Here is a 111,428-nt window from a genome sequence, read left to right on the forward strand (position 1 = left end):
ACGGGCAAGCGGCGGGCAGCGGTGATCCCAGACATGACCGGGGTTCACGATGTGGCGGTCCATCCCCAGGTGATGGCGCAGCACATGGCCCAGAACGTATTCGACCATGCCTTCGGTCAGGCCCGGATCGACCATCCGGCACAGCGGCTGGGTCAGCGTGGGGTTGCCCACGATCCGCTCCACCCCGGCCCAGAGGCTTTGCACCAGCTTCACGTTGGTGAAGGGCGCGAAATCCTGCAAGGGCGAGGTCGGCGCATAGACGATGTAATCGACAGCATCCGGCGTGGCGGTTTCCGTGACGATCCGCGCGGGCACTCCGGCATCGGCCAGGGCAAGGGGCAGGGCGGTCCGGTATTCGTCCCAAAGGCCGGCCCCCCCGGCAAAGAGGATCGTTCGCATCCGATTTCCCTTCTATCGCAGACGGTGGACATGGGCGCTTTGCACCAGCCCGAAGGCGGCCAGAAGCACCAGCATCGCGGAACCGCCATAGGACACCAGCGGCAGGGGCACCCCCACCACCGGGGCAAGGCCCATCACCATCGCCATGTTGACCGCGAAGTAGAAGAAGAAATTCGCCGCCACCCCGAGGATCAGCAGCGACGAGAAGCGGTCCTTGTTCTGCAGCGCCGAGATCACGCAAAAGGCGATGATCGCGGCGTAAAGGATCAAGAGCGAGATCCCGCCGATGAACCCGAATTCCTCGGCCAGGGTGGTGAAGATGAAATCGGTGTGCTTTTCGGGGAGGAAGTTCAGGCGCGATTGCGTGCCCTGCATGAAACCCTTGCCCGTCCAGCCCCCCGATCCAAGCGCGATCTGCGCTTGGATGATGTTGTAGCCCGCGCCAAGGGGATCTGCCGTCGGATCAAGGAAGGTGTCGATCCGGCGGAACTGATAGTCGTGCAGCAACTGCCAGCTGGTCCCGCGCGAGGCGAGGACAGTGGCGACCAGCCCGCCGCCCGCAGCAATGACCACCGCGAAATAGATCCAGCTGACGCCTGCGCAGAACATCACCACAGCCCCGCCCGCAAGCAGAAGGATCGCGGTGCCAAGGTCCGGCTGCACAAGGACAAGCGCGGTCGGGATCAGGATGGCAATGACCGGGATCAGCACCCACAGCGGGTGCGAGGTCTTGCGGATATCGAGCCAGTCGTAATAGGCGGCGAGGAACATCACCAAGGCGATCTTCATCAGCTCCGAGGGTTGCAGCATGATGAAGCCGAGGTTGATCCAGCGCTGCGCGCCCATGCCGACATGGCCGAAGAATTCGACCGCCACCAGCAGCAGAAGCGCGACACCATAGGCGATGGCAGACATGTTCCGCCAGAACCAGATGGGCACGAAGGCGATGATCATCATGACGACGATGCCCCCGGCATAGCGCTTCATCTGCGGTTCGGCCCAGGTTTCGATGTTGCCGCCCGCAACGGAATACAGCATCAGCCAGCCGATCGCGGCCACCGCCGTCAGCAGCAGGACCAGCGCCCAGTTGACATACAGCACCTTGCGCAGGCCCGTGGGCGCGGTCTTGATGCGATATTCAAGAAAACTCATGGCGCGGCCCCCGTTCCCGTCTCAGGCGCGCGATTGCGAGGGCGCGCCCGTTTCCGGGTCGCGCAGCGGCATCGCCTTCAACTGCGTCTCGATCCGTCCCCGCTGCGAGGCCGGGTAGGCCGACAGGGGCGGCATCTCGCCCGCGAGGCAGCGCAGGATCACGTCCCGGCCGATCGGCGCGGCTGCCGTGGACCCGCCCCCGCCATGTTCCACCACCACGGCCACCGCGTATTTCGGCTTGTCATAGGGCGCATAGCAGACGAACAGCGCGTGGTCGCGGCGGTTCCACGGCAGCTGGTCGTTCGAGATGACGCCCCGCGCGCGTTCGGCGGCGGTGATGTTGCGCACCTGGCTTGTCCCGGTCTTGCCGGCCATGAGCCAGGCTTTTTCCACGATCTGCGACGATTTCGCGGTGCCCCGGGAATCGTTGACCACCGCGAACATGCCTTGCTGGACGGCGCGCAGGTTTTCCGCCGACAGGCCCAGCGATGGCGCGGGCTCGACCGGGACGGTCTCGTTCCCGACCATGTGGATCAGCCGCGGCTTCACCGCCCGGCCCGTGGCCAGGCGCGCCGTCATCACCGCAAGCTGCAGCGGCGAGGTCAGCACATAGCCCTGCCCGATCGAGGCGTTGACCGTGTCGCCGATCCGCCACTCCTGCTTGTAGCGTTCCTGCTTCCACGCCTTCGAGGGCATCACCCCGTCGGTGATCGCCGACATCGGCAGGTCGGGCCGTTCGCCCAGGCCGAACAAGCGCCCGATCTCGGCGATCTTGTCGATCCCGACCTTCAGGGCCACGTCGTAGAAATAGACGTCACAGCTTTCCGACAGCGCGCGTTCCAGCGCGACGGTGCCGTGTCCCGAGCGTTTCCAGCAGTGGAACCGCCGGTCGCCCACTTCCAGATAACCGGGGCAGCGCACCCCGGTCTGTCCGGTCACGGTGCCTGTTTCCAGGGCCGCAAGGGCGGTGATCATCTTGAAGGTCGATCCGGGCGGATAGGCGCCCTGCACCGTCTTGTTGGCCAGGGGCCGGTGATCGTTTTCCGTCAGTTCGGCATATTCGGTATGGCTGATGCCGCGCACGAACATGTTCGGATCGAAGGACGGGGCCGAGGCGATGGCGATGATGTCGCCGGTCTCGACATCCATCACCACGACTGCCGCGCTTTCCTCGCCCAGACGGACCTGCGCGAAGTTCTGGACGCCCGCATCTATGGTCAGGCGGATATCGTCACCCGGCTCGCCCTCCTGCCGGTCAAGCTCGCGCATGACGCGGCCTACGGCGTTCACCTCGATCCGCTTCGCCCCGGCAGAGCCGCGCAGGATGTCCTCGGTCCAGCGTTCGACGCCGATCTTTCCGATCTGGAACTTCGGGATCTGCAAGAGCGGATCGGGATTTTCCTGTGCCTCAAGATCCTTTTCGCTGACCGGCCCGACATAGCCGACGACATGGGCGAAATCGGTATCCATCGGATAGACCCTGCTCAACCCCACCTCGGGCGAGACGCCGGGCAGCACCGGCGAATTGAGCGCGATCTTGGACAGCTGATCCCAGGTCAGCCGTTCGGCCACGATCAGCGGCACGAAGCCCGACCGCCGCTTCGCCTCGCGGATGGTGCGGTCGATGTCTTCCTGCGACAGCGGGATCAGGGTGGACAGCCGTTCCAGCACCGCCTCAAGATCGCCCGCGTCCTCGCGCGTGATGACGACGCGGTAATTCTGTTCGTTGCCCGCGATCAGGCGGCCGTTGCGGTCGTGGATCAGCCCGCGGTTCGGCGGGATCAGCCGGATGTTGATCCGGTTCTCTTCGGCCAGAAGGCGGAACTGGTCGGCCTCCTCGACCTGAAGATAGCGCATCCGCCCCGCAAGAAGCGCCGCGAAGGACACCATCGTTCCGCCCAGGAAAAGGCCGCGCCGGGAAATGACGCGGGCGCTTTCCTCGGTGTCCTTCTGTGTCCGTCTCACAGGGGCCTCCCCATGTCGTCAACTTCGCCCGTGGCGGGCTTGCGCAGGCTCAGCAGCGCATGGCTGAAGCCCACCATGAGAGGATAGCAGAGGATCGTGCCCAGAGTCTGCACCGCCGCAAGGCCGAAGCCCGGTTGCGGCAAGAAGGCGATGGCATTGATCCCGCGGTTGAGGATCAGCATGGCCACCATGACGGCGGCGACCAGCAGCCATTCCATCGCGAAACCCAGTTCACGAGTCAGCGCGGCGCGGCTGCGCAGGAATTCGGTCGCAAGCACCACGATCGCGGCCCACAGGCCCGGCGGGCGCATCAGCAGGAAATCCTCGACCAGGTAGACCGCGACGATCAAGAGGACGGGCAGTTGATCGGGGCGCCGCGTTACCCAGGCCAGCGTCAGGCAAAGCAGCAGATCGGGGCCGGGCCAGCCGCCCGCCTCGATCCCGACCCCCAGGGGCAAGAGGCGGGAAAAGAAGATTACCAGCGCGATCAGCACATAGGCGGCCTGCATCAGCCACAGGTCACGGCGAAACGCGTCAACCATTGTCACCTCCGTCGGTCGCGGCGGCTTCGGCATCGGCCGACGGCATCGGGCCGAACATGTCGGGCGAGGGCTGGGGCGGGGCGACCAGCGCGCCGGGATCGGTGATCGGCTCAAGCCGGTGGCTGCGCAGGACGCGCAGGAATTCCAGCCGGCCGTAATCGGCGCTGAGTTGCACGCGCAGGCGGCGGTCCGGGCCCTGGACCGCGCTGCCGACCAAGAGGCCCGCCGGGAACATCGCCCCGTCGCCCGAGGTGATGACCTGATCGCCGGGGCGGACCAGATCGGGCTTTTCCACGAATTCCAGCGGCGGCGCCCCGGTGTTGTCGCCCGACAGAAGCGCCCGTTGCCCGGAGGGCTGCACGACGACCGGGATGCGGCTGTTCGAGTCGGTCAGAAGGATCACGCGGCTGGTGCGTTCGCCCACGCCCGAGATCCGCCCGACAAGGCCAAGTCCGTCCATCGCGGCCCAGCCGTCGCGGATGCCGTCGCGCGCGCCCACGTTCAGCAGAACGGATTGCCGGAAGGGCGAACCGCTGTCCGCCAGAACGACCCCGGTGACATGGGTCAGCGCCGGATCGAGCCGCACCTGATTGAGGTCCAGAAGCCGCGCGTTCTGCTGTTCAAGCTGCAGCGCCGCCTCTTTCCAGGCCTTCATCTGCTGCAGTTCGCGCCGCAGTTCCTGGTTCTGGTCGTAAAGCGCGGCATATGACTGGAAGCTGTCGATCATGTCCGCGGCCTTGGTCACAGGGACCAGCGCCCAGTCGAACGACGGCACAACCCTATCGACAAGCGCGGTGCGAAAGCGTTCGACGCGCGGGCTGTCGATGCGCCACAGAAGGAACAGCGCAAAGAGGACAAGAACCAGAAGGCCCACCAGAATTCGCCGGATGGGGCGCGAGAATTCGTCTGGACTGATCCTGTTCTTCGCCACGGGCTGCCTCTGTCAGATCGCTCGGCAGGGCCGGGGGCCGCAAACGGCCCGCCGATCAGCTGTCGTAGTCGATCACATGCCGCAATTGCTTTTCGTATTCCAGCGCCTTGCCGGTTCCGAGGGCAACACAATTCAGCGATTCATTGGCGACCGAGATGGAAAGCCCGGTCTGTTCGCGCAGCGCGAGGTCCAGATCGCCCAGAAGCGCGCCGCCCCCGGTCAGCATCACGCCCCGGTCGACGATGTCGGCCGCCAGATCCGGCGGCGTGGCTTCCAGCGCCTGCATCACCGCATCGCAGATCTGCTGGACGGGTTCGGCCAGCGCCTCGGCCACCTGGGCCTGGTTGATTTCGGTTTCCTTGGGAACGCCGTTCAGAAGGTCGCGGCCACGGATCGTCATCGAGGTGCCGCGCCCGTCATCGGGCATCCGCGCGGTGCCGATCGAGGTCTTGATCCGTTCGGCGGTGCTTTCGCCGATCAGCAGGTTCTGATGGCGGCGCAGGTAGGAAATGATCGCTTCGTCCATGCGGTCGCCGCCGACGCGCACCGAACGCGCATAGACGATGTCGCCCAGGGACAGAACCGCAACCTCGGTCGTGCCTCCGCCGATGTCGACGACCATGTTGCCGGTCGGGTCGGTGATCGGCATGCCCGCGCCGATGGCGGCGGCGATGGGTTCGGCGATCAGGCCCGCGCGGCGTGCGCCCGCCGACAGGACCGATTGCCGGATCGCGCGCTTTTCAACCGGGGTCGCGCCATGTGGCACGCAGACGATGATCTTCGGCTTCGAAAACGTCGTGCGCTTGTGGACCTTGCGGATGAAGTGCTTGATCATCTCTTCGGCGCTGTCGAAATCGGCGATGACGCCGTCGCGCATCGGGCGGATGGCCTCGATCGTGCCGGGGGTGCGGCCCAGCATCAGCTTGGCATCCTCGCCCACGGCCAGGACCTGCTTCTTGCCGTCCTTGACGTGATAGGCCACCACGGACGGCTCGTTCAGCACGATGCCCTTGCCACGGATGTAGACAAGCGTGTTCGCCGTGCCGAGGTCGATCGCCATGTCGGACGAAAACAGACCTGAAAGTGCCGCCATATCGAGGTGATCCTGATCAGAGTAAAACGGGCATTCCCGCGACTCAGAGGCCTGAGGCGGGCGCCTTCATATAAGGACAGGGCAGGGGCAGGGAAAGGCCTTTGGCGCTGCGGATCGGCGCAATTCCGCGTGTCACGGCGGCGCGGGCCGTCCCGCTGGGTGTGGAAAGGTCGCGATTTGCATCCTTTCCGTGCAGCGCCTGCACCGAGCACAGAGGGCCGCCGGAGCGGCCCCCTGTGGATTGATCGCATCCGTGCAAATGCGGAAATTTGCGGCGATCAGCCCGCGTCGCTGTATTTCACCTGCTTCACGTCATCGCCCGGCGCCGATTTGGTGCGCCGCACGATCAGCCGGTTCAGCGCGTTCACATAGGCCTTGACGCTGGCCACGATCGTATCGGTGTCGGCCGACTGCCCGGTGGCGATGCGGCCTTCTTCCTCGATCCGGACCGAAACGGTGGCCTGCGCATCCGTCCCTTCGGTCACCGCGTGGACCTGATACAGTTGCAGCCGCGCCTTGTGCGGGAACAGCATCTTGACGCAGTTGAAGGCCGCATCCACCGGGCCGTCGCCCGTGGCGTCGATGGAATGGTCCACCCCGTCGATCGACAGGGTCAGCTCTGCCTCCTGCGGGCCGTCGGTGCCGCAGATCACGCGCAGCCGCTTGACCACCAGATAGTCGCTTTCGGTGTTGGCCGCATGATCCGCCATCAGCGCCAAGAGGTCGTCGTCATAGATTTCCTTCTTGCGGTCGGCCAGCGCCTTGAACCGCACGAAGACATCGTTCAGCTGGTTGTCGGCCAGGTCATAGCCCAGTTCGCGCAGCTTGGCGCGCAGGGCAGCCCGGCCGGAGTGTTTGCCCATGGCGATGTTCTTGGCCTGCAACCCGATATCCTCGGGGCGCATGATCTCGAACGTCTCGACATTCTTCAGCACGCCGTCCTGATGGATGCCGCTTTCGTGCAGGAAGGCGTTCTTGCCGACGATGGCCTTGTTGAACTGCACCGGGAAGCCGGAAACCTGGCTGACGCGGCGGCTGATGTTCATGATCTTGGTGGTGTCGATGCCGGTGCGGAAGGGCAGGATGTCGTTGCGGACGCGCAGCGCCATCACCACTTCTTCCAGCGCGGTGTTGCCCGCGCGTTCGCCCAGCCCGTTGATCGTGCATTCGATCTGCCGCGCACCTGCCTCGACCGCGGCCAGGGCGTTGGCCGTCGCCATGCCCAGATCGTTGTGGCAATGGGTGGCGAAGATGATCTGATCGGCGCCCGGCACCCGTTCCAGCAGCATCTGGATGATCTTGGCGCTTTCGCGCGGATAGGTGTAGCCGACGGTATCGGGGATGTTGATCGTGGTGGCGCCCGCCTTGATCGCGATTTCCACGACGCGGCACAGGTAATCGGGTTCCGTCCGGGTGGCATCCATCGGCGACCACTGCACGTTGTCGCACAGGTTGCGCGCGTGGGTCACGGTTTCATGGATGCGCTCGGCCATCTGGTCCATGTCCAGATTGGGGATCGCCCGGTGCAGCGGCGAGGTGCCGATGAAGGTGTGGATGCGCGGCGATTTCGCGTGCTTCACGGCCTCCCAGCAGCGGTCGATATCCTTGAAATTCGCCCGCGCCAGACCGCAGATCGTGGCGTTCTTGGCATTCTTCGCGATTTCGGACACGGCGGCGAAATCGCCTTCCGAGGCGATGGGAAAGCCTGCCTCGATGATGTCCACGCCCATCTCGTCCAGCAGCGCCGCGATTTCCAGCTTCTCGTCATGCGTCATCGTGGCGCCGGGCGACTGTTCGCCATCGCGCAGCGTGGTGTCAAAGATCAGGACGCGGGGTTGTGCGCTCTTGTCGGTCATTGTGAAAGTCCTTGTTGCTTCGGCTGTCTTCTTCGGGCGCTGGTCACCTCCGAGCGGTCGCGCCCTGGGGCACGCTCAGAGGCGGCTAAGAAGAAGCAGAAAGCCACGGGGGGCAGAGGCGCGGCAGGCCGCACCCGATGCGATGGCGATATGGATTTCCCGTGTCATGGGGCCGGACTATACGAACGATTCCCGAAAAGAAAAGCCGAAAATCCGGGCGGCGGCGGCGGTCGCCGGCGTCGACAGCTTGACGCCGGGGCCGGACCGGGGTTCTGTGCTGACAGGTATCTGTGCAGGCCAGAAAGACCGTTGCAGAAATGGCGCGTTCCAAACGGGCGGCGAAATCGGCCCCGAACCCCTATTCTACCCTTCCGCCGAAAGCCTTCTGGCGCACCGGTGTCGCAGAGGCGGGCCTCTGGGGGCTGACGGGGCTTTGGGCGTCGAAATGGAAACTGCCCAGTGACGCCCGGTTTGCAACCTTCGGGTCCTGCTTTGCCCAGCATATCAGCCGGGCGCTGGTGGCGCGCGGGCTGACCTGGTTCAACGCCGAACCCGCGCCGCGCCGGTCCGATCGCGATCAGGCCGCGCGCTACAACTACAACGTCTTTTCGGCGCGGACGGCGAACATCTACACGGCGGCACAGCTTCTGGCGCTGGTGCGGCTGGCGTCGGGGCAGGATGCCGCCGATGGCCCTGAACTCTGGCCCGAGGATGGGCGGTTTCGCGACAGCCTGCGCCCCGCCATCGAACCGCAGGGCTTCATCAGCCGCGACGAGGCGCTTCTGTCGCGCGCCGCCATGCTGCGGGCCTTCCGCCGCTGCATCACCGATGCCGAGGTCTTCATCTTCACGCTTGGCCTGACCGAAGGGTGGGAAAACCGCAAGACCGGGCAGTGCTATCCGGTCTGCCCCGGCACCGTGGCCGGGCGGTTCGATCCCGAGGCGCATGTCTTCCGCAACTATGCCTATCCTGACATCCGTGCCGCGCTGGATCAGGCGTTCGGCCTTATGTGGGGCCTGAACCCCGACCTGCGCATCCTGCTGACGGTCTCGCCCGTGCCGCTGACGGCGACGGCGTCGGGCGGGCATGTCCTGACCGCGACGACCTATTCCAAATCGACGCTGCGCGCCGTCGCCGGCGATCTGGCGGCGGCCGACGCGCGGGTCGATTACTTTCCGTCGTACGAGATCATATCCGGCGCGCCCGCGCGGTCGGGGTTTTTCGAGCCGAACATGCGGTCGGTCGCGCCCGCGGGCGTGGATTTCGTGATGCAGCATTTCTTTGCCGGGCTCGATGTCTCTGCCCCGGCCCTTCGGCAGGCCGACGCCACGGACGAACGCGAGGCACGGATCGCCGCCGAAATGGAGGCCGAGGAACTGGTGTGCGAGGAAATGGTGCTGGAGCGGTTCAATGCTTCCTGACGTGATCATCCTCGGCGACAGTCATTCCAACGCGCTGATGGAAGGCTGCGAGGCGCATGGCCTGAAGGCCGAGATGATCCGGTTTTCCGGCAATCTCTGGCATGGCCGCCGGATCGTCGTGCATCCCGAACACGGCGTCTGGATTTCCAAGCCGAAGGCGTTGCAGAGGCAGATCCTCGATCTGCGGCAGAAGCTGGGAGGGCGGTCGATCCTGTCGCCCGATGTGCCCGTGATCGGCAGCTTCGGGTTTCACCTTGGACGTTTCGCGCCGATGTTCGGATTGCAGGGGCATGTGACGCAACGGTCGGAATTCGAGGCCGATCCCGAAAGCCTGTTCGTGTCCTCGGCCTATGTGCGCGAATACGTCACCGGCCTGCGCACCAGCCATGTGCGGTTGGCCAGGCATTTCGACCAGCAGACGAACCTTGTCATGGTCGCCCCCCCGTTCGCCAGCAATCAGCCCAACATGAGGACATTCTACGACTTCATGCTGGATTGGATGCGCGCGGTCGGGTTGCGGGTCTATGATCCGAACGCCGATCTTGTGAAGGCTGGAATGGCGCTGGACCCGTCCTATCTGCTGGACGACGGCCGGCACGGAAATGGCAGGTATGGCGCCGAGGTCATCGGCAACATGATCGCTCAGGGCCTGATCCGCCGCGCCGCATGAAGGCTTTGGCCGCAAACGACGGGGCAGGGTTTGGAACGGGCATTGGTGATCGGGGCCTCGGGGGCCATCGGCGGGGCACTTGCGCGTGCGCTTGAGGCGCGGGGCCATCAGGTCACCGCGCTGTCGCGGTCGGGTGACGGGCTGGACCTGACCGATGAGGCCAGCATCGCGGCGGCCCTTGCCGGGCTGAAGGGGCCGTTTCACCGGGTGATCGTCGCCACCGGCGCGCTGGAACTGAACGGGCATCGCCCCGAAAAGACCCTTCGCGCGCTTGATCCTCATGCGCTGGCAGAACAGTTCGCGCTGAATGCAACCGGCCCCGCGCTGGTCCTGAAACACGTCCTGCCGCATCTGCCACGGGACGTGCCCGCGCGCTTTGCTGCCCTGTCGGCGCGGGTCGGGTCGATCGGGGACAACCGGCTGGGCGGCTGGTATTCCTACCGGGCGGCCAAGGCGGCGCTGAACCAGCTGATCCATACCGCCGCGATCGAGATCGCCCGCACCCATCCGCAGGCGGTGATCTGCTGCCTGCATCCGGGCACTGTGGCAACGCCCCTGACGGCGGCCTATGCCGGGGGCCATCCGACGGTGACGCCCGAAGTCGCGGCCCAAAACCTGCTTGCCGTGCTGGACCGGATGACCCCGGCCAACAGCGGCGGCTTCTTTGACTGGAAGGGCGACCCGATCCCATGGTGAGCCTTGTTCTGGTTCTGGGCGATCAGCTTTCGCAAAGCCTGTCGGCCTTGCGTGCGGCCGATCCGTCGCGCGATGTGGTCGTGATGGCCGAGGTGATGGAGGAAGGCACCTATGTGCCCCACCATCCGCAGAAGATCGCGCTGATCCTTGCCGCGATGCGCAAGTTCGCCATGCGGCTTGAGGCGCAGGGCTGGCGGGTGGCCTATACCCGGCTTGACGATCCCGCGAACACCCAGTCCCTGCCGGGCGAGGTGATGCGCCGCGCTGCCGAATTCGGGGCCGGACACATCCACCTGACCCGCCCCGGCGAATTCCGGGTTGAAACGGCGCTTCTGGGCCTGCCGCTGGATCAGCACTGGCTCGAGGATGATCGGTTTCTCTGTTCGCGGGCCGAATTCGCCGCTTGGGCCGAGGGGCGCAAGGTGCTGCGGATGGAATGGTTCTATCGCGAGATGCGGCGGCGCACCGGCTATTTGATGGAGGGCGAGGACCCCGCAGGGGGGCAGTGGAACTTTGACCACGAAAACCGCAAGCCGGCCGAAGCCGACCTGTTTCGCGCCCCGCCGCCCCGGTTCCCGCCCGATCCCGTCACCGAAGAGGTCCTGGATCTGGTCGCTGCGCGGTTTCCCGCGCATTTCGGCCGTCTGCGCCCCTTCGGCTGGGCGACCGACCGCGAAGGCGCGCTGGCCGCGCTGGATCATTTCGCGACCCATGCGCTTGCGGATTTCGGCAGCTATCAGGATGCGATGCTGGCGGGCGATCCGTTCCTGCACCATTCGCTTCTGTCCCCTTACCTCAACATCGGGCTTCTGGACCCGCGCGAGGTCTGCGACCGGGTCGAGGCCGAATGGCGCGCCGGGCGCGTGCCGCTGAATTCCGCCGAAGGCTTCATCCGCCAGATCATCGGCTGGCGCGAGTATGTCCGGGGCATCTACTGGATGACGGCCCCCGAATACCTCCGGCAGAACGCCCTTGGCCATGACCGGCGGCTGCCCGCGATCTACTGGGGGGGCGAAACGCGGATGGCCTGCATGAAGGCCGCGATCGGCCAGACCCGCGATCTGGCCTATGCCCATCACATCCAGCGCCTGATGGTCACGGGCAACTTCGCGCTTCTGGCCGGGGTCGATCCGGCAGAGGTGCATGAATGGTACCTGTCGGTCTATGTCGACGCCTTCGAATGGGTCGAGGCGCCGAACACCCTGGGCATGAGCCAGTTCGCCGACGGCGGGCTTCTGGGGTCCAAGCCCTATGTCAGTTCGGGCGCCTATATCGACCGGATGTCGGATTACTGCGGTGGTTGCGCCTATCGGGTGAAGGACAGGACCGGCCCGCGCGCCTGTCCGTTCAACCTGCTCTACTGGCATTTCCTCAATCGTCACCGCGATCGGTTCCAGCGCAATCCGCGCATGGCCCAGATGTACCGCACCTGGGACCGGATGGACCCCGGCCACCGCGCGCGCGTCCTGTCCGAGGCCGGTGCGCTGCTGTCGCGGCTGGACGATGGCCAGGTCGTCTGATCATTTGTGCAAAATTGCACATGTGACCTGCATTGCCGTCTTTCCCCTCACGCCTCGCTGAGATGCCGTGATCCGCGTCATCCAGTGATCTTTCAAGATTTTGAAAAATGGCCAATTTGTCGGGAAAATCGTGGTTTTTCGTGTCCGTCGTGCCGATCCGTCCCGCTTTCGGTTTGCTACATCACGTTCCGTGCAAATCCGGGTGATCTTCGGTGATCTGTGTGTGATTTCACAAAAGCCGATCGTTGCCCCATCTTCGGTTCATCGGAGGCAACAACGCCCCGCCACACAAAACGAAAGGACCACACCATGAAAAAGATCGCTCTTGCCCTGACCGCCTTCGCCGCCCTGACCACCGCCGCTTCGGCGATGACCGAAAGCGGGCTCACGACCGCCGCCGAGATCGAGGTTCTGTCGGCTCTTCCGGGCGCTGACCTGTCCAACCTGACCTCGGATCAGATTGCCGCGCTCGAAGGCGTGGTGAACGGCGAAGACAGCGGCGTTGGCGCGAAGATCCGCGCGATCCTGAACTGATCTGCCGAAGTGCAAGTTCCGTGCGGCCACCCTTCGGGGTGGCCGTTTGCGTTCAGGGCGCCGGTTGCAGGATCCTGTCTGGTGGCAGGGATTCTGTCTGGCGTCAGGGGTTCTGTCCGGGGGCGGGGGCCGCAGCCTCGCCGGCGGGTGCTTCCCCTTCGGCGGGCAGGGCTGCCGAATCCGAATCTGTACCTTGCGGCACCTCGCCCGGCCCGATCAGCAGGCCGTTGCGCCATTCCCCTGCCGTTTCCTGACCCGTCGAATAGCGCAAGACGCCCTGGCCCTGACGCTTGCCCGCGACGAAACCGCCTTCGTAGACATCGCCGTTCGGATAGGTGGCCGTTCCCTGGCCCTCGATCACGCCATCTTTCCACTGCCCGGAATAGCGGAAGCCGTCGGCCATCGTCAGCTCGCCCTCGCCGTTGCGACGGCCATTGGCGAAGGTGCCGCGATAGACGGAGCCGTCGGGATAGGTCGCGACGCCCAGACCCTGCCGCACACCCGCCTGCCATTCCCCTTCATAGCGATAGCCGTCGGGAAGCGTGATCACCCCCTGGCCGTTCGGGCGTGTATCCCTGAACTGGCCCTCGTAGACGCCGCCACCGGAATAACCCGCCTTGCCCTGGCCCTCGATCGCGCCCGCGGTCCATTCGCCCTCGAAATAGGTGCCGTCGGGATAGGTTATGCGCCCCATCCCGTCGGGCTGGTCGGCCGCGATCCTGCCCTGATAGCGGGACCCGTCTGGGTAGGTCAGGACGCCACTGCCCTGCATCCGGCCCTCGACCCAGTCGCCGTCATAGGAAAACCCCTCGGTGGTGCGGAAGACGCCGCGCCCGTGGCGGCGGTCATTGACGAAATCGCCTTCGTAGACGTCGCCGTTGCCATAGGTCAGCCGCCCGCGTCCCTGACGGACACCGTTGGCCAGCGGCCCTTCGTAGACGTCGCCGTTGGGCTGGGTCAGGCGGCCCGTGCCGTTCATCTGCCCGTTGGCCCAGTCGCCTTCATAGACGAGGCCGTCGGGTGTGGTCAGCTTGCCCTGGCCCGCGCGCAGTCCGGCGACGAAGCCGCCTTCGTAGACCGTGCCATCGGGAAAGGTGACGCGGGCCTGGCCTTCCTTGACGCCCATCTTCCAGTCGCCGTCATAGACCGTGCCGTCGGGGCTGGTCAGGCGGCCCTGGCCTTCCTGGACGGCGTTGACGAACTGGCCTTCATAGACCGATCCGTCGGCATGGCGCGCGATGCCAGTGCCCGTCATCCGGCCGTCGCGCCATTCTCCTTCGTAGCTACCGCCATCGGCATAGACGATCCGGCCCTGGCCTTCCGGCTTGCCCGCCGCGAAATCGCCTTCATAGACCGACCCGTTGGGATAGCGCGCGCGCCCCTTGCCGCGGATCTCGCCCTCGACCCAGTCGCCTTCGTATTCGTATCCGTTCGGAAGCCGGTATATGCCGCGCCCGTGCTGCAAGCCGTCCTTGAACGTCCCTTCGTAGATCGAGCCGTCGGCATACTGCTTCGAGATGACCTCGCCGGCCTCCTGCGCGCCCGCGGGAAGGGCCAGGGCCGCTGCCAGCACCGCAACCGCGACGATGCTTCCGTTCCGTCCGGATGTCCCTGCCATGCGTTCCGCCCCCTGCCACCCTCTGATTCCCGGCCGCTCGGGCCGGGCAAGACCGCCGAAAACCCTAGCCCCCGTGCCCCTGCCTGACAAGGCACCGGGCCGATCGCCGCTTTTCCTTGGGCGTCAGTCTGCTAAGTCATGGCTTGGACGATTGCGAAAGGGCAGGGGCCATGGCCGACCGATTCCGCCTGACACTGGCACAGCTGAACCCCACCGTCGGGGAGATCGCGGCAAATGCCGAAAAGGCGCGGGCGGCTTGGGCCGCCGGACGCGCGGCCGGTGCGGACATGGTCGCGCTGACCGAGATGTTCATCACCGGCTACCAGACGCAGGACCTGATCCTGAAGCCTGCCTTCGTCGCCGATGCCATCGCCGCGATCGAACGGCTGGCCGCCGAATGCGCCGATGGCCCCGCGCTGGGGATCGGTGGGCCGCATCTGCGCGACATGAAACTTTACAACGGCTATTACATCCTGCGTGGCGGGCGGATCGAAACGGTGGTGCTGAAGCATCACCTGCCGAATTCGGATGTGTTCGACGAAAAGCGCGTCTTCGCCTCGGCCGAGGTGAACGGGCCCTACCGGATCGGGCCGGTCCGGATCGGCAGCCCGATCTGCGAGGATGCCTGGCATCCCGATGTCTGCGAGACGCTGGAGGAAACCGGGGCCGAGATCCTGCTGGTCCCGAACGGTTCGCCCTATCACCGTGGCAAGCCCGACCTTCGGCTGAACCTGATGGTGGCCCGCGTGATCGAAACGGGCCTGCCTCTGGTCTATCTGAACATGGTGGGCGGGCAGGACGATCAGGTGTTCGACGGATCGTCGATGGTGCTGAACCCCGGCGGCCATCTGGCCGCCCAATTGCCGCAGTTCGATGAGGCGGTGGAGCATGTGGATTTCATCCGGACCGCCGAGGGCTGGCGCGCCGAACAGGGCGTGATGGCCGAAATCCCCCGGATCTGGGAGGCCGATTACCGTGCCTGCGTGATGGGGCTTGCCGATTACATGGCCAAGACCGGATTTCGCAAGGCGGTTCTGGGGCTGTCGGGCGGGATCGACAGCGCCATCGTCGCCACCATCGCCGCCGATGCGCTGGGGCCGGAAAACGTGCGCTGCGTGATGCTTCCCTCGCCCTATACCTCGGATCATTCGCTTGAGGATGCGGCGGCGGTGGCGCGAAACCTCGGCTGCCGGATCGACACGGTGCCGATTTCCGGCGCGCAGGCCGCCGTGGGCGATACGCTCGCCCCCCTGTTCGCGGGCACCGAACCGGGGATCACCGAGGAAAACATCCAGTCGCGCCTGCGCGGCCTGATGCTGATGGCGATCTCGAACAAGTTCGGCGAAATGCTTCTGACCACCGGCAACAAGTCCGAGGTGGCGGTTGGCTATTGCACGATCTATGGCGACATGAACGGCGGCTACAATCCGATCAAGGACATGTACAAGACCCGCGTGTTCGAAACCTGCCGCTGGCGCAACGAAAACCACCGCCCCTGGATGAAGGGCCCGGCAGGCGCCGTGATTCCCGAACGGGTCATCACCAAGCCCCCAAGCGCCGAGTTGCGACCCGACCAGAAGGACCAGGACAGCCTGCCGCCCTACGAGGTGCTGGATGCGATTCTCGACGGGTTGATCGAACGCGAGCTTTCGGTGGCCGAGCTGGTCGACATGGGGTTTGACCTGGCCACGGTCAAGCGCGTGGAACACCTGCTTTTCATCAGCGAATACAAGCGGTTCCAGTCCGCCCCCGGCACGCGGCTCACGATCCGCGCCTTCTGGCTGGACCGCCGCTATCCGATCGCAATGCGCTGGCGGGATGAAACGGGCGGCAAGTCCGGCGCCTGAAGGCGGCCCCTTCAGATCGCCGTCGTCACGCAGGACGCAACCAGCCGTTCGGCATCCTCGCGGCGGCAAAGCTCGGTCGCGTCTGTCATCACGGCGGCGGCCGCGGCGGCGGTCCCGAAGGCCAGCGCGACCTGCGGCGCCTTGCCCCTTTCGATGGCCAGCACATGCGCCGCGACAAAGCTGTCGCCCGCGCCGACCGGGCTGACAACGGCGACGCGGGGCGGCGCGGAATGCCAGCGCCCGTGCCGCGTGGCCAGCACCGACCCATCCGCGCCGCGCGCCACGATGACGCTTTCGGCCACGCCCCGCGCGACCAGACCGGCGGCGAAGTCGGCGGTGTGGCTGCGTTCGGGCAGCGGGCCGCCTGCCAGGTCCTCGGCCTCGTCGCTGTCCATCCTGAGGGTTGTCAGGCCCGGAACCGGGGCCCCGGCCAGATCGGCCAGCGGCGCACCGGACGTGTCGATCAGGACTGCCGCGATCGGTGCCACCTCGGCCACGGCCTGCCGCAGGAAATCGGGTGCCACCCCCGGCGGCAGGCTGCCCGAAATCACCACCTGCCCGTCATGCGGCGCATGATGGCGGATCAGTTCCAGCGCGCGGGCCGTGGTGCGGGCGTCCCAGTCCTGGCCCGGAAGGACAAAGCGGAACTGCCGCCCGGTCGTCTCTTCGGTCACGGCGAGGTTCTCGCGCGATTCCCCCGGCGCGGAAAAGGTGGCAAGGGCGACCCCGTCCTGTTCCAGCAATTCCGCCAGCCTCCGCCCGGTGGCCCCGCCAAGCGCCACCAACGCCGTGCTGTCGCCGCCCAGCTTGCGGATCGCCCGCGACACGTTGATACCGCCGCCGCCCGGGTCCAGCCGGGGCGGCGCACAGCGCAGTTTCATGCCGGCCACGATCTCGGTCGTGTGGGTGGAAACGTCCAGCGTGGGGTTCAGCGTCACGGTCAGGATGCGGGTCATCGCGGGCGGGTCCGGTCAGGCGCCCCCGGTGCAGGGCACTGCCCCAACCCTGCCAGAGCCGGGTCGGTCTGACAACGGGCGGCGGTGCAGGATCGGCCCGCCCGCAGACCAAAGCCTTGCCATCGCGGGAATTCGCCCGCAGGCTCTTGCCGGATCATCCACGGGAGGAAGCGATGCACGGACGGATCATGCTGGCGGCGGCCATGATGGCGCTGGCCCTGCCCGCCGGGGCACAGACGCCGTCGGACCGCTACGAGGCCCGCGGCACGGTCGTGGCCGAAATCGGGGGCGAGACGATGGAGCTCGTGGTGCCCTTCGACCGCGAAAACAAGACCGCCTTCGCGCAGGTCACGGCGATCATGGGCACGTCGACCAGCGTGAACGTGGTGGGCATGAGCGTGGGCGAGAATGGCAAGCCCGCGCCGCCGATGGTACAGGCCACCTTCTTGACCAGCGGCGCCGGGACCAGCGTCCTTTCGGTAGAACTGTTCGATGACGGGGGCATGGACGCGCCCGCGATCATGAGTGACGAATTCGGATCGGTCACGCTGGACCGGTTCAATTTCGACGGCCAGACACTCGAGGCCGAGGTCTCGGGGCAGATGCAGCGCGTCGCGGGCTATGCGCAGGGCAATCCCGCCGCCGATGGGGCCCCGCCCGTCCCCGCGCGCATCGTCATCTCGACCGAGGTTGCCCCCGCGGAATGATCCGCCCGAAACGAAGACGCCGCCCGAAGGCGGCGTCTGATCTGGCTGTCGCGGCGATCGCGGTCTCAGCCGTTCAGCATCATCTGATAGCTGGAGGGCACATAGTGGAAGCCTTCGCCGCGGGTCTCGACAAACCCCATCGCGGGGAAGGGCATGTGATAGCCGATGAAGGGCACGCGGTCGGCGGCCAGCATGCCCAGAAGGCTGCGGCGCGTCGCGGCGGCGGCGGCCTTGTCCATGTCGAAGCGCACTTCCCAGTCGGGATGGGCCAGCGACCAGACGTAATGGTTCGTCGCGTCCGCGATCAGCGCCAGGCGCTGCCCGTCGCTTTCCAGCATATAGGTCATGTGCCCCGGCGTATGGCCGAAAGCCGCCATCGCGGTGATCCCGCCGGTAACCGAACCGCCGTCGTCAAGGAAGGTGAAACGGTCATTCATCGGGACGACGTTCTTGGCGAATCCCTCGTTGTCGGTACCCGACCAGTGGTTATGTTCGATCGCCCCCGTCACATAGCGTGCATTGGCGAAAGTGGCGCTGCCATCCTCGCCCACCATGCCGCCGATATGGTCGCCGTGCATATGGGTCAGCACCACGACATCGACCTGGTCGGGCGTGTAGCCCGCCGCGGCCAGCGCGCCGGTGATACCCGCAGCGGCAAGGCCCGTGTCGAACAGCACAAGTTCGGTTCCCGTGTTGACGACCGTCGGGGTGAAGAAGAACTGCGCCTTGTCGGTCGGGATGAAGGCCGCGTCGGATGCCGCCTTGAACTCGTCAGCCGAGGCGTTCAGGCCGAAGATCTCGTTCGGGTTGTCGACGGTGCGGGTCCCGGCCAGCAGCGCCGTCACCTCGAAGCTGCCCAGCTTGAACCGGTTGAACTGCGGCGCGGCGCTGCCCAGCATCCCGGCTGCCGCGCGGGCGGGGGTGGCGGGCAGGGCGGCAGCAAGCGGAAGCGCTGCACCGGCCAGAAGGGCCGTGCGGCGGCTGATCATCGGGGACGTCATGCGGGGTTTCATCAGGCAATCCTCCTTTGTCTGGCTATTACCCGAAATGGTAACTCCGAGACGGGGAAGGGAAAGTCACGCAGGCGTGAACCGGCCCTTTGATCGGTGCGCTGCCGCACCGCGCCTGTGCATCAGATCAGAGACCCCGATGCCCCCCCATCATTCCCACCATGGATCGACCACGGCGATATCCTCGTCGGACCAGCCGAAATGATGGGCCAGTTCGTGGATCACCACATGGGTCACAAGCTCGGCCAGGCTCACATTCCCGCGGTCGATCCATTCGTCGAGGATCGCGCGGCGAAAGAGCCAGATCACATCGGGGCCCATCGGCTGATCGCTGACCGATTTCTCGGTCAGGGGGGTGCCTTCGTAAAGCCCGGTCAGCTCGAACGGGTCGGCGATCTGCATCGCATCGAGGATCTCGTCAGAGGCGAAATCCTCCACCCGGATCACGACATGGGTGGCCGCGGCGCGCCAGGGTTCGGGCAAGTCGGCCACGGCCCCGTGTGCCAGCCGTTCGATCAGGGCGGCATCGGGGGCAAGGGCGGTTTCGGGGGTGACTGTCATGCGCCAAGTGTAGCGGGGCAGGGCGGGCCGCGCCATAGGGGGCAGGGCCCGTCGTCTGCCGCTTTCATTCTCGCGTGTGCGTGAAAATGCGGCGCCGATTTCCTCAGGCCGCGGGGACCCACCGTTCCAGCTGGTCAAGCTGCCGCGCCAATTCCGCACGGAACGCCTGGGCCAGCAGGGATTGCGGGCGGTGCGCGGGTTCGAGGATGGCGACCGAGCTTCGGATTGCCGGGTCGAAGGCGCGGAAAACGATCCCGGCCTTGGGGCAGCTTCGCGCGGTGATCCGGTCAACCAGGCTTGCGCACATGCCATGGGCAACCAGCTGGATCGCCGGCAGGAATGTCCGCAGAACGAACCGCCGGTTCAGCGTGGCGCCCGCCCGGGCAAAGGCGGCTTCCGTGGCCTGATTGGTGGAATGGTCGTCGAACAGCGTTGCCATGGGATAGTCGTGCAGGTCTTGCGGCGTCAGCGGACGATCCGCCGGAAACGGGTTCTCGGCAGGCAGGGCCAGGACGCATTCCAGATCCCAGGACTGGCTGAGGATCGATGTGCGCGCAGACGGGGTTTCGGCAAGCCCGATGTCGTATTCCTGGCTGGCGACCAGATCGGTCACCACCTGGGATGACCGCATCATCAGGTCGGCCTTTACGTCGGGCCGGTCGGTCAGGAACCCGGCCAGCAGCGAGGGGACGAAGAACCCCGATGCCGCCGGGTGGCAGGCGATGCGCAGGCTTCCGCGCTGGCGGTTGGCGAATTCCGCCATGGAGCGCGTGGTGCGGGCCAGCCGTTCAAGGATGTCTTCGGCCTCTTCCAGAAGGTAATGGGCTTCGGGGCAGGGGGTCAGGCGGCCGTGTTCGCGCAGGAAAAGCGCAAAACCCAGCTGGCCTTCGAGGTTGGCGATCACGGCGCTGACCGCCGGTTGCGTGCGCCCCAGAACGCGGCTTGCCTCGGAAATCGACCCGGTGCGCATCACTTCGCGGAAGGTCTGCAACTGCTGGATGGTGACGCGGCCAAGCATGCCATAAATCCGATCTATGCCCTAAACTGAATTTCCAATTTGAGTTTATGGGGGCGCTGCGTCAACCATGCTATCAGCCAAAAGGGGGAGGGCGATGGACAGATTTTCGGCGATCCTGCTGACCAGCCTGATCTGCATCGTGGCCCTGGGCCAGTTCGTGCAGGTGGTGACCCGGTATGTCCTTCAGGTGCCGGTCATGGGGTTGGAGGAAGCCATGATGTTTCCGACCCTGTGGCTTTACATCCTGGGCGCGGTCAACGCCTCGCGCGAGAACACGCACATCCGCGCGAATGTGCTTGAGATCTTCCTGACCACCGCCACCGCGCACCGCGTGCTGGCGATCGTGGGCGAGGTGATCAGCCTGATCATCGGTTTCTGGCTGACGACCTGGGTCTGGGATTTCACCCGCTATTCCTGGCGCGTGTGGAAGGAAAGCCCGACCCTCTACATCCCCACCTTCTATGGCGACGTCGCGCTGATGGTGGGGATGGTGCTGATGCTGATCTGGTCGGCGCTGCACCTTCTGCGCGACCTGCGCCATCTCGTGAAAGGCCCCAACCATGGTTGAAGTCGCGCTGCTTTCGGTTGGTGTCCTTGTCATCCTGCTGACGCTGGGCGTGCCCTTGCCCTGGTGCTTCGGCGGGGCGCTGATGGCGATGTATTTCATCGGCGACACGATCATGAAGGGCAATATCCTTTGGGGGATGCAGCAACTGGGCAATCCGGTGCTCCTGGCCATTCCGCTGTTCGTGCTGGCCGGCACGATCATGTCGGAAAGCGGCATCGCGGCCAGCCTTTTGCGGTTCGTCAGCGCCTTCATCGGCCATATCCGGGGCGGTCTGGGCGTGGTTGCCGCCGTATCCTGCGCGGTGATCGGGGCGATTTCCGGGTCCGGCCTGACCGGGATTGCCGCCATCGGGCCGCTATTGATCCCCGAGATGGAAAAGCGCGGCTATCCGCGGGCCTATGCGACCGCGCTGATCGCCAATTCGTCGATCCTTGGCCTGCTGATCCCGCCCTCGGTCACGATGATCGTTTATGGCTGGGTCACCGACACCTCGATCCTTGCCTGTTTCTTGGCAACGCTCGGGCCGGGGCTGCTGATCATGCTGAACTTTTCCATCGTCAACCTGGTCATGGCACGCAAGTTTCCGCTGGTGCTGGATGACAAGCCCTCGTTTTCGGAACTGACCTCCGAAGTCACCCGGCGTGGCATCCATGCCTTTCCGGCGCTGCTGATGCCGATCATCATCCTGGGCGGCATCTATGGCGGGGTGATGACCCCGACCGAAGCCGCGGCTGTCGCGGTGATCTATTCGGTGCCGGTGGGGTTCCTGATCTACAAGGGCCTGCGGCTGTCGAACTTCCTCGCCGCCGGGAAAGAGGCCGCCACCGCCGTCGGCGCGATCATGGTGATGATCCTGTTTTCCATGATCCTCAGCCAGATGTTCGTGCTGGAGGGCATCCCGCAGAAACTGGTCGGCGCAATCTTCGGGATTACCGAGGACCCCTCGATCCTGCTGGTCATGATCATCGTGCTGCTGATCCTGGTGGGCATGGTGGTGAATGACGTGACCGCCATCATCCTGATCGCGCCGCTTCTGTTGCCGCTGATGGGGGCGATCGGGGTCAACCCGGTGCATTTCGCGGCCATCATGGGCGTGACCACGGCGATGGGAGGCGTGACCCCGCCCTATGCCTCGATCCTCTACCTCGGTGCGCGGATCGGCAACGTGAAGGTCACCGCCGTCATCCCGCCCGCCATGCTGCTGATCGCGGTCGGATACATGCCGGTCGTGATCCTGACCGCCTTCTGGCCGGACCTGTCGCTCTGGCTGCCCCGGCTCTTCGGATACCAGTGACCCCAACAACGGAGGACAAGATGAAACACTACCTTTTCACGGCGGCAACCGCTGCGCTTCTGGCCCTGGGCCCGATGGCGCAGGCACAGGACCTGAAGCTGTCGCATGTGCGCCCGCAGGATGCGACGATCGACGTCGAGGTGCGCGCCTTCGCCGCCGCTGTTGCCGCCGCGACCGCTGACAAGGTCAAGATCGAGATTTTCCCGGCGTCGGCCCTGGGGGACTATACCACGGTGCAGGAACGCATTTCCGTGGGTGCCATCGACATGGCGGTGCAGCCCGCGGGCACCGCGGCCGACCGGCGGATGCAGATCGCATCCTTCCCCTATCTGGCGGAAAACTGGGCGCAGGCGCGCGCGGTCTATGGTCCGGGTGGCGCGGTGCGCGAGGCGATGGCCGAACTTTACGCCGCGCAGGACATCACGATGCTTGCGGCCTATCCGGTCTATTTCGGCGGCATCGCATTGAACCGCGACGCGGTCACCCCCGGATCGACGGAACCGAACGGCATCAAGGTGCGCGTGCCGGGCATCAAGTCGTTCCAGCTGACCGGCGAGGCCCTGGGGTACATCCCCGCCCCCATCCCCTTCTCCGAAGCCTTCACCGCCGTGCAGACCGGCGTGGTCGAAGGGGTGATCGGGTCGGGCGCCGAAGGCTACTATGCCAGCTTCCGCGACGTGACCAAGACCTACATCCCGGCCAATACCCATTTCGAGGTGTGGTTCATGATCATCTCGAACGAAAGCCTGTCCAATCTGGCCGAGGCCGATCAGGCAGCGCTGCGGGCCGAGGCCGAGGCCTTCGAGGCCAAACGCTGGGACGTGGCCGAGGCCGATCAGGCCGCGAACGAACAGAAGCTGGTCGATCTGGGCGCGACCCGCGTGGCGCTGAGCGATGAGGAACTTGCCGCCATGTCGGCCAAGGTCCGCGAAACCGTCTGGCCGCAGATCCTGGAAGACATCGGCGCGGACTGGGGGCAGGCGATCCTCGACAAGGTCGCCGCCGCGAACTGAGGCAGAACCGGGCGGGCCGGCGACGGCCCGCCACAGCCGGGGATTCTGGATGGAAAGCGATTATGCCATCATCGGCGGGGGCGTCGTGGGCCTGTCCGTCGCCTGGGGCCTGTTGCGCCGGGGCCGCAGCGTCACCGTGATCGACGGCGACGATGCCGGGCCGCGCGCCAGCCGGGGCAACTTCGGGCTGGTCTGGGTTCAGTCAAAAGGCATGAAGCAGCCGCGCTATGCGCAATGGTCGCAAACCTCGGCTGCCCTGTGGCGCGGCTTTGCCGGTGAACTGGGCGACCAGACCGGCATCGACCTCGGGCTGCGGCAGGACGGTGGCTACGACCTGCATTTTTCGGAAGAGACGCTGGCCGAAACGGTCGCGAAATACGACGTGCTGAAGCGCGAACTGGGGGGCGATTATCCCTTCGAAGTGCTCGGCCACAACGCGCTGCGCAAGGAAGAGCCGCACATCGGCCCCAAGGTCGTCGGGGCCATCCTGCACCGGCAGGACGGCCACGCGAACCCCTTGCGGCTGTTGCAGGCGCTGGCCGATGGCGTCCGGCGCGCGGGCGGGCGCGTGCTGACCGGGCGCAAGGTCGTCGCGGTGGATCGCGGCGATGGCTTTGCCGTGGCATGCGCCGATGGCACGCGCATCCGTGCGGACAGGGTGGTGCTTTCCGCCGGGCTTGGCGCGGCGCAGCTTGGGCCGTTGCTGGGGTTCCGGGCGCCGGTCCGCCCGCAACGGGGGCAGGTGCTGATCACCGAAAAACTGCCCCCCCTGATCAACCGCCCCTCGCTGATCGCCCGGCAGGTGAACGAAGGCGGCATCCAGATCGGGGCCACGAACGAAGAGGTGGGGCTTGACGATGGCGTGACGCGCAAGGGCCTTGCGCAGCTGGCGCAAGAGGCAGTGATGGCCTACCCGGCGCTGGCGCGCGCGCAGATGGTGCGCAGCTGGGGTGCGCTGCGGGTGCTGTCGCCCGACGGGCTGCCGATCTATCAGGAAAGCCCGACCCATCCCGGCGCCTATCTGGTCACTTGCCACAGCGGCATCACGCTGGCCGCGGTGCATGCGCTGCGCCTGCCCGACTGGCTGGAACGCACGCCGGAGGCGCCCGATCTGGAGGTTTTCAATGAAACCCGCTTTTCGTGATCTCGCGCCGGATGGCCCGAGGGTCATCCTGCGCATCGACGGGCACGACATGGCGATGCGCGACGGCGCGAACCTTGCCGCCGAGATGCTGGCCGCAGGGATCATGCCCTTTCGGCAGACGCCCGTCTCGGGCGCGCCGCGCGGGCCGTTCTGCATGATGGGGGCCTGCTTCGACTGTCTGGTCGAGATCGAGGGCACCACCCGGCAGGCCTGCCTGATGGAGGTCACGGCCGGGCTGGACATCACCTTGCCGAAAGGGCGGCGCGATGCATGAGGCCGAGCTGATCATTCTTGGCGCAGGTCCCGCGGGAATGGCGGCCGCGGCACGGGCGGCGGGGTTCGGGCTGTCGGTCCTGCTGCTGGACGAACAACCCCGCCCCGGCGGGCAGATCTGGCGCGAGGTCGGGCGCGCGGGGCCATTGCGCGGGGATCTGCTGGGCAGGGATTATACCGATGGCGCGCGCCATGTGGACCGTCTGGATCATCCGGGCATTTCCCATCTGGGGGGCGCCTCGGTCTGGCAGGTCGATCCTGCCGGCGAGGTCGCGTTCACGCGCAACGGCGCGGCGCAAGTGGCGCGCGGGCGGCGTATCCTTCTGGCGAATGGCGCGCTGGAACGCCCGATGCCACTGCCCGGCTGGACGCTGCCGGGGGTGATGACGGCGGGGGCGGCGCAGATCCTGCTGAAGGCGTCCGGGATCGTGGCCGAACGTGCGGTTCTGGTCGGGGCGGGGCCGCTGATCTATCTGGTGGCGGCGCAGATGGTGCGGGCGGGGACGCCCCCGCTTGCCCTTGTCGAAACGCAGACGCTGGGGGATGTCCTGCGCGCGGCACGGCATCTGCCCCGCGCCCTGGCCGGCATGGGCTATCTTCTGAAGGGGCTTGGGCTGTTGCGCGAACTGCGACGGGCGGGCGTCGCCCGGTTCACGGGGGCCACCTCCATCGCGATCGAGGGCACCGGGCGCGCCGAGGCCGTGACCTTCACCACCGGGAACGGCCCGCAGCGGATCGCCTGCGATACGGTGCTGCTGCATCATGGCGTGGTCCCGAACACGCAGGCCAGCCGGTCGATGGACCTGCCGCATGAATGGGACGATGCGCAGCGCAGCTTTCGCCCGGTGGTGGATGCCTGGGGGCGCAGCGCAGAGCCTTGCGTCTTCATCGCGGGGGACGGGGCCGGGATCGCCGGGGCGAAGGCCGCCACCCTGACCGGCCAGCTTTCAGCCCTTGCCATTGCCCATGACCTTGGCGCCCTGCCCGAGGCGGACCGCGACCTGGCCGCCCGCCCGCTGCGTGCGAAACTGGCGCTGGAAACCGCCGCGCGGCCGTTCCTCGACCGGGCCTATCCGCCCTGCGCGCAGGCCCTTGCGCCGGCCGATGAGACGATCATCTGCCGCTGCGAAGAAGTCACCGCCGGAACCATTCGCCATCAGGCCGCACTGGGCTGCCTCGGGCCCAATCAGACCAAATCCTTCTGCCGGGCGGGGATGGGGCCATGCCAGGGGCGCTATTGCGGGCTGACGGTGACCGAACTGCTGTCTGCCTGTCACGGCAGGCCGCAGCAGGCGACCGGCGCCTATCGCATCCGTGCGCCGCTGAAACCCGTAACCCTGGGCGAACTGGCAAATCTGGCCGAGTCCTGACGGGCCGGCCCGCATCGCCCCCCGTCCGGTCGCGTCGGATCGGGGCCGGATGCCGCCGCACCCTGCCCGATATGGACAAATCGCGGGACCTGTGAAAAGGGATGCGGGTTCAGGAGATCGCCCCGATGACCACCGTTACCCGCTTCGCCCCCTCGCCCACCGGCTATATCCATGTGGGCAACCTGCGCACCGCCTTGATGAACTACCTGATCGCCCGCAAGACGGGCGGCCGGTTCATCCTGCGACTGGACGATACCGATCAGGAACGGTCGAAGCAGGAATATGCCGACGGGATCATGCGCGATCTGGAATGGCTGGGTATCCACTGGGACCGCATCGAAAAGCAGTCGCTGCGGCTGGACCGTTATGCCGAGGCCGCCGATCAGCTGCGCGCCTCGGGCCGGTTCTACGAGGTCTTCGAGACGCCCGTCGAACTGGACCTGAAGCGCAAGAAGCAGCTGAACATGGGCCGCCCCCCGGTCTATGACCGCGCGGGGCTGAACCTGTCGGATGACGAAAAGGCGAAGCTGCGGGCCGAGGGGCGCGAGGGGTACTGGCGGTTCCTGCTGAACCAGAACCGGATCGAATGGGCCGACGGCATCCTTGGCCCGATCTCGATCGACGCGGCCTCGGTTTCCGATCCGGTGCTGATCCGGGCGGACGGCCAGGTGCTTTATACCTTCGCCTCGTCGGTCGATGACATCGACATGGGCGTGACGCATATCGTGCGCGGTGCCGACCATGTGACCAACACCGCGACCCAGATCCAGATCATGGAGGCGATGGGGGGTACGCCACCGGCCTTCGCCCATCACAGCCTGCTGACCGGCCCGCAGGGCGAGGCGCTGTCGAAACGCCTGGGCACGCTGTCGCTGCGCGACCTGCGCGCGCGGGGGGTGGAACCTGCGGCGCTTCTGAGCCTCATGGCGCGGCTTGGATCGTCGAAGCCGGTGGAGCTTATGACCTCGATGGACGAGTTGGCCGAAGGGTTCGAGCTTTCGTCCTTCGGTGCGGCGCCCACGAAGTTCGATGCCGAAGACCTGTTCCCGCTGACGCGCACCTACGTCGCGGGCCTGCCCTTCGCGGCGGTTGCCGGGCGCATCGCGGAACTGGGTGTGCCAGAGGGGATGGCCGAAGCCTTCTGGTCGGTCGCACGCGAGAACATCACCGTGCTGGACGACCTCGGCCAATGGTGGACGCTTTGCCGGGACGGGGCCGAACCGCTGGTCGCCCCCGAGGACGAGGCTTTCGTGCGCGAGGCGCTGGCCCTGCTGCCCGCCCGCCCCTGGACGCAGGCGACGTGGGGCGAATGGACCGAGGCGGTGAAGGCCGCCACGGGGCGCAAGGGCAAGGCGCTGTTCATGCCGCTGCGCAAGGCGCTGACCGGGCGCGAAAAGGGCCCCGAAATGTCCGACCTGATGCCGCTCTTGCAGGCGGTGCGGGGGGTCTGAAGGAAAAGGGGGGCTGTCTGCCCCCCTCTTTGCTTCGCAAATTCACCCCCCCGAGGATATTTCGGCCAAAGTGAAGGGAAAGCCCCCGTGACGCGTCAGGCGAAGTTTCTGGACGGTTCGCTGATGCGGCATGTCGTCGTGATGTCGCTGACCTCGTCGGTCGGGCTGATGGCGATCTTCATCGTCGACCTGATCAACATCGTCTACATCAGTTGGCTTGGCGATCCCGAGGCAACGGCGGCGGTGGGCTATGCCGGGGCTGTGCTGTTCTTCACCACGGCCTTTTCGATCGGCGCGTCGATCGCGGTCTCGGCGCTGGTCGCGCGGGCGCTTGGCGCGCGGGATCCGGACCGCGCCCGCGAGCTTGCGACCAGCGGCATGATCTGGGCGGCGGCCATGGGCACGGCGTTCCTCGCGCTTGTCTGGGCCTTCACGCCGCAGATCACGGCGCTTCTGGGCGCAACCGGCGGCACGCTGGAAAAGACGGTGCATTTCCTGCGCATCTCGCTTCTGGGGCAGCCGTTCCTCATGGCCGGGATCGTCGGCACGGCGATCCTGCGCGCGCATGGCGATGCGCGGCGGTCGATGATGACGACCGTCTGGGGGGCCGTGGTGCTGGCCGCGCTGGACCCGGTGCTGATCTTCGGCTTCGGCTGGGGGCTGACGGGGGCGGCCTGGGCCGGGGTGCTGTCGCGGCTGGCGATCCTTCTGGCGGCGATCTGGCCCATCCTGCGCCATCACGGCGGCTTTGCCCCGGTGCACCGGGCCGGGCTTCTGGGTGATCTGGCCCCGCTTGCCGGGATCGCGGCGCCCGCCATCCTGACCCAGCTTGCAACGCCGGTGGGCCAGGCCATCGTGACCCGGCTGGTTGCGGGATATGGCGAGGCGGCGGTGGCCGGCATGGCGATCGCGGGCCGCCTGACGCCGGTCGCCTTCGGCGTCATTTTCGCGTTGTCGGGTGCCCTGGGGCCGATCATCGGGCAGAACTATGGTGCGGGCCGGATGGACCGGGTGCGGCGCGCCTTCATCGACGGGCTGATTTTCACGGGCGTGGTGATCGTGACGATCTCGGCCCTACTGTTCACTTTCCGGGGGCCGATCGCCGACGTCTTTGCGGCAAGGGGCGTGACGCGGGACCTGATCTATCTGTTCTGCGGGCCGCTCAGCCTGCTGTTCCTGTTCAACGGCTGGATCTTCGTTGCGAACGCGGCCTGCAACAACCTGCGCGCGCCCTTTCTGTCGACCGCCGTGAACTGGGGGCGTCACACGATCGGCACGCTGCCGCCGGCGCTGCTTTTGGCCGAAGGCATGGGGATGGGACCCTTCGGCGTGTTGATCGGGCAGTCGCTGGGGGGGGTGCTGTTCGGTCTGTTCGCGGTCTGGCTGGCCTTGCGCGTCATCGCCCGTGTCGAGCCGCCGCCAGAAGCGCATCCACGCAGCCCGTCTCGAACCGGGTAAGCCGCCGGGCCCGCGGATAAAGCGGCGCGGCGCGGTCATCGAGGATGGGGGCCTCCCAGCCGTCGGTCGTGGCAAAGAAGCGTTCGGCGCCCGCCTCGCCGTATTCGCCAAGGAAGCCCTGTACCACGGCGTCGAGATAGCTCAGCAGGATCGGATGCGCCGGGGAGGGCGCCGCCGCCTCGGATCCGGGGACGGCATAGACCTGCGCGGGAAGGGCGGCGTCGCCCGTCCGGGCCGTGACGTGATGGCGGCGGTAGGCGTATTCGCGGGCGTCGAGCGCGGCCCAGTCGCCGCCGGGCACCTCGGCCACCAGCCCCTCGATCCGGGTGGCAGGGTCAGGCCGCACCGAAAGGAAAGCCAGATCGCGGGCGGGCGTGTGTACCCAGACCCGGCGCCAGCCCGAAAGCTCGGCAGGGCGCGCGCCGGGATAGGCATGCGTCGCCCGGTTCACCAGAGATCCGTATCCGAAGAAATGTCCTGCCATGTTTGTCGCTTTCCGTCGGTATGCCGTCGTATCCGATTTCCCTTGCCAGCACCACGGGGGGCGGGCTAAGCAAAGGCATCAGGATCGGGAGAATCCGGCGCAGCCGCAAGGGGGGCCGGTGCCGAAGGAGCAACCGCCCCGGTAAACTCTCAGGCGCAAGGGACCGTCCTGACGAAGAACTCTGGAGAGAGGCGCCGAGGCGCCCGCCGAAGGGATAACGATCTCAGGCGCCCGTAGGCAGCGGGCAGGGACAGAGGGGGCATCGTGGGGCAGGGGGTTCCCTGTCCGGGCGGTGCCGGGATGCCTTAGACCGGCGGATGACTGGAGGTGCGGCATGTCCGACCTGAAGACGCTGGTTCTGAATGACCTGCATGTGGGCCTCGCGGGCAAGATGGTGCCCTTCGCGGGCTGGTCGATGCCCGTGCAATACCCGATGGGGGTGATGAAGGAACATCTTCACACCCGCGCGGCGGCGGGGTTGTTCGATGTCAGCCACATGGGGCAGGTGATCCTGCGCCCGAAGGCCGGAATGGCGGCGCTGGTCGCCGGGTTCGAGGCGATGATGCCCGTCGATGTGGCGGGACTTGCCGAGGGGCGGCAGCGCTATGGGCTGTTCACCAACGACACCGGCGGGATCCTTGACGACCTGATGTTCGCCAACCGGGGCGATCACCTGTTCGTCGTCGTGAATGCCGCTTGCCGCGAGGCCGACATCGCCCATATGCGCGTCCGTCTGGCCGATGTGGCCGAGGTGGAAGAAATCACCGACCGCGCGCTGCTTGCGCTGCAGGGGCCACAGGCCGAAACCGCGCTGGCGCGCCTCGTGCCGCAGGTGGCGGCGATGCGCTTCATGGATGTGGGCGTCTTCGGCGATACATGGGTGTCGCGGTCGGGCTACACGGGCGAGGACGGGTTCGAAATCTCGATCCCTGCCTCCGGGGCCGAGGCTTTTGCCCGCGCCCTTCTGGAGATGACAGAGGTCGCCCCGATCGGCCTTGGCGCGCGTGACAGCCTGCGGCTGGAGGCCGGGCTTTGCCTTTACGGCCATGACATCGACGAAACCACAAGCCCGGTCGAGGCCGGCCTGACCTGGGCAATCCAGAAGGCCCGCCGGGCTGGCGGCGCACGCGAAGGCGGCTTTCCCGGCGCAGACCGCATCCTGCGCGAGCTTGCCGAAGGGCCCGAACGCCAGCGCGTGGGCCTGCGCCCCGAAGGCCGGGCCCCGATGCGCGAGGGCACGGAACTCTTCGCCGAAGACGGCACGCCCGTGGGCCGCGTCACCTCGGGCGGGTTCGGCCCCTCGCAGGAGGCGCCGATCGCGATGGGTTACGTCGCCACGGCCCATGCGGCCATCGGCACGCGGCTTCTGGGTGATGTGCGCGGCAAGCGCCTTCCCGTGACCGTGGCCGCCATGCCTTTCCACCCCACCACCTACAAACGCTGACTGCGAGGATCACCATGAAATTCACCGAGGAACACGAATGGCTGCGCGTCGAGGGCGATCTGGTCGTCGTCGGCATCACCGAACATGCGGCAACGCAGTTGGGCGATGTGGTGTTCGTTGAACTGCCCGAGACGGAAACCATGGTCGCCAGGGGGGACGAGGTTTGCGTGATCGAAAGCGTCAAGGCCGCGTCCGACATCCTTGCCCCGGTCGATGGCGAGATCGTCGCGGTCAACGAAAAGCTGGCCGACAACCCCGGCATGGTCAACGAAGACCCGATGGGGGCTGCCTGGTTCTTCAAGATGAAGCTCGACGATCTCTCGGTCCTCGACGACTTCATGGACGAGGACGAATACAACGACCTGATCGGGTAAGGCCCGATTTTTCTGCGAAAAATCGAAAGCACCGGGTTTTCGCAGAAAACCCGGATGCGGCGAAACGCAATGAGGCTGCCATGACCTTCACGCCCACCGACTACAATCCCTATGATTTTGCCAACCGCCGCCACATCGGCCCCTCGCCCGCCGAGATGGCCGACATGCTTTCGGCCGTGGGCTGCCAGAGCCTTGACCAGTTGATCGACGAGACGATCCCCGCCTCTATCCGGCAGAAGCGGCCGCTGGCCTGGGCGCCCCTGTCGGAACATGACCTGCTGGCCCGGATGCGCGAGGTCGCGGCCAAGAACCGGGTGATGACCAGCCTGATCGGGCAGGGATATTACGGCACGGTGACGCCCCCGGCGATCCAGCGCAACATCCTGGAAAACCCCGCGTGGTACACCGCCTACACCCCCTATCAGCCGGAAATCGCGCAAGGCCGGCTTGAGGCGCTGCTCAACTACCAGACGATGGTGGCGGACCTGACGGGCCTTCCCGTGGCGAATGCGAGCCTTCTGGACGAGGCGACGGCGGCGGCCGAGGCGATGACGATGGCCGAACGGGTGGCGAAATCGAAGGCGCGGGCCTTCTTCATCGACCGCTTCTGCCATCCGCAGACGATCGAGGTGATCCGCACCCGCGCGCTGCCGCTCGGGATCGAGATCATCGAGGACATGGCCGAAAACCTGGACCCGTCGAAGGTCTTCGGCGCGATCTTCCAGTATCCGGGCAGCTATGGCCATGTGCGCGACCTGACCGACGAGATCGCGGCGCTGCACAAGGCGGGGGCGGTTGCGGTTGTGGCCACGGACCTGCTGGCGCTCTGCCTTCTGAAGGAACCGGGCGCGATGGGCGCCGACATCGCCGTGGGATCGGCGCAACGGTTCGGGGTGCCGATGGGCTATGGCGGCCCGCATGCCGCCTTCATGTCCTGCCGGGACGATTTCAAGCGGTCGATGCCGGGGCGGATCGTTGGCGTGTCGATCGACGCGCGCGGGAACCGCGCCTATCGGCTTTCGCTTCAGACCCGCGAACAGCACATCCGGCGCGAGAAGGCCACGTCGAACGTCTGCACGGCGCAGGCGCTGCTGGCGGTCATGGCCTCGATGTATGCCGTCTTCCACGGCCCCGCCGGTCTGCGCGCCATCGCGGAGCGGGTGCATTTCATGACCAACCGTCTTGCCCGTGCGCTGAAGGCGGCGGGGGCGAAGGTTGCACCCAAGGCCTTCTTCGACACGATCACCGTGGAAGTGGGCGTGGGGCAGGCGGGCATTCTGGCGGCTGCCCGTCAGGAGGGGCTCAACTTTCGCAAGATCGGGTCGAACCGCGTGGGCATCAGCCTGGACGAAACGACCGACGAACGGGTGCTGGTGCGCATCCTGCGCGCCTTCGGGATCGAGGCGGCGCCGCCCCATCGTGCGACTCTGGGCTTCCCCGAGGACATGCTGCGCCGATCGGATTACCTGACCCATCCGGTCTTTCACATGAACCGCGCGGAATCCGAGATGATGCGCTACATGCGCCGCCTGTCGGACCGCGACCTGGCGCTGGACCGGGCGATGATCCCGCTTGGGTCCTGCACGATGAAGCTGAACGCCGCGGCCGAGATGATGCCGATCACCTGGCCCGAATTCGGCAGCCTGCATCCGTTCGCGCCCGCAGACCAGGCGCAGGGCTATGCCGAGGCGATTGCCGACCTGTCGGAGAAGCTGTGCGAGATCACCGGCTATGACGCCTTCTCGATGCAGCCGAATTCCGGCGCGCAGGGGGAATATGCGGGGCTTCTGACGATCCAGGCCTATCACCGGGCGCGCGGCGAGGGGCATCGCAACATCTGCCTGATCCCGATGTCGGCGCATGGCACCAACCCGGCCAGCGCGCAGATGGCGGGGATGAAGGTCGTCGTCGTGAAATCCTCGGCCAATGGCGATGTGGATGTCGAGGATTTCCGCGCCAGGGCCGCCGAGGCCGGGGGCAATCTGGCCGCCTGCATGATCACCTACCCCTCGACGCATGGCGTGTTCGAGGAAACCGTGCGCGAAATCTGCCAGATCACCCATGACCATGGCGGCCAGGTCTATATCGACGGGGCCAACATGAACGCGATGGTGGGCCTCGTGAAACCGGGCGAGATCGGTGGCGACGTCAGCCACCTGAACCTGCACAAGACCTTTGCCATCCCGCATGGCGGCGGTGGCCCCGGCATGGGGCCGATCGGCGTGCGCGCCCATCTGGCGCCCTATCTGCCGGGTCATCCCGAAACCGGCGGCAGCGAAGGCCCGGTTTCCGCCGCGCCCTACGGCAGTGCGTCGATCCTGCTGATTTCCTGGGCCTATTGCCTGATGATGGGCGGGCCGGGGCTGACGCAGGCGACACGGGTCGCGATCCTGAACGCCAATTACATCGCGGCGCGGCTGCGCGGGTCCTATGAGGTGCTGTTCATGGGCAACCGGGGCCGGGTGGCGCATGAGTGCATCCTGGACACGCGCCCCTTCGCCGAGGCCGGTGTGACCGTGGACGACATCGCCAAGCGCCTGATCGACAACGGGTTCCATGCGCCCACGATGAGCTGGCCGGTCGCGGGCACGCTGATGGTGGAGCCCACGGAAAGCGAGACCAAGGCCGAAATCGACCGGTTCATCGCGGCCCTTCAGGCGATCCGGGACGAGATCAAGGCGGTGGAAGCGGGCGAGATCGCGGCCGAGGACAGCCCGCTGCGTCACGCCCCGCACACGGTCGAGGATCTGGTCGCGGACTGGACGCGCAAGTATCCACGCGAACAGGGCTGCTTCCCGCCGGGGTCGTTCCGGGTGGACAAGTACTGGCCTCCGGTGGGACGGGTCGACAACGTCTGGGGCGACCGGAACCTCGTCTGCATCTGCCCGCCGGTGGAAAGCTATGCCGAGGCCGCGGAATGATCGACAGGCCGGGGGGCCTTGCCCCCCGGACCCCCCAGGATATTTCCGCCAGGGTGAAATGACAGGCGGAACCAACCGGCAAGGTGGATCATGACCACGTCGCGCCCCGCTTTCCGGGCGGGGCTTTTCGCTGCCCTGCCGATCGTCCTGGGCTATGCCCCGATCGCCTTTTCCTTCGGTGTGGCCGCCACCCGCGCCGGTCTGACCGGGGCCGAGGCGGTCATGCTTTCGGTCGTGATCTATGCCGGGGCATCGCAGTTCCTGGCGCTGGCGCTTGTCACGTCAGGCGCGCCTGCGCTGGTCGCGGCCTTTACCCTGATCGCGATGAACGTCCGGCATGTGCTTTACGGCCCCGCCCTGATGCGGCAGGCCGGTTCCGGGGCCAGCCGGCGCCATGCATGGGCCTGGGCCTGGGGCCTGACCGACGAGGTCTTTGGCCAGGCACTGGGGGCGCTGGCGCGGGGGCAGCGGTTTTCCGAAAGCTACATGTTCGGCCTCGGACTGGCCGCATACATGGCCTGGATCGGCGGGACGGCCGCCGGGGCCTGGGCCGGGGGTGGAGCGCTGGACCGCTGGCCCGCGGTCAGCGCGGGGCTTGGCTTCATGCTGACGGCGCTGTTCCTGGCCTTGCTGCTGTCGGTCCTGTCGCGTGCCACGCTGCGTCCGGTGGCTGTCGCGGCGCTGGCCTGCACGGCGGGGAGCCTTGCGCTGTCGCCCGCCTGGGGGATCCTGGCCGGGATGCTGGGCGGGGCGCTTGCGGGGCTGCTGCGGCGATGAGCGGCGGACTGATCCTGATGGCGGTGCTGGCCGGGGCGGCCAACTGGGCCTTCCGCGCATTGCCGACGATCCTGATGCGGCGCGAGGCGCGGCCCGGCGGCCTTGCCGCGCGCTTCCTTGCTGCGACCGGGCCTGCCGCAATGGCGACGCTTTTCGTCGCAGCCCTCTTGCCGGAACTGGCCCCCGCGCCGAAGGCCCCCGTTCCGCTTCTGGCCGGGCTTGCCGCCACGGTCCTCGCCTTTCTGCCGCGCCGGTCGGTGGTGGCGGCGACGCTTTCCGGGGCGCTGGCCTATGGGCTTGCCTTCGCGGTGATGTCGGCGGGCTGAGCCGGTGTGGCCTTCTGACTGCGCAGGGCGCTTGCATGATCGCCCGTTCCGGCGCAACCATGACACAGGACGAGGAGAAGCGACCATGCTGGAAATCAACCCGCAGAAGGTGGTGCACATCATCTTTCAATCCCGCGAAGGCCCGATGGCCACGGCGGAACTGCATGAATTCATCGCCGGGTTGAACGATGACGAGAAGGCCCATCTGACAGCGCTGGCCTGGGTCGGCCGGGGGGCCTTTGAGGCCGAGGATTTCGGCGAGGCCGTCGCCACCGCCTTTGCCGAGGCCTCGACCCCGACCGAAGATTACCTGATGGGGATGCCGCATCTGGCCGAGAATCTGGAAGCCGGGCTCGAGGCGATGGGTGTCGACGTTTCGGGCGAGGAAGAGGATTTCCTCTGACCCTTGCGGGGCGGCAGGGCGATGCACATATGCGGGAAAATGCATGTGAGGTGCGCAGATGAGCGAAGCCGTGAAACTGACCTGTGCGGCCTGCGGGCAGATGAACCGCGTGCCGGTGGCGAAACTGGCCGAAGGGCCGAAATGCGGCGTCTGCGGTGCGGCCCTTGCCGACGGGCGGGTGCATGAACTGGACGCGGCCGCGCATGACAAGGCGCTGCGCGGCGACGATCTGCCGATCCTTGTGGATTACTGGGCGCCCTGGTGCGGTCCCTGCCGGATGATGGCTCCGGAATTCGCCAAGGCCGCGAAGGCGCTGGCGCCGCGGGTCCGACTGGCGAAACTGAACACGCAGGACTTCCCCGACATTGCCGGGCGGGCGCGCATCCAGGGCATTCCCGCGCTTGTGCTTTATCACCGCGGGCGCGAGATCGCCCGTCTGGCCGGAGCCCGGCCGGCGGCCGACATCGTGGCCTTCGTCCAGCAGAAACTGGGCGCGAAGGCCGCTTGACATTTCCCGGCCCATCGGCGAAATCACGCACGGCTCTGGGGTAGTAGCTCAGTTGGGAGAGCGCGTCGTTCGCAATGACGAGGTCAGGGGTTCGATCCCCCTCTACTCCACCAACCACCTTACAATCGGTTGGTTTTTCTGGGGCATCGCTCTGGGAATATGGCAACAATCCATCTGCGTGCCCTCCCAAACAAATGACGCTTGCCCGCAGAACGGTTCGGCCTCGATCCGGTCTGTCCGCCTGTACTGTACGGGCGCGTTTGACTGCCGGAAAATCAGAGGATCGGGTAAGCCATCGGGGCGGGCGGGTTGCGGCGTCGAGGGATGCCACCGACCCGCAGGCGCATTGCAGGGCCTCGATCCCGCGGGCGAAAAAGGGGGGCCTCACGCGCGGGGTGCGGTGCGGTTTCCCGCCGGAGCAGAGCCGCATGGCAGGGCTCAGTCGGCGTCAAAGCAGATCCTGAATTGCGCGCCGATCGCGCCCGGCACATGGACGATCCGCGCGCCATGCGCCGCCAGAAGGGCCACCACGACCGAAAGCCCCATGCCGGTGCCGCCCGCTTCGCGGCGCGTCGTGAAAAACGGCTGGAAGATCCGGTCGGCATTGCCGGGTGAAATGCCCCGGCCGTCATCGCGCACCCAGAGGCAGGGAATGCCCTCTTCCTTCACCGCCTCGATATCGACGGTGCGGGCGCCGTTCTGTTCGGAATTGGCCAGCAGTTGCGACAGGATCAGGCGCAGGCCTTCGTCCGAAAGGGGCAGGAACAGCCGTTCGCCCGACGAGGTCAGCGACAAGTCGGGGTGGGCGGCCTGAAGGTCGCGCATCACCGCCTGCACGGTCGTGTGGCCGCGGAACGTCGGTTCACGTGCGGCGGCCAAGCGACGCAGGGCGGCCAGTTGCGCCTCCATCTGGGTTGCGGCATCGGCGATCCCGTCCACAAGCCGGGGATCGGCCGGCTCGCCCGCGGGCGTGGTCGCCAGGATTTCCGCGGCACCCTTGATCGTGGTCAGCGGCGATTTCAACTCGTGGGTGACATGGTCGGTGAAGGCACGGATCGAGGCCTCGCGGTTCTGCAGCGTGTCGGCCATGTCCAGCACCGCCTGCCCCAGATCGCGCAATTCCTGCGTGCCGTAATGGCGCAGGGGGGCGGCTGCATCCGGCTGACCGGCCCGGACGGCTTTCGCGTGGTCGGCCAGCGCCCTGACGGGCCGCAGTAGAAGCCGCCACAACAGCCAGCCCAGGATGGCAGTCGCCAGAACGACGGCAAGGCCGACCGTCAGCGCCGAGGTGCGGAACCCCATCAGCGGCGACAGCCAGCGTACGGCCAGAAGCCCCGCGAGGGGCAGCACAAGGACCGCCGTCAGCGTTCCGCCCAGAACCAGCAGCAGCGGAGGGCGCCATTTGCGCGCGATCACCGGGCGCATTCGGCCATCCTGAGCCCGATGCCATGCAGGGTTTCCACCGCGCCTTCGCATCCCGCCTCGGTCAGCTTGCGGCGCAGGTTGCGCATGTGGCTGTCCAGCGTCCGGTCAGAGACATGGACATTCCCGCCATAGACCGCCTCGATCAACTGGCCGCGCGTGACGACCATGCCGGGATGGGCCATCAGGCGCGACAGAAGCCCCATCTCGGTCGCCGTCAAGGCGACGGGCGTCGCCCCGCAGGTGCAGACATGGCGCGCCAGATCCAGCCGCAGCGCGCCGTGTTCCAGCACCGTCGCGCCGCGCGGCGCGGCGGGGGCGCTGCGTTTCAGGATCGCCTTGATCCGCGCCAGAAGTTCGCGCGGGCTGAACGGTTTGCTGACATAGTCATCGGCGCCCAATTCCAGCCCGACGATCCGGTCGACCTCGTCATCGCGCGCGGTCAGAAACAGGATCGGCACGTCGGATTGCGCGCGGATGCGTCGGCAGACCTCGAGCCCGTCCAGTTCCGGCAGGCCCACGTCCAGCACGATCAGCGCGGGCGCCTCGCGGCGGGCGTTGCGCAGGGCGGCCTGCCCGTCGGCGGCGGTCACGACCTGATAGCCGCCGCGTTCCAGGGCGATGGTCAGCAGGTCGCGGATGCGCGGATCGTCATCGACGACGAGGATCTTCACGGCCGTTCCTCCCTTGCTCCGGCGTGATCTTGCGCCAAGAGGTAACGCCGGATCAGCGCCTTGCGCAAACCCCAATCGCGCCAGCCGTCGATTTCGGGCACGGGCGGGCGCGCAAGGCCGATGCAGAAAGGCTGCAGGGCACGGCGGTCGTGGGCGGCGATCTCGGCCGCGGCCATCGGCCCAAGGGCGCAGACATAGGCGCGGTCGACGCGCATCCCGGCTTCGGCCCGGCCGATGTTGACCTTGGCGACAATCCCCGGCGCGTTCACGAAGGCGCAGCCATAAAGTACCGCACCCGCCATCACGATGACCCGCAAGAGCAGCCAGCGGTTGCCGTGCCGCCCGGCGATCTGCCAGAGCGTCAGGCAAAGCCCGCCCGCGACAAGCGCCATCCAGATGCCCGCGGCCAGCCGCAGATGGGTCAGCCCGTAGGCCGTGACATAAAGATCAAGCCGCAGCAGGGCCGAGACGACCAGAAGCACGTTCTGCGCCACCCACAGGATCAGCAGAGGCCGCAGCAGGGGCGACCGGTCGGTGAACGGGCGCGAGATCAGGGCGAAGGCGCCTGCCAGAAGCGCGGTGGCAACCAACGGATAGGCCCCGCGGTGGGCATATCCCGCATAGGTCATCCCGTCGGGCAGGTCGGCCCCGCCCCAGAGATAGGTCAGGTCAAGCGCGGTCTGAACCGCGAAAAGAGCATTGAACAGGATCAGCGCATTGCCGATCGACACGGGGTTGAACCCGAAATCACTTGCCCCGATGCCCGCAGCCTCGCCCGCCGCCTCTTCAGGCCGCACAAGCCTCAGGGCCGACGCGAGTTCGGGGTGCAGCGCGGGCAGGCGTCCTGATGACAGTGCCGCCACAAGCGGCCAGATCAGTGCCGAAGCGATCAGCCAGAATCCCGCCCGCCGCAGGATCCGTTCAGGATCGGACGGCGCGGGGACAAGTGCCTCGATCCACTGGCCGAGGATGGGATTGGCGGAGGCGAGCAACAGGACGAACCCCCCGCCCGCGACAAGGGGCATTGCCCAGGCCCCGCCCGCGCGTCGTGCACTCTGCCCGAGGCTGCCTTTTGCCTGGTCCTGCCGGGTCATGGCCGAAACAAGGTCCGAGGCCCCGCGCACCGGGACCGAGGCGGCAAGCCGCAGGATCCCCCGCAGCAGGCTGCCCTTGAGGGGGCTTTCGGTATCGCAGATCGAGGCGCAGGCCGCCAGCGCGCCGATGATCGCGATGGTGATCGACAGCGGCGTCAGGGCGACGGCCACGGGCAAGGCCGCCAGCGTCAGGATGGCCCATGCAAGGATCAGGCGGCGGCCCCTGACGGGCACCGCGATGGTTGCCGCGATGCCGAATGCGATCAGGAAGATCGCCACCGACAGGCCGGGCGGATGGTCGAAGAACAGAAGATCGGCCAGTGCCACCAGTGCAGCCAGCATGACGCCGGCAGGGGGTGGTGTGCGCCGTGCCGCGCTTTCATCCCCCGTTCCGATGCCCGCCGCGCCGCTTGTGCCGGAAGACCCGGTGCCAAGGTCGGCATCCATCCACCAGGCGTCCTGAAGGATGGAGGTGGGAAGCCCCCCGATGGTCAGAACCCGCATGTCACGTCCCCTCGTCTTTATTGTCCTCCCCCGCTCATCGCTGTCGGGCTTGCAGGGGGAATGTGCGAAATGTGCAGTTTCGGTGCAGACCTGTCCGGGGTTGCCTGCGGCAATTTGGTGCATCGGCGATGCAGGTTTCGTGGCCCCGGTTTGACCCGGATCAAGGACCGGGCGACCGTCCGGGCGCATCCAGAGGCCAGGGAACGCGCCCTGACCCTTTGGAGGGAATAGATGACCCGCTTGATGATGATCCTTTTTTCCATGATCTCGACCACCCTGATGGGCGTGGGGATCGTGATCGCGCTGACGATCGGTCAGGACACGTTGCAACCCATCCTGATCGCGGCGGCGGTCGGCTTTGTGCTGGCCTTTCCGGTCAGCTGGTTCGTGGCACGGCAGATCGCCGGCGAAAGCTGATCGGGACGGCGACGGAAACCGCCCGCCCCGGCGTTTCAGGAAGACCTGTCGCTGAAAGGAGACCAGACATGGCACGACCCGCCCCGAAAGGCTATTCGCGCATCCAGATCAGGCTTCACTGGGTTGTGGCGGTTCTGATCGCGCTGCAGTTCATCCTGCACGAGCCGATCGCCGAGGCGTGGGACGCCTTCAAGGAAGGTGTCCAGACCGCGTTCAATCCGGTCGTGGCATTGCATGTCTTCGGCGGTCTGGCGGTTCTGGCCTTCGCGCTGTGGCGGCTGGCCCTGCGCAAGACCCGTGGGGCGCCGCCCGCGCCCGAGGCTGAACCCGCCCCCCTGCGGCTGGCCGCGCATCTGGGCCACCTGGCGCTTTATGCGCTGATGATCCTGATGCCACTGTCCGGGGCGGTGGCCTGGTTCGGTGGGATCGAGGGCGCGGCCGAGGCGCATGAGGTGATGAAGCCGCTCATGCTGATTCTCGTGGGCGTGCATGTCGTGGCGGCGCTTTGGCATCAGTTCTGGCTGAAGGACGGGCTGATGCTGCGGATGAAACGCCCGCTGGAGTGATCCGCCCGTTCAGGCGTTCAGGAAGGCACGCATCGTTTCCTCGAACTCGCGGGGCTTTTCGGCATGCAGCCAGTGCCCCGCGCCGGGGATGCGCGCGAAACGCGCCTTGGGGAACAGGGCCATGATGGCGGGCCGGTGTTCGGGCAGGACGTAATGGGATGTGGCTCCGGTCAGGAACAGGGCCGGGCGCGGGAATTCCCCGGTGGTGCCAGGCCAGCCCACGATCTTCGGCATCTCGGCCTCGAGCGTGTCGAGGTTCAGCTTCCAGCGTGGCCCGCCCTCGGCCTTCAGGTCCAGCGACTGAAGGAAGAAGGCGCGCAGCGAATCGTCGGGCACGGCTGCCGCCAGCAGCCGGTCGGCCTCGCCCCGGCTGGTTACCTCGTCCAGCGGCAGTGTCCGCATCGCATCGATGTGGCGGGACTGGTCGTGGCCATAGGCCACCGGCGCGATATCGGCCACCACCAGACGGCGGATCAGGTCGGGCCGGGTCAGCGCCAGCTGCATCGCGGCCTTGCCGCCCATTGAATGGCCCATCAGGTCGGCCTGACCGCCCAGGGTTTGGATGACCTCGGCAAGATCGGCGGCCATGCCGGGATAGTCATGCGTCGACCGGCGCGGGCTGTCGCCATGATTGCGCATGTCGACCGCGATCACCTCGCGGTCCTCGGCCATGCGACGCGCGATCACACCCCAGTTCCGGCCCGAACCGAAAAGGCCGTGGGCAATGACCAGCGGAGGAAAGGCGGGCGGGATACGTGCGGGATGAGGGATCGTGTTCAGCATGGAACAGAAAGCTATCCTTCGAGGCGGCGAAGTGCCAGAGCCATTGAAAAGGCAACGGTTTGGCGCATAGCTGGTGCGAAGATCCGACCGGAGGGGACTGTGAGCGCCGTCACGATACAGCAAATGGCAGACCGCGTTGCCGCGCTGATGGAGGAACGTCTGGGCGCGCGGGGGGACGGCCTGACCGACAAGCTGCGCCGGGCTGGACGCAAGCTGCCCCGCAAGGTGCGGGCTGCGGCGGATTTCCTGGCCGAAGCCGCCCATATGTCGCAGAACCCCAGGATGCTGCTTCAGGTCGATCACGACAAGGTCGCCGAGGCTTATGACATCTGCGTGCGCCACCTGAACCGGATGCCGAACACGCGACGGCGGACGATGCTGGCGGGCATGGCCTCGTCCATGGCCTTTTCCATCCTTGTCGTGCTGGTCCTCTTGGGTGCGGTGCTGTTCTGGCGCGGCTTCATCTGAGGGCCGCAGGGCCGTGCCGGAAACGAAAAGGCCCGCGCCGGAGCGCGGGCCGATCTGTCGGAAGTGCCGGATCAGAGAACCGGATCAAAGGCCCGGATAGATCGGGAAACGCGCGCAGAGATCGGCCACCTTGGCCTTGACCGCCGCTTCCACCGCGCTGTTGCCCTCTTCGCCATTGGCGGCAAGGCCATCGACCACCTCGACGATCCAGTCGGCGATCTGGCGGAACTCTGCCTCGCCGAAGCCGCGGGTCGTGCCGGCGGGTGTGCCCAGACGGACACCCGAGGTGACGGTGGGCTTTTCCGGATCGAAGGGGATGCCGTTCTTGTTGCAGGTGATATGCGCCCGGCCAAGCGCCTTTTCGGTCGCGTTGCCCTTCACGCCCTTCGGACGCAGGTCGACCAGCATCACATGGGTGTCGGTGCCGCCGGTGACGATATCGAGCCCGCCCTTCATCAGCTGGTCGGCCAGCGCCTGCGCGTTCTTGATGACCTGCGCCTGATAGGTCTTGAAATCGGGCCGCAGCGCCTCGCCGAAGGCCACGGCCTTGGCGGCGATCACATGCATCAGCGGGCCGCCCTGGATTCCGGGGAAGATGGCCGAGTTGATCTTCTTCGCGATATCTTCGTCATTGGTCAGGATCATGCCGCCGCGCGGGCCGCGCAGGGTCTTGTGCGTGGTGGTGGTGGCGACATGGGCATGCGGGAACGGGCTGGGATACAGACCCGCCGCGATCAGGCCCGCGAAATGGGCCACGTCGGCCAGCAGGTAGGCGCCCACGCTGTCGGCGATCTCGCGCATGCGGGCGAAGTCGATCACCCGCGGGATGGCCGAGCCGCCGGCGATGATCATCTTGGGCTTGTGTTCGGCCGTCAGCGCCGCGATCTGGTCATAGTCGATCTGGCTGTCCTGCTTGCGCACGCCGTACTGGACGGCGTTGAACCACTTGCCCGACTGGTTCGGCTTTGCGCCATGGGTCAGGTGGCCGCCCGCATCAAGGCTCATGCCCAGAATGGTGTCGCCCGGTTGCAGCAGCGCGGTGAACACGCCCTGGTTGGCCTGCGACCCGGAATTCGGCTGCACGTTGGCAAAGCCGCAGCCGAACAGCTTGCAGGCGCGTTCGATGGCCATGTTTTCCGCGACGTCGACGAACTGGCAGCCGCCGTAATAGCGCTTGCCCGGATAGCCTTCGGCGTATTTGTTGGTCATCACCGAACCCTGCGCTTCCATCACGGCGCGGGAGACGATGTTCTCGGACGCGATCAGTTCGATCTCGTCGCGCTGGCGCCCAAGCTCGCTGGTGATCGCACCAAAGAGTTCGGGGTCACGGCTGGACAGCGGTTCGGTGAAAAATCCGGCATCGCGGTGGGGGGCGTTCATGGGCGTCTCCTGTTCCGGGCTACGGGCGGTTGGCGGCTATTTAGCGGAAGGCCGGGCGCGCAGAAAGGCACGAAAACGACGCAAGCGGCGTTTTGGGCGAAAAGAAATCCGCCAATGGGAAACATTCTTTCATTGTATGCCACGGCATCCCGCCGGAAGGCTTGAATTCGGCCTTTCGCCCGGCCAGTCTGGCCTGGCAGAGGGAGGGAAGGATGGCCGCGAAGGAAAGACTGATCGGGTTCGCGGCCAGCACCGCGCCCGAGGCGCAGGCGGCCCTTGCCGCCCTGACCGCATTGCATGGCCAATGCCCCCCGCATGCCGCTGATGTGATCGTCGCCCTTGGCGGGGACGGGTTCATGCTGCAGACCCTGCACGAGACACAGAGCCTTGATACCCCCGTCTACGGCATGAACTGCGGCACCATCGGTTTTCTGATGAACGCCTACCGGATCGAGGGGCTTCGCGAACGGCTGGATGCGGCCAAGGAGGAGGTGATCAACCCGCTGGCGATGAAGGCGGGGACGATGTCGGGCGAAATCGTCCACGCCCTTGCGATCAACGAGGTCTCGCTGCTGCGGCAGGGGCCGCAGGCCGCCAAGCTCAGGATTTCCATCGACGGGCGGGAACGCATGGCCGAACTGGTCTGCGACGGTGCGCTGGTTTCCACCCCGGCCGGGTCGACGGCCTACAACTATTCCGCGCACGGGCCGATCCTGCCGATCGGATCGGACGTGCTGGCCCTGACGGCAATCGCGGCCTTCCGTCCGCGGCGGTGGCGCGGCGCGGTGATCCCCAAATCGGCCCATGTGCGCTTTGACGTGCTCGATCCGGGCAAGCGCCCGGTCATGGCCGATGCCGACAGCCGGTCGGTGCGCGACGTGGCCTATGTGGAAATCCGGTCCGAGCCGAAGGTGCGCCACCGCATCCTGTTCGATCCCGGCCACGGGCTGGAAGAACGCCTGCTGAACGAACAGTTCGCCTGAGCCGCGGTCCATCTGCTGCCGTCAGTCTGGGGCGGTCAGTCCGCGCCTGTCAGTCTGGGGCGGTCAGTCTGTAGCGGGGCCGTCGGCCCAGGCTTCCAGCTTGCGGTAAAGCGTCGAGGGCGACAGGTCCAGCGCGCGGGCCGCCCTTGGTACCGATCCGCCGTGACGCGCGATCGCCGCCTCGATCACGCGGCGTTCGATCTCGGCCATCGTCAATCCCGCGAGGCTTTCGAAATCGGGTTCCGCCTGTGTCAGCGGACCCGCCGCGCCGGGCAGGGTGTCGCCCTGCCGGAACAGTTCGACCGGCAGCATGTCAAGCGTGACCGTCCCGCCCTCGTTGCGGATCACGACGTTGCGGATCACGTTCAGGACCTGCCGCACGTTGCCGGGCCAGGGATGCGACCGGAACAGACGGATCACCGCAGGGTCGAGCCCGTCAAAGCGCCGTCCCTCCTCGGCGGAGAAACAGTCCAGCGCGCCCTGGGCGATCTCGATCACATCGTCGCCGCGTTCGCGCAGGGCGGGCATGTGGATCGGTATCACGAACAGCCGGTAATACAGATCATCGCGGAACTGGCCCCGGCGAACGCAATCGAGCGGGTCGCGGTTCGTCGAACAGACGATGCGGACACTCACCTTGCGGGGGTTCGGGGCGCCCAGGGGATGGACCATCGAGCTTTGCACGAAGCGCATGAACCGCGCCTGAAGTGCAAGCGGCATTTCGCAGACCTCGTCCAGAAACAGGGTGCCACCGTCGGCCAGGCTGGCAGCGCCGGCCTTTTCGGAATGGGCCCCCGGAAAGGCCCCTTTCACATGGCCGAAGACCTCGGCTTCCAGCTGGTCCGGTGCGATGGCCCCGCAGTTCAGCGTGACGAATGGCCCCTTCGACCGGGCAGAGCCCTTGTGCACCGCCAGCGCGCAAAGCTCTTTCCCGGTGCCGCTTTCCCCGGTGATGAAAACCGTCGCCATCGACCTTGCGACCGACCGGATCGTCGCGTGAACCCGCGCCATGACGGCGGACGATCCGACCATTCCACCGGTGGCCGGGCGCGCATCGCCGATCGGGGCCGGATCTTCGCCGCGATCCGTTGCGGCCTGGTCCTTCAGCGCGTTGTTGACGGATGAAAGGAACCGCTGTTCGTCGAAGGGCTTCACAAGGAAATCGTGCGCGCCTGCGCGCATCGCCTCTACCGCGCGGTTGATCGACCCGTTCGCGGTGACGACGATCACGGCGGTGCCCGGTGCTTCCGACAGGATATCCTGCATCAGGTCCAGCCCGTCACCGTCGGGCAGCATCAGGTCCAGAAGAACGATCGAAGGGGCGTGGCTTTGCCAGGCCTCGCGCCCTTCGGCCAGAGACGATGCCGTAACCACTTCGTGCCCCGCCTGTGCGAGCACCGACCGATAGATCATCTGCAGCGAAAGCGTGTCCTCGATCACCAGGATCGGGGCGGGCAGGGGGACAGGCGGCCGCATCAAGGCGCCATCCCGGCGCCAAGCGCCGACGCGGTCCGCGCCAGAACCTCGACGCCATCGGCCAGGGCGCGCGCTTCGCCCTCGGGAAAGGGCCGGCCCGCGGCCGCATCGGCATCTGCAAGCAGGCTGCGTGCCCGTTCGGCCAGCCCGGCATCCCCGGCCAGTGCGGCCAGGGCCACCAGCGTGTGGCAGCCCCGGCGCTGATCGGCGCGATGCGCGGATCGCAGTTGCAGGGCCACCCCGGCCAGATCGTCGGCAAGCGTCGCGGCCAGCAGCGCGACACGGTCGGCGCCAACCGCCCGCGCCAGGGCCGCTGACAGGTCGGCCTGCGCTGGCATCAGGGTATTGGCAGTTTCAGGGCCCGGGGGGGCAGGGGGGCTGGAATGGCTCATCCCGCCCTCCGCAGCAGGATGCGAGGGGGTTGGGTTCGTGACGGCAGAAATGGGGCCAGCCCAAAGATCATGGCCCGCAGGTTACCGCTGCGGGCCATGAATTCAAGAAAGCTTTGGCGAAACGCTTCGATCACCCTTTGGCGGCAAGCCCGATCGTCTTCAGCGCTTCGCGGATTTCTTCAAGGATCGCCGGGTCGTCGATCGTCGCGGGCATCTTGAATTCTTCGCAGTCGGCGATCTTGACCATCGTGCCGCGCAGGATCTTGCCCGAGCGGGTCTTGGGCAGCCTGTCCACCACGACAGCGCGCTTGAAGTCGGCAACGGGGCCGATCTTTTCGCGCATCAGCGTCACGCATTCCTTGACCACCTCGGCGGGTTCGCGGTTCGACCCCTTGTTGAGGCAAAGGAACCCCACGGGCGACTGCCCCTTCAGGGCATCCGTCACGCCGATCACGGCACATTCGGCCACGTCCCTGTGACCGGCCAGAACCTCTTCCATCGCGCCGGTCGACAGGCGGTGGCCAGCGACGTTGATCACGTCATCGGTGCGGGCCATGATGTAGAGGTACCCGTCTTCGTCGATGTAACCCGCATCGCCCGTCTCGTAATAGCCGGGGAAATGGGACAGGTAGGATTTCCGGAACCGTTCCTCTGCGTTCCACAGCGTTGGCAGCGTGCCGGGCGGCAGCGGCAGTTTCACCGCGATCGCCCCCAGCGTGCCGGGGCCCACGGGATGGCCGCCTTCGTCCAGAACCTGCACGTCATAGCCCGGCATCGCGACCGAGGGGCTTCCGACCTTCACCGGAAGATGTTCGATCCCCATCGGATTGGCCGCGATGGCCCAGCCGGTTTCGGTCTGCCACCAGTGGTCGATGACCGGCACGTTCAGGTGACGCGCGGCCCAGTGGATCGTGTCCGGGTCGGCCCGCTCACCGGCCAGGAACAATGCCTGAAGGTTCGACAGGTCGTAATCGCGGATCAGTTCGCCGTTCGGGTCGTCGCGCTTGATCGCACGCAGCGCGGTCGGCGCGGTGAAGAAGCTGCGCACCTTGTGTTCGGCGATCACGCGCCAGAAGGTGCCTGCGTCGGGCGTTCCGACGGGCTTGCCCTCGAAGACGATGGTGGTGCAGCCCGCGATCAGCGGCCCATAGCAGATGTAGCTGTGCCCGACGACCCAGCCCACGTCAGAGGCGGCCCAGAACACATCGCCCACGCCCACGTTGTAGACCGCGCGCATCGACCAGTTCAGCGCCACCAGATGGCCTGCGGTCGGGCGCACAACGCCCTTGGGCGCCCCGGTCGTGCCCGAGGTGTAAAGGATGTAGGCCGGGTGATTGCCCGCCACCGGAACGCATTCGGCCGGGGTCACGCCGAACTGGAAGGCGTGCCAGTCGACATCCCGGCCCTCGACCAGTCGCGCAACTTCCTGTTCGCGCTGGAAGATCACGCAGAAATCGGGCTTGTGACCGGCAAGGTCGATCGCGCCGTCCAGAAGGGGCTTGTAATGGACCACGCGGTTCGGTTCGATCCCGCAAGAGGCCGCGATGATCGCCTTGGGCTTGCAGTCGTCGATCCGCACGGCCAGTTCGTTGGCCGCGAAACCGCCGAAGACGACCGAATGGATCGCCCCCAGCCGGGCGCAGGCCAGCATCGCCTCAAGCGCCTCGGGCACCATCGGCATGTAGATGATGACGCGGTCGCCCTTTTCCACGCCCTTCGCGCGCAGCGCGCCGGCAAGGCTGGCCACGCGGGTCTGCAACTCGCCATAGGTGATGACGTGCTTGGTGCCGGTCACGGGGCTGTCATGGATGATGGCGGGCTGCTTGCCGCGTCCGGCCAGAACATGGCGATCCACCGCGTTCCAGCAGGTGTTGACCTCGGCATCGGTAAACCACTCGTAGAGGGGCGCGCGATCCGCGTTCAGCGCACGGCTTGGCGCCTTGACCCAGTCGATGGCCCCGGCGGCCTGCATCCAGTAACCTTCCGGGTCAGCCTTCCAGCCGCCATAAATATCGGCGTATCCCATGAGTTGCCTCCTCCAAAGCGTTGCGCTTTGTTACGGCAGGGGGCGGGCATCGCGCAATGCTGTTACCGGGCAACATTTCGGTTGGGGCAAAATAATTTGCAATAACAGTCTTTCTGCGACTGCAAATTTATGCAAATCCCGCACCTCTTTCCAGAATTTCCTGAACCTCCGATCGGCTTTGCAAATCGGCTGCCGGCATGTTGCAGAGATTCGCGCCAATGCCCATCGGCCCGAAACCGGCCCATCCCAGGTTGACAGGGCCTTGGCGCGTGGCCGAGGCTTGCGTTTCTCTTGCGGACAACGGAACGGAGGATCGTATGAGCGTGTTGAACAGGGTGGTGCTGGTTGCGGTCTGTTCCCTTGCCATCGGTTCGGGCTGCGTCTCGGATGGCGGGGGAGGCACGGCGACGGGGGGCAACACGGCGACGGGGGGCGACGGGCTGGCGGGACGGCTGGCCCAAACGCGACTTGACCTTGCGGTGACGGATGCCGCCGCCGATCCCGCTGCCGGGCCGATGGTCATGCGCCTGCGGCGGGACGGGACAGGCGACATGCAGTACGGGGGCCTCGACCTGACCTATCGCTGGCGTGCCGAAGGCGACAGGCTTTGCCTTGCCGACCTGCGGCTTGGCGGGATGGCGTCGGACGACCCGTCGGAACAATGCGCGGCGGTCAGCATCGCGGGCGACCGGATCACGGTCGAAGGGCTGGGACCCGAGCGCGGCAACCGGCGCATGTCGGGCAGCATCTCGCCGCTTTGAAGTAGCCAAGGCTGGACGGGGTCGTCGCCCGCGCGGCACGGCCCCCCGCTGAAAGCGCAGGCGCGGGTCTGACAGGCCAAGCATCCGGGCCGGATGCGGCGCAGGAAACATCAGGCGCTGTCGGAGCAGGCGCGCCTGCGCTTCGGGCGATGCCCCCGGTTGCGTCCCACCGGCAGAAGCAGGATCGGCGCCGGTTGCCCGGCTGCCCGCATCATCCGTAGAAATGCACCGGTGTCCCCGCCAGGGCCGAGATGTTCAGAAGCCCCCGCGCCGTGATCGAGGGCGTCACGATATGCGCCTTGTTGCCCATCCCCATCAGGATCGGCCCCACCTCAAGCCCGCCCGCCTTCAGCTTGAGCATGTTGCGCGCCGTGTTGGCGGCATCGGTGTAGGCAAAGACCAGGATGTTTGCCGCCCCTTCCATCCGCGTGTTGGGGAAGATGCGCGCCCGCAGATCGGGATCCAGGGCGGCATCCGCGCTCATCTCGCCCTCGAAGACGAAATCCACGCCCTTCGCATCGAGGATCTCGCGTGCCGCCCGCATCCGGCGGCCCGAATCCGTGTCGAGGTTGCCGAAGTTGGAATGGGAACACAGCGCCACCTTCGGCGTCACGCCAAAGCGCCGGGCATGGCGCGCCGCGCCGCAGATCGTGGTGGCGATCTGTTCGGGCGTGGGCACGGCGTTCACATGGGTATCGGCCACGAACAGCGGCCCGTCCTCCTGGATCATCAGCGACAGCGCGCCATGCGGCGTCAGCCCCCCGCGTCCGAGAACCTGATCGACATAGTTCAGATGCCACAGGTATTGCCCGAAGGTGCCGCAGATCATGCTGTCGGCATCGCCGCGGTGCACGGCGATCGCCGCGATGGCGGTGGTGTTCGTCCGCAGGACGGCGCGCGCGATGTCGGGCGTGACGCCGCGCCGTTCCATCAGTTCGTGATAGGTCGACCAGTAGTCGCGATAACGGTGGTCGCTTTCGGGGTTCACGATCTCGAAATCGCGGTCGGGGCGGATCGGCAGGCCTGCCCGTTCCGCGCGCCGGGCGATCACCTCGGGACGGCCGATCAGGATCGGGGCATCCGTCGTTTCCTCGATCATCGCGTTGGCGGCCCTCAGCACCCGTTCATCCTCGCCCTCGGCAAAGACGATCCGCCGCGTGGCCTTGCGCGCCGCCTCGAAGACCGGCCGCATGATCAGCGCGGACTTGAACACCGAGCCGTCCAGCTTCTGGCGGTAGGCGGGCAGGTCCGCGATCGGCCGCGTGGCCACGCCCGACTCCATCGCGGCCTTCGCCACGGCGCTGGCCACCACGCCGATCAGGCGCGGGTCAAAGGGTTTCGGGATCAGGTATTCCGGCCCGAAGGCCAGCTTTTCCCCGCGATAGGCGGCGGCGGCCTCGGCGCTGGTGGTGGCGCGGGCAAGGGCCGCGATCCCTTCGATGCAAGCAAGCTGCATCTCGTCGTTGATCTGCGTCGCGCCCACGTCCAGCGCCCCCCGGAAGATGAAGGGGAAGCAAAGCACGTTGTTGACCTGATTGGGAAAGTCGCTGCGGCCGGTGGCGATGATCGCCTCGGGCGCCACGCTGCGCACCTCGTCGGGCAGGATTTCCGGCGTGGGGTTGGCAAGCGCGAAGATGATCGGCGCCTTGGCCATGCGCGCCACCATCGCGGGGGTCAGCACGCCGGGGCCGGACAGGCCCAGGAACATGTCGGCCCCTTCGATCACCTCGTCCAGGGTGCGCAGGTCGGTCTTTTGCGCAAAGGCCGCCTTCTGCGGGTTCATGTCTTCGGCCCGGCCCTCGTAGACCAGACCGTGGATGTCGCAAAGCCAGACGTTCTCGCGCCGCACCCCCAGCTTCAGGAGCATGTTGAGGCAGGCGATCCCCGCCGCCCCGCCGCCGGTCGAGACGATGCGGATATCCTCGAACCGCTTGCCCGCGATCTTCAGCGCGTTGGTCGCGGCCGCGCCCACGACGATGGCGGTGCCGTGCTGGTCGTCGTGGAAGACGGGGATGTTCATCCGCTCGCGGCACAGCTTTTCGACGATGAAGCAGTCGGGCGCCTTGATGTCTTCCAGGTTGATCGCGCCGAAGGTGGGCTCCAGCGCGCAGACGATCTCGGCCAGCTTGACCGGGTCGGGTTCATTCAGTTCAATGTCAAAACAATCGATGTTGGCGAACTTCTTGAACAGCACGGCCTTGCCTTCCATCACCGGCTTCGAGGCCAGCGCGCCGATGTTGCCAAGGCCCAGAACGGCGGTGCCGTTCGACACGACCGCCACCAGGTTGCCCCTTGAAGTATAACGGCTTGCCGTCGTGGGATCGGCCTTGATCTCAAGGCAGGCCTCGGCCACGCCGGGGCTGTAGGCGCGCGACAGGTCGCGCCCGTTCGCAAGCGGCTTGGTGGCGCGAATCTCCAGCTTTCCGGGCTTCGGAAACTCGTGATAGTCCAGCGCGGCCTGCCGTGCGTTGTCCTGGCGTGCGTCTTCCATTCCATCCTCCCGAAATATGGTTTACCCTTAAACCATCTTGAGAAAACCGCAAGGTCCCCTGCGATCAAAGCCGTTTGCGCGCCCGCTTGCAAATCCGGCATGCGCGCCCCACTCTGCCGCAAAGCCGTGACGACACCAAGGGGAACCGCATGAGCGCGACCATCGCAGAAACCCGGGCCGAAATCCGCCTGCCGACCGAAGAGTTGCGCGACGACCTGCCTTTCTACACCCGGGTCCTGGGCTTCCGGCTGGACATGATCTATCCGGCCGACAATCCATCGGTCGCGGTGCTTTCGGGCCACGGGCTGCGCCTGCGGATCGAAAAGGGCGCGCCCGAGGCGCCCGGCACGATCCGCATCCTGACCGACGATCCGGCCTTCGCCGAGGGCGCTCGCGAACTCGTCGCCCCGAACGGCACGCGGATCGAGATCGACGCGGCCAATCCGCCGCTTGTCCTGCCGCCCACCGAACATGCCTTCGTGGTGCGCAGGCTTGCCGATCAGGCGCCCTGGATCATCGGGCGGGCGGGGATGCAATACCGCGATCTGGTGCCGTCCCGTCTGGGCGGCGCGGTCATCGCCAGCCACATCCGCATCCCTGACGGTGGCCCCGTGCCCGACATGGTCCATTTCCACAAGGTCGGCTTCCAGCTCATCTTCTGCATCAACGGCTGGGTCGATGTCGTCTACGAGGATCAGGGCGGCCCGATCCGCCTGCATCCCGGCGACTGCTTCATCCAGCCGCCCGAGATTCGCCACCGCGTGCTGGAAGCCTCGGACGGGATCGAGGTGATCGAGATCGGCGTACCGGCCGAGCATGTGACCGAAATCGACCACGAGATGGCCCTGCCCACCCCGCATCTGCGCCCGGACCGCGAATGGCAGGGCCAGCGCTTCGTCCACAATGTCGGGGCTACGGGGGCCTTCACCCGGTTCCGCATCCCCGGCTTCGTCGCCCGCGACACCACGATCAACGCCAACACCAAGGGCGTGGCCGGGGTGATGGTCGCGCGTCCCTCGGGCGGCCCCGCGCCCTGGACACGCCATGATGCCGATATCCTGTTCACCTTCGTCATGCAGGGCGGCATGACGCTCGAGGGCGAGGGGAAAGAGCCGTTCCGCCTCTCGCCCGGCGACGCCTTCGTCACGCCCCCCGGCATGGCCACACGCTATGCCGACCCGACCGCAGACCTTGAACTGCTCGAAGTGTCGCTGCCCGGCACATTCACGACGACCCTGAGCGGATCTTCAACCTGATCCAAATACCCCGGGGGGTCCGGGGGGCTGGCCCCCCGGCCCTGACGCCGCGCCGCCGCTTGCATAACGCGGCGGCGCGCCGCACACTCTGACCCGTTGGTCAAATGGAAGGGCCGTCCAATGTCGCTGCTGCAATCCGCAACCGAGGTGCGCGAACGCGCCTATGCCCCTTATTCCCGCTTCAAGGTCGGCGCGGCCCTCCGGGCGGCCTCGGGCGCCGTCTATCAGGGGTGTAACGTGGAAAACGTCGCCTATCCCGAAGGCACCTGCGCCGAGGCGGGGGCGATCGCCGCGATGGTGGCGGGCGGCGACACGGTGATCGCCGAGGTCTTCGTCATTGCCGACAGTCCCGAACCGGTGCCGCCCTGCGGCGGTTGCCGACAGAAGATCGCCGAATTCGCAGCGCCAGATGTCCGGGTCACGCTTTGCACCACGGACGGCAAGCAGAAGGCGATGACCGTGGCCGAACTTCTGCCCGGCGTCTTCACCGCAGCCCACATGGACCGCGCATGACCGACGCCCGCAGCATCATCGCCACGATCCGCGACGGCGGGCAGCCCTCGGCCGGGGATCTGCGGTGGTTCGCCTCGGGGCTGGCGTCAGGCCATGTCACGGACGCACAGGCCGGTGCCTTCGCGATGGCGGTGCTGCTGAAGGGCTTGGGCGAGGAGGGCCGCGTCGCGCTGACCGAAGGCATGCGCGATTCCGGCAAGGTCCTGTCCTGGGACCTGCCCGGCCCGGTCATCGACAAGCATTCGACGGGGGGCATCGGCGATTGCACGTCGCTGCTGCTGGCCCCCGCGCTGGCCGCCTGCGGGGCTTATGTGCCGATGATCTCGGGGCGGGGGCTTGGCCATACGGGCGGAACGCTGGACAAGCTCGAGGCCATTCCCGGCTTCCGCACCGGGCTTTCCGAAGACGAGTTCCGCGCCCAGACCGCTACCCTGCGCTGCGCCATCGTGTCGGCCAGCGCGGAAATCGCGCCCGCCGATCGGCGGCTCTATGCCATCCGCGACGTGACCTCCACGGTGGAATCGATCGACCTGATCACTGCCTCGATCCTGTCCAAGAAACTGTCGGCGGGGCTTCAGGCGCTGGTGCTGGATGTCAAGACGGGCTCGGGCGCCTTCATGGTCCGGATGGAGGACAGCCGCGCGCTGGCCCGGTCTCTGGTCGATACCGCCAATGGCGCGGGCTGCCGGACCAGCGCGCTGATCACCGACATGTCGCAGCCGCTGGCAAGCGCGGCGGGTAATGCGCTTGAAGTGATCGAGGTGATGGAAACCCTGACCGGCACATCGGTCAATCCCGCGCTCTGGGATGTGACGGTCGCGCTTGGCGGCGAGGCGCTGGCCTTGGCGGGGCTTGCCGCTGGCCCGCAGGAAGGCGAGGAGGCGATCGCGCAGGTGCTGGAAAGCGGGCAGGCCGCCGAATGGTTCGGGCGCATGGTCGCGGCGCAGGGCGGGCCTGCCGATTTCACCAGCCGTTGGGCGGATCGCCTGCCATCGGCCCCGGTGGTGGTCGAGGTGCCAAGCCCCCGGTCGGGCCATGTTTCGGCCATCGACGGGCGCGGCCTTGGCCATGCGGTCGTGCGCCTTGGTGGCGGGCGGCTGCGCGATGGCGACCGGATCAACCCCGCGGTTGGCCTTTCGGACCTTGCGGGGATCGGCGATGACGTGGGGCAGGGCGTGCCGCTGGCCCTTGTCCACGCCGCCACCCGCGAGGCCGCGGACGAAGCGGTGGCCGCCGTGCAGGCCGCCTATCGGCTGGCCGACAGCCCGCCCGCCGAGCCGCCCCTGATCTATGAAAGGATCGCCTGACCATGCCGCGCGCCTTCCTGATCGTGATGGACAGCGTCGGCTGCGGCGGTGCGCCCGACGCGGCGGCCTTCGGCGACGAAGGCGCCAACACACTGGGCCATATCGCCGCAGAATGTGCCGCGGGACGGGCCGACACGGGCCGCGCCGGCCCGTTGCGGATGCCCAACCTCGATGCCCTTGGTCTGGGGGCCGCGATCCGTCTGGCCTCGGGTCAGGCGGCGCCGGGGCTGGATGCCGCGCCCGAGGGGCGGTGGGGGGCCGCCACCGAGGTATCGCGCGGAAAGGACACGCCGTCGGGCCATTGGGAACTGGCCGGGGTGCCCGTGCCGTGGGATTGGCACTACTTCCCGAATACCGTCCCCGCCTTTCCGCCCGATCTGGTGCGCCGGGTCTGCGACCTGGCAGGCACCGAGGGCATCCTTGGCAATTGCCACGCCTCGGGCGTGCCGATCATCGAGGAACATTGCGCCGAACACCTACGTACAGGCTGGCCGATCTGCTACACCAGCGCCGACAGCGTCTTTCAGATTGCCGCGCATGAAGAGGCGTTCGGGCTGGACCGGCTCTTGAAGCTGTGCGCCGACCTTGCGCCACATCTGCATGCCATGAAGGTGGGGCGGGTGATCGCGCGGCCCTTCACCGGCGGGTGCGGGGATTTCCGGCGCACGCCGAACCGCAAGGATTTCGCCATCGCGCCGCCCGCGCCCACACTTCTGGACTGGGTGACAGGGGCCGGTCGGGCCACGCATGCGGTGGGAAAGATCGGCGACATCTTCTCGATGCGGGGGATCGGCGCGCTGCACAAGGGCAAGTCGGATGCGGATCTTTTCCAACATATGCACAGGCTTTTGGACGAGGCCGAAGAGGGTTCGCTGACATTTGCGAATTTCGTCGAGTTCGACAGCCTTTATGGCCATCGCCGCGACGTGGCGGGATATGCGCGCGCGCTGGAATGGTTCGATGCCGAGGCGGGCACCTTCCTTTCAGGGCTGAGGCCCGACGATCTGGCGATCTTCACCGCCGACCATGGCAACGATCCGACCTGGCGGGGCAGCGACCACACCCGCGAACGCGTGCCGGTTCTTTGTGCGGGTGCGGGCCGGGGCGAGATCGGCCATTGCGCTTTCGCCGATGTCGCGGCATCGGTGGCCGCCCATCTGGGCGTGCCGGTTCCGGTTGCAGCCCAGGCCACCGGCCAGCCCCCCGCAAGGAGCTTTCTGTGACACGCGATCTGCCGAAACTCGAACTTCACCTGCATCTGGAGGGCGCGGCCCCCCCCGCCTTCATCCGGGGACTTGCGCAGGAAAAGAAGATCGACATCTCGGGCATCTTCGACGAGGCCGGGAACTACCGCTACAAGGATTTCTGGGATTTCCTGAAGGTCTACGAGGCCGCCACCAGCGTTCTGACCTCGCCTTCGGACTATGCCCGCCTGACCCGCGCCGTGCTTGAGGAAAGCGCGGCCTCGGGCGTGATCTATTCGGAATGCTTCCTGTCGCCAGATTTCTGCGGCGGGCGCGATCTGGGGGCCTGGCGCGAATATCTGCACGCGATCCGCGAGGCCGCCGATCAGGCCGAACGGCAGGACGGCATCATCCTGCGCGGCATCATCACCTGCATCCGCCATTTCGGTCCCGAGAAGGCGCGCGAAACGGCGGTCTGTGCGGCTGAAACCGCCGGCGACTGGATCGTGGGGTTCGGCATCGCGGGGGATGAAAAGGCGGGCAAGCCCCGGGATTTCCTGTGGTCCTTCGACTGCGCGCGCGAGGCCGGGCTGCGGCTGACGGCGCATGCGGGCGAATGGGGCGGGCCAGACAGCGTGCGCGATGCGCTGAACGATCTGCGGGTCGAACGCATCGGCCACGGTGTCCGCGCGATCGAGGATCTGGTGCTGGTCGATGAGCTGGCGGAACGCGGCACGGTGCTTGAGGTCTGCCCGGGATCGAACATCGCGCTCGGGATCTATCCGACATGGCGCGCCCATCCGATCGGCCAGCTTTACGACCGGGGCGTGAAGGTCACGGTATCCACCGACGACCCGCCCTTCTTCCACACGACGATGACCCGCGAATACGACCGTCTGGCCGATGCCTTCGACTGGGACGCGGGCGTGTTCGAAACGCTCTCCCGGACCGCGCTTGACGCGGCCTTTTGCGACAGCAAGACCAAGACCACCATCGCCAAGAAACTGGAGGCTGCCCATGCTTGACCATCTTACCGTCGTCGATCACCCGCTGGTGCAGCACAAACTGTCGATCATGCGCGACAAGAACACCTCGACAGCAGGCTTCCGCAGGCTTCTGCGCGAGATCAGCCTGCTTCTGGCCTATGAGGTGACGCGCGAACTGCCGATGACCGAGGTGGATATCGAAACCCCGTTGCAGACCATGAAGGCGCCCACCATCGACGGCAAGAAACTGGCGCTGGTGTCGATCCTGCGGGCGGGCAACGGCCTGCTGGACGGAATCCTCGAACTGATCCCGGCGGCGCGTGTGGGCTTTATCGGGCTTTACCGCGACCCCGAGACGCTGCAGCCGGTGCAGTATTACTGTAAGCTGCCCGACCAGCTTGAGGACCGCATCACCATCGTCGTCGATCCGATGCTGGCCACCGGCAATTCCAGCGCTGCGGCGATTTCGCTTTTGAAACAATCGGGTGCGAAGAATATCCGCTTCCTGTGCCTGCTGGCGGCGCCCGAGGGCATCAAGCGCATGGAAGAGGCCCATCCGGATGTGCCGATCGTCACAGCGGCAGTAGACAGCCACCTGAACGACCATGGATATATTGTCCCCGGGCTAGGGGATGCGGGCGACCGGATGTTCGGTACAAAATAAGGGGGCGCCACCCCGAATCAGGGGTTTACTCGGAAACAATAGTGCCGCATGATTCCGCCCGTCTACATGGGGGTAGTCATGCTGTTCAGGGTTATTTCCGCCGCATTGTTCGCGGCTGTCGCAGGGGTCCATGCCGCCGATGCGCAATCGGTGCGCAGCATCGGCGGCCCGGCGGAGCTTCCCCCGCCGAGCTACAAGGGCCAGTCCTATGTCGATAGCCGGGGGTGCGTCTTTCTTCGCGCGGGATATGGCGGCACGGTGAGCTGGGTGGCGCGCGTGACGCGCGACCGCAAGCCGCTTTGCGGCTATCCCCGCACGCAGACGGCCGGAACATCCCCCGCGCCCGTGCCCAGGGCTGTCCCAGCCCCGGCCCAGTCCCCCGCCGCGACGACCGTCGCCCGCGCCGCCGCGCCTGTGACAGCATCGGCCCCCAGTCCCCGGCCCGAACCGACCGTCATCACGGGCCCCTCGGCCCCGGTCGCCGCCGCGCCGGTGCAAGTCGCCCGCGCAGCCGCGCCGCAGTTGCGCCTTGGTGGCGGGGCTGCCCCCAGCCCGGCACCGGCCCCCACCGTGATCCCCGGCCCCGGATCCCGCGCGGCACCTGCCCCGGTCGCTGTGGCCGCCGCGCCCGCGCCCGCCTATGTCGGTGACAGTACCGCCATCTATGCCCAGTTGCATGCTCAGGAACGCGCCGCGCGCCCGACGCCGCTGGTGGTTCCCGGCGGTGTATCCAGCGGTGCCTCCGGCGGCATGGCTGCCGGGATGGCCATGGCCTGCGATCCCTCTGTGCCGGTTGCAAAGCGTTTCCGCACCAATGACGGGCGCAGCGTCGTGCTTTGCACGCGCGGCGATGGCTCGCTTGACGGGATCCAGGCCCCGATCATCGCCTCGGCCAGCGGTTTTGCCGCATGGCAGTTGCAGGGCGCGGTCGAGGCCGGTGGCAAGACATATTACAGCGGCGGTGGCGCCTCGGTCGTTCCCGCGCCTTCGACACGGGCCGCGTCTGCCGCCCGCGCGTCTGCCGCCCGCGCGTCTGGCGCCCGCGCGACTGGCCCGGCGCAGGTCCAGGTGGCCCCCGGTGTGACGGCCCCCGCGATTGCGTCCGCCCGTGGCTATGACGCCTGGATGCTGGGCACCAAGGGCGGTGCCGTGACCTATTCCGACCCGTCCACCGTGCCGGGCGTGACCCATGTTCCCAAGGGATACCGCCCCGCGTGGCGCGACGGGCGGCTGAACCCGATGCGCGGCTATGGCACGATCGAAGGCCAGATGCAGCAGGACATGGTCTGGACGCGCGAGGTTCCCGCGCGCCTTGTGCCGCGCGATGCCGTGCCCCGGCGGGTTGTCGTCGTGTCGTCGAAATCCACCGCGCTTGAACCCGCCGCACCGAAGGCCGCCGCGTCGAAGGTATCGGTTTCGGCCAAGGCGACGCCCAAGGCCACCGTGAATTCGGGCGTAAAGTCGGCCGGGCAGGGCGGGATTTACGTCCAGATCGGCACCTTCGGCCAGCCGGCGAACGCGGATGCCGCCAAGGCCCGGCTGCGGGCAGCGGGCCTTCCCATCGGGACGGCAAAGATCACCCGGGGCGGGCAGGCGATGCAGATTGTCCTGACCGGACCGTTCGCCGACGGCGGGTCGGCCCGATCCGCCCTCAACGCAGCCCGGCGCGCCGGGTTCGCGGATGCATTCATCCGATAGTCGCAACGGCAAAAGGCCACGGACCCGTCAAAGCGGGCCGGACATCGGGCAGTGAAGACTCTTCTGACCCTCCTGATCTTCAGGGGGGTCCTTTCTTTTTGGCAAGGGTGGGTCAGTTGGCGCAGATCGCCCTGAGGCTGATCCAGTCGCCATCCGAAAGGGCCGGCCTTTCGGTGCCGTTTGGGAAGGGATCGGCCTCGATCAGGCCAAGCGTCGTTTCGCCGGACTTGTCCAGCGCATAGGCATAGGGGCTGGACGACAGCGAGGCCGCGGCGAAGGCCGCCAGAAGGTCGGCATCGGCCACCGGGGCAAGCGGTTCCTTCAGCAGGCGTTCGCCGTAATGCGAAAGGCTGCCCTCGTCGAACTCGCCCGAGGTCAGCAGCCCCAGCGTGGCGCGCACTCCGGCATGATCGAGAAGCGGCAGCATCGGGTCCGCCGCCCCGCCCCGCAGGGACGCGGCCAGCGCATATCCCGCCGCCACCTCGGGGCCGTCGTGATCCTCGAACAGGCTGCGATGCATCACGATCAGCCGCCCCGGAAGATGCAGCGCCAGGACTGGACCATCGGGCACGACCGCCAGGCGCGGCGGGTTCGCCCCGAAGACGGCGGTTGCGAAACGGGCCAGTGCCCGTTGCCCGGACGGATCGGCGCAGGGGGCACCGGTGAGCCGGGCCAGGTCGTTCAGGGCAAGCGTGCCGATATGTTCGCGCGTGGCCGTCGGCAGGACCGAGGCGGTATGCGACATCAATGTGCCGGGCAACCAGAACACCGCCAGCGCCCCAAGGCCCGCCACAAGCCCCGCGGTGATCACGGTGCGCAGTCGCCCCGGATGGGGGCGGGCGGATTCCAGCGCGCTGTGCACCGTCTCCAGCGCCTCGATCATCTCGGGATCGTCCAGTTCAAGGCTTTCGGCCGCATCCTCGCCGGGGGCGTAAAGCGCCGGTGTCCCGCCCGCGTTCAGGCGCAGGATCGCAGGCAGCGACCAATGCGTCAGCGCGGTTTCGGTGCGCGGGTCCGACAGGATCAGAGATGCCTCGCCGAAATTGACGACGACGTCACGCCGCTGCGCCTCGGGCGTCTCGCGCCAAAGGCCAAGGCATTCCAGTCTGGCGTATTTCTTCAGCGCGGTCATGCGCGGCTGCGGCCTGCTCGTAATCCGGTTGCGGGGCAGGATAGACAAATCCCCCGCCCGGAACAATCGCCCTGCATCATTGCCCGATCAGCTTGGCCACGGCGCGCAATTCGAACTTCTGGATCTTGCCGGTCGAGGTCTTCGGCAGGTCGGCAAAGACGATATGCTTGGGCGTCTTGAACCCCGCCAGATGCGCGCGGCAATGCGCGATCAGATCAGCCTCGGTTGCGGTGGCGCCGTCCTTCAGCTCGACGAAGGCGCAGGGCACCTCGCCCCATTTGTCGTCCGGCTTGGCGACGACGGCACAAAGGAGCACGGCGGGGTGCTTCATCAGGATGCCCTCGACCTCGACCGAGCTTACATTTTCGCCGCCCGAGATGATGATGTCCTTGGCGCGGTCGGTGATCTTCAGATAGCCGTCGGGATGCTGGAAGGCGATGTCGCCCGACCGGAACCATCCGCCCTTGAACGCCTCGCGCGTGGCCTGAGGGTTCTTGTAATAACCCTTCATCACCAGGTTGCCGCGCATCGCGATCTCGCCCAGGTGGGCAGCGTCGCGCGGCACGGGCTGGCCCTGGCTGTCATGCACCTCGGCCCCTTCCAGCATGGCCATCGAAACGCCGGTGCGCGCCTTCAGCGCGGCGCGGTCGTCGCCCGTGGCGGCATCCCATTCGGTCTGCCACAGGCATTCCGTCGCCGGGCCGTAGGTTTCCGTCAGCCCGTAGACCTGCGTCACGTTGAACCCCAGGGGTTCGAAGGCGGCCAGCGTCGCGGCGGGGGGCGGGGCGCCGGCGGTGAAGACCTCGATCACATGGGAAAACGTCCGGCGGTCTTCGGCGCGGGCGTTGATGATCGTGTTCAGCACGATCGGCGCGCCACCGAAATGGGTGACGCCCTCGTCGGCGATGCTGTCATAGATCGCCTTCGCGGTGATGTCGCGGCAGCAGACCAGCGTTCCGCCCATCATCGGGATCATCCAGGTGTGGCACCAGCCGTTGCAGTGAAACAGCGGCACGATCGTCAGGTACACCGGGAAAAGCTGCATCCGCCAGCCGATGACGTTCGCCGTCGTCGCCAGATAGGCGCCGCGATGGTGATAGACCACGCCCTTGGGCCGTCCGGTGGTGCCGGATGTGTAGTTGATGGCGATCGATTCCCATTCGTCCTCGGGCATCAGGAACGGGCGGGCGGGATCGCCTTCGGCCAGAAGCTCCTCATACTCCAGATAATGGCCCGAGGGGGCGAAGCCCGCCTCGCGATCGGCACATTCGATGATCTGCGGGGCCGGGCCCGACATCGCCTTGATCGCGTCCTCGGCCAGTTTCAGAAAGGCGGTGTCAACCAGCACGATCTTTGCCCCGGCATGACCGAAGATATAGGCGACCGTATCGACATCGAGCCGCGTGTTGATCGTGTTCAGGATCGCCCCGGCGCCGGGCACGCCGAAATGCGCCTCGGCCTGGGCGGGGACGTTCGGCAAAAGCGTGGCCACCACATCGCCCGGCGCCACGCCCCGCCCCGCAAGGGCCGAGGCCAGCGCCCGGCAGCGCGCGGCATGTTCGGCATAGCTGCGCCGGGTGCCTTTCCAGACAAGGGCGGTGCGGTGGCCAAAGATATCGGCCGCGCGGTTCAGGTGCGACAGGGGCGAAAGCGGGACATAATTCGCCGCGCAGCGTTCCAGCCCCGTCTCATCCGGCAACCAACCCATCGAATCCCTCCAAGATGTCCGCAAGATGTCGCAAACCGGCGGGCAGTGTGCGACGCGACGGGCTTCTTGAAAAGGCGAAACAACGAGATACCACCCCATGCCACAGAATGACCGCACGCTGGCTGCCGCAGGGCTGATCCTGTTCTATGCCAGCTTCATCGGCTTTACGGACAATTACGTGCGCGTCATCGCCGCCGAAGCCGGTCTGTGGCAGTTCCATTTCACCCGCACCGCGCTGGCCGTTCCGATGCTGATCGTCGCGGCGATGGTGATCGGGATGCGGTTGCGTCCGGTCAACACCGGCGCGGTGGTCGCCCGGTCGGCGATTCACGGGATGGCCATGCTGATCTATTTCGGCTGCCTGGCCTTCCTTCCGGTGGCGCAGGTCGCCGCAGGGCTGTTCACGGCGCCGATTTTCGTCCTGCTGATCTCGCGCTTCATGTTCGGACATGCGATCGGGCCGGTCCGGATCATCGCGGTGGCGATCGGCTTTCTGGGGGTCATCCTTGTTCTCGGGCCCGAGGCAATGGGCGGCGCGTCGGTGGCGGCGCTTCTGCCGGTGGTCGCGGGCGCGCTATATGCGATGGGGAATGTCGCCACACGGGAATGGTGCGGGCAAGAAACCGCCGGCACGCTTCTGGGGGGCTTCTTCATGGGGCTCGGCATCCTTGGGGCGATCGGCATGGTCGTTCTGGCGCTGGTGTCCGTTCCGGTGCCGGAAGGGGTGGCCGGTTTCGTGCAGCGGGGGGCGGTCTGGCCCCTGTCGGGCACCTTCTGGTTCTGGACCTGCGTGCAGGCGGCAGGGTCGCTGATCGGCGTGGGGTGCATGATCCGCGCCTATCAACTGACGGATGCGGGCCGCGCCTCGGTTCTTGAATATGTCATCCTGCCCGCCTCGGCCATCTGGGGCTGGATCATCTGGGGCGAACGGCTGACCCTGCTTGCCATCGTTGGGATGGCGCTGATCACGCTGGCCGGGGTGATGATCGCCCTGCGCGCGCGCCAGCAGGAAACGCCGGTGGCGGCCTAGCTAACGGTCGCCTACCGCCTCGCGCCAGTGGCGGCGGCAGAGGCTCTGATACGTGTCGTTGCCGCCGATCACCACCTGTTCGCCCTCGCGCAGGGCGCGGCCGTCGGGGCCCTTGCGAACCACCATCGTGGCCTTCTTGCCGCAATGGCAGATCGTGCGGACCTCACGCATCTCGTCGGCCCAGGCCAGAAGGGCGGCCGATCCGGGAAAGAGGTTGCCCTGGAAATCCACCCGCAGCCCGTAGCACATCACCGGAACCTTCAGGTCATCCACCGCGCGGGCCAGTTGCCAGACTTGCTCTTTCGACAGGAATTGCGCTTCATCGACGAATACACAGGCCACAGGCCCCCGTTCCAGCCGCGCCTTCAGCTTTTCGAACATGTCCTCGTCCGGCGCGAAGGTGTCGGCGTCTTCGCCGATGCCGATCCGGCTGGCGATGCGGCCCTCGCCCGCGCGGTGATCCAGCCGGGCGGTGACCAGATAGGTCTGCATCCCGCCCTCGCGGTAATTGTGCGAGGCTTGCAAAAGCAGGGTCGATTTCCCCGCGTTCATCGTCGAGTAGTGGAAATAGAGCTTGGCCATGCCCCCGATTACGCCAGTCGCCCCGCCCGCGGCAAGATGTGTCGCGAGTGGGGTGGAGGTCCGCTTTCCTGTGGTGGCTTCGTTTTTCGTGCACCGGAACCAGGGAAGGGGGCGCGGCGGTCGACTGCGTCACTGATACCTTTCCGACTAGGGCCAAAGCCCGAGGGATGGCCGGAAAACACCATCACACTTGCAGACGGGTCCACCGCGCGGCCGGCGAAAACACACCGTCGAACCATCCCACTGGGGACTAATGCACGGCGGACCCCCACCCATGCCGATGCTGGGGACACCGGCCACTCGTTACTGTTCCGGTTTCCCGGAACTGGATTCTGAATGACATTTCGTTACCACGCCATTAATGGGAAAGACGGGCGCGTTTTCCCCGGGGTCCGCCCCGGAAGTGTGAAGGACTGTCATGAGCATCGCCAACTACCTCAAGAAACATACCGAGGCCCTGGTGAAGGACGTCGGGATCGAGGCCGCCTGCGAACTGACGGGAAAATCCAAGGCCACGCTGGGGCGGTATTATTCGGACGCTGACGAACACGGGGATCGGTTCATGCCGATTGACGTGGTGGCCGCACTGGAAAGTGCAGCACGCTTTCCGCATGTGACATCGGCGCTGGCCGACCTGCGCGGGATCACGCTTTCCTACGACTCGGAACGGCGGAACGCGCAGTCGGGCGGGATCAACGCCGACGTGGTCGCGCTGTCGCAGCGCTTTGCGATGCTGATGGCCGAATACAACCAGGCCATCGGCGACGGGCGCATATCGATCAACGAGGCGAAGCGGCTTCTGCGCGAGACGCTGGAAATCCAGAAGGTGTTGCTGGAAATGAAGCTGAACCTCGAAGAAGAGGTCAGCTGATCCTGCCGCCCGCGCGCGGGCTCAGCGCCCGCGGCCCTTCGGGCGCTGCGGCCCGCGGCGCGGGGCGTTGCCGCCCCCCGGTGCGCCGCCGGTGCGCGGCTTGCCCGTTCCGCCTTGCGGCTTTCCACCGCGCGACTGGCCGGCGGGTGCCGCCTCGCCCTGCGAACGCGGGGCCGCGGCCTTCGGCCGTGATCCCTGGCGCGGATTTCCCTGCGGGCGCTTCTGGCCCGGCTTGCGCGGCGCGGCGGCCACGGCTTCGGCAGCCCAGGGCGCGCCGCCCAGAACCGGCAGCGTCTTTTTCAGCAACTTCTCGATCGCCTGCAGTTCGCCCATCTCGGCCGGGGCGCAGAACGACACGGACGACCCGTTCGCCCCCGCCCGCGCCGTGCGCCCGATCCGGTGCACGTAGTTTTCCGGCACGTTCGGCAGGTCGTGGTTATAGACATGGCGCACGGTCGGGATGTCGATGCCGCGCGCGGCGACATCGGTCGCCACCAGAACGTCCAGTTCCTCGGCCCGGAATTCCGCAAGGATGCGGTCGCGCTGGTTCTGGCTGCGGTTGCCGTGGATCGCGCCCACGCGGAACCCCCAGCCCGCCAGCACCTTGGCCAGCTTGTCCGCGCCGTGCTTGGTGCGGTGGAAGACCAGCGCCTGTTCGCCGGGATGCTTCTTGAGGTATTCCTCCAGAAGGCGCGCCTTGTCACCGTTGGGGATGAAATGGACCCCCTGGGTGATCTTGTCGGCGGGCTTGCCGGGGGGTGAGACCTGAACCTTGACCGGGTTGCGCAGGTAGGTTTCGGCGATTTCTTCGATGTCCTTCGGCATGGTGGCCGAGAACAGAAGCGTCTGGCGGCGCTGCGGGATGAACTTTGCGATCTTCCGCAGCGAATGGATGAAGCCCATGTCCAGCATGTGGTCGGCCTCGTCCAGCACCAGATAGCCGCATTTTTCCAGGCTCACGTCGCCGCGTTCCATCAGGTCGATCAGGCGGCCGGGAGTGGCGACCAGCACATCGGCGCCCCGCGTCAGCGCCTGGGTCTGCTTGTTGATCGAGGCGCCGCCCACCACCATCAGGACCCGCACGGCGGTGCCCTTGGTGAAGGTTTCAAGGTTGTCCTTGATCTGGGTGGCCAGTTCGCGCGTCGGAACCAGGATCAGCGCGCGGATGTTGCGCGGCCCCGGCGGGTGGCCGATATCCAGCAGGCGGTGCAGCAGGGGCAGGCCGAAGGCGGCGGTCTTGCCGGTGCCGGTCTGCGCCAGCCCCATCAGGTCGCGCCCCTCCATGATATGGGGGATCGCCTGCGCCTGGATCGGCGTGGGGGTCTTGAGGTTGGTCTTGTCAAGTGCGGTCAAGAGCTTGGGCGAAAGGCCGAGGGCCTGGAAAGTCGTCATGGGTCGTCCATACGTCAGAGGGGCAGACGGCCCTCGGCCCGCGGGGAACCCCCGAGCCCGTGCCGCCAGCGGCGCCCCTGCGTGATGGTGGGAACCTTGTCCCCTTCCCTTCGGTGCTCACGCGGCACAGGGATGGCGGGGGTAGGGGGCAGATGGGGGTTTTCAGAGGGGATGTCAAGCCGGGCCGGGGGAAGGGATGGTTGGCCCTCTGCCACGCTCGCTTGCCGAAAACCTTGCGCGTGCCGGGATCGGTGGTTCCCGGGCAGCGGCTGGCCGCCCGGACGGCCAGCCGCTTTGGGGACGCTGGCGCGCGGGTTGAGGTCAATCGGATCTGCCCGCGATGAAGTGCAAGCCACAACCGTTCAGGCGGCTGTCCGCGGCCACCCGCTGCCCTCTGGTGATGCGAGAGGCCGCTTAAGGACGCGGCAAGGCCGACTGGCCGCGCGCCCTCAGCCCTGCAGTGTCCGCACCCCATAGCCCTCTCCGCGCGCCTGCATGGCCTGGACGGCGGCGATGGCGGCGGCGGCGGTGGTGAAGTAGGGGATCTTGTCCATCAGGGCGACGCGGCGGATGTCGCGGCTGTCTGAGACGGCCTGGGTGCCCTCGGTGGTGTTGAACACCAGCGCGATCTGGCCGTCCTTCAGCGCGTCCACGATGTTCGGCCGGCCCTCATAGACCTTGGCGACGGGGGTCGTGGGCACGCCCTGCGCCTCGAGCCACTGGGCGGTGCCGCGCGTGGCGGTGATGGCAAAGCCAAGCCCGATCAGGCCGCGCGCCGCCTCGGCCATCGCCGGGGTCTTGTCCATGTCCTTGATCGACACGAAGGCCCGCCCGGTCAGCGGCAGATGCGTGCCCGCGCCCATCTGCGCCTTCAGGAACGCCAGCGGGAAGGTGCGGTCCCAGCCCATCACCTCGCCCGTGGACCGCATTTCCGGCCCCAGAAGCGGATCGACGCCGGGGAAGCGGGCGAAGGGCAGAACGGCCTCCTTCACGCTGAACCACGGCGTTGCCGGATCGGCCAGCGTCAGCGGATCGGCCAGCGGCAGGTCGGTGTCGGGGCCGACGCCTTCGGGATAGGGGGCGCGCTGCGGGAAGGCGGAAAGCTTTTCGCCCGCCATCAGACGCGCCGCGATCGAGGCGATGGCGCTGTCGGTGGCCTTGGCGACGAAGGGCACGGTGCGCGAGGCACGCGGGTTGACCTCAAGCACATAGATCGTGCCGTCCTTGATCGCGAACTGCACGTTCATCAGGCCCACCACATGCAGCGCGCGGGCCATCAGCACGGTCTGGCGCTTCAGCTCCTCGACCGTTTCGGCCGAAAGCGAATGGGGCGGCAGGCAGCAGGCGCTGTCGCCGGAATGAACGCCCGCCTCTTCGATATGTTCCATGATCCCCGCGACATGGACGTTCTCGCCATCGCAAAGCGCATCGACATCCACCTCGATCGCGCCCGACAGGTAGCTGTCCAGCAGAACGGGGTTCCGGCCCGAGACGTTCACGGCGGTGGTGATATAGCGTTCCAGCTGGTCGTCGGAGCGGACGATTTCCATCGCGCGGCCGCCCAGCACATAGGAGGGGCGGATCACCAGCGGATAGCCCACCCGCGCCGCGATCTCGAACGCCTGGTCACGGGACGAGGCGATGCCGTTGACCGGCTGCTTCAGCCCCAGATCGTTCAAGAGTTTCTGGAACCGCTCGCGGTCTTCGGCAAGGTCGATCGCGTCGGGCGTGGTGCCGAGGATCGGGATGCCCTCGTCATGCAGCGCATTGGCCAGTTTCAGCGGCGTCTGCCCGCCGAACTGGACGATCACGCCGTGCAGCGTGCCGTTTTCCTGTTCCACCCGCAGGATTTCCAGCACATGTTCCAGCGTCAGCGGTTCGAAATAGAGCCGGTCCGAGGTGTCATAGTCGGTCGATACCGTTTCCGGGTTGCAGTTGACCATGATGGTTTCATAGCCCTGCGCGGTCAGGGCGAAACAGGCGTGGCAGCAGCAGTAGTCGAATTCGATCCCCTGGCCGATCCGGTTCGGCCCGCCGCCCAGGATGACGACCTTTTTTGCCGTCGTGGGGCGGGATTCGCATTCCACCTCGCCCATGGCGGGCGCTTCATAGGTGGAATACATGTAGGGCGTCTGCGCCTCGAATTCGGCGGCGCAGGTGTCGATCCGCTTGAAGACGGCGGTGATGCCAAGCGCGCGGCGGGCGCGGCGCACCTCGGCCTCGTCGCGGCCGGTGAGCTTTGCCAGACGCGCATCGGTGAAGCCCATCATCTTGAGCTTGCGCAGGCCGTCGGCGGTGGCGGGCAGGCCCTCGGCGCGGATCTGCCCCTCGGCCTCGATGATCTCGCGGATACGGGCGAGGAACCACGGGTCGAAGGCGGTGATCGCCTGGATCTCTTCGTCGTCGAACCCCTCGCGCATGGCCTGGGCAATGACGCGCAGGCGGTCGGGCGTGGCCTGCGACAGGGCCTTGGAAATCGCGGCACGGTCAGGGGCGCCGGGGATGGCGATCTCGTCAAAGCCGGTCAGGCCGGTTTCCAGGCTCGCCAGCGCCTTTTGCAGCGATTCATGGATCGTGCGGCCGATGGCCATCGCCTCGCCCACGGATTTCATGGCCGTGGTCAGGTTCGGTTCCGATCCAGGGAATTTCTCGAATGCAAAGCGCGGGATCTTGGTTACGACATAGTCGATGGACGGCTCGAACGAGGCGGGCGTGACCTTGGTGATGTCATTGTCCAGTTCATCCAGCGTATAGCCCACGGCCAGTTTTGCCGCGATCTTGGCGATCGGGAAACCGGTGGCCTTCGACGCCAGCGCCGAGGACCGCGACACGCGCGGGTTCATCTCGATCACCACCATCCGGCCATCGGCGGGGTTGATCGCCCATTGCACATTCGACCCGCCGGTTTCCACGCCGATCTCGCGCAGAACGGCGATGGAGCCGTTGCGCATGATCTGGTATTCCTTGTCGGTCAGCGTCAGCGCGGGGGCCACGGTGATGGAATCGCCGGTGTGAACGCCCATCGGATCGACGTTTTCGATGGAACAGACGATGATGGCGTTGTCCTTGCGGTCGCGGACAACCTCCATCTCGTATTCCTTCCAGCCCAGAAGGCTTTCGTCGATCAGGACCTGCGCGACGGGGCTGGCATCGAGGCCGGAGCGCACGATCGCCTCGTAATCGTCGCGGTTGTAGGCGACGCCGCCGCCGGTGCCGCCCAGGGTGAAGGCCGGGCGGATGATCGCGGGCAGGCCCACATAGTCCAGCGCCGCCATCGCCTCGGCCACGCCGGCCGAGATGTCATAGGTCCCGTTCTCGCGCTTGGGGGCGGCGATGATCGTGGCCTTGGGGTTCTCAAGCCCGATCCGGTCCATCGCCTCGCGGAACAGCTTGCGGTCCTCGGCCATTTCGATGGCCTCGCGGTTGGCGCCGATCAGCTGGACACCGAACTTGTCCAGAACGCCCATGTCCGCCAGCGCGAGCGCAGTGTTCAGCCCGGTCTGTCCGCCCATCGTGGGCAGAAGCGCGTCGGGGCGTTCCTTTTCGATGATCTTGGCGACGACCTCGGGGGTGATCGGTTCGATGTAGGTGGCGTCGGCCAGCCCCGGATCGGTCATGATCGTCGCGGGGTTGGAATTGACGAGGATGACGCGATACCCCTCTTCGCGCAGCGCCTTGCAGGCCTGCGCGCCCGAGTAGTCGAATTCGCAGGCCTGGCCGATGACGATGGGCCCGGCACCGATGATCATGATCGACTGGATGTCGGTTCTCTTCGGCATGGGGCTCTCCGTGGCTGGTCATCCGTTCCGCGGCGGCGCGCGGGCGGGGTCTTCTGGATTCGAGGCGTTACGCAAATTGACGGGGGTTATAGTCAGGATCAGGGGTGGCGCAAGCCCCGAATGGCGGCTTGCGGCAATCGGTGACGGGCGAGGGTACGGGCGGGGGTGCGGGCGGGGGTACGGGCAAGAGGCGGGGGCGCTGCCCCCGCGCCCCCGGGGTATTTGGATCAGGTTGAAGCCGATGGCAAAGCAGGTGGCGGGGCAAGTGGCGGAGCGGGCGGCGGGGTGGTCGCTTTCCGCCTGTCCGCCCCGGGGCTGGCCGCGATAGGCTGGGGCGTGCTATGCGGGCGAGGGCGGAGGGAAGGGCGCGCGAATGATCCTTTTGGAAGCCGGGCCGGGCGGCGTGCCTGTCCGGTTCGATGATCCGGTCGAAACGGTCGTGGCATGGCAGCCGGGCGAGGTGATCCCCGCGCTGGCGCGTCTTGATGCGCTGCGCGCCGAAGGCCTCTGGATCGCGGGCCATGCCGCCTATGAGGCGGGCTATGTGCTGGAGCCGAAGCTGGAAGGCCTGATGCCCGAGGCGCGGGACGAGCCGCTGCTGGCCTTCGGCGCCTATCGCGGCCCCGGACCGGCAGACCTGCCGGCCTCTGGCACGGCACGGCTGGCGCCCCTCAGCCCGATGATCTCGCGCGCGGAATACGATGCGGCGATGGCCCGGGTCATGGGCTGGATCGGCGCGGGCGACTGCTATCAGATCAACCTGACCTTCCCGATGGAAAGCCGCCTGGTCGCGGGCGATGCGGCGGGCCTTTACGGCGCGCTGCGGGCGCGGCAGTCGGTGGGCTATGGCGGGTTTCTCGATCTTGGCGCGGGGCCGGTCGTGCTCTCGCGCAGCCCCGAGCTGTTCTTTTCGCTCGACGCCTCGGGCCGGATTGCCGCCAAGCCGATGAAGGGCACCGCCCCGCGCGCCGCCGATCCGGGCGAGGATGCGGCACTGGCGCAGGAGCTTTACGACAGCCCCAAGGCGCGGGCCGAGAACCTGATGATCGTCGACCTCTTGCGCAACGACATCAGCCGCATCGCGCGGGTGGGTTCGGTCCGCGTGCCGGAACTGTTCGCGGTGGAAAGCTTCGCCACCGTTCACCAGATGTCATCCCTTGTGGTGGGCGATCTGCTGGAGCCCCTGTCGCTGGGCAATCTGATGGCGGCGCTTTTTCCCTGCGGGTCGATCACCGGGGCGCCCAAGATCCGCGCGATGGAGATCATCCGCGCGGTCGAACCCTTCCCGCGCGGCGTCTATTGCGGCGCGATCGGCTGGATGGCACCGGATGGCGCGGCGGTGTTCAACGTGGCGATCCGCACGCTTCGGCTCTGGCCGGATGGTCGGGTCTTGCTGAACGTGGGCGGCGGGGTGGTGCAGGACAGCACCGCCGACGGCGAATGGGAGGAGGCGCTGTGGAAAGCGCGCTATGCTTCGGCCCTGACCTGACCGCACCCGACCTGCGGCTGATCGAGACGATGCTGTGGGATGGCGCGGCCTTTCCGCGCTGGCCCCTGCACATGGCGCGGATGGCGCGGTCGGCCGCGGCCTTCGGCTGGCCCTTCGATGCGGGCCGGGCCGCAGAGGCCGCGCATGGCGCGACCGGTCCGGCGCCCGCGCGGCTGCGCCTGACGCTGGATGCCGGAGGGCGCTTCGTGGCCGAGACGGCGCCCTTGCCCCCCGCGAAGGCCGAATGGCGCGTGGGGCTGGCGGCGGCGCGGCTTTCCTCGGGCGATCCCTGGCTGCGGCACAAGACGACGCGCCGTGCCGCCTATGACGCGGCGCGGGCTGCCCTGCCCGCCGGGCTGGACGAGATGCTGTTCCTGAACGAACGGGGCGAGGTCTGCGACGGCACGATCACCACGGTCTTCTTCGACCGGGGGCAGGGGATGCGGACGCCGCCTCTGGCGTCGGGCCTGCTGCCGGGGGTGATGAGGGCGGACCTCGCCTGCCCGGAAGAGGTGCTGGACGGCCGCGACCTGCCGCGTGTCCGGCTTTGGGTCGGCAATGCGCTGCGTGGACTGATCCCGGCGGTCTGGGCGGGGACAATGCCCGGATCCGAACGGGGATAGGCGCCGGGGGCGCTTGACTTCCCCACGCGGGCAGGGTGTATCGGCGCGGACGGATCCTGGCCCTTCGGAAGGGAATGACGATGCATGCCTATCGCAGCCACACCTGCGCGGAACTGAACAAGGCCCATGTGGGCGAAACGGTGCGGCTTTCGGGCTGGGTGCACCGCGTGCGCGACCACGGGGGGGTGCTGTTCATCGACCTGCGCGATCATTACGGGATCACCCAGGTTCTGGCCGACAGCGACAGCCCGGCCTTCGCCGCGATCGAAAAGCTGCGCGCGGAATACGTGATCCGCGTGGAAGGCCGCGTGAAGGCGCGCGATGCAAGCCTCGTGAACCCCAAGATCCCGACCGGCGAGATCGAGGTCTATGTGACCGCGATGGATGTGCTTGGCCCGGCCGAGGAATTGCCGATGCCCGTCTTCGGCGAGGTCGATTATCCCGAGGAAACCCGCCTCACCTATCGCTTCCTCGACCTGCGGCGCGACAAGCTGCATCAGAACATGATGCTGCGGTCGAACGTGGTGCGGTCCTTGCGCAACCGGATGTGGGATCAGGGCTTCAACGAATTCCAGACGCCGATCATCACCGCCTCGTCGCCCGAGGGCGCGCGCGACTTCCTCGTGCCGTCGCGGCTGCATCCGGGCAAGTTCTATGCCCTTCCGCAGGCGCCCCAGCAGTTCAAGCAGCTGATCATGGTGGCGGGCTTCGACCGCTATTTCCAGATCGCACCCTGTTTCCGCGATGAAGACCCGCGCGCCGACCGCAGCCCGACCGACTTCTATCAGCTTGACGTCGAGATGAGCTTTGTCGAACAGGAAGACGTGTTCGCCGCCGTGCAGCCGGTCATCCAGGGCGTGTTCGAGGAATTCGGCGGCGGGCGGACGGTGCATGCCGACTGGCCGCGCATCGCCTATCGCGACGCGCTGAAATGGTACGGCAGCGACAAGCCCGACCTGCGCAACCCGATCAGGATGCAGGACGTAAGCGAGCATTTCCGCGGCTCGGGCTTCGGCATCTTTGCCAAGCTCTTGGAAAACGAGGGCACCGAGGTCCGCGCGATTCCCGCGCCCACGGGCGGCAGCCGCAAGTTCTGTGACCGGATGAACGCCTTCGCCCAGAAAGAGGGCCTGCCGGGCATGGGCTACATCTTCTGGCGCGAGGCCGAGGATGGATCGGGGATGGAACCCGCCGGCCCCATCGCCAAGGCGATCGGCCCGGAACGGACCGAAGCGATCCGCACCCAGCTTGGTCTGGGGATGGGCGATGCGGTGTTCTTCCTTGGCGGCAAGCCCGAGGCCTTCGAGGCCGTCGCGGGCCGCGCAAGAAACGAGATCGGCCGCGAACTGGGCCTGACGGAACAGGATTGCTTCCGCTTCGCCTGGATCGTGGATTTCCCGATGTTCGAGAAGACGGACGAGGGCAAGATCGACTTCTCGCACAACCCCTTCTCGATGCCGCAGGGCGGGATGGAGGCGCTGAACGGCGATCCGCTGAAGGTCCTGGCCTATCAGTATGACCTGGCCTGCAACGGTTATGAGCTGATTTCGGGCGGCATCCGCAACCACAAGCCGGAAATCATGTTCAAGGCGTTCGAGATCGCGGGCTATCCGGCCAGCGAGGTGGAAAACCGCTTTGGCGGCATGGTCAAGGCGTTCCGCTATGGCGCTCCGCCCCACGGCGGCTGCGCGGCGGGCATCGACCGGATGGTGATGCTTCTGGCCGATGAACAGAACATCCGCGAGGTCATCATGTTCCCGATGAACCAGCGCGCCGAAGACCTGCTGATGGGCGCGCCAAGCGAGCCCACCAACGAACAGCTGCGCGAGCTGCGGCTGCGGGTCGTTCCGAAGGAAGCCTGACCCACGGCGTTTTGAACGCGGTCTTTTGCCGATCAAGGAAAGGCCTGATGCAATCGCATCGGGCCTTTCCTATATTGGCTGCACCTTCGGCGGAGGCGGCGGATGAGTGGACAGGTTCGGATAGCGGCGTTCCGGTTCGGATTTGGCCTGCCCTTGCCCGCCGGGGGCGCGCATGAGCCTGCGGCCATCGCCGCGGCGTTGAAGGGGCCCGACCTTGCCGCCGGGCGCTGGCCGGGCGAGGGGCTGGCCGATCTTCTGCCATTGCATCAGGCGGCAAATGCCGCGCGCGCCGGGGCGGTGAAATCCGACGACGCGCAGAAATTCTATCGCGGTCTTCTGGCGAAGGTGGATCGCGCCCACATTCACGGCCTGCGCGTGATGATGGCCCGCGCCGTCGGTTCGCCCGACGGGTTCCGCGAACGCCTCGTCTGGTTCTGGCGCGACCATTTCAGCACGCTGGCACGGGTGCGCCCTGACCGCCTGTTCAACGTGGCCCTGGTCGAGGACGCCATCCGCCCGCACCTTGCCGGGCGCTTTGCCGATCTGCTGACCGCCGCGACGCTGAGCCCGGCGATGCTGATCTATCTGGATCAGGTCCGGTCGGTCGGGCCGACCTCGCCTTTTGGCCAGCGCCGCAAGCAGGGGCTTAACGAGAACCTCGCGCGCGAACTTCTGGAGCTGCACAGCCTGGGCGTCGGCGGGGCCTACTCGCAGACCGATGTGCGCGAACTGGCCGAGCTTCTGACCGGGCTCACGACGCATCCGTCACTGGGAACGGTGTTCCGCGCCAACCGGGCAGAGCCGGGGGCGGAAACCGTTCTGGGCCAAAGCTATGACGGGCCGGGGATGGCGCCGATCCTTCAGGCGCTGCAGGACATCGCGGACCATCCCGACACGGCGCGCCACATCTGCCGGAAGCTTGCGGTGCATTTCGTGTCGGACACGCCAGATCCGGGCCTCGTGGCCGACCTTCAGCAGGTCTGGAGCCGGACCGGCGGCGATCTGGCCGAGGTCTGTTCGGCGCTGGTGGCCCATCCCGCCGCCTGGACGCCGCAGATGGAAAAGGCGCGACAGCCCTTCGATTACATCGCGGCCGCCCTGCGCGCGCTCGGCTTCGGCGGGGACGAGGTGATGGCGATGGATGACGCGGCGATCCGCCGCCACGTGCAGGCGCCGCTTCTGGCGATGGGGCAGCCCTTCGTCGGCCCGCCCGGCCCCGATGGATGGCCCGAAGAAATCGGCGCCTGGATCACCCCGCGCGGCATGTCGGCGCGGATCCGCTGGGCGATGAATGCCCCGACAGCGCTGCGCCCCGACCTGCCCGACCCACGAGAATTCGCCGTCACGACGCTGGGCGATCTTGCCGGTGGACGGATCGGCTGGGCGGTGGCGCGGGCAGAAAGCCGCAGCGACGGCGTGGGGCTGGTGCTGGCCTCGCCCGAGTTCAACAGGAGGTGACAGGCATGGACAGGCGCTTTTTCCTGCGCGGCGCGATGGCGGTGGGCTGTTCGGCCGCGGCGCATCCGCTGACCACGACGATGACCTTCGCTTCGGGCGATCCGGGGCTGGGGGAAAACCGGCTGGTCGTCATCATCCTGCGCGGTGCGATGGACGGGCTGGATGTGGTGCAGCCTCTGGGGGATCGGGCCTTTGCCGGCTATCGGCCGACGCTGGGGGTCGATACGGGCGCCCTTGCGCTGGACGGGTATTTCGCGATGAACCGGCACCTCGGCGGGTGGAAGGGATTGTGGGACAAGGGCGAACTGGGCTTTGTCCATGCCGTCTCCACCCCTTATCGCGACAAGCGCAGCCATTTCGACGGGCAGGACCTGCTTGAGGCGGGCACGGGCACGGATGTTGCGCCCGGCCAGATGACGGATGGCTGGCTGAACCGGATGTTGCAGGCGGTGCCGGGTCTCAGGGCCGAAACCGCCTATGCCGTGGGCCGCGATCCGCTGCCGGTGCTGGATGGCAAGGCCTGGGTGCGCAACTGGTCACCCGACCTGCGAATGGATCTGTCGCCCCAGTCGCGGCTGCTGCTCGAGGCGATCTATCACGATGACGACCTGTTCCGCGATGCCGCCTTCGAGGCGCTGGACATGGTCGAAGAGGCGGCGATGCGCCGGACACAGGCGAGCGAGGCCGCGCGCGCGATGGCGGGGGCCGATCCGGCGATGTCGGGGATGGCGATGGAGGACGGCATGTCCATGGTGTCCGGGATGGATCCGGGCATGGCGGGCGACGCGGCCGGTGCCGAGCAGCGGGCCCGGCGCCTGGCCGATATCGACCGGATGGTCGATTTCGCTGCCGAAAAGCTGCGGGCGGAAACGCGGATCGCGGCCTTTTCGCTGGCGGGATGGGATACGCACCGTGCGCAGTCCGGCGGCATACAGCCCGCGCTGGCGCGGCTTCAGCGGATGATCCTCCGGCTGCACGAACGCCTTGGCCCCGAGGTCTGGGGCAAGACGGCGGTCCTTGCCGTCACCGAATTCGGGCGCACCGTGGCCGAGAACGGCACGGGCGGCACCGATCACGGCACGGGCGGTGCGATGGTGACGGCGGGGGGCGCCCTGCGCGGCGGACGCGTCATGGGGCGCTGGCCCGGTCTGGCCGAGGCCGACCTTTACGATCGGCGCGACCTGATGCCGACATCCGATGTGCGTGCCTGGGCGGCCTGGACCATGCGGGGCCTCTACGGCTTTGACCGCTCGGTCCTGGAACGCAGCGTATTCCCCGGCCTTGACATGGGGGAAGACCCCGGCCTCGTGCTCTGAAACAGTCCAGAACCGGCCGGGGCGCCCCTTCAGCCCGGATTGGCGTCGGCGGCCGCGGCGGCAATATCGCCGCCAAGTTGCGCCGACGAAGTCTCCATTCCGTCCGACAGCCCGACGACGACAACCAGGGCCAGGCCCACGACCGACGCCGTCAGAACGAACCAATCCACCGTTACGGCACCATCTTCCCTTTTCAGGAACTTGCTAACCAACATACCACTCACCCAGTTTGTGGCCGGCAGTCCGGCCGTTTTTCTGCATCTGTATGGTCGGCGGGGATTGCGGCGGGATTGTGATGGGTTGCGCGCGTTAGAAAGGTGATTGCGCGGTCAATTTGCGTGATCGCGCGTATTTTTTCGGACAATGCACGCGATGGTTGACGGAAAAATCCGTATTGTCCCTGCCCTCGGAACGATTGTCAGTTTCCCCGCGGGCAGGCTAGATTTGACCGCAGGATGCGGGGAAGGGTGGGACATGGCAGGAAGATCGGACCGGTTGGGGGTCGAGCTTGCGGGCTGGGTTCCGCCGGCGCGACCGGGCGGGGATGCGCTTGAGGGGCGGCTGGTCCGTCTGGAACGGCTTGAGGCCGATGCCCATGCCGCCGATCTGCACCGGGCCTTTTCGGGAGATGATGCGCTGTGGGACTACATGCCCTACGGTCCCTTCAGTTCCGCGGCCGCCTATCACCGTTGGGCCAAGGAAACCGCCTCGGGCGAGGACCCTGCGTTTTACGCGATCCGGCGGCTGGATACGGGCCATGCCTCGGGCGTGGCGAGCTTCCTGCGCATCCAGCCTGAGGCCGGTTCGGTCGAGGTGGGGCACATTTGCCTGTCGCGCGAACTGCAGAAGGGGGCGGCCGCGACCGAGGCGATGTTCCTGATGATGGAATGGGCCTTCGCCGCGGGCTATCGCCGGTACGAATGGAAATGCAATGCGCTGAACCTTGCCTCGCGCAGGGCGGCGCAGCGGCTCGGCTTTTCGTTCGAGGGCGTGTTCCGCAACCACATGGTGGTGAAAGGGCGCAACCGCGACACGGCCTGGTTTTCCGTGATCGACAGCGAATGGCCCGCCCTGCGCGAAGCGTTCGCGGCCTGGCTGTCGCCCGCGAATTTCGACGCCGCCGGGCGCCAGAGGGAACGCCTGTCCGACCTGACCCGGCTCGTGCGGGCCGGGGATGATCCGGCACTGCACGGATACTGAAAGGACAAGCGATGCCCGCCCCCCGACTTCCTGCCCTGTGCCTTATGGTCCTGGCCCCGGCCTATGCCGTGGCGGCTGCCGACCTGGCCAGCCAGCGTTACCTTTGCGACCGCGACGCGCAGGTCTGGGCCAGCTATGTCAACACCGATGCGGGCTCTTTCGCGGTCGTGGCCTTCGAGGGGCGGCAGGTGGCCTTCGAGGTCGCGCCATCGGCCTCGGGCGCGCGGTACCAGTCCGCCGACGGTGCCTGGACCTGGTGGACGAAGGGCGACGAGGCGATGCTGACCCATGGTGCGGGCAATGACGAAGTGACGGTCTACCGATCCTGCCGCGCGGCGCCCGCCCCCTGAGAGCCCGAAGCCGGGCCGACGGCCGGGGCCTGAACGGCGATCCGGTCGCGGACAAGGTCGGCCAGCGCGGCAAGGGGAGCGTCGCCCTCGGCCACCCGTTGCGCCATCCGGGCAAGGGCGGCATCCCCCGTGATCCGCCCAAGACCGCGCAGGAAGCCCAGCACATAGCCCGTGCCCTGCGCCAGCCGTGGCAGCGCCAGCAGACGGTCCGCAAGCAGAAGGTCATCGCGCAGCGCCGCAGGGTCGGGGCGGGCGCCGGACAAGAGCAGGGCGGTGCTCGCGGCGTTGCGCATCGCAAGGGCCGCCCCTGGATGATGGGCCTCCGCAAGGGGCATCACCACCCGGGCCAGCGCCAGTGCGCCCGGCAACGGTTTTTCAAGAAAGCCGTCGACCCCGGCCGCCAGCGCCGCGCCGCGCCCTTCGATCAGGCCGCTGATGCCGATCAGCGCGGCGGGCCTGCCGGTCGAGGCGGCGATTTCCGCAATCAGCGCCTCGCCCGGTTCGTCGGGCAGGCCAAGATCGACCAGCACCGCATCGGGCCGGTACAATGCCAGGTGCCGCCGCGCGGCCTCGGCGCTGTCGGCCCGTCGCAGGCGCGCGCCAAGCCGCTGGCACATCAGGCGCATCGTATCGGCGGCGGCGCGGCTGTCTTCGACCAGCAGGATCGTCACCCCCGCCAGAAGGCCGCCACCCCCGACAGCCTTGCCGAAGACCGACCGGAAGTCGGCCCCAGGCCGGGCCGCAGCATGATACTGCGCCACCGGCGGGCGGGGCGATCCAACGGGGGGCATGGGCGTCTGCGGCATCGGTGCGGGCCTTCCTTTTCGGGCGATCATGCGCGCCCGCAGGATAACGGGGCGTAAACGTGGGCCCTGCGGCGGCCTGCCTCTTGTCAGAACCGCTTGCGGACCCCATAACCCCGGCAACGCCCCCGACGGGCCCCAGCGCAAGGACGAGGAAGATGATCGGAAGACTGAACCATGTCGCCATTGCCGTGCCGGATCTTCAGGCGGCTTCGGACCAGTACCGCACCGCACTGGGGGCCAAGGTCGGCGCGCCGCAGGACGAACCCGACCACGGCGTCACGGTCGTGTTCATCGAACTTCCCAACACCAAGATCGAACTTCTCTATCCCCTGGGCGAGAATTCCCCGATCAAGGGGTTTCTGGAAAAGAACCCCTCGGGCGGCATCCATCATGTCTGCTACGAGGTGGATGACATCATCGCCGCGCGCGACCACCTGAAGGCCACCGGCGCGCGTGTCCTTGGCACGGGCGATCCGAAGATCGGCGCGCATGGCAAGCCGGTGCTGTTCCTGCACCCGAAGGATTTCAACGGCTGCCTGGTGGAGCTTGAGCAGGTATGACGATCACCGCAGCCCTCGTCCTTTTCGCCGTCACCTGGTTCATGGTGTTCTTCATCGTCCTGCCCCTGCGCTTCACCAGCCAGGACGAGGCGGGCGAGGTCGTGCCCGGCACGCCGAAATCCGCCCCGGCCGATTACATGGTGGGCAAGAAGGCAAAGATCACCACGCTCGTCGCCATTGTCGTCTGGGCGATCCTGTCGGCGATCATTCTGTCGGGCGTGATCTCGATCCGCGACATCGACTGGTTCGACCGGATGGGGCCAGAGACGACCCAAGGAAACTGACGGCAGACGCCCGGCGGCGCCCGCTATGCCCGGTTCAGCCGGTGGAAGAGGTGGGTGAAGGTCGCCACGCCCAGGACCGGGATCACCAGGTTGACCAGCGGCACCGAAAGGGGCGCGGCCATCATGATGCCCGCGATCCAGATCCGGCCGCGATGGCGCGCACGCAGGTCCTTCGCACCCTGCCGCCCCAGCCGCCGCATGGCGACAAGCGTGAAGTATTCCCGCCCCAGCAGGAACCCGTTCAGCGCCCAGAACACCAGTGGCGCGGCTGGCCCCGCCATGATGAAGGCGATCAGCGCCACGATGTTCACCGCGACCAGAAGCGCGAAGAAGTTGAAGGCGTCGATCAGGCTTTCGGCCAAGGGAAGGCGCGGCACCGGGGGAAGTTCGGGGTAATGCCTGTCCTCGACCGCGCGGGCGACATCCTCCAGAAACAGCCCCGAGAAGGCCGAGGCGACCGGCACCATCAGGAACACCGACAGCCCGATCATCAGCAGCGCCGATCCCCAGGACAGAAGCGTGTCGATCCCACCCACGGGGCCGACGAAGGGGATCTCGATGGTTTCCGGGGCGAACCATTCGATCAGCGTCAGGAAACCGGCATAGACCCCGACCAGCAGCGCCAGCGTCAGCGCCACCCCGAACAGAAGGACGCGCAGGAAGCGGGGGTCGGAAATCTGGCCCAGGGATTTCAGGAAGGCCGTCAGGATCATGCCGACACCCATTCGACGACCCTGCCCAGATCGGGGCGCGGGCGGTCGGGCGGGGGCGTGGTTTCGGTGCCGATGTGAAGGATGCCCGCCACACGTTCGCCCGGACGCAGGCCGAAGGCGTCGGCGGCGAAGGTCGCGTCATGCGCGACCCAGCCGGTAAGCCAGCAGGCCCCCCAGCCATCGGCCAGCGCGGCATTCAGAAGGCCAAGGCAGACGGCACCCGCCGACAGAAGCTGTTCGACCTCGGGGACCTTGTCGGATGCCTTCGGGGCCGAGACGACGACCACGGCCAGCGGGCTCTGTTCGAACTGCGACCGTCCCTTCAGCGTCTTTTCGTCGTCAAGCCCAAGCGTCCTTGCGCGTGCCTCGGCCAGACCTGCCAGCCGTTCCAGCGCGGGCCGTTCCAGCACGACCAGCCGCCAGGGTTCCAGCTTGCCGTGATCGGGCACCCGGACCGCCGCCGTCAGAATCCGCATCAGCGCGGCACGGTCGGGCACGGGGGCGGCCAGGGTCTTGGCCGGGCGCGACCGGCGGGTCAGCAGGAAATCCAGCGCGGCAGGGTTCGGCGTGGGCATGGCAGCACCTTTCAATCGTTCCTCCCGATGTCGGGGATTGTGCCGCCAGCGTCAAGGTGGCGGCAAAGGATTGCCGGGTGGCGCGGTCCGCGTAGCGGGCCTCTGGTCCGCTGTCCAGCGGAAGGGTATGAAGGCCTGAACGCTCCTTGACCGAGGTCGCCATGTCCCGTCCCGCTGCCCTGTCCCGCCGCACTGCCGTTGTCCTGATCGCCGCCGCCGCCCTGTCGGGATGCGGGGGCAGGCGCGGGCGGGGGGATGGCAAAAGGCTTGCCGCCTCAACCGCCAACCTTCACCCCGGCGAGACGCCCGAGATGCGGGCGCTGATCCGCAAATATGCGGCGATCCACGACATCCCCGAAAGCCTGCTGCACCGGGTGATCCAGCGCGAAAGCGGCTATAACGCGGGCGCGCGCAATGGCCCCTATTGGGGGCTGATGCAGATCCTGCCGCAGACGGCCCGCACGATGGGATACCGCGGCAGCCCGCAGGGTCTTCTGGATGCCGAAACCAACCTGAAATACGCCGGGCGCTATCTGCGCGGCGCGTGGCTTGTCGCGGACGGCAGCGAAGAGCGCGCGATCATGTGGTATGCGAGCGGCTACTACTACGAGGCCAAGCGCCGCGGCTTGCTGGAAGAAACCGGGCTGCGCGGCTGATCGGGCGCGCCTGGCCGCCCTCAGCCCAGGTGGAACGCGGCCATTTCGTCGATCACCTCGTCGATCAGCGCCTGAAAGCGCGGTCCGGGCTGCTGGCCCGCCACCCGCGCATCCAGCGGGTCGGGGGCAATGATGGCGCTGCCTGCCAGTGTCTCGATCACGGCATGTCCGCAGAAGGGCACATAGGCCTCGGAATAGCCGCCCTCATGCACCATGACGACGCGGCCGCCACACAGTCGATCCGCCGCCTGCATCACCTGCCGGGTCATCTGGCGGAAGGTGTCGGCCGAACACAGCATCCGCGCCAGCGGATCAAAGGCCGAGGCATCGAAGCCGCAGGCGACGATCACGACATCGGGGCGGAACCTGTCCAGCGCCGGGATCACGACGCGGTCCATCGCGCGCAGGTATCCGGCGTGGCCGGTCGCCGCCGGCAGCGGCAGGTTGATGTTGAAACCCTCGCCCGCGCCCCGGCCGCGTTCCGCCAGCCCGCCCGTGTCGGCGGGATAGACGCCTTCCTGATGCAGCGAGATCGTCATCACGTCATCGCGGTCGTAGAAAATCGCCTCGGTCCCGTTGCCGTGATGCACGTCCCAGTCGATCACCGCGAAGCGCTCTGCAAGCCCTGCCGCGCGTGCGTGTTGGATGGCCACGGCGATGTTGTTCAGAAGGCAGAACCCGTTCGGCCAGTCGGGCAGGCAGTGATGCCCCGGCGGGCGGGACAGGGCGTAGGCGTTGGCCATCTCGCCCTTCAGGACCGCCGCAAGCGCCGCCTGTGCCAGCCCCGCCGACAGCGCCGCGATTTCATAGCCGCCGGGGCCGAAGGGCGTGCGCAGGCCCATGTTGCCGCCACCCGCATCCGACAGGCGCTTGAATTCGTCCAGATAGGCGGCGGGATGGATGCGCAGCAGGTCTTCGCGCGCGGCCTCCGGGGCGCTTCGGCAGTCGAGTTCCCGCGAAAGCCCGGTCACGTCCAGCAGGTTCTTCAGCCGCCGCTTGGTTTCGGGGTTCTCGGGCAGGCCGGGGGGCAGGGGCTGCACCAGCCCGCCCACGGGCATCAGGAAGGCAAAGTTGCCGCCGCCGTGCCAGAAACACCGTTCATCCCAGAAAAAGCCCGTGGTCATCCCGTCCTCCGCATTTGCGGGCAGGGTAAAGGGCGGATAGGCTGGCCGCAATGACCGACCTGAGCCACCTTGCCCTGCCCGGTGCCGAGATCGCCGTGCGAGTCACTCCGCGCGCCAGCCGCGAACGTCTGGTGCTGGAGGACGGGGCGATCCGCATCCATGTGACGGCGGTGCCCGAAGACGGGCGTGCCAACCGTGCGGTGCAGGAGGTTCTGGCCCGTGCCCTTGGGCTGGCCAAGTCGCGGCTGACGCTGATCCGCGGGCACAGCGCGCGCGACAAGGTGTTTCGCGTGGATCCCTGAGGCTGCGGGGAATGGGGCGGGGTAAGGGGCGGCTCAGGCGCCGTCGGCGTCAGGCGCCGCCGGACCTTCCTCGATCCGATAGCTGCCTTCGGGCAGGTTCAGCGCAGCGGCCAGATCCCGCAACTGCGCCATCGACAGGGTGATGCGCACCGGTTCATCGCTGATCGGGTCGATCTGTTCCAGCGTCACGCAATCGTCAAAGGCGTTGATCGTCACATCCTCGAAAAGGCCAGCGTGGCCTTCGTCGATGAGCGTGATCACGGTGGAATCGAATTCGTGCTCGATGGTGAACATGCCGTCAGGCTAGGGCAGGGGCGTTTGCGCTTCAACGCTAAAAACACCTTTGCGCGAGCCGGGCGTTTGCGCCGTCTCGGGCCTTTTCAAGGCCGGGTGGTTTGCTACCTTGAGCGCAAAGAAGGATGCCGCCCCCGATGCCCCAGTTTGCCCTGTTCCGTGGTCTTGTCGCTGCCGCCGGCCTTGCGCTGGTGGCGGCCTGCGTGCCGGTTGCGCCACCATCGCCCCCGCCCTCTTCGTCGCCCGAGGTTCCGGCTGTCGGGGTTGCCCCCCAGCCGCCCATCGTTCCCCCGCGCGAGGCCGCGCGCAACTTCGTCACCGTCGTCCAGCGGGTCAAGCCGGTGGCCGAGGCCGTCTGCCGGGAAACGACGCGTGGTGTTCCCTGCGATCTTCAGATCGTGGTGGATGACAGGCCCGGTCTGCCGCCGAACGCCTACCAGACGCTGGACCGCTTCGGCCGGCCGATCGTCGCCTTCACCGTCGCGCTGATCGCGGATGCCCGAAATGAGGACGAACTGGCCTTCGTCATGGGCCACGAGGCCGCGCATCACATCGCCGGTCATATCCCGCGCCAGCAGGAGACCGCGCTGACGGGTGCGCTGGTGGCGGGGGTGCTGGCCAGCGTTTCGGGGGCCGATCCCGAAGCGATCCGCCAAGCGCAGGATATCGGCGCCACGCTGGGGGCGCGCACCTTTTCGAAGGAATTCGAGCTTGAGGCGGACCAGCTTGGCACGATCATCGCGCATCGGGCCGGATATGATCCGCTGCGGGGCGCGCAGTTCTTCACCCGCCTTCCCGATCCGGGCGACCGATTCCTCGGCAGCCACCCGCCAAATGGCGAACGGATCGCCGCCGTGCGCGCCACGCTGGACAGGTTGCGCTGAACCGGCTTGCGGGGCGGCGCGATCCGGGTCAGCCTGAAGACGTCTGACAGCGGCGGAGAACCGGGATGATTGCGGGCTGGCTGTTCCGCCTGAAGCGGCAGGTGGAAAAACTCTGGGTCACCGCAGTGCTTTATGCGCTTCTGGCGGTGGCGACCGTGGGGCTCACGCGGGTCATCGGCCCCTGGGTGCCGCAGGGGCTGGGTTCGGGGCTGGATGCGGCGGTTCTGGAAAGCGTGCTGACGATCCTCGCGTCGTCCATGCTGACGGTGACGACCTTTTCGCTGGGGATCATGCTGACCGCCTTTTCGACGGCCGCCGCCAGCATCACCCCGCGGGCGATCGAGCTTCTGATGCGCGACCGCACGACGCAGCAGGTTCTGTCGGTTTTCCTGGGGGCCTTCATCTTTGGCCTCGTGGCGCTGATTGCGGTGAAGGCGGGGCTTTACGGCGACCGGGGGCGGTTGGTGCTGTTTGCGGTGACCGTGGGTGTGGTGGTTCTGGTTGTCATGGCCATGTTGCGCTGGATCGCCCACCTGACCCGGTTCGGCCGGCGCGGCGATACCAACGACCGGATCGAATCCGCCGCGGCGCGCGCCTTGCAGCAGCGGATCAGGGCGCCCTATCTGGGAGGCCACCGGCTGGCCGCGCCCCCGCCCGGCGACGCGGTGGCCGTGCTGCCGCAGGCCACGGGCTATGTGCAGTATGTCGACATGGGCGCGCTTCAGGCAGCGGCCGAGGCGGCGGGGGCGCGGGTCTGGCTTGATGTCCTGCCCGGCTCTTTCGTCCATCCGGGCGCGCCGGTCTGCCGGATCAGCGCGCCCGCGGATGTCGCAGCGTTCCGCAGCGCCTTTGGCATCGGGGCGGCGCGGACCTTCGAGCAGGACCCCCGCTTCGGCCTCTGCGTTCTGGCCGAGGTTGCCGAACGTGCCCTGTCGCCCGCCGTCAACGACCCCGGCAGCGCGATCGAGATCCTGTCGCGCGTCGTGCGATTGTTGGCCGACTGGTCGGAGCCGGCGGATCCCGAACTGCTTTTCCCCTCGGTCTGGGTGCCGCCGTTGCGGATCGAGGACATGTTCGAGGATGTCTTCGATCCGATCGCCCGTGACGGGGCGGGCGTCTTCTCGGTCCAAGCGCGCGTGCAGAAATCGCTTCTGGCGCTGGTCCGGATCGATCCGGCCCGGTTCGGTCGTGCCGCCGTCGAGCAATCCGGTCGTGCCCTGCGGCGGGCAAAGGCCGAAATGCTGCCCGAGGATCACGAACGCCTTGCCGGGATCGCCGCGGAAATCGCGGCCCTTGCCGAACCCCGCGCCGCACCGGGGATCTGACCGGGGATCTGACGGCACGCGGCCTTTGCCCCTTGCCTTGATCTGCATCAATGCGCCCGTGCCGAACGTGGCTCAGGCTTGGTGGAATGACTTCATCCGGAGGGATGCGCAGATGATCGGATATGTGGATGCCCCGCGGGCATGGTGGTTGACCCATGGCATGGCCCGCACGGTGGGGGTGAACCTGCCGCGCGCGGTGATCGAAGGATGGCTGACACGGGCGGAACTCGCCGGGCTGGTGGACCGCTGCCAGACCTGCGGAAAGGCCGCCGATTGCACCTCGTGGCTGGCGGTCAGCCCGGTGCCGCAAGAGGGCCTGCCCACCTTCTGCTGCAACAAGGCCGAGATCGAGGCGCTGACGCCCGAGCCCTGAGACGGGGCCCGGTCTTTGTCCGTTTCGGGCTGGCAGCCGCGCAGCCCGGACGATAGCCTTGTGCAAAACCTGACAAGGCGGGCGACGGGCGGGCGGCGATGGTTATCCTTGACAAGATGGTCAGTGACCGGGGGTCCAGGTATGCCGTTTCGGGCGCCCCCGTGGCGGGTCGGGACGGCATCGCGGATTTCCTGGCCGGCCTGAAACGCGACCGCAAGTTCGCGCGCGCCACCCACAATTCCTGGGCCTGCGTCCTGTCGGACGAGGGGCCTGTCAAGAACGACGACGGCGAAAGCGGCGCGGGCGCGATCATCCTGAAGATGCTGGAACGCGAGGGGCTGACCGATCACGTGATCTGCGTCACCCGCTGGTATGGCGGCACCCACTTGGGGGGCGACAGGTTCGCCCATGTGGTGACCTGCGTCCGCGCCTATCTTGAACACATGCGCGCGTCGGGCGGCTGAGCGTTTCACGCCGCCGCCCCGCCGATCAGGGGCCGCCGATCAAAGACCCTTATGCGCCCCGTCGCAGAAAGGGGCCTTTGCGCTGTGCTTGCAGCCGCAAAGGAAGGCGGTCTTCGCCTCTTCGGCGGTGAATTTCGTGGGGACAAAGTCGGTGCCCTTGTGGCTGCCGTCGCAGAAGGGCTGCTTCGCCGACTTGCCGCAGGCGCACCAGAAATAGGTCTTGCCCGCCTCAAGTTCGACCTTGAAGGGGGATTTCTGGGCGATCTGCGGTGCGTCGGTCATGGCTGGCTTTCCCTTGCGGATGGCTGTGGTTGGCAGGCTTTCGCGCAGAAGGTGGGGCAGGGGCGGGGGCAGGTCAAGCGACTGTCGAATTCGGCGGGTGAATGTGCTATGCGTTCCGCAACCGGAAGGAGATCGCCCGATGCGTGCCGCCCAGATCCTGCCCACCCTGTTCCTGCCGCTTGCGGGTCTTGCCGCCTGCATGCCCGCCCCGGCCCCCACGGATGCCGGCCCCGAAAGCCTGCCCCTGATGGGCGGCTACCGGGCCGAGGCCGACCCCTGCCGCCGGGTGGGCGAGGACGCCTTCACCAACCAGTTCCTTGATGACAGTGCCGATCTGGTGGCCTGCCCCGCGGGGATGGAGAACATGGGCGTCTTCGTCACCGAAACCGGCGCCGTGCAGGTGGCCGAAGCGGCCGGGTTCGTGCTGTTCAGCGTGCCGCGTGGGTAGGGGTCAATCGACCCGCCCCCACAGGTCGTATTCCCCGGCCTCGTCCACCGTGACGGTGACGAAATCACCCGGCGCCAGCCCTTCGAAACCTTCATCGATGAAGAGGTTCCCGTCGATCTCCGGGGCGTCGGCCATGGTGCGGCAGGTGGCGCCCTCCTCGTCGACCTCGTCCACGATCACCCGCATCGTCCGGCCCACCTTGGCGGCCAGCTTCGCCTCGGAAATGGCCTGGGCCTTTTCCATGAAGCGGTCCCACCGTTCCTGTTTGACCTCGGGGGCGACATGATCGGGCAGGTCGTTCGACCGCGCGCCCTTGACGTTTTCATACTGGAAGCAGCCCACCCGATCCAGTTGCGCCTCGTCCAGCCAGTCCAGCAGGGTCTGGAATTCCTCTTCCGTCTCGCCGGGGTAGCCGACGATGAAGGTGGACCGCAGGGTGATGTCGGGGCAGTCGCGCCGCCAGGCGGCGATCTCGTCCAGCGTCTTCGCTGCCGCCGCGGGCCGCGCCATGCGTTTCAGCGTGTCGGGATGGGCGTGCTGGAAGGGGATGTCCAGATAGGGCAGGATCAGCCCCTCGGCCATCAGCGGAACCAGATCGCGCACATGCGGGTAGGGGTAGACATAGTGCAGCCGCACCCAAAGCTCGCCCCCTGCGCCAAGCCGGCCCAGTTCGCGGGCAAGATCGATGATATGGGCGCGCACCTCGCCGCCCTTCCAGGGCGAAAGGTCATGCTTGCGGTCCACCCCATAGGCCGAGGTGTCCTGGCTGATGACCAGAAGTTCCTTCACCCCCGCCTCGACCAGCTTTTCGGCCTCGCGCAGGATGGCATGGGCCGGGCGGCTGACCAGGCGCCCGCGCATGTCGGGGATGATGCAGAACTTGCACTTGTGGTTGCAGCCTTCGGAAATCTTCAGATAGCTGTAGTGCCGCGGCGTCAGCGTCACGCCCGAGGCGGGCAGAAGGTCGATGAACGGGTCGGGCGCGGGCGGCACGGCGGTGTGCACGGCGTCCAGAACGGATTCGTACTGATGCGGGCCGGTCACCGCCAGCACCTTCGGATGCGCGCCGGTGATGTAGTCCGGTTCCGCCCCCAGACAGCCGGTCACGATCACGCGGCCGTTTTCGCGCAGCGCCTCGCCGATGGCGTCCAGGCTTTCGGCCTTGGCGCTGTCCAGAAAGCCGCAGGTGTTCACGATCACCGCGTCGGCGCCCTTGTAGTCGGGGCTGATGGCATAGCCTTCGGCGCGCAGCCGCGTCAGGATGCGTTCGCTGTCCACCAGCGCCTTGGGACAGCCGAGGCTGACCATGCCGATGGTCGGCTGACCCTCGCGCCGTTCGTCGGGAACATGGGCGCGGGCAAGGTCAGGGCGGAGGTTGGGCGGGTTCTGGGACATTCGGCGCATATAGCGGCGAATCACGCCCTCGGGTAGGGGGCGCTTCAGGTCACGTGCCGCCATGGGTTTCCCTTGCGGGACGCGTGCTTTCGTGGTCTGGCTGGCGGGGTAACGATTTGCGGGGTTGGCCGTGCCTTACGATCTTTCCGTTTCGAACCTTGGGGTCCTGCCCGCGGGCACGGCGCAGAGGCTGGCGCCCGGGGACAGCTTCACCTTTGAGTACACGCTGTCGGTGAATGTCCGGGGATCGGTGAACGACGACCATATCGGGGGGCTCTACCTGTCAAGGGATGCACGCCTCGACGCAGGCGACGTGATGGTCGGTGCGTGGCGGACGTTGGTTCCCAACGGCGGGACCTTCACCATCACGCTGCCTTACGCCGACATTCCCTTCGATCAGGCCCCAGGTACCTATCACCTGATCGTCAGGGTGGATGACGACAACAGCATCGCCGAGCCGAACGAGGCGAACAACATCGCGGTTCTGGGCAATGTGCTGATCGGTGCGACGGATGCGATGCTGCCCACGGCGCAAGAGGTGATCAACACCTACGGGCGGCTGAACTTGATGGCAAAACTGGCGCAGGCCGCCTATTTCGTGCGCGGGTTCGAGCGGAAGGAAGATTACTTCAACAACAACGACAGGCCGACCGGCAAGGCCAGCTTCGAGGAGCTTTCGGGGCATCTGCGGCCGATGACGGCCGACGACCTGCCCGATCTGGGCTTTTCCGCGCTGAGCTCGCCCGTCTGGGGGCCATACGGCATCAAGGGCGGCACCTACATCAACAAGAACGCCGCCGCGATCGTGATGCGCAGTTCGGATGCGGTGTTCCTGTCGTTCCGGGGCACGAACGACAACGAGGAATCGACGCGCGGCCCCCTTGCCCGCGACACGCCCGACAAGAAGCACTGGCTCTGGATGAAGGCGCATGCCGATCTGATGGACCCGCTGATCGAGGCGCTGAAGGATTACGTCGCGGATGACGCGAACGGCATCAAGCGGATCTATGTCACCGGCCACAGCCTTGGCGCGGGGATGGTCGAATACCTGATGAAGAACCATGTGGTGAAGTCCGCCGTGGACGGCGCCGCGGTGCAGACCTTCGGCGGGGTCAAGGTGGATGCCTCGACCTTCGCCAGCCCCGGTTACGTGTCGCTGAACGTCACGGTCCGCAAGCTGGCGAACCTCTGGATCGACGGCGATGCCATTTCGGCCGCGGCCATCGCGGGGGACAACGACGGCGACCGCAATGTGATCTATCACAACCTGCCGGGGCGGGTGTTTTCGTCGAATGACCTCCATTCGATCGACCTTTACAACCGCTTCACCCAGTTCCTGCAAGAGAACGGCATCGGTGCCAAGGAACTGAGCGGGAAGGCCCTGCACGGGATCGACTACGATTCCATCTACCTTGCCGCCATCTATGCCCCGCGCACGAAGGTCGTGACGGTGGGCGGCACGGCGGCCATCGGCGAGCAAAGCCCGCTCACGAAGATCAAGGGCGCCAATACCGACGATCTCATCATCGGCACGGACGGGCGCGACAAGCTGATCGGCGGTCTGGGGCGCGATCACATGATGGGCGGCGACCGGATCGACGAGATCACCGGCGGCGAGGGGCGCGATTTCCTTTACGGCGAGGCGGGGGCGGACCATCTTTACGGCGGTGGCGGGCAGGACGAGCTGACCGGCGGGGCCGGGGCGGATACTTTCCATTTCCGGCGCGCCGACCTGTCGACCCGGCCGCATCCCATCATCAAGACGGACCTGAACGACACGATCACCGATTTCGAACGCGGGAAGGACCGGATCGACCTGTCGGACTTCGATCCGCAGCTGTGGATCGGGGATCAGGCGCTGAAATTCATCGGCACGGGGCGGTTCACCGGCACCGATGGCGAGGTGCGCTATCGCCACGGCGGCGGCAATACCCATGTCGAGGTGGACGCGACCAAGGGCAAAGGGGCCGTGGCGGGGTTCACCATCACCCTTATCGGCGAGATCGACCTGAGGGCATCGGATTTCATCCTCTGACCGGGCCGCGCGCGGGCCCTATCCCGCCCGCCTCAGGCGCAGGAATTTCTCGGCCTCCAGCGCCAGCAGGAAGGCAAAGCCCGTCGCAAGGATGCCCAGACCTTCGGGCAGGGGCACCGCCACGGTGCCAAAGACCGCCTGCAGCGCGGGCACATAGGTCACGGCAAGCTGCGCGGCCACGACCAGCCCGACGCTGATCCAGATGGCGGGCGTTCCGGCCACCGCCGCCCATTTCAGCGAAGTTCCGTGCAAGTTGCGGATGTAGAAGAGATGGAAGATCTCCAGCACCACCAGCGTGTTCAGGGCCATTGTCCGGGACAGCGCCTCGCCGTGGCCCGCGGCCTTGGCCCAGGCCTGAACGGCAAAGACCGCGACCGCGAACAGCACCGATACGAAGGCCACATGCCAGACCATCCCCCGCGTCATCAGCGGCGCCTGTGCGCCACGGGCCGCGCGCGCCATGCTGCGCGCCTCGGCCGGTTCGAAGGCCAGCGCGATCCCCAGCGTCACGCCCGTCACCAGATTGACCCACAGGATCTGCACCGGGGTCACCGGAAGCGGCAGGGCCAGCATCAGCGCCAGCGCGACGACCAGCGACTCGCCCGCGCTGGTGGGCAACTCGAAGCCGATGACCTTGCGCAGGTTGTCAAAGACCCGCCGACCCTCGGCCACGGCGGCGGCGAGGGTGGCAAAGTTGTCATCCGCCAGCACCAGATCGGCGGCCTCCTTCGCCGCCTCGGTCCCCGAAGCCCCCATCGCCACGCCGATATCCGCACGTTTCAGCGCGGGGGCGTCGTTCACCCCGTCGCCGGTCATCGCCACCATCTCGCCCCGCGCCTGAAGCGCCGCGACAAGGCGCAGCTTGTGTTCGGGGCTGGTGCGGGCAAAGACGGTCGTCTGCCCGGCGGCCTCGATCAGTGCGGCATCGTCCATCGCGTCGATCTCGGCCCCGGTCAGCACCCGATCGGGGTCTTCAAGCCCCACCTCGGCGGCGATGGCCGAGGCGGTGGCGGCATGATCGCCGGTGATCATCTTGACCGTGATCCCGGCGCGGCGGCATCGGGCGACTGCGGCGATGGCCTCGGGGCGGGGCGGGTCGATCAGGCCGGCAAGGCCCAGAAGGCACAGGCCTTCGGGCGGGCGGTCCGGGTCGATCCGGTCGGCGATCTCGGGCCGCATCGCCAATGCGATGACGCGCAGGCCGCGCGCGGCCATGCGATGCGCCCGGTCATGCCATTCGGCGCGGTCGATCCCGTCGCACATGTCGATGACGGCTTCGGGTGCGCCCTTCAGGTGCAGGATGCGCAGGCCATCCGGCCCGTCGTCCAGCGTTGCCATGAACCTGTGGCGCGCGTCGAACGGCAGTGCGTCGCGCCGCGTCCACCCTGTTGCCGCCGCGACCGGATCGACGGGACCGGCGCGCATGGCCATCATCCGCAGTGCGCCTTCCATCGGATCGCCGGACACTGTCCAGCCCGCACCCGTCCGCAAGAGAGCGGCATCGTTGCACAGCGCCGCCGCCCGCGCGAGATCGCCCAGACCGGGCAAGGCGCCTATGCCCCCGTCCTCGCCCGTGTCGTCCAGCCGTACCGTGCCACCGGGTGTTTCCACTTCGGCCACCGACATCTCGTTGCGGGTCAGGGTGCCGGTCTTGTCGGTGCAGATCACCGTGACCGCGCCGACGGCCTCGATCGCCGGAAGGTGGCGGACGATGGCGTTGCGGCGGGCCATCGCCTGAACCCCGATCGCCAGCGTCACCGACATGACGGCCGGCAGGCCTTCGGGGATCGCTGCCACCGCAAGGCCGACCACCGCCATGAAAAGTTCGGCAAAGGGCAGATGGCCGATCCAGTGCCCCCAGAGCAGCAGACCGGCAGAAGTCGCAAGGATGATCACGCTCAGGCGCGAGGCAAGCTGGTCCATCCGCCGCAGGAGGGGCGTTGAAAGGTCTGGCACAGCCGCCATCAGCCCGCCGATCCGGCCCAGTTCTGTTGCCGTTCCGGTTGCCACGACAACCCCGCGCCCCGTGCCGCGCGTGACCATCGTGCCGGAAAAGGCCATTCCGCGCCGGTCGGCCAGCGGCGTATCGGCGGCTTGTGCGGCCGGGTCCTTTTCCACCGGCACGGATTCCCCCGTCAATGCCGCCTCGGACACCGAAAGCGCCCGCACCGCGATCAGCCGCAGGTCGGCGGGAACACGGTCGCCCGCCTCGATCAGGACGATGTCGCCGGGCACGAGTTCGGACGCGGGCAGGCTGCGCCGCGACCCGTCGCGCAGCACCGAGGCCTGCAATGCCAGCATCCGCCGGATCGAGGCCATCGCCTGTTCCGCCCGGCCCTCCTGCACCAGCCCGATCCCGGCATTCAGCAGCACGACGGCAAGGATCACGCCCGCATCGACATGATGCCCAAGGGCAAGGGTCACGACCGCCGCCACCAGAAGGATCAGCACCAGGACCGAGGCGAACTGCCCCGCGATCCGCGAGATCCAGCCACGACGGGGCGGTTCGGGCAGGATGTTTGCGCCGTGGGTCTCCAGTCGCCGGGTGGCCTCTGCCGTGGTCAGGCCCTTCCGTGACGTGCCCAAAGCGGCCAGCACCGGCTCGGGTGGCTGGCTGTGCGGGTCAGGGGGCAGGGAAGGGGGCGGGGCTGCGGATTTCATGCTGCGGCCCAGAGTGGCCCGCCCCGAGGGCGAATTCAACACGGCTTCACCACGGCTGCGCGGGGTGGGCCGGGATGCCGCAGGCCGGAAATGCAAAAGACCGGGGACGCCCCCGGCCTTTGCGGTCCCGGTCCCTTTCGGGATGGATCAGCGGCGACGGTCGCGCCGCGCGCTCATCGGCTGGAAGGCGACGCCGACATGGGCCTCGCAATAGGGTTTTCCGGGCTGGCTCGGCAGGCCGCAGAACCAGAATTCCTCGGTCGCGGGGTCGCCGATCGGCCATTTGCAGGTGCGTTCGGTCAGTTCCATCAGCGACAGTTTCTTGGCGCGCTTTTCCACCTCGCGCACCGAGGCCAGCGCCTCGGGGCTGATCTCGTTGGTCGAGGGCTGCGGCGGCAGGGGTTGCCCTGCGGGCACGATCGCCTTGCGCAGCGGGATCGGGGTGACATTCGAGGGCGCCGCCGCGGCCGGTGCCGCTGCCGGGCGTTCCGGGGCCGCGCGCACAGGTTCGGGGCGGGCCACCGGATCGGCGGCCTTGGGTGCCGCCGCTTCGGCCTTGGGCGGGGTCGCGACCGGTGCGGCCTCTTCCTCGTCCTTGCCGCCCGCGCGGTTCGACAGGCCCAGGCGATGCACCTTGCCGATCACCGCGTTGCGGGTCACGCCGCCCAGTTCCTTGGCGATCTGGCTGGCCGACTGGCCTTCCTGCCACATGCGTTTCAGGGTCTCGACGCGTTCATCGGTCCAGGACATTCGGTTCACTCCGTGACGGCGGGGCATGGGAAGCCCGCACCAGTTCAGCCCATTCTAGCGGGGACGGCACGAGATACAAGCGAAGCCGCCGCCCCGCAAGGGCCACGTCGCTCACCGCATGGCGCGTTGCGGGCGGCGGCTACAGGATTTCGGCCAGACGCTCGACCGGGCGGCAAAGGCGCGTGCCCTTCGCCGTGGTTACGAAAGGGCGTTCGACCAGAACCGGATGGGCCACCATCGCGGCCAGCAGGTCGGCCTCGGTCACATCCGGGCGCAAAAGGTCCAGTTCTGCCGCCTCCTTGGCCTTGCGCCGCAGGGCCTCGGCCGCGGTCAGCCCGGCGGCGGCGAAAAGGTCACGCAACTGCGCTTCGGTCCAGCCCGCCTTCGTGTAGGCCACCACCTGCGGGTCATGGCCTGCTTCCCGCAGCGCATCAAGGACACGGCGCGAAGTGGAACATCCGGGGTGATGGAAGATCACGCTTTCTGTCATATGCTTTCCTCTGCCTTGCCTGCCCTCGCCCTTGCCGCCCAGTGTCGCGGCTCTGTCAGGGCAGTGCAAGGCCGCGGAATCCGCTTTTCAAGCCCCCCGCGCTGCGCTATTGCGGCGCTATGATCGAACGGATCCGCCTCATCGCGCTTCCCCGACGCCGACGCGCCACCGCGTAAGCGACCGATCTGCCGTGGCCATGTGCGAACTTCCGACTGGCCGCACCCTTCCTGAAAACCCACAGTTGACCTGACGCCCGGCCTTTGGCACCCCTAGGGCTTCGCATATGCAAGGACACCTTCCGATGATTTCGCCAGTCTTGCCGACCTACAACCGCACGCCGCTTGCCTTCGAGCGCGGCGAGGGCTCGTGGCTTGTCGCGACCGGCGGGGAGCGATACCTCGACCTCGGTTCGGGGATCGCGGTCAACGCCCTTGGTCATGCCCACCCGGCGCTGGTGCAGACACTGACCGAACAGGCCCAGAAACTGTGGCATGTGTCGAACGTCTACCAGATCCCGGAACAGGAACGGCTGGCGGCGATGCTGGTGGAACGCACCTTCGCCGATACGGTCTTCTTCACCAACTCGGGCACCGAGACGGCGGAACTCGCCATCAAGATGGTGCGCAAGTACTGGTACGAGAAGGGCCAGCCCGACCGGATCGAGATCATCACCTTCGAAGGCGCCTTCCACGGCCGTTCGACCGGGGCGATCGCGGCCGCCGGGTCGGAAAAGATGACCAAGGGCTTCGGGCCCCTGATGCCAGGCTTCCGTCAACTGCCCTTCGGCGATCATGAAGCGCTGCGCGCCGCCATCACCGAACGGACGGCGGCCGTGATGATCGAACCCGTGCAGGGCGAGGGCGGCATCCGCCCGCTTCCCGATGCCTGCCTCAAGGGCCTGCGCGACCTCTGCGACCAGACGGGCGCGCTTCTGGTGCTGGACGAGGTGCAGTGTGGCATGGGCCGCACGGGGCGGCTTTTCGCGCATGAATGGGCGGGGATCGAACCCGACATCATGATGGTGGCCAAGGGGATCGGCGGCGGCTTTCCGCTGGGGGCGCTGCTGGCCACCGAAGAGGCCGCCAGCGGCATGACGGCGGGCACCCACGGATCGACCTATGGCGGCAACCCCCTTGGCTGCGCGGTCGGCGCGACGGTGGTCGAACTGATCTCGGACCCGGCCTTCCTGGCCGAGGTGGCACGCAAGGGCGCGCTGATCCGTCAGGGGCTCGAAGGCCTCGTGGCAGGCCATCCCGACGTCTTCGAGGAGGTCCGCGGGCAGGGCCTGATGCTGGGTCTGAAATGCCGCGCGCCCAATGCCGATCTGGTCAAGGCTGGGGTGGCCGCGGGTGTCCTGACGGTGGCGGCGGCCGACAACGTGGTGCGGCTTCTGCCCGCGCTCAACATTCCCGATGCCGACATCGCCGAGGCGCTGAAGCGGCTTGACGCGGCGGCGCGGGCCGTGGCCGGGGCAAGTTCGGCCCATGCCGGATAAGGGTGCCTATGCCTTCGTGCCGCTTTCGCGCGCGGATTACCCGATGATGCGGGGCTGGCTTGCCCAGCCCCATGTCCGCGCCTGGTGGGGCGACCCGGAAGACGAGATCGCGCTGATCGAGGCGGACATGGACGGCCATCTTGCCGGGACCGGACCCACCGACATGCGGATCGTGACCCTTGACGGCGCCCCCTTCGCCTATGTGCAGGATTACCCCGCGCATCACTGGCCGATGCCCCATTACGCGGGATTTCCGCCGGGCACGCGGGCGATGGACACCTTTCTGGGCGATCCCGCGCATCACGGAAGGGGCCACGCCGCCCACTATCTTCACCAGCGCGCGGCCGATCTGCGCGCCCGCCATCCCGCCGTGGTGATCGACCCGTCGCCCGCCAACGAACGCGCCGTCCGCGCCTACCGACGAGCCGGCTTCCGCGACCGCTTCACCGCCCCTTGCGAGGATGGCGATCCCGTGATCGTGATGGAATTCGATGCCGCCGCGCCTGCACCTTCCGCTTCAACCTGACCGAAATACCCTCGGGGGGTCCGGGGGGCAGACAGCCCCCCGGCCCTTGCCCGGCCCTTGGCAGACGAAAGACAGAGATGAAACATTTCCTTGATATCCACACCACCGATGCCACCGACCTGCGGTCGATGATCGACGCCGCCCATGCGATGAAGGCGGCGCGCAACGGTCGTCCCAAGGGCGCGCCCGATGACGACCAGCCGCTGAAAGGGCGCATGGTCGCGCTCATCTTCGAAAAGCCCTCGACCCGCACGCGCGTCTCGTTCGACGTGGGCGTGCGCCAGATGGGCGGCGAGACGATGGTGCTTTCGGGCAAGGAAATGCAACTCGGCCATGGCGAGACGATCGCCGATACCGCGCGGGTGCTGTCGCGCTATGTCGACCTGATCATGATCCGCACCTTCGAGGAGGCGACGCTGCAGGAGATGGCGGAACATGCCGATGTGCCGGTGATCAACGGGTTGACGAACCGCACCCATCCCTGCCAGATCATGGCCGACGTGATGACATACGAGGAACACCGCGGCCCGATCGCGGACCGCAAGGTCGTCTGGTGCGGCGACGGCAACAATGTCTTTGCCAGCTTCGCCCATGCCGCCGGGCAGTTCGGCTTCGACCTGACCTTCACCGGGCCTGAAACGCTTGACCCCGAACGCGCGTGGATCGACTTCGCGGCGGCGAAGGGGCGGCCGATCACCATCGACCGCGATCCCCATCGCGCGGTTCAGGGGGCCGATCTGGTGGTCACCGACACCTGGGTTTCGATGCATGACCCGGAATCCGCGAAGGAACGCAGGCACAATCAACTGCGCCCCTATCAGGTGAACGAGGAACTGATGGCCAAGGCCAAGGCGGATGCGCTGTTCATGCATTGCCTGCCCGCGCATCGCAACGACGAGGCGACCAGCGCGGTGATGGACGGGCCCCATTCGGTCATTTTCGACGAGGCTGAAAACCGGCTGCACGCGCAGAAGGCGATCATGCGCTGGTGCCTGGGGCTGTGAGAACGGGCAGGGGGCTTCTTGCCCCCGCCTTGCCTTTCCGGGCGCCAACCAGCCAAGCGTATTCCGAACGGCAGGACGGCCGAAGCGGGATCCGCGCGCTTTCCCGTCCGGGCGGATCAGCGGATGCCGTCGGCTTCGGCCGCGCGGCGGGCAAGCGCCGCGACCACCAGAAGGCAAAGCGCCAGCACGCCATAGGTGATGCGATAGCCGATCTGTTCGGCGACAAAGCCGATGGTCCCCGGCGCGACGAGGATCCCGGCATAACCCACCATCGTGACGGTCGCGATCCCTGCGCCCCTCGGCAGGCCCTTGCGGTTGCCCGCCGCGGAAAACACCACCGGAACCAGATTGGCGACGCCCAGACCGGCCAGGGTGAACCCGGCAAGCGCCAGCGGTTCGGCCGGTGCGACGGCGGCCATCGCAAGACCCGCCGCGCCCGTCATCGCCGAAAGGCGCAGGGTGCGCACCGCCCCGAACCTGTTGCGCACCGTGTCGCCGGCAAAGCGCATCACTGCCATCGCACCCGAGAAAAGCGCGAAGGCGAGACCCGCGCGCGACAGCGTGGCGCCAAGTTCCTGCTGAAGGTAAAGGGCAGCCCAGTCCAGCACCGCGCCTTCCGGCACCATCGCGAAAAGCGCCATCAGCCCCAGAACCCACAGCCCTCCATCCCTCGGGATCAGGGCGGCGGGTGCGGGTGTTCCCCCGGCCTCGGTCGCGGGATCGGTTTCGGGGTGGTCATAAAGGGCGGGCATTGCGGCCAGCACGATGACGAGGGTCAGCGCCGCCACCCCGGTGGCCTGCGCCTCTGCCCCCCAGCGGGCCAGGGCAAGCGAACCGAGCCCGCCGCCGATGAAGCCGCCGAGGCTCCAGAATCCGTGGCTTGAGGACATGATCGCCCGGCCAAGGCCGCGTTCGACCTCGACGGCATTGGCATTCATCGCCACGTCCATGCAGCCGATCAGCGCGCCCATCAGCACCATGGCCAGCGCCAGCGTCACCAGGTCGGGGGCGAAGACGACGACCGGAAGGACCGGAACGATGGACAGCGAAAAAAGCCGCAGCACCCGCCTTGCCCCGATCCGCCCGATCAACCGCCCGGAAAACAGCATGGCGCCGACGGCCCCCAGGCCGAGGCCGATGATCAGCAGGCCCAGAACCGATTCCCCGATGCCATGGCGCGGCAGCAGAAGCGGGATCTGCGGCGCCCATGCGCCCATCACGAAGCCGTTCGCAAGAAACATCGCCGCCACCGCCCGGCGTCCGCGCCTTGCCGTCGATCGTTCCGCCATCCCGTCCCCCGGCCCTGTCCTGCTCGCGCAGATACCGCTATCGCGAAGGCAAGGCAGGGAAAAGGCCCGGCCGGCGGCTGTGCGTTCACGTTCTGCGTCGGACTGTCACAAAGCCCGTCCTGAAGTTCCGTCACCCTCTGTTCGCCCTCGCGAAACAGCGCACAGGGCGCCGCGTTGCCCTGTGGGCGACAATCCGGGGGCAGATCCGGACAAAACGACCGGATACCGCCTTTTTCCCCCAAATTGCCCTGAATTTGCCGCGCTCCACCGGCAGTGATCGTTTCCGAATAGGGAACGGGTGGGGCCAGAATGGCCACGATCAACACAGGATTGGGCGGACCGCAGGGTGTGGGGGAAGGCAGCTTCCGCGCCGGGCCTCTGACTGCCGGGAACTATGACGACGGGTCCATCCTGGTGAACATCACCTCGGTCTTCGGACCGGCGGGGATCAACTATTTCGGGACCTACTACACCTCAATCTACATCAACACGAACGGGCTGATCAGTTTCGGTGCGCCGCGCACGGCCTACACCCCGCAGAGTATCGCAACCATCAACTACCCGGCCATTGCGGTCTTCTGGAGCGATATCGACCTGCGGTCGGGCACCGCCACGGGCACGAACAACATCTACTGGGATCTCGACCCTGTCAGCGGCCGGGTGACGGTGACGTGGCTCGGGGTGAAGCCCTATACGAACCACAACACCTCGGGCACGAACACCTTCCAGGTCGTGCTGGAGCATACGCAGAACGGCAATTTCGAAGTCGATTTCATCTACCAGCAGGTGGATTGGGCGAATGGCGGCTTCGGGGTCGCGCAGGCGGGCCTGACGGATGGTGGATCGAACGATTACATCCTGCCGGGGTCGGGCAATGCGACATCCATCCTGAACTATGAAAACTCGGTGCTTGATCCGAATGATCCGAACGGGGTCTGGTCGACGCGCTTCCTGAACGGCAATCCGGTCTGCTTCGTCACCGGAACGCGGATCGCGACGCCGGAAGGCTGGCGCCAGGTCGAGACGTTGCAGGCCGGCGACAGGATCCTGACGCGGGACGACGGCGCCCAGCCGATCCGCTGGGTCGGCGGGGGGCAGGTGATGGCCAGCGAGGCGGCGCTGCCCGTCCTGATCGAGGCCGGGGCGCTTGGCAACCGGCACGACCTGCGGGTCTCCGGGCAGCATCTGATGCTGCTTGACGGCATCGACTGCGAACTTCTGTTCGGCGAGGGCGAGGTGCTGGCCGCGGCCAAGGATCTGGTCGGTCTGCCGGGCATCACGGCGGAAACTCGGCCGCGGATGGTGGGCTATTACCATCTGCTTCTGGACCATCACCACATCATCGAGGCCGAAGGCGCCGGGGCCGAGACGCTGCATCCGGGTCCGCAGGCGCTGCAATCGCTGCCGAGGCGTGCGATGGCCGACCTGATGTCGGCCTTCCTGCCCTATGAAATCGAACGCTTCGCCACCCGCCCTGCGGCGCGGCGCGTGCTGAAGGCGCATGAGGCGCGGGTTCTGGTGGCGCACCGGACGGGCGGGATCGGGCATGGTTTTGGCCGGTTCGCGCCGGTTTCCATGCTGGCCGCCTGACCGGGCCGAGGTCCGCAAAGGGTGATGGCGCAGGCCCCGCGGAAGCCTTATGGTCGGGCCATCACGGCAGGTCGCGGGCAGGGCGGGTTTCGATGTTTCTGACGGAAGAGGGGATCCGGTTCCTGGCGTGGAACGCGCTCTGGATCACAAGCCTTCTGATCTGTGCCGTCGTCCTTCTGGTGCCGGGGTTCCGCAGGCGGCCGAACAACCTGAAATGGCTGATCTACCTGAACCTTGCCGGGGGGCTGTTTCACTACGGGCAGTATCCGGCCGCGGCCTTGCAGGAGCTGGTCTTCAAGACCATCGGCGTGGGCTATGCCCGACAGGAACAGCCGTTCGAAGGCCGGGGGCTGCACATTCCCCGGCCCGACCTGCTGGCGGCGGCGGCCTATGGTTGCCATCCGCTTGTCGCCCAGAACGACTGCCCCCTGCCGATCCACCTGATGATCGGCAGTAGCGCGCTGGATTTTGTCGAGATCGGGCAGGACCCGGTGATCCGCCACGAGCTTGTGCTGGGCGACATGCGCTGTTTTGACGAAAGCAATCTGGACCTTGGGGATTTCATCATTTCGGCCGGTCTCGGGGCTTGTGTCCTGCCGCGGATGACAGAGGGTGCCAGCGCCCCACATGTGGTCGAGGTGACAGAGCGGCGGCTGGCCTGGCCAAGCCGGATGCCCTATTGGCGCGCCGAACTGATCGAACGGGATAGCGGCAAGGTGCTGTCACGGTTCGACGGGTGGCTGGGGATGGACGGGTTCTGGTTCGCGACCAACCCGGACAGGCCGCGCCGCCCGATGGGCGCGCTGGCGCAGCTGATGGCGCGGCAGGATGGCCTTAACGCATACGACCGGGCCCGCGATGATGCGCTTCTCGCGAAGGCGGGCTGGGATGAGGCGGTGCTGCTTCGTGCCCTGGACCTGCCGTATCAGGACGCGCGGGCCGAAACGCTGTTCCTTGCCTGCCGGGAGCAGATCCGCACCCGCCTGTCGCCCGCCGCGACGGAACGGCTGCGGGCGGCCTCCGAAGGTCTCTTTCCCGAGACGCCCGACTGGCGCTTTCCCGACGATTGCCCGGACTGGGCGCGATAGGCTGTCCGGAGGCTGTCTGGCGGTCAGGTGCCGCGCGGCTTGGCGCGGGTGGTGGGTTCGGCCTCGCGCGGGTCTTCGGGCCAGGGGTGGCGCGGATAGCGACCGCGCATGTCGCGCCGCACGTCGGCATAGGAATTCGTCCAAAAGCCGGGCAGGTCCATCGTCACCTGCACGGGCTTGCCGCCGGGCGACAGCAGGGTGATGCGCAGCGGCAACCGTTTCGGCCCCACCGTCGGATGCACCGTGACGCCGAAAAGTTCCTGAAGGCGCAGCTCGATCCCCGGAGCCTCGCCGTCATAGTCGATCGGCACGCGACGGCCCAGAGGCGTTTCGAAATGCGATGGCGCCAGCCTGTCAAGCGTCTGCTGCCCCTCCCATCCAAGGGCCGATTGCAGCACCGGCACCAGATCGAGCGATTTCAGGTCAGCCTCGGATTTTCGCACGGTCAGATGCGGCAGAAGCCAGTCTTCGGTTGTGAGTATGTTCGCTTCAGACAGGTCCGGCAGGTCGGCCCCGTCGCGGCGGCACAATGCCGCGCGGGCGGCAAGGCGGCGGGCGGCAGGGCTCCACGGCAGGCCGATCTGGCGCAGCCCCTCCAGCGCTGCGCGGGCCAGCGCCTCGGGCGGGGCATCGGGCCATTGCCGATCCTCCAGCACGACGGCGCCCAGAACCTCCTGGCGGCGGGCCATCACGCGGCCTTCGCGGCGTGACCATTCGCAGACCTCGCGCGTGCGGATTTCGTGCCCGAGGACGGCGCGCAGGTCGGTCTCGCGGAGGTCCACCGCCTGCCGGATGCGGGCCTCGCGCGGGTCGCCGTCAAGATCGGTCGCCACGATCAGCCGGGCCGCCGACAGCGGCAGCCCCGGCTCCATCGCGGCACCCTTGCCGCCCGACAGCACCCAGCGGGGGGCGTCGCCCTTGCGGCGCATCCCGACCCGGTCGGGGTAGGCCAGCGCCGCCATCTGCGCCAGGGTCAGCCCTGCATCGCGCCCGCTGCCCGCCCGCTGAAGCCGCCGCGCCTCGGCCCTGATGCGTTCGACGGTCGGGCGGTCGACGCGATGGGGCGTGTCGGCCTCGACCTTGCGGGGATCGGCAAGGGCGGCCATGCGCAACGCCAGGTCGGGGGGCGCGCCGCGCAACGGGTCGCGGTCGGCCAAAAGCGCCGCCAGCCGGGCGGCGGGTTCGGTGAAGCCCGCCCGGATCAGCATGTGGCCCAGGCGCGGGTGCAGGGGCAGCCCCGCCAGCGCGCGGCCATGATCGGTGATCCGCCCGCGGGCGTCGAGCGCGTCAAGCGCGGCCAGCAGCGCGCGGGCCTCTGCCAGCGTGCCGGGATGGGGCGGAGTCAGGAAGGGCAGGTCATCCGCGCCCCAAAGTGCCAGTTCCAGTGCCAGCCCGGTCAGGTCGGCGGCGGCGATCTCGGGCGGGGGGAAGGGGGCAAGCCCGCCCTCTTCGCCCTTGGCCCACATCCGGTAGCAGGTGCCTTCGGCCACCCGCCCGGCACGGCCACGCCGCTGTTCGGCCTCGGCACGGGTGACGCGTTCGGTGACAAGCCGTGCCATGCCCGAGGACGGGTCGAACCGCGCCCGCCGCGCCCGCCCGGCATCGACGACGACGCGGACTTCGGGGATCGTCAGCGAGGTTTCGGCGATCGACGTGGCCAGCACCACCTTGCGCTGGCCGGGCGCTGGCGGGGACAGTGCCGCGCGCTGCGCCGCGAACTCCATCGCCCCGTAAAGCGGGCAGAGGGTGACACCGGCGGGAAGGCCATGCGCCAGCGCGGCCTCCACCCGGCGGATTTCGGCCTCGCCGGGCAGGAAGACGAGGATACCGCCCTCTGTCGTTTCCTCGATCGCCTGCCGGACAAGGTCCGTGCAGGCGGGTTCCAGCCGAGCGTCGGGGCCAAGGGGGCGGGGCAGCCAGCGGGTTTCGACCGGATAGGCGCGGCCCGCGCTGGTGATGACCGGGGCATCGCCCATCAGCGCGGCGACCGGCCCGGCGTCGAGCGTCGCCGACATCGCCAGAAGGATCAGATCCTCGCGCAGGGCCGACCGGATTTCCAGCGCAAGCGCAAGGCCAAGGTCGGCGTTCAGGCTGCGTTCGTGGAATTCGTCGAAGATCACGGCGCCGATGCCGGGCAATTCCGGGTCGGACTGGATCATGCGCGTCAGGATGCCTTCGGTCACCACCTCGATCCGGGTGGCGGCGGATGTGCGTGCCTCGCCCCGGATGCGGTAGCCCACGGTCTGCCCCACCGCTTCGCCAAGGGTTTCGGCCATGCGTTCGGCGGCGGCCCGCGCGGCAAGGCGGCGGGGTTCCAGCATGACGATCCGCCCGCGCGCGGGCAGGCCGGCCGCCAGCATGGCCAGCGGCACGCGCGTCGTCTTTCCCGCGCCGGGCGGGGCCTGCAACACCGCCATGCCGCGCTGGCCAAGGGCGGCAAGCAGGGCGGGAAGGGCTTCGTCGATCGGCAAGGGTTCGGTCATGCGGCCAGCTTATGCCGGGTTTGCGCGGCTTGTGCCAGCAGCGGGCGGGGCGGGGGGCAGGAAAGGAGGGGCTGTCTGCCCCCCTCTGGCCTTTGGCCATTCACCCCCCGAGGATATTTCCGCCAGAATGAACGGGCGCGATGGTGCTTGCCCCGCCGGGCCCGGCCCGGCAAAAGGGGGCGATGCCAGATGACGAGGCCCCGATGGACATTGCCGCCCTTGCCCGATCCGTCACCGACGGCGACCGCCGCGCCCTGGCGCGCGCGATCACCCTGGTGGAAAGCGCGCGCGCCGATCACCGCGCGGCTGCGCGGGAACTGGTGGCCGAAGTGGCTCAGGCCGGGCGGCAGGCGTTGCGGATCGGTCTGTCGGGCACGCCTGGGGTGGGGAAATCGACCTTCATCGAGGCGTTCGGCTGTTTCCTGACCGGGCAGGGGATGCGCGTCGCGGTGCTGGCGGTCGATCCGTCGTCGGCGCGGTCGGGCGGGTCGATCCTGGGCGACAAGACCCGGATGGAACGGTTGAGCCGTGACCCGCGCGCCTTCATCCGCCCCTCGCCCAGCCAGACCCATCTGGGTGGCGTCGCGCGCCGTACGCGCGAGGCGGTCGCCCTGTGCGAGGCGGCGGGGTTCGACGTGGTGCTGATCGAGACGGTGGGCGTGGGCCAGTCGGAAACGGTGGTGGCCGAGATCTGCGACCTGTTCGTCCTGCTGCTGGCGCCCGCGGGCGGGGACGAATTGCAGGGCGTCAAGCGCGGGATCATGGAGATGGCCGACCTGATCCTTGTGAACAAGGCGGATGGTGACCTGAAGCCTGCCGCGCTCAGGACACAGGCCGATTATGCCGGTGCGCTCAGGCTTTTGCGAAAGCGGCCGCAGGACCCCGAGGGATTTCCCAAGGCGATGTGCGTCTCGGCGCTGGAAGAGGCGGGGCTGGAGCGGGCCTGGGACGAGATGCGCACGCTGGCAGACTGGCGGCGCGCGCAGGGTCACTGGGACCGCCGTCGCGCCGAACAGGCCCGGCACTGGTTCGAGGAAGAGGTCCGGCAGGGGCTTCTGGCGGCGCTGGCGCAGGGCGAGGCACGGGGCCTGATGCAAGCCCTGGGCGACCGGGTGGCCCAGGGGGCGATCACCCCCGATCAGGCCGCGGCCGATGCGCTGGCGGCGCTGGCGCAGGGCTGACCGGTTGATCCGTCGGCGGCTGCGCCAATCCGCTTGACCTTGTCTGCGATTCCCCCTAAACGACCGCGATGAATTCGGCGCGCGCCTGTTCGGGCGGCGTGCTTTGTTATCGGAAAAAGCAAGGAACACGACCATGTCGCGCGTCTGCGAACTCAGTGGCAAGGGCCCGATGGTTGGCAACAATGTCAGCCACGCCAACAACAAGACCAAGCGCCGCTTCCTGCCCAACCTGACCGACGTCACGCTGCAGTCGGACGTTCTGGGCCAGTCGTTCAAGCTGCGCATCTCGGCGGCTGCCCTGCGCAGCGTCGACCATCGCGGCGGTCTGGATGCCTACCTGGCCAAGGCCAAGGACGAAGAGCTTTCGGCCAAGGCGCTGAAGATCAAGAAGGACATCGCGAAAGCCCAGGCTGCCGCCTGATCGCTTTCTTACGTGATCCCGGAGGGCCTCGCCATACGGCGGGGCCTTTCGCATTGCGCGGGCGTGAAATCGCGCTTTTCGCGTCCGGCCCTTCGGTATAGATGAGGGTCATGAACCGGTTCCAGACGATCCTTGCCCTGCTTCTGGCGCTGATGCTGTCGTTGACCTCGGTCACGATGGCGGTTGCGCGCGGGCAGGCCACGGGCGGCGAAGCCATGGTGATCTGTTCGGGCTACGGCGTGGTCACGATCACGCTGGACGAAGACGGCAATCCCGTTGGCCCGGTCCATCTGTGCCCCGATTGCCTTGCAGGGCTTGGCCTTGCGGTTCTTCCCGACGCCCCCACCGTCCAGCGGCCCGCGTCCCGGTCTGCCGCTGTGGTGGCGGTGGCGCGGGCGCTGCCCGCGGGGGCAAGCCTGCCCCTGCCCAAGGCCCGGGGGCCGCCTGCCGCTGTCTGATCCGTCTTTATCGAATGACCCTCAGACACGCACAGGAATGAACAGATGTCCTTGAAGACAACCCTTCTGGCCGCCGTCGCGGCCGCTTTCGCCTTTCCCGCCCTTGCCGCCGACGCCATCACCGTCGTCGATCCCTATGCCCGTGTTTCGGCGATGATGTCGAAATCCGGCGCCGCCTTCATGGTGATCGAAAATCACACCGATCAGGACGATCGCCTGGTCGCCGCCGCCTCGGACGTGGCCGAGAAGGTGGAACTTCACACCCACAAGGAAGACGCCAACGGCGTGATGCAGATGATCGAGGTCGAGGAAGGCTTTGCCATCCCGGCGCAGGGCAACCACGCGCTGGCCCGCGGCGGCGACCATGTGATGTTCCTTGGCCTGACCCGCGAACTGGCCCATGGCGACGTGGTCACGGTCACGCTGACCTTCGAGAAGGCGGGCGATGTGGTGGTGGAGATCCCGGTGGATCTGGAGCGCAAGCCCGATCAGGCCGGCATGGGCCAGATGAAGCACCAGCACGGCCAGCCCGCGGGCAACTGAGCCTCGCCTGATTTCGACATCGCTGTCGGAAAAACGCGCGCCTTCGGGCGCGCGTTCGTGCATCTGGATGCTTGGCACGCGCCCCCGCCGTGCCCCTGTCCGGAGTTCGCCGCATCTTGCGCAGCCATGTGTTTCTGCCCGAAGCCCTCACCGGTGAAGAATGTGCCAGACTTGTCGAGATTGCCCGCCTCGCCGAAATGCGCGATGGCGGTCTGGTTGGGCAGGTGAAGCGTCCTGACCTGCGGCGTGCCGACCTTGTCTGGATCGACGATCTGCCCGATGCGGCCTGGGTGATGGACCGGATGCTTCGGCTTGTGGTCGAGGCGAACAGGGCCGAATTCGGCTTTGATCTGACGGATTTCGGGGAAAGCGCGCAAATCGCGCGCTACGGGGCCGAACGGCAGGGGCATTTCGGCTGGCATTCGGACATCGGCAAGGGCCAGTGGGCGGCCAAGCGGAAGCTTACGGTCGTGATCCAGCTGTCGGATCCTGCGGATTACGAAGGCGGAACGCTGGAGTTGCAGCCGGATTCCAACCTATACACCGCCCCCCGACAGCGGGGCTTCGCCACTGTCTTTCCCAGTTTCGTCCTGCACCGGGTGACGCCGGTCACCGCGGGCGAGCGGTTTTCGCTGACCCTTTGGGCGCACGGCCCCGCCTTCCGTTAGCCCCGCCTTCCGTTAGCCCCGCCTTCCGTTAGCCTTTCGCCCCGGCCAGCAGGCGATCCACCCAGGCGGGCACGATCCGCGTGGCCGGGCCGGTCAGGATCTCGTCGAAATCGTCCGCCACGGCCGAGGGTTCGGTGTTCAGTTCGACGCAATGCGCACCGGCCCGTCCGGCATCCTGCGCAAAGGCCGCCGCCGGATAGACGGTGCCCGATGTGCCAATGGCCGCGAAAAGATCGGCCTCGCGCAGCGCCGACCAGATCCTTTCCATCCCGTAGGGGTATTCGCCGAACCAGACGACATCGGGCCGGGTCGATGCCGCGCCGCAGGCGGGGCAGGGATCGGCGGGGTGCATCACGGCGGGGGCCGGCCATCGGGCATCGCAGCGCGCGCAAAGTGCCCCGTTCAGTTGCCCGTGCATGTGCAGGACCGCCCGGCATCCCGCCCGTTCGTGCAGGTCGTCCACGTTCTGCGTGACGATCAGGAAGGGGCCGGGCCAAGCCGCCTCGAGCCGGGCCAGCGCCTGATGCGCGGCGTTCGGCGCGGCCGCTGCCGCATTGGCCCGCCGGGCGTTGTAGAAGTCATGCACCAGCGCGGGATTGCGGGCAAAGCCTTCGGGCGTGGCCACCTCTGCAAGGTCGTACCTTGTCCAGAGCCCGTCCCGGTCGCGAAAGGTTCCCAGCCCGCTTTCCGCGCTGATCCCCGCGCCGGTCAGGATCACGATGCTTTTCATGTGTCCCCTTTTCTGGCATCGCAAGGGAATGAACGCATCCCGCCCGATCCCCCGCATCCTGTTCGTCTGTCTTGGAAATATCTGCCGGTCGCCGACGGCGGAAGGTGTCTTTCGCACCCTTGCCGCGCGCGAGGGGCTTGCCGTCAGTGTCGACAGCGCGGGCACCGCCGGCTGGCATGCGGGCAAGCCGCCCTACGGCCCCAGCATCGCGGCAGCAGCCCGGCGCGGTTATGACCTGAGCGATCTTCGCGCCCGTCAGTTGACCGCCGCGGATTTCGACGCCTTCGATCATGTGCTAGTGATGGACCGGGCCAATCTGGCCGATGCGGCGGCCCTGCGCCGATCCGGGGCAGAGCCGAGGCTGTTCCTGGATCATGCCCCGGAAACCGGACGGGCCGAGGTGCCCGACCCCTATCACACCCGTGATTTCGACGGGGCGCTGGATTTGATCGAGGCCGCAAGCCGCGGCCTGATCGCAAGGCTGAAGGCCGCGCAAATGCGCTGACCGCGGTCAGGCCGGGGCGAAGGCGTCTCAGCCGCCGCAATAGGCCTCGGCCGTGGCGCCGAAATTCTTGTAGCGTTCCCAGAAGGCATCGTCGGCCGCGCGCTTCGACAGCCAGACCTTGTGCGCCTCGTCCGGCTTGGAAAAGAACTTGGCCGCGCGGCGCTGGTCCGATCCGGTCAGCGTCATGTCGGCGACCTGCTGGATGCAGGCGCAGGTGGCCCGGTTGGCCGCATCGCGACCGGACTTGAGGCAGCCACGCTCGATCGGGCCTGCCAGGGCGCTGGTAACACTGAGCGGAATGATGACGGCGGCGATGACGCCGGTCAGTGCGGATTTCTTCATCTGTCTGCCTCTCGCCAGTGTGCGTGCCGCAGAAGGCGCCACGCCATGGGTCTTTTTGTGCCTTCCAATATGGCGATTCTGTTAAGTTTTTTCAAGGCGCAGCGGATTTCGGCGGATTTTCGCGCAGGGCTGGCCATGCATTGCGGCGCTTGTGGGGCGCGCCACCAGATGATGTGGGGGCCTGGTCGACAGCCGGACTTGCGGCTTGCAACCCGGATCGCGCCGACGCGTCATTTCCGTGGCAGCCACACTCCGCGCTGCACGACTCGGCACTGCACGACTCCGAACTGCGGCAGGCCGGGTCCGCCACGCAGGCGCGAGGCCAATTCTCGGGGCGAAAATGGCCGGTGCCGCGACACCGCCCGGCATCGCCGGCCACTTCCGGACCGGTCTGTTGACCATGGGCCGTTTCCATCGCTGCCGTTGCGCAATCAACGCCGTCTGGCTGCGTTGTTCCACCCTGCGCGCGCCCCCTTCCCGGCCTTGCAGGAACAGGCTATATGCCGCGCCATGACCGAGCTTTCTCAGATCCGCAACTTCTCCATCGTGGCGCATATCGACCACGGCAAATCCACCCTTGCCGACCGGCTCATCCAGATGACGGGGACGGTGGCCGAGCGCGACATGAAGGCGCAACTGCTCGACTCGATGGATATCGAGAGGGAACGCGGGATCACGATCAAGGCCAACACGGTGCGGATCGAATATCCGGCGAAGGATGGGCAGACCTACGTCCTGAACCTGATCGACACCCCCGGCCACGTCGATTTCGCCTATGAGGTCAGCCGGTCGATGCGCGCGGTCGAAGGCTCGCTTCTGGTGGTCGATGCCAGCCAGGGGGTCGAGGCGCAGACGCTGGCCAATGTCTATCAGGCGATCGACGCCGGGCACGAGATCGTGCCTGTGCTGAACAAGATCGACCTGCCCGCAGCCGACCCCGACCGCGTGAAGGAAAACATCGAGGACGTGATCGGCCTTGATGCCTCGGATGCGATCCCGATCTCGGCCAAGACGGGCCTTGGCATCCCCGATGTGCTTGAGGCGATCGTGACCCGCCTGCCCGCCCCCAAGGGCGACCGCAATGCGCCCTTGAAGGCGATGCTGGTCGACAGCTGGTATGACAGCTATCTGGGCGTCGTCGTGATGATCCGGGTGATGGACGGCGTCATCCGCAAGGGCGACCGGATCAAGATGATGCAGACGGGCGCGGTCTATGGCATCGACAAGCTGGCGGTGCTGAAGCCCAAGATGGTGGATATCCCCGAACTGGGGCCGGGCGAGATCGGCGTTCTGACCGCCTCGATCAAGCAGGTGCGTGACACAAGGGTGGGCGACACGATCACCCATGAACGCAAGCCCTGCGACAAGCCGCTGCCGGGGTTCAAGCCCGCACAGCCGGTGGTGTTCTGCGGCCTGTTCCCGGTGGACGCGAACGATTTCGAGGCGTTGCGCGACGCGATCGAAAAGCTTGCGCTGAACGATGCCTCGTTCAGCTATGAGATGGAAACCTCGGCCGCTCTCGGCTTCGGGTTCCGCTGCGGTTTTCTGGGTCTGCTGCACCTCGAGGTGATCCGCGACCGGCTTGAACGGGAATACGACCTTGACCTGATCACCACCGCACCCAGCGTGGTGTTCAAGCTGCACATGAAGGATGGCGAGGTGCGCGACCTGCACAACCCCGCCGACATGCCCGACCTGACCTATGTCGACCATATCGAAGAGCCGCGCATCAAGGCCACGATCATGGTGCCCGACGACTATCTGGGCGACATCCTGAAGCTGTGCCAGGACCGCCGTGGCATCCAGCTGAACCTGACCTATGCGGGCAACCGCGCGATGGTCGAATACGACCTGCCGCTGGCCGAGGTGGTGTTCGATTTCTACGACCGGCTGAAATCGGTGACCAAGGGCTATGCCAGCTTCGACTATCAGCTTTCGGGCTACCGCGAGGATCATCTGGTGAAGATGTCGATCCTCGTGAACGAGGAACCCGTGGACGCGCTGGCGATGATGGTGCACCGCGACCGGGCCGAGGCACGCGGCCGCGCGATGGTGGAAAAGCTGAAAGAGCTGATCCCCCGCCACATGTTCAAGATCCCGATCCAGGCCGCCATCGGCGCCCGCGTCATCGCGCGCGAAACCCTGTCGGCCATGCGCAAGGACGTGACCGCCAAGTGCTATGGCGGCGACGCCACCCGCAAGCGCAAGCTGCTGGAAAAGCAGAAGGCCGGGAAAAAGCGGATGCGCCAGTTCGGCAAGGTCGAGATCCCGCAGGAAGCGTTCATCAGCGCGTTGAAGATGGACAACTGAGCGATTCCGCCCCGGCAGGGGCAGCACGGGTCGTTCACTGATCTAGTCGCTTACCGATCGTTGCGATGCACGATGAAGGCGCGGCAATACACGCCGTATGTGCGGTAAAGTTCGACGGTGATCTGTGGGTTTTCGGCCAACCACTCGCGCAAGGCGCGACGTTCCCCCAGATCGTCCTTCGCCGCGAGTTGGTCGAAATCGTCGAACATCAGCAGGGCGCCATCCAGAAGGCC

The 111,428-nt window shown here is 67.1% G+C and carries 108 protein-coding genes, 1 tRNA gene and 1 riboswitch (2 of these 110 cut by a window edge); of the genes, 66 read left to right on the forward strand and 43 right to left on the reverse strand.

Annotated features, from left to right (window positions below; translation table 11 throughout):
• From E7811_RS16080 to E7811_RS16110, 7 genes are all read right to left on the reverse strand, one after another.
• On the reverse strand, positions 1–399 hold the start of the coding sequence (locus tag E7811_RS16080; protein WP_136395694.1) for a 2-hydroxyacid dehydrogenase. Its footprint begins 534 nt before the window's first position; the window shows 399 of its 933 coding nt (coding positions 1–399); its start codon is at positions 397–399; its stop codon lies beyond the left edge, outside the window.
• A gap of 12 nt (positions 400–411) precedes the next feature.
• On the reverse strand, positions 412–1,551 hold the full coding sequence (gene rodA / locus E7811_RS16085; RefSeq protein WP_136395695.1) for a rod shape-determining protein RodA: 1,140 nt from the start codon (positions 1,549–1,551) through the stop codon (positions 412–414).
• A 21-nt stretch (positions 1,552–1,572) separates the two neighbouring features.
• Complete coding sequence (mrdA, locus tag E7811_RS16090; protein WP_136395696.1) at positions 1,573–3,516, reverse strand: penicillin-binding protein 2; 1,944 nt, start codon at positions 3,514–3,516, stop codon at positions 1,573–1,575.
• Positions 3,513–4,058 carry a rod shape-determining protein MreD gene (locus E7811_RS16095; RefSeq protein ID WP_136395697.1) on the reverse strand — a complete coding sequence of 182 codons (546 nt, stop codon included), beginning with the start codon at positions 4,056–4,058 and terminating at the stop codon, positions 3,513–3,515. Before E7811_RS16095 ends, mrdA begins: the two co-directional genes overlap by 4 nt.
• Entirely contained in the window at positions 4,051–4,989 is a 939-nt protein-coding gene (gene mreC, locus E7811_RS16100) for a rod shape-determining protein MreC (protein ID WP_136395698.1), read from the reverse strand. The genes E7811_RS16095 and mreC overlap by 8 nt, the downstream gene beginning before the upstream one ends.
• Before the next feature lie 55 nt (positions 4,990–5,044).
• Entirely contained in the window at positions 5,045–6,082 is a 1,038-nt protein-coding gene (locus E7811_RS16105; protein WP_136395699.1) for a rod shape-determining protein, read from the reverse strand.
• A 278-nt stretch (positions 6,083–6,360) separates the two neighbouring features.
• Positions 6,361–7,938, reverse strand: a complete 1,578-nt coding sequence (locus E7811_RS16110; RefSeq protein WP_136395700.1) for a 2-isopropylmalate synthase — start codon at positions 7,936–7,938, stop codon at positions 6,361–6,363.
• A gap of 317 nt (positions 7,939–8,255) precedes the next feature.
• On the opposite strand from E7811_RS16110, the gene E7811_RS16115 reads away from it, so the two are divergent.
• From E7811_RS16115 to E7811_RS16135, 5 genes are all read left to right on the forward strand, one after another.
• A complete protein-coding gene (locus E7811_RS16115; RefSeq protein ID WP_136395701.1) occupies positions 8,256–9,359 on the forward strand; it encodes a GSCFA domain-containing protein in 1,104 nt (367 codons plus the stop codon).
• Positions 9,349–10,029, forward strand: coding sequence for a hypothetical protein (locus E7811_RS16120; protein ID WP_136395702.1), 681 nt, complete (start codon positions 9,349–9,351; stop codon positions 10,027–10,029). Before E7811_RS16115 ends, E7811_RS16120 begins: the two co-directional genes overlap by 11 nt.
• Positions 10,030–10,059: 30 nt before the next feature.
• Positions 10,060–10,725, forward strand: a complete 666-nt coding sequence (locus E7811_RS16125) for an SDR family NAD(P)-dependent oxidoreductase (protein ID WP_136395703.1) — start codon at positions 10,060–10,062, stop codon at positions 10,723–10,725.
• Entirely contained in the window at positions 10,719–12,245 is a 1,527-nt protein-coding gene (locus E7811_RS16130) for a cryptochrome/photolyase family protein (RefSeq protein WP_136395704.1), read from the forward strand. Before E7811_RS16125 ends, E7811_RS16130 begins: the two co-directional genes overlap by 7 nt.
• 309 nt (positions 12,246–12,554) lie before the next feature.
• Positions 12,555–12,779: a hypothetical protein gene (locus tag E7811_RS16135; RefSeq protein WP_136395705.1), complete on the forward strand. Its 225-nt coding sequence runs from the start codon at positions 12,555–12,557 to the stop codon at positions 12,777–12,779.
• Between the two features lie 103 nt (positions 12,780–12,882).
• On the opposite strand, the gene E7811_RS16140 is transcribed toward E7811_RS16135, so the two are convergent.
• Positions 12,883–14,397, reverse strand: coding sequence for an MORN repeat-containing protein (locus tag E7811_RS16140; RefSeq protein ID WP_136395706.1), 1,515 nt, complete (start codon positions 14,395–14,397; stop codon positions 12,883–12,885).
• 170 nt (positions 14,398–14,567) lie between these two features.
• On the opposite strand from E7811_RS16140, the gene E7811_RS16145 reads away from it, so the two are divergent.
• Entirely contained in the window at positions 14,568–16,244 is a 1,677-nt protein-coding gene (locus E7811_RS16145; RefSeq protein ID WP_136395707.1) for an NAD+ synthase, read from the forward strand.
• A gap of 11 nt (positions 16,245–16,255) precedes the next feature.
• Here the strand turns inward: E7811_RS16145 and E7811_RS16150 are convergent, their stop codons facing one another.
• Positions 16,256–17,200 carry a 1-phosphofructokinase family hexose kinase gene (locus E7811_RS16150; protein ID WP_136395708.1) on the reverse strand — a complete coding sequence of 315 codons (945 nt, stop codon included), beginning with the start codon at positions 17,198–17,200 and terminating at the stop codon, positions 16,256–16,258.
• 173 nt (positions 17,201–17,373) lie between these two features.
• Here E7811_RS16150 and E7811_RS16155 point away from each other — a divergent pair, with 173 nt between their 5' ends.
• Positions 17,374–17,907, forward strand: coding sequence for a hypothetical protein (locus E7811_RS16155; RefSeq protein ID WP_136395709.1), 534 nt, complete (start codon positions 17,374–17,376; stop codon positions 17,905–17,907).
• Positions 17,908–17,972: 65 nt separating this feature from the next.
• Here E7811_RS16155 and E7811_RS16160 read toward each other — a convergent pair whose 3' ends face one another.
• From E7811_RS16160 to E7811_RS16170, 3 genes are all read right to left on the reverse strand, one after another.
• Positions 17,973–18,920 carry an MBL fold metallo-hydrolase gene (locus E7811_RS16160; RefSeq protein ID WP_246020499.1) on the reverse strand — a complete coding sequence of 316 codons (948 nt, stop codon included), beginning with the start codon at positions 18,918–18,920 and terminating at the stop codon, positions 17,973–17,975.
• Between the two features lie 147 nt (positions 18,921–19,067).
• A complete protein-coding gene (locus E7811_RS16165) occupies positions 19,068–19,478 on the reverse strand; it encodes a metallopeptidase family protein (protein ID WP_136395710.1) in 411 nt (136 codons plus the stop codon).
• 103 nt (positions 19,479–19,581) lie between these two features.
• Positions 19,582–20,496 (reverse strand): LysR family transcriptional regulator, encoded by a 915-nt coding sequence (locus tag E7811_RS16170; protein WP_136395711.1) that lies wholly within the window; start codon positions 20,494–20,496, stop codon positions 19,582–19,584.
• A 94-nt stretch (positions 20,497–20,590) separates the two neighbouring features.
• Between E7811_RS16170 and E7811_RS16175 the strand changes: the two genes are divergently transcribed.
• The 8 genes from E7811_RS16175 (at position 20,591) to E7811_RS16210 (ending at position 29,067) form a co-directional block, all read left to right on the forward strand.
• Positions 20,591–21,064, forward strand: a complete 474-nt coding sequence (locus tag E7811_RS16175) for a TRAP transporter small permease (protein WP_136395712.1) — start codon at positions 20,591–20,593, stop codon at positions 21,062–21,064.
• A complete protein-coding gene (locus E7811_RS16180) occupies positions 21,057–22,358 on the forward strand; it encodes a TRAP transporter large permease (RefSeq protein WP_136395713.1) in 1,302 nt (433 codons plus the stop codon). The genes E7811_RS16175 and E7811_RS16180 overlap by 8 nt, the downstream gene beginning before the upstream one ends.
• Before the next feature lie 20 nt (positions 22,359–22,378).
• On the forward strand, positions 22,379–23,371 hold the full coding sequence (dctP, locus tag E7811_RS16185) for a TRAP transporter substrate-binding protein DctP (RefSeq protein ID WP_136395714.1): 993 nt from the start codon (positions 22,379–22,381) through the stop codon (positions 23,369–23,371).
• 49 nt (positions 23,372–23,420) lie between these two features.
• On the forward strand, positions 23,421–24,515 hold the full coding sequence (locus E7811_RS16190) for an NAD(P)/FAD-dependent oxidoreductase (protein ID WP_136395715.1): 1,095 nt from the start codon (positions 23,421–23,423) through the stop codon (positions 24,513–24,515).
• Entirely contained in the window at positions 24,496–24,789 is a 294-nt protein-coding gene (locus E7811_RS16195) for a (2Fe-2S)-binding protein (RefSeq protein ID WP_136395716.1), read from the forward strand. The genes E7811_RS16190 and E7811_RS16195 overlap by 20 nt, the downstream gene beginning before the upstream one ends.
• A complete protein-coding gene (locus E7811_RS16200) occupies positions 24,782–26,158 on the forward strand; it encodes an FAD/NAD(P)-dependent oxidoreductase (protein ID WP_136395717.1) in 1,377 nt (458 codons plus the stop codon). The genes E7811_RS16195 and E7811_RS16200 overlap by 8 nt, the downstream gene beginning before the upstream one ends.
• Positions 26,159–26,283: 125 nt before the next feature.
• Positions 26,284–27,609: a glutamate--tRNA ligase gene (gene gltX, locus E7811_RS16205; protein WP_136395718.1), complete on the forward strand. Its 1,326-nt coding sequence runs from the start codon at positions 26,284–26,286 to the stop codon at positions 27,607–27,609.
• Between the two features lie 87 nt (positions 27,610–27,696).
• On the forward strand, positions 27,697–29,067 hold the full coding sequence (locus E7811_RS16210; RefSeq protein WP_246020500.1) for an MATE family efflux transporter: 1,371 nt from the start codon (positions 27,697–27,699) through the stop codon (positions 29,065–29,067).
• Here E7811_RS16210 and E7811_RS16215 read toward each other — a convergent pair.
• Complete coding sequence (locus E7811_RS16215; RefSeq protein ID WP_136395719.1) at positions 29,006–29,551, reverse strand: gamma-glutamylcyclotransferase family protein; 546 nt, start codon at positions 29,549–29,551, stop codon at positions 29,006–29,008. The genes E7811_RS16210 and E7811_RS16215 overlap by 62 nt on opposite strands.
• A 74-nt stretch (positions 29,552–29,625) precedes the next feature.
• A riboswitch (glycine riboswitch) is annotated at positions 29,626–29,727 on the forward strand.
• Between the two features lie 158 nt (positions 29,728–29,885).
• Here E7811_RS16215 and gcvT point away from each other — a divergent pair.
• The 8 genes from gcvT (at position 29,886) to E7811_RS16255 (ending at position 36,417) form a co-directional block, all read left to right on the forward strand.
• On the forward strand, positions 29,886–30,995 hold the full coding sequence (gene gcvT, locus E7811_RS16220; RefSeq protein ID WP_136395720.1) for a glycine cleavage system aminomethyltransferase GcvT: 1,110 nt from the start codon (positions 29,886–29,888) through the stop codon (positions 30,993–30,995).
• Between the two features lie 14 nt (positions 30,996–31,009).
• On the forward strand, positions 31,010–31,369 hold the full coding sequence (gcvH, locus tag E7811_RS16225) for a glycine cleavage system protein GcvH (RefSeq protein ID WP_136395721.1): 360 nt from the start codon (positions 31,010–31,012) through the stop codon (positions 31,367–31,369).
• An 80-nt stretch (positions 31,370–31,449) separates the two neighbouring features.
• Complete coding sequence (gcvP, locus tag E7811_RS16230; RefSeq protein WP_136395722.1) at positions 31,450–34,290, forward strand: aminomethyl-transferring glycine dehydrogenase; 2,841 nt, start codon at positions 31,450–31,452, stop codon at positions 34,288–34,290.
• Positions 34,291–34,380: 90 nt separating this feature from the next.
• Positions 34,381–35,067 carry an AzlC family ABC transporter permease gene (locus tag E7811_RS16235; protein WP_136395723.1) on the forward strand — a complete coding sequence of 229 codons (687 nt, stop codon included), beginning with the start codon at positions 34,381–34,383 and terminating at the stop codon, positions 35,065–35,067.
• The gene (locus E7811_RS16240; protein ID WP_136395724.1) at positions 35,064–35,393 is read left to right on the forward strand and encodes an AzlD domain-containing protein; all 330 of its coding nucleotides are present in this window, start codon (positions 35,064–35,066) and stop codon (positions 35,391–35,393) included. Before E7811_RS16235 ends, E7811_RS16240 begins: the two co-directional genes overlap by 4 nt.
• An 85-nt stretch (positions 35,394–35,478) precedes the next feature.
• Positions 35,479–35,796, forward strand: a complete 318-nt coding sequence (locus tag E7811_RS16245) for a DUF3775 domain-containing protein (RefSeq protein WP_136395725.1) — start codon at positions 35,479–35,481, stop codon at positions 35,794–35,796.
• Positions 35,797–35,854: 58 nt separating this feature from the next.
• A complete protein-coding gene (locus tag E7811_RS16250; RefSeq protein WP_136395726.1) occupies positions 35,855–36,304 on the forward strand; it encodes a thioredoxin domain-containing protein in 450 nt (149 codons plus the stop codon).
• A gap of 37 nt (positions 36,305–36,341) precedes the next feature.
• Positions 36,342–36,417 (forward strand) — tRNA-Ala (locus tag E7811_RS16255).
• 325 nt (positions 36,418–36,742) lie between these two features.
• Here E7811_RS16255 and E7811_RS16260 read toward each other — a convergent pair.
• The 3 genes from E7811_RS16260 to E7811_RS16270 are packed head-to-tail and all read right to left on the reverse strand — an operon-like array spanning position 36,743 to position 39,998.
• Positions 36,743–37,729: a HAMP domain-containing sensor histidine kinase gene (locus tag E7811_RS16260; RefSeq protein WP_168733067.1), complete on the reverse strand. Its 987-nt coding sequence runs from the start codon at positions 37,727–37,729 to the stop codon at positions 36,743–36,745.
• Positions 37,717–38,400, reverse strand: a complete 684-nt coding sequence (locus E7811_RS16265) for a response regulator transcription factor (protein ID WP_136395728.1) — start codon at positions 38,398–38,400, stop codon at positions 37,717–37,719. The genes E7811_RS16260 and E7811_RS16265 overlap by 13 nt, the downstream gene beginning before the upstream one ends.
• The gene (locus E7811_RS16270; RefSeq protein WP_168733068.1) at positions 38,397–39,998 is read right to left on the reverse strand and encodes a DUF4153 domain-containing protein; all 1,602 of its coding nucleotides are present in this window, start codon (positions 39,996–39,998) and stop codon (positions 38,397–38,399) included. Before E7811_RS16270 ends, E7811_RS16265 begins: the two co-directional genes overlap by 4 nt.
• Positions 39,999–40,229: 231 nt before the next feature.
• On the opposite strand from E7811_RS16270, the gene E7811_RS16275 reads away from it, so the two are divergent.
• Positions 40,230–40,415, forward strand: coding sequence for a CTP synthetase (locus E7811_RS16275; protein WP_136395730.1), 186 nt, complete (start codon positions 40,230–40,232; stop codon positions 40,413–40,415).
• Between the two features lie 68 nt (positions 40,416–40,483).
• Positions 40,484–40,981, forward strand: a complete 498-nt coding sequence (locus tag E7811_RS16280) for a cytochrome b (RefSeq protein WP_136395731.1) — start codon at positions 40,484–40,486, stop codon at positions 40,979–40,981.
• A 9-nt stretch (positions 40,982–40,990) separates the two neighbouring features.
• Here E7811_RS16280 and E7811_RS16285 read toward each other — a convergent pair whose 3' ends face one another.
• On the reverse strand, positions 40,991–41,764 hold the full coding sequence (locus tag E7811_RS16285) for an alpha/beta fold hydrolase (protein ID WP_136395732.1): 774 nt from the start codon (positions 41,762–41,764) through the stop codon (positions 40,991–40,993).
• A gap of 123 nt (positions 41,765–41,887) precedes the next feature.
• Here E7811_RS16285 and E7811_RS16290 point away from each other — a divergent pair, with 123 nt between their 5' ends.
• A complete protein-coding gene (locus E7811_RS16290) occupies positions 41,888–42,232 on the forward strand; it encodes a hypothetical protein (protein ID WP_136395733.1) in 345 nt (114 codons plus the stop codon).
• Positions 42,233–42,316: 84 nt separating this feature from the next.
• Here E7811_RS16290 and glyA read toward each other — a convergent pair whose 3' ends face one another.
• Positions 42,317–43,612, reverse strand: a complete 1,296-nt coding sequence (glyA, locus tag E7811_RS16295; RefSeq protein ID WP_136395734.1) for a serine hydroxymethyltransferase — start codon at positions 43,610–43,612, stop codon at positions 42,317–42,319.
• Between the two features lie 212 nt (positions 43,613–43,824).
• On the opposite strand from glyA, the gene E7811_RS16300 reads away from it, so the two are divergent.
• Positions 43,825–44,595: an NAD kinase gene (locus E7811_RS16300; protein WP_136395735.1), complete on the forward strand. Its 771-nt coding sequence runs from the start codon at positions 43,825–43,827 to the stop codon at positions 44,593–44,595.
• 63 nt (positions 44,596–44,658) lie between these two features.
• On the opposite strand, the gene E7811_RS16305 is transcribed toward E7811_RS16300, so the two are convergent.
• The 3 genes from E7811_RS16305 to prpE all read right to left on the reverse strand — a co-directional run bounded on the left by E7811_RS16305 (position 44,659) and on the right by prpE (position 48,489).
• On the reverse strand, positions 44,659–46,071 hold the full coding sequence (locus E7811_RS16305) for a sigma-54-dependent transcriptional regulator (RefSeq protein WP_136395736.1): 1,413 nt from the start codon (positions 46,069–46,071) through the stop codon (positions 44,659–44,661).
• A complete protein-coding gene (locus E7811_RS16310) occupies positions 46,071–46,409 on the reverse strand; it encodes a hypothetical protein (RefSeq protein WP_136395737.1) in 339 nt (112 codons plus the stop codon). Before E7811_RS16310 ends, E7811_RS16305 begins: the two co-directional genes overlap by 1 nt.
• Before the next feature lie 184 nt (positions 46,410–46,593).
• Entirely contained in the window at positions 46,594–48,489 is a 1,896-nt protein-coding gene (prpE, locus tag E7811_RS16315; protein WP_136395738.1) for a propionate-CoA ligase PrpE, read from the reverse strand.
• Positions 48,490–48,806: 317 nt separating this feature from the next.
• On the opposite strand from prpE, the gene E7811_RS16320 reads away from it, so the two are divergent.
• Positions 48,807–49,250 carry a hypothetical protein gene (locus E7811_RS16320; RefSeq protein ID WP_136395739.1) on the forward strand — a complete coding sequence of 148 codons (444 nt, stop codon included), beginning with the start codon at positions 48,807–48,809 and terminating at the stop codon, positions 49,248–49,250.
• Between the two features lie 211 nt (positions 49,251–49,461).
• Here the strand turns inward: E7811_RS16320 and E7811_RS16325 are convergent, their stop codons facing one another.
• Complete coding sequence (locus E7811_RS16325) at positions 49,462–51,741, reverse strand: NADP-dependent malic enzyme (RefSeq protein ID WP_136395740.1); 2,280 nt, start codon at positions 51,739–51,741, stop codon at positions 49,462–49,464.
• Between the two features lie 149 nt (positions 51,742–51,890).
• Here E7811_RS16325 and E7811_RS16330 point away from each other — a divergent pair, with 149 nt between their 5' ends.
• The 7 genes from E7811_RS16330 (at position 51,891) to E7811_RS16360 (ending at position 59,349) form a co-directional block, all read left to right on the forward strand.
• On the forward strand, positions 51,891–52,997 hold the full coding sequence (locus tag E7811_RS16330) for a cupin domain-containing protein (protein ID WP_211092135.1): 1,107 nt from the start codon (positions 51,891–51,893) through the stop codon (positions 52,995–52,997).
• A 120-nt stretch (positions 52,998–53,117) separates the two neighbouring features.
• Positions 53,118–53,510: a cytidine deaminase gene (locus E7811_RS16335; protein WP_136395741.1), complete on the forward strand. Its 393-nt coding sequence runs from the start codon at positions 53,118–53,120 to the stop codon at positions 53,508–53,510.
• A complete protein-coding gene (locus E7811_RS16340) occupies positions 53,507–54,817 on the forward strand; it encodes a thymidine phosphorylase (protein WP_136395742.1) in 1,311 nt (436 codons plus the stop codon). The genes E7811_RS16335 and E7811_RS16340 overlap by 4 nt, the downstream gene beginning before the upstream one ends.
• Before the next feature lie 2 nt (positions 54,818–54,819).
• The gene (locus tag E7811_RS16345) at positions 54,820–56,040 is read left to right on the forward strand and encodes a phosphopentomutase (protein ID WP_136395743.1); all 1,221 of its coding nucleotides are present in this window, start codon (positions 54,820–54,822) and stop codon (positions 56,038–56,040) included.
• Positions 56,037–57,026 carry an adenosine deaminase gene (locus E7811_RS16350; RefSeq protein ID WP_211092136.1) on the forward strand — a complete coding sequence of 330 codons (990 nt, stop codon included), beginning with the start codon at positions 56,037–56,039 and terminating at the stop codon, positions 57,024–57,026. Before E7811_RS16345 ends, E7811_RS16350 begins: the two co-directional genes overlap by 4 nt.
• Entirely contained in the window at positions 57,019–57,651 is a 633-nt protein-coding gene (gene upp, locus E7811_RS16355) for a uracil phosphoribosyltransferase (RefSeq protein WP_136395744.1), read from the forward strand. The genes E7811_RS16350 and upp overlap by 8 nt, the downstream gene beginning before the upstream one ends.
• A gap of 78 nt (positions 57,652–57,729) precedes the next feature.
• Positions 57,730–59,349: an SPOR domain-containing protein gene (locus E7811_RS16360; protein ID WP_136395745.1), complete on the forward strand. Its 1,620-nt coding sequence runs from the start codon at positions 57,730–57,732 to the stop codon at positions 59,347–59,349.
• A 112-nt stretch (positions 59,350–59,461) separates the two neighbouring features.
• Here E7811_RS16360 and E7811_RS16365 read toward each other — a convergent pair whose 3' ends face one another.
• Together E7811_RS16365 and E7811_RS16370 are read right to left on the reverse strand one after the other, a co-directional pair.
• On the reverse strand, positions 59,462–60,481 hold the full coding sequence (locus tag E7811_RS16365; RefSeq protein WP_136395746.1) for a hypothetical protein: 1,020 nt from the start codon (positions 60,479–60,481) through the stop codon (positions 59,462–59,464).
• A gap of 76 nt (positions 60,482–60,557) precedes the next feature.
• Positions 60,558–62,189: an AMP-binding protein gene (locus E7811_RS16370; protein WP_136395747.1), complete on the reverse strand. Its 1,632-nt coding sequence runs from the start codon at positions 62,187–62,189 to the stop codon at positions 60,558–60,560.
• Positions 62,190–62,286: 97 nt separating this feature from the next.
• Between E7811_RS16370 and E7811_RS16375 the strand changes: the two genes are divergently transcribed.
• Positions 62,287–63,219 (forward strand): DMT family transporter, encoded by a 933-nt coding sequence (locus E7811_RS16375; protein ID WP_136395748.1) that lies wholly within the window; start codon positions 62,287–62,289, stop codon positions 63,217–63,219.
• Here E7811_RS16375 and E7811_RS16380 read toward each other — a convergent pair whose 3' ends face one another.
• Positions 63,220–63,801, reverse strand: a complete 582-nt coding sequence (locus E7811_RS16380) for a thymidine kinase (RefSeq protein WP_136395749.1) — start codon at positions 63,799–63,801, stop codon at positions 63,220–63,222. It abuts the gene before it with no gap.
• A gap of 418 nt (positions 63,802–64,219) precedes the next feature.
• Between E7811_RS16380 and E7811_RS16385 the strand changes: the two genes are divergently transcribed.
• Entirely contained in the window at positions 64,220–64,672 is a 453-nt protein-coding gene (locus E7811_RS16385; RefSeq protein ID WP_136395750.1) for a hypothetical protein, read from the forward strand.
• 21 nt (positions 64,673–64,693) lie between these two features.
• On the opposite strand, the gene E7811_RS16390 is transcribed toward E7811_RS16385, so the two are convergent.
• Complete coding sequence (locus E7811_RS16390; protein ID WP_136395751.1) at positions 64,694–66,064, reverse strand: DEAD/DEAH box helicase; 1,371 nt, start codon at positions 66,062–66,064, stop codon at positions 64,694–64,696.
• Positions 66,065–66,513: 449 nt separating this feature from the next.
• On the reverse strand, positions 66,514–69,843 hold the full coding sequence (gene carB, locus E7811_RS16395; protein ID WP_136395752.1) for a carbamoyl-phosphate synthase large subunit: 3,330 nt from the start codon (positions 69,841–69,843) through the stop codon (positions 66,514–66,516).
• Positions 69,844–70,216: 373 nt separating this feature from the next.
• On the opposite strand from carB, the gene E7811_RS16400 reads away from it, so the two are divergent.
• The 5 genes from E7811_RS16400 (at position 70,217) to E7811_RS16420 (ending at position 76,591) form a co-directional block, all read left to right on the forward strand.
• A complete protein-coding gene (locus tag E7811_RS16400) occupies positions 70,217–71,332 on the forward strand; it encodes an aminodeoxychorismate synthase component I (protein ID WP_136395753.1) in 1,116 nt (371 codons plus the stop codon).
• Complete coding sequence (locus E7811_RS16405) at positions 71,284–71,955, forward strand: aminotransferase class IV (protein ID WP_394345631.1); 672 nt, start codon at positions 71,284–71,286, stop codon at positions 71,953–71,955. The genes E7811_RS16400 and E7811_RS16405 overlap by 49 nt, the downstream gene beginning before the upstream one ends.
• A gap of 80 nt (positions 71,956–72,035) precedes the next feature.
• Positions 72,036–73,817, forward strand: a complete 1,782-nt coding sequence (aspS, locus tag E7811_RS16410; protein ID WP_136395754.1) for an aspartate--tRNA ligase — start codon at positions 72,036–72,038, stop codon at positions 73,815–73,817.
• Between the two features lie 102 nt (positions 73,818–73,919).
• Positions 73,920–75,275: a DUF1800 domain-containing protein gene (locus E7811_RS16415; protein ID WP_168733070.1), complete on the forward strand. Its 1,356-nt coding sequence runs from the start codon at positions 73,920–73,922 to the stop codon at positions 75,273–75,275.
• Positions 75,276–75,280: 5 nt separating this feature from the next.
• Positions 75,281–76,591, forward strand: coding sequence for a DUF1501 domain-containing protein (locus E7811_RS16420; RefSeq protein WP_136395755.1), 1,311 nt, complete (start codon positions 75,281–75,283; stop codon positions 76,589–76,591).
• Positions 76,592–76,620: 29 nt separating this feature from the next.
• Here E7811_RS16420 and E7811_RS16425 read toward each other — a convergent pair whose 3' ends face one another.
• Positions 76,621–76,761 carry a hypothetical protein gene (locus tag E7811_RS16425; protein ID WP_246020502.1) on the reverse strand — a complete coding sequence of 47 codons (141 nt, stop codon included), beginning with the start codon at positions 76,759–76,761 and terminating at the stop codon, positions 76,621–76,623.
• Positions 76,762–77,065: 304 nt separating this feature from the next.
• Between E7811_RS16425 and E7811_RS16430 the strand changes: the two genes are divergently transcribed.
• Both E7811_RS16430 and E7811_RS16435 read left to right on the forward strand, forming a co-directional pair.
• Positions 77,066–77,791, forward strand: a complete 726-nt coding sequence (locus tag E7811_RS16430) for a GNAT family N-acetyltransferase (RefSeq protein ID WP_136395757.1) — start codon at positions 77,066–77,068, stop codon at positions 77,789–77,791.
• An 11-nt stretch (positions 77,792–77,802) separates the two neighbouring features.
• Positions 77,803–78,141 carry an MliC family protein gene (locus E7811_RS16435; protein WP_136395758.1) on the forward strand — a complete coding sequence of 113 codons (339 nt, stop codon included), beginning with the start codon at positions 77,803–77,805 and terminating at the stop codon, positions 78,139–78,141.
• On the opposite strand, the gene E7811_RS16440 is transcribed toward E7811_RS16435, so the two are convergent.
• Positions 78,108–78,947 (reverse strand): response regulator, encoded by an 840-nt coding sequence (locus E7811_RS16440; protein WP_246020504.1) that lies wholly within the window; start codon positions 78,945–78,947, stop codon positions 78,108–78,110. The genes E7811_RS16435 and E7811_RS16440 overlap by 34 nt on opposite strands.
• Before the next feature lie 155 nt (positions 78,948–79,102).
• On the opposite strand from E7811_RS16440, the gene mce reads away from it, so the two are divergent.
• Positions 79,103–79,507, forward strand: a complete 405-nt coding sequence (gene mce / locus E7811_RS16445) for a methylmalonyl-CoA epimerase (protein ID WP_136395760.1) — start codon at positions 79,103–79,105, stop codon at positions 79,505–79,507.
• Positions 79,504–79,791, forward strand: a complete 288-nt coding sequence (locus tag E7811_RS16450; protein ID WP_136395761.1) for a DUF1467 family protein — start codon at positions 79,504–79,506, stop codon at positions 79,789–79,791. Before mce ends, E7811_RS16450 begins: the two co-directional genes overlap by 4 nt.
• 23 nt (positions 79,792–79,814) lie before the next feature.
• On the opposite strand, the gene E7811_RS16455 is transcribed toward E7811_RS16450, so the two are convergent.
• Both E7811_RS16455 and E7811_RS16460 read right to left on the reverse strand, forming a co-directional pair.
• Entirely contained in the window at positions 79,815–80,516 is a 702-nt protein-coding gene (locus E7811_RS16455) for an EI24 domain-containing protein (RefSeq protein ID WP_168733071.1), read from the reverse strand.
• Positions 80,501–81,079: a nitroreductase family protein gene (locus tag E7811_RS16460; protein ID WP_136395762.1), complete on the reverse strand. Its 579-nt coding sequence runs from the start codon at positions 81,077–81,079 to the stop codon at positions 80,501–80,503. Before E7811_RS16460 ends, E7811_RS16455 begins: the two co-directional genes overlap by 16 nt.
• Before the next feature lie 161 nt (positions 81,080–81,240).
• Here E7811_RS16460 and E7811_RS16465 point away from each other — a divergent pair, with 161 nt between their 5' ends.
• Complete coding sequence (locus E7811_RS16465; protein WP_136395763.1) at positions 81,241–81,735, forward strand: lytic transglycosylase domain-containing protein; 495 nt, start codon at positions 81,241–81,243, stop codon at positions 81,733–81,735.
• A gap of 20 nt (positions 81,736–81,755) precedes the next feature.
• On the opposite strand, the gene E7811_RS16470 is transcribed toward E7811_RS16465, so the two are convergent.
• Positions 81,756–82,859, reverse strand: coding sequence for a class II histone deacetylase (locus E7811_RS16470; RefSeq protein ID WP_136395764.1), 1,104 nt, complete (start codon positions 82,857–82,859; stop codon positions 81,756–81,758).
• A 50-nt stretch (positions 82,860–82,909) separates the two neighbouring features.
• On the opposite strand from E7811_RS16470, the gene E7811_RS16475 reads away from it, so the two are divergent.
• Complete coding sequence (locus E7811_RS16475; protein ID WP_136395765.1) at positions 82,910–83,161, forward strand: DUF167 domain-containing protein; 252 nt, start codon at positions 82,910–82,912, stop codon at positions 83,159–83,161.
• Between the two features lie 33 nt (positions 83,162–83,194).
• On the opposite strand, the gene E7811_RS16480 is transcribed toward E7811_RS16475, so the two are convergent.
• Positions 83,195–83,455 carry a hypothetical protein gene (locus E7811_RS16480; RefSeq protein ID WP_136395766.1) on the reverse strand — a complete coding sequence of 87 codons (261 nt, stop codon included), beginning with the start codon at positions 83,453–83,455 and terminating at the stop codon, positions 83,195–83,197.
• A gap of 137 nt (positions 83,456–83,592) precedes the next feature.
• On the opposite strand from E7811_RS16480, the gene E7811_RS16485 reads away from it, so the two are divergent.
• The 4 genes from E7811_RS16485 (at position 83,593) to E7811_RS16500 (ending at position 86,501) form a co-directional block, all read left to right on the forward strand.
• Positions 83,593–84,339: a M48 family metallopeptidase gene (locus tag E7811_RS16485; protein WP_136395767.1), complete on the forward strand. Its 747-nt coding sequence runs from the start codon at positions 83,593–83,595 to the stop codon at positions 84,337–84,339.
• Positions 84,340–84,404: 65 nt separating this feature from the next.
• Complete coding sequence (locus E7811_RS16490) at positions 84,405–85,664, forward strand: DUF2254 domain-containing protein (protein ID WP_136395768.1); 1,260 nt, start codon at positions 84,405–84,407, stop codon at positions 85,662–85,664.
• Between the two features lie 112 nt (positions 85,665–85,776).
• The gene (locus tag E7811_RS16495; protein WP_136395860.1) at positions 85,777–86,037 is read left to right on the forward strand and encodes a DUF6455 family protein; all 261 of its coding nucleotides are present in this window, start codon (positions 85,777–85,779) and stop codon (positions 86,035–86,037) included.
• Between the two features lie 98 nt (positions 86,038–86,135).
• Complete coding sequence (locus E7811_RS16500; RefSeq protein WP_136395769.1) at positions 86,136–86,501, forward strand: YigZ family protein; 366 nt, start codon at positions 86,136–86,138, stop codon at positions 86,499–86,501.
• Positions 86,502–86,540: 39 nt separating this feature from the next.
• Here E7811_RS16500 and E7811_RS16505 read toward each other — a convergent pair whose 3' ends face one another.
• Positions 86,541–86,783 carry a CDGSH iron-sulfur domain-containing protein gene (locus E7811_RS16505; RefSeq protein WP_136395770.1) on the reverse strand — a complete coding sequence of 81 codons (243 nt, stop codon included), beginning with the start codon at positions 86,781–86,783 and terminating at the stop codon, positions 86,541–86,543.
• A 139-nt stretch (positions 86,784–86,922) separates the two neighbouring features.
• On the opposite strand from E7811_RS16505, the gene E7811_RS16510 reads away from it, so the two are divergent.
• On the forward strand, positions 86,923–87,231 hold the full coding sequence (locus E7811_RS16510) for a hypothetical protein (RefSeq protein WP_246020505.1): 309 nt from the start codon (positions 86,923–86,925) through the stop codon (positions 87,229–87,231).
• A gap of 3 nt (positions 87,232–87,234) precedes the next feature.
• Here E7811_RS16510 and rimO read toward each other — a convergent pair whose 3' ends face one another.
• A complete protein-coding gene (gene rimO, locus E7811_RS16515; RefSeq protein WP_136395862.1) occupies positions 87,235–88,635 on the reverse strand; it encodes a 30S ribosomal protein S12 methylthiotransferase RimO in 1,401 nt (466 codons plus the stop codon).
• Positions 88,636–88,756: 121 nt separating this feature from the next.
• Between rimO and E7811_RS16520 the strand changes: the two genes are divergently transcribed.
• Positions 88,757–90,661 carry a M10 family metallopeptidase C-terminal domain-containing protein gene (locus E7811_RS16520; protein WP_168733072.1) on the forward strand — a complete coding sequence of 635 codons (1,905 nt, stop codon included), beginning with the start codon at positions 88,757–88,759 and terminating at the stop codon, positions 90,659–90,661.
• Between the two features lie 18 nt (positions 90,662–90,679).
• Here the strand turns inward: E7811_RS16520 and E7811_RS16525 are convergent, their stop codons facing one another.
• The 3 genes from E7811_RS16525 to arsC form a co-directional block, all read right to left on the reverse strand.
• On the reverse strand, positions 90,680–93,322 hold the full coding sequence (locus E7811_RS16525; RefSeq protein WP_136395772.1) for a cation-translocating P-type ATPase: 2,643 nt from the start codon (positions 93,320–93,322) through the stop codon (positions 90,680–90,682).
• Between the two features lie 147 nt (positions 93,323–93,469).
• On the reverse strand, positions 93,470–94,072 hold the full coding sequence (locus E7811_RS16530) for a GcrA family cell cycle regulator (protein ID WP_136395773.1): 603 nt from the start codon (positions 94,070–94,072) through the stop codon (positions 93,470–93,472).
• Positions 94,073–94,211: 139 nt separating this feature from the next.
• Complete coding sequence (arsC, locus tag E7811_RS16535) at positions 94,212–94,562, reverse strand: arsenate reductase (glutaredoxin) (protein WP_136395774.1); 351 nt, start codon at positions 94,560–94,562, stop codon at positions 94,212–94,214.
• A 301-nt stretch (positions 94,563–94,863) separates the two neighbouring features.
• Between arsC and E7811_RS16540 the strand changes: the two genes are divergently transcribed.
• The 3 genes from E7811_RS16540 (at position 94,864) to argF (ending at position 97,587) form a co-directional block, all read left to right on the forward strand.
• Positions 94,864–96,057: an aspartate aminotransferase family protein gene (locus E7811_RS16540; protein WP_136395775.1), complete on the forward strand. Its 1,194-nt coding sequence runs from the start codon at positions 94,864–94,866 to the stop codon at positions 96,055–96,057.
• Positions 96,047–96,583, forward strand: coding sequence for a GNAT family N-acetyltransferase (locus E7811_RS16545; RefSeq protein WP_136395776.1), 537 nt, complete (start codon positions 96,047–96,049; stop codon positions 96,581–96,583). The genes E7811_RS16540 and E7811_RS16545 overlap by 11 nt, the downstream gene beginning before the upstream one ends.
• 77 nt (positions 96,584–96,660) lie before the next feature.
• The gene (argF, locus tag E7811_RS16550; protein ID WP_136395777.1) at positions 96,661–97,587 is read left to right on the forward strand and encodes an ornithine carbamoyltransferase; all 927 of its coding nucleotides are present in this window, start codon (positions 96,661–96,663) and stop codon (positions 97,585–97,587) included.
• A gap of 116 nt (positions 97,588–97,703) precedes the next feature.
• Here the strand turns inward: argF and E7811_RS16555 are convergent, their stop codons facing one another.
• Complete coding sequence (locus E7811_RS16555; RefSeq protein ID WP_246020507.1) at positions 97,704–98,828, reverse strand: MFS transporter; 1,125 nt, start codon at positions 98,826–98,828, stop codon at positions 97,704–97,706.
• 357 nt (positions 98,829–99,185) lie between these two features.
• Between E7811_RS16555 and E7811_RS16560 the strand changes: the two genes are divergently transcribed.
• Complete coding sequence (locus E7811_RS16560) at positions 99,186–100,466, forward strand: Hint domain-containing protein (protein WP_136395779.1); 1,281 nt, start codon at positions 99,186–99,188, stop codon at positions 100,464–100,466.
• Between the two features lie 92 nt (positions 100,467–100,558).
• Positions 100,559–101,554, forward strand: coding sequence for a hypothetical protein (locus E7811_RS16565; RefSeq protein ID WP_136395780.1), 996 nt, complete (start codon positions 100,559–100,561; stop codon positions 101,552–101,554).
• A 23-nt stretch (positions 101,555–101,577) separates the two neighbouring features.
• Here the strand turns inward: E7811_RS16565 and hrpB are convergent, their stop codons facing one another.
• Positions 101,578–104,037: an ATP-dependent helicase HrpB gene (hrpB, locus tag E7811_RS16570; protein WP_136395781.1), complete on the reverse strand. Its 2,460-nt coding sequence runs from the start codon at positions 104,035–104,037 to the stop codon at positions 101,578–101,580.
• A 203-nt stretch (positions 104,038–104,240) separates the two neighbouring features.
• Here hrpB and meaB point away from each other — a divergent pair, with 203 nt between their 5' ends.
• The 5 genes from meaB (at position 104,241) to E7811_RS16595 (ending at position 107,308) form a co-directional block, all read left to right on the forward strand.
• Positions 104,241–105,218 (forward strand): methylmalonyl Co-A mutase-associated GTPase MeaB, encoded by a 978-nt coding sequence (meaB, locus tag E7811_RS16575; protein WP_136395863.1) that lies wholly within the window; start codon positions 104,241–104,243, stop codon positions 105,216–105,218.
• 133 nt (positions 105,219–105,351) lie between these two features.
• On the forward strand, positions 105,352–105,639 hold the full coding sequence (gene rpmB, locus E7811_RS16580; RefSeq protein WP_136395782.1) for a 50S ribosomal protein L28: 288 nt from the start codon (positions 105,352–105,354) through the stop codon (positions 105,637–105,639).
• Positions 105,640–105,749: 110 nt separating this feature from the next.
• Positions 105,750–106,097, forward strand: a complete 348-nt coding sequence (locus E7811_RS16585) for a DUF2946 family protein (RefSeq protein WP_136395783.1) — start codon at positions 105,750–105,752, stop codon at positions 106,095–106,097.
• A 45-nt stretch (positions 106,098–106,142) separates the two neighbouring features.
• Complete coding sequence (locus E7811_RS16590; RefSeq protein WP_136395784.1) at positions 106,143–106,640, forward strand: copper chaperone PCu(A)C; 498 nt, start codon at positions 106,143–106,145, stop codon at positions 106,638–106,640.
• A 116-nt stretch (positions 106,641–106,756) separates the two neighbouring features.
• A complete protein-coding gene (locus tag E7811_RS16595; RefSeq protein WP_246020509.1) occupies positions 106,757–107,308 on the forward strand; it encodes a 2OG-Fe(II) oxygenase in 552 nt (183 codons plus the stop codon).
• A gap of 28 nt (positions 107,309–107,336) precedes the next feature.
• On the opposite strand, the gene E7811_RS16600 is transcribed toward E7811_RS16595, so the two are convergent.
• Positions 107,337–108,038 carry an NAD-dependent deacylase gene (locus tag E7811_RS16600; RefSeq protein WP_136395785.1) on the reverse strand — a complete coding sequence of 234 codons (702 nt, stop codon included), beginning with the start codon at positions 108,036–108,038 and terminating at the stop codon, positions 107,337–107,339.
• A gap of 28 nt (positions 108,039–108,066) precedes the next feature.
• Between E7811_RS16600 and E7811_RS16605 the strand changes: the two genes are divergently transcribed.
• Positions 108,067–108,543, forward strand: coding sequence for a low molecular weight protein-tyrosine-phosphatase (locus E7811_RS16605; RefSeq protein WP_136395786.1), 477 nt, complete (start codon positions 108,067–108,069; stop codon positions 108,541–108,543).
• Positions 108,544–108,570: 27 nt separating this feature from the next.
• On the opposite strand, the gene E7811_RS16610 is transcribed toward E7811_RS16605, so the two are convergent.
• Complete coding sequence (locus E7811_RS16610) at positions 108,571–108,885, reverse strand: hypothetical protein (protein WP_136395787.1); 315 nt, start codon at positions 108,883–108,885, stop codon at positions 108,571–108,573.
• Positions 108,886–109,395: 510 nt separating this feature from the next.
• On the opposite strand from E7811_RS16610, the gene lepA reads away from it, so the two are divergent.
• Positions 109,396–111,195 (forward strand): translation elongation factor 4, encoded by a 1,800-nt coding sequence (gene lepA / locus E7811_RS16615; protein ID WP_136395788.1) that lies wholly within the window; start codon positions 109,396–109,398, stop codon positions 111,193–111,195.
• Positions 111,196–111,245: 50 nt separating this feature from the next.
• Here the strand turns inward: lepA and E7811_RS16620 are convergent, their stop codons facing one another.
• A protein-coding gene (locus E7811_RS16620) for a class I SAM-dependent methyltransferase (protein WP_136395789.1) crosses the window boundary here: on the reverse strand, positions 111,246–111,428 show its final stretch. 768 nt of this gene lie beyond the right edge of the window; the window shows 183 of its 951 coding nt (coding positions 769–951); its start codon lies beyond the right edge, outside the window; its stop codon occupies positions 111,246–111,248.

It is taken from the genome of Aliigemmobacter aestuarii (assembly GCF_004799285.1).
Taxonomy (GTDB): domain Bacteria; phylum Pseudomonadota; class Alphaproteobacteria; order Rhodobacterales; family Rhodobacteraceae; genus Aliigemmobacter; species Aliigemmobacter aestuarii.

What these genes read in the sequence shown, in the direction of transcription:
- rodA (WP_136395695.1), bottom strand. Translation starts at nt 1,551, where the DNA reads ATGAGTTTTCTTGAATATCGCATCAAGACCGCGCCCACGGGCCTGCGC.
- E7811_RS16095 (WP_136395697.1), bottom strand. Translation starts at nt 4,058, where the DNA reads ATGGTTGACGCGTTTCGCCGTGACCTGTGGCTGATGCAGGCCGCCTAT.
- E7811_RS16105 (WP_136395699.1), bottom strand. Translation starts at nt 6,082, where the DNA reads ATGGCGGCACTTTCAGGTCTGTTTTCGTCCGACATGGCGATCGACCTC.
- E7811_RS16110 (WP_136395700.1), bottom strand. Translation starts at nt 7,938, where the DNA reads ATGACCGACAAGAGCGCACAACCCCGCGTCCTGATCTTTGACACCACG.
- E7811_RS16115 (WP_136395701.1), top strand. Translation starts at nt 8,256, where the DNA reads ATGGCGCGTTCCAAACGGGCGGCGAAATCGGCCCCGAACCCCTATTCT.
- E7811_RS16120 (WP_136395702.1), top strand. Translation starts at nt 9,349, where the DNA reads ATGCTTCCTGACGTGATCATCCTCGGCGACAGTCATTCCAACGCGCTG.
- E7811_RS16130 (WP_136395704.1), top strand. Translation starts at nt 10,719, where the DNA reads ATGGTGAGCCTTGTTCTGGTTCTGGGCGATCAGCTTTCGCAAAGCCTG.
- E7811_RS16135 (WP_136395705.1), top strand. Translation starts at nt 12,555, where the DNA reads ATGAAAAAGATCGCTCTTGCCCTGACCGCCTTCGCCGCCCTGACCACC.
- E7811_RS16140 (WP_136395706.1), bottom strand. Translation starts at nt 14,397, where the DNA reads ATGGCAGGGACATCCGGACGGAACGGAAGCATCGTCGCGGTTGCGGTG.
- E7811_RS16145 (WP_136395707.1), top strand. Translation starts at nt 14,568, where the DNA reads ATGGCCGACCGATTCCGCCTGACACTGGCACAGCTGAACCCCACCGTC.
- E7811_RS16150 (WP_136395708.1), bottom strand. Translation starts at nt 17,200, where the DNA reads ATGACCCGCATCCTGACCGTGACGCTGAACCCCACGCTGGACGTTTCC.
- E7811_RS16155 (WP_136395709.1), top strand. Translation starts at nt 17,374, where the DNA reads ATGCACGGACGGATCATGCTGGCGGCGGCCATGATGGCGCTGGCCCTG.
- E7811_RS16160 (WP_246020499.1), bottom strand. Translation starts at nt 18,920, where the DNA reads ATGAAACCCCGCATGACGTCCCCGATGATCAGCCGCCGCACGGCCCTT.
- E7811_RS16165 (WP_136395710.1), bottom strand. Translation starts at nt 19,478, where the DNA reads ATGACAGTCACCCCCGAAACCGCCCTTGCCCCCGATGCCGCCCTGATC.
- E7811_RS16170 (WP_136395711.1), bottom strand. Translation starts at nt 20,496, where the DNA reads ATGCTTGGCCGCGTCACCATCCAGCAGTTGCAGACCTTCCGCGAAGTG.
- E7811_RS16175 (WP_136395712.1), top strand. Translation starts at nt 20,591, where the DNA reads ATGGACAGATTTTCGGCGATCCTGCTGACCAGCCTGATCTGCATCGTG.
- E7811_RS16180 (WP_136395713.1), top strand. Translation starts at nt 21,057, where the DNA reads ATGGTTGAAGTCGCGCTGCTTTCGGTTGGTGTCCTTGTCATCCTGCTG.
- dctP (WP_136395714.1), top strand. Translation starts at nt 22,379, where the DNA reads ATGAAACACTACCTTTTCACGGCGGCAACCGCTGCGCTTCTGGCCCTG.
- E7811_RS16190 (WP_136395715.1), top strand. Translation starts at nt 23,421, where the DNA reads ATGGAAAGCGATTATGCCATCATCGGCGGGGGCGTCGTGGGCCTGTCC.
- E7811_RS16195 (WP_136395716.1), top strand. Translation starts at nt 24,496, where the DNA reads ATGAAACCCGCTTTTCGTGATCTCGCGCCGGATGGCCCGAGGGTCATC.
- E7811_RS16200 (WP_136395717.1), top strand. Translation starts at nt 24,782, where the DNA reads ATGCATGAGGCCGAGCTGATCATTCTTGGCGCAGGTCCCGCGGGAATG.
- gltX (WP_136395718.1), top strand. Translation starts at nt 26,284, where the DNA reads ATGACCACCGTTACCCGCTTCGCCCCCTCGCCCACCGGCTATATCCAT.
- E7811_RS16215 (WP_136395719.1), bottom strand. Translation starts at nt 29,551, where the DNA reads ATGGCAGGACATTTCTTCGGATACGGATCTCTGGTGAACCGGGCGACG.
- gcvT (WP_136395720.1), top strand. Translation starts at nt 29,886, where the DNA reads ATGTCCGACCTGAAGACGCTGGTTCTGAATGACCTGCATGTGGGCCTC.
- gcvH (WP_136395721.1), top strand. Translation starts at nt 31,010, where the DNA reads ATGAAATTCACCGAGGAACACGAATGGCTGCGCGTCGAGGGCGATCTG.
- gcvP (WP_136395722.1), top strand. Translation starts at nt 31,450, where the DNA reads ATGACCTTCACGCCCACCGACTACAATCCCTATGATTTTGCCAACCGC.
- E7811_RS16235 (WP_136395723.1), top strand. Translation starts at nt 34,381, where the DNA reads ATGACCACGTCGCGCCCCGCTTTCCGGGCGGGGCTTTTCGCTGCCCTG.
- E7811_RS16240 (WP_136395724.1), top strand. Translation starts at nt 35,064, where the DNA reads ATGAGCGGCGGACTGATCCTGATGGCGGTGCTGGCCGGGGCGGCCAAC.
- E7811_RS16245 (WP_136395725.1), top strand. Translation starts at nt 35,479, where the DNA reads ATGCTGGAAATCAACCCGCAGAAGGTGGTGCACATCATCTTTCAATCC.
- E7811_RS16250 (WP_136395726.1), top strand. Translation starts at nt 35,855, where the DNA reads ATGAGCGAAGCCGTGAAACTGACCTGTGCGGCCTGCGGGCAGATGAAC.
- E7811_RS16260 (WP_168733067.1), bottom strand. Translation starts at nt 37,729, where the DNA reads ATGCGCCCGGTGATCGCGCGCAAATGGCGCCCTCCGCTGCTGCTGGTT.
- E7811_RS16270 (WP_168733068.1), bottom strand. Translation starts at nt 39,998, where the DNA reads ATGCGGGTTCTGACCATCGGGGGGCTTCCCACCTCCATCCTTCAGGAC.
- E7811_RS16275 (WP_136395730.1), top strand. Translation starts at nt 40,230, where the DNA reads ATGACCCGCTTGATGATGATCCTTTTTTCCATGATCTCGACCACCCTG.
- E7811_RS16280 (WP_136395731.1), top strand. Translation starts at nt 40,484, where the DNA reads ATGGCACGACCCGCCCCGAAAGGCTATTCGCGCATCCAGATCAGGCTT.
- E7811_RS16285 (WP_136395732.1), bottom strand. Translation starts at nt 41,764, where the DNA reads ATGCTGAACACGATCCCTCATCCCGCACGTATCCCGCCCGCCTTTCCT.
- E7811_RS16290 (WP_136395733.1), top strand. Translation starts at nt 41,888, where the DNA reads ATGGCAGACCGCGTTGCCGCGCTGATGGAGGAACGTCTGGGCGCGCGG.
- glyA (WP_136395734.1), bottom strand. Translation starts at nt 43,612, where the DNA reads ATGAACGCCCCCCACCGCGATGCCGGATTTTTCACCGAACCGCTGTCC.
- E7811_RS16300 (WP_136395735.1), top strand. Translation starts at nt 43,825, where the DNA reads ATGGCCGCGAAGGAAAGACTGATCGGGTTCGCGGCCAGCACCGCGCCC.
- E7811_RS16305 (WP_136395736.1), bottom strand. Translation starts at nt 46,071, where the DNA reads ATGCGGCCGCCTGTCCCCCTGCCCGCCCCGATCCTGGTGATCGAGGAC.
- E7811_RS16310 (WP_136395737.1), bottom strand. Translation starts at nt 46,409, where the DNA reads ATGCCAGCGCAGGCCGACCTGTCAGCGGCCCTGGCGCGGGCGGTTGGC.
- prpE (WP_136395738.1), bottom strand. Translation starts at nt 48,489, where the DNA reads ATGGGATACGCCGATATTTATGGCGGCTGGAAGGCTGACCCGGAAGGT.
- E7811_RS16320 (WP_136395739.1), top strand. Translation starts at nt 48,807, where the DNA reads ATGAGCGTGTTGAACAGGGTGGTGCTGGTTGCGGTCTGTTCCCTTGCC.
- E7811_RS16325 (WP_136395740.1), bottom strand. Translation starts at nt 51,741, where the DNA reads ATGGAAGACGCACGCCAGGACAACGCACGGCAGGCCGCGCTGGACTAT.
- E7811_RS16330 (WP_211092135.1), top strand. Translation starts at nt 51,891, where the DNA reads ATGAGCGCGACCATCGCAGAAACCCGGGCCGAAATCCGCCTGCCGACC.
- E7811_RS16335 (WP_136395741.1), top strand. Translation starts at nt 53,118, where the DNA reads ATGTCGCTGCTGCAATCCGCAACCGAGGTGCGCGAACGCGCCTATGCC.
- E7811_RS16340 (WP_136395742.1), top strand. Translation starts at nt 53,507, where the DNA reads ATGACCGACGCCCGCAGCATCATCGCCACGATCCGCGACGGCGGGCAG.
- E7811_RS16345 (WP_136395743.1), top strand. Translation starts at nt 54,820, where the DNA reads ATGCCGCGCGCCTTCCTGATCGTGATGGACAGCGTCGGCTGCGGCGGT.
- upp (WP_136395744.1), top strand. Translation starts at nt 57,019, where the DNA reads ATGCTTGACCATCTTACCGTCGTCGATCACCCGCTGGTGCAGCACAAA.
- E7811_RS16360 (WP_136395745.1), top strand. Translation starts at nt 57,730, where the DNA reads ATGCTGTTCAGGGTTATTTCCGCCGCATTGTTCGCGGCTGTCGCAGGG.
- E7811_RS16365 (WP_136395746.1), bottom strand. Translation starts at nt 60,481, where the DNA reads ATGACCGCGCTGAAGAAATACGCCAGACTGGAATGCCTTGGCCTTTGG.
- E7811_RS16370 (WP_136395747.1), bottom strand. Translation starts at nt 62,189, where the DNA reads ATGGGTTGGTTGCCGGATGAGACGGGGCTGGAACGCTGCGCGGCGAAT.
- E7811_RS16375 (WP_136395748.1), top strand. Translation starts at nt 62,287, where the DNA reads ATGCCACAGAATGACCGCACGCTGGCTGCCGCAGGGCTGATCCTGTTC.
- E7811_RS16380 (WP_136395749.1), bottom strand. Translation starts at nt 63,801, where the DNA reads ATGGCCAAGCTCTATTTCCACTACTCGACGATGAACGCGGGGAAATCG.
- E7811_RS16385 (WP_136395750.1), top strand. Translation starts at nt 64,220, where the DNA reads ATGAGCATCGCCAACTACCTCAAGAAACATACCGAGGCCCTGGTGAAG.
- E7811_RS16390 (WP_136395751.1), bottom strand. Translation starts at nt 66,064, where the DNA reads ATGACGACTTTCCAGGCCCTCGGCCTTTCGCCCAAGCTCTTGACCGCA.
- carB (WP_136395752.1), bottom strand. Translation starts at nt 69,843, where the DNA reads ATGCCGAAGAGAACCGACATCCAGTCGATCATGATCATCGGTGCCGGG.
- E7811_RS16400 (WP_136395753.1), top strand. Translation starts at nt 70,217, where the DNA reads ATGATCCTTTTGGAAGCCGGGCCGGGCGGCGTGCCTGTCCGGTTCGAT.
- E7811_RS16405 (WP_394345631.1), top strand. Translation starts at nt 71,284, where the DNA reads ATGGGAGGAGGCGCTGTGGAAAGCGCGCTATGCTTCGGCCCTGACCTG.
- aspS (WP_136395754.1), top strand. Translation starts at nt 72,036, where the DNA reads ATGCATGCCTATCGCAGCCACACCTGCGCGGAACTGAACAAGGCCCAT.
- E7811_RS16415 (WP_168733070.1), top strand. Translation starts at nt 73,920, where the DNA reads ATGAGTGGACAGGTTCGGATAGCGGCGTTCCGGTTCGGATTTGGCCTG.
- E7811_RS16420 (WP_136395755.1), top strand. Translation starts at nt 75,281, where the DNA reads ATGGACAGGCGCTTTTTCCTGCGCGGCGCGATGGCGGTGGGCTGTTCG.
- E7811_RS16430 (WP_136395757.1), top strand. Translation starts at nt 77,066, where the DNA reads ATGGCAGGAAGATCGGACCGGTTGGGGGTCGAGCTTGCGGGCTGGGTT.
- E7811_RS16435 (WP_136395758.1), top strand. Translation starts at nt 77,803, where the DNA reads ATGCCCGCCCCCCGACTTCCTGCCCTGTGCCTTATGGTCCTGGCCCCG.
- E7811_RS16440 (WP_246020504.1), bottom strand. Translation starts at nt 78,947, where the DNA reads ATGCCGCAGACGCCCATGCCCCCCGTTGGATCGCCCCGCCCGCCGGTG.
- mce (WP_136395760.1), top strand. Translation starts at nt 79,103, where the DNA reads ATGATCGGAAGACTGAACCATGTCGCCATTGCCGTGCCGGATCTTCAG.
- E7811_RS16450 (WP_136395761.1), top strand. Translation starts at nt 79,504, where the DNA reads ATGACGATCACCGCAGCCCTCGTCCTTTTCGCCGTCACCTGGTTCATG.
- E7811_RS16455 (WP_168733071.1), bottom strand. Translation starts at nt 80,516, where the DNA reads ATGGGTGTCGGCATGATCCTGACGGCCTTCCTGAAATCCCTGGGCCAG.
- E7811_RS16460 (WP_136395762.1), bottom strand. Translation starts at nt 81,079, where the DNA reads ATGCCCACGCCGAACCCTGCCGCGCTGGATTTCCTGCTGACCCGCCGG.
- E7811_RS16465 (WP_136395763.1), top strand. Translation starts at nt 81,241, where the DNA reads ATGTCCCGTCCCGCTGCCCTGTCCCGCCGCACTGCCGTTGTCCTGATC.
- E7811_RS16470 (WP_136395764.1), bottom strand. Translation starts at nt 82,859, where the DNA reads ATGACCACGGGCTTTTTCTGGGATGAACGGTGTTTCTGGCACGGCGGC.
- E7811_RS16475 (WP_136395765.1), top strand. Translation starts at nt 82,910, where the DNA reads ATGACCGACCTGAGCCACCTTGCCCTGCCCGGTGCCGAGATCGCCGTG.
- E7811_RS16480 (WP_136395766.1), bottom strand. Translation starts at nt 83,455, where the DNA reads ATGTTCACCATCGAGCACGAATTCGATTCCACCGTGATCACGCTCATC.
- E7811_RS16485 (WP_136395767.1), top strand. Translation starts at nt 83,593, where the DNA reads ATGCCCCAGTTTGCCCTGTTCCGTGGTCTTGTCGCTGCCGCCGGCCTT.
- E7811_RS16490 (WP_136395768.1), top strand. Translation starts at nt 84,405, where the DNA reads ATGATTGCGGGCTGGCTGTTCCGCCTGAAGCGGCAGGTGGAAAAACTC.
- E7811_RS16495 (WP_136395860.1), top strand. Translation starts at nt 85,777, where the DNA reads ATGATCGGATATGTGGATGCCCCGCGGGCATGGTGGTTGACCCATGGC.
- E7811_RS16500 (WP_136395769.1), top strand. Translation starts at nt 86,136, where the DNA reads ATGGTTATCCTTGACAAGATGGTCAGTGACCGGGGGTCCAGGTATGCC.
- E7811_RS16505 (WP_136395770.1), bottom strand. Translation starts at nt 86,783, where the DNA reads ATGACCGACGCACCGCAGATCGCCCAGAAATCCCCCTTCAAGGTCGAA.
- E7811_RS16510 (WP_246020505.1), top strand. Translation starts at nt 86,923, where the DNA reads ATGCGTGCCGCCCAGATCCTGCCCACCCTGTTCCTGCCGCTTGCGGGT.
- rimO (WP_136395862.1), bottom strand. Translation starts at nt 88,635, where the DNA reads ATGCGCCGAATGTCCCAGAACCCGCCCAACCTCCGCCCTGACCTTGCC.
- E7811_RS16525 (WP_136395772.1), bottom strand. Translation starts at nt 93,322, where the DNA reads ATGAAATCCGCAGCCCCGCCCCCTTCCCTGCCCCCTGACCCGCACAGC.
- E7811_RS16530 (WP_136395773.1), bottom strand. Translation starts at nt 94,072, where the DNA reads ATGTCCTGGACCGATGAACGCGTCGAGACCCTGAAACGCATGTGGCAG.
- arsC (WP_136395774.1), bottom strand. Translation starts at nt 94,562, where the DNA reads ATGACAGAAAGCGTGATCTTCCATCACCCCGGATGTTCCACTTCGCGC.
- E7811_RS16540 (WP_136395775.1), top strand. Translation starts at nt 94,864, where the DNA reads ATGATTTCGCCAGTCTTGCCGACCTACAACCGCACGCCGCTTGCCTTC.
- E7811_RS16545 (WP_136395776.1), top strand. Translation starts at nt 96,047, where the DNA reads ATGCCGGATAAGGGTGCCTATGCCTTCGTGCCGCTTTCGCGCGCGGAT.
- argF (WP_136395777.1), top strand. Translation starts at nt 96,661, where the DNA reads ATGAAACATTTCCTTGATATCCACACCACCGATGCCACCGACCTGCGG.
- E7811_RS16555 (WP_246020507.1), bottom strand. Translation starts at nt 98,828, where the DNA reads ATGTTTCTTGCGAACGGCTTCGTGATGGGCGCATGGGCGCCGCAGATC.
- E7811_RS16560 (WP_136395779.1), top strand. Translation starts at nt 99,186, where the DNA reads ATGGCCACGATCAACACAGGATTGGGCGGACCGCAGGGTGTGGGGGAA.
- E7811_RS16565 (WP_136395780.1), top strand. Translation starts at nt 100,559, where the DNA reads ATGTTTCTGACGGAAGAGGGGATCCGGTTCCTGGCGTGGAACGCGCTC.
- hrpB (WP_136395781.1), bottom strand. Translation starts at nt 104,037, where the DNA reads ATGACCGAACCCTTGCCGATCGACGAAGCCCTTCCCGCCCTGCTTGCC.
- meaB (WP_136395863.1), top strand. Translation starts at nt 104,241, where the DNA reads ATGGACATTGCCGCCCTTGCCCGATCCGTCACCGACGGCGACCGCCGC.
- rpmB (WP_136395782.1), top strand. Translation starts at nt 105,352, where the DNA reads ATGTCGCGCGTCTGCGAACTCAGTGGCAAGGGCCCGATGGTTGGCAAC.
- E7811_RS16585 (WP_136395783.1), top strand. Translation starts at nt 105,750, where the DNA reads ATGAACCGGTTCCAGACGATCCTTGCCCTGCTTCTGGCGCTGATGCTG.
- E7811_RS16590 (WP_136395784.1), top strand. Translation starts at nt 106,143, where the DNA reads ATGTCCTTGAAGACAACCCTTCTGGCCGCCGTCGCGGCCGCTTTCGCC.
- E7811_RS16600 (WP_136395785.1), bottom strand. Translation starts at nt 108,038, where the DNA reads ATGAAAAGCATCGTGATCCTGACCGGCGCGGGGATCAGCGCGGAAAGC.
- E7811_RS16605 (WP_136395786.1), top strand. Translation starts at nt 108,067, where the DNA reads ATGAACGCATCCCGCCCGATCCCCCGCATCCTGTTCGTCTGTCTTGGA.
- E7811_RS16610 (WP_136395787.1), bottom strand. Translation starts at nt 108,885, where the DNA reads ATGAAGAAATCCGCACTGACCGGCGTCATCGCCGCCGTCATCATTCCG.
- lepA (WP_136395788.1), top strand. Translation starts at nt 109,396, where the DNA reads ATGACCGAGCTTTCTCAGATCCGCAACTTCTCCATCGTGGCGCATATC.